Below are 115343 nucleotides of genomic sequence, written 5' to 3'. Positions count from 1 at the left end.
CCAGCGCGCGACCGAGCTCCGCCTCGTCGTGCACCTCGACGAGCGCGGTCATGCCCAGCGACTCGATCCGCTCGCGCAGGCCGACCAGCCGGGGCTGGTCGAGCGCGGCGACGATGAGCAGCACGAGGTCCGCCCCGTGCGCACGCGCCTCGAAGACCTGGTAAGGCGAGACGATGAAGTCCTTGCGCAACAGCGGGACGTCCACCGCGCGGCGCACGGCGTCGAGATCGGCGAGCGACCCGCCGAAGCGGCGTCCCTCGGTGAGAACGCTGATGGCGGCGGCGCCGCCGGCCTCGTAGTCGAGGGCGAGGGCCGCGGGATCGGCGATGGCCGCCAGCTTCCCCTTCGACGGGGAACTGCGCTTGACCTCGGCGATCACCGATACCGGGGAGTTGCGGAACACGGCGAGCGCGTCCTTTGGATCGGGGACGCGCTCCACGCGCTGCTTGAGGTCGGCGAGGGGGGTCTGCTGCTCGCGGGCGGCCAGGTCGGCCCTGACCCCGTCGAGGATCTCGGCGAGGACGCTCATCGACCCGCGCTCGCGGCTGTCGCGGTCATGCCGCGATGGTAGGCCAGGCCCGGCGACCCGACCCGGGGCCCCCACAACTTGCTACGGCCCACAACGCTACGTAGCCAACAGTCGGGCAACGACCGCCCGCCTCCCGGCCGGGCGGGTCGCGGCGGTCCGCGCCACGCCGTGCACGCGGCGGAGTGGCGCCAGTCGCCTTCGATCCCCTATAGTCGAACACGCGTTCGACATCGAGGGAGTTCTCATGGACACTCGCCGCACCTCCTTTCCGCTGATCCCGGGCATCCCCCTGGTTCCCGACCAGGCCCTGCCGCACCGCATGGCCGGCGCCGGGCCGGCGGCGGCCCCCGCCCGGGCCGGGGACTGCGCCCAGGGCGGTGCCGCGGCACCGGCCTGGGCAGAGCAGCTCGACGCGCTCGCCCGCTGTCTGGCTCGGATGGACGCGCTCATGGCGATGGTGGAGGCCGACCTCGACCGCCACACGCGGGTTCTCGCCGCGCTGGCCGACCCGCTTCCGCGGCTTGCACCCGTGGCCATGCCGCCGGATCTCGGCTTTCCCCCGTATCCCGATCTGCCGGACGGTGCGGGCGCATCCGGCCGTGGCGGTCAGTGATGATCAGGTGGGGTCGTGGCCCCGCTCGATCGCGTCCCAGGCGTCGACCGGCCGGGCCTCGCGGGCCTGGTAGCGGCCGGACATCCCCGGCCAGGAGCGGCCTCGCAGGACGGCGAGGACACCGGCGGCGGTGAGCAGCACGCCGCCCAGCATCGCCAGCCAGGGCGCGGCGGTGCGGTGCACGCCGCTGATCTCCGCCTGCCCGCCAGGGGCGAACTGGCGGACCTGGTCGGTGTCGCGCAGGGCGGACAGCGGATCGAAGCCGATGTTCCCCGCCACGTACGCGATGCCGATCCCGGCGGCGACGGCCAGCAGGCCGACGACCGGCCGGCCGATCCGCCGGGTTGAGACGATCGCGACCGCGGCGGCGAGGCCGACGAGGGCGAGTGCGGTCGCCGCGGAGGCGATGTCGCCGCCGGTCCAGTGCACGGCGAGCGGCGCCGCCACGGCGGTGTCCCGCTCGCCGTGGGGGGTGCCCACCCGGGCGGAGACCCAGGTCGCCCCGCCGCACACCAGGACCAGACCCGCGCCGAGCAGGCAGCCGAGCACGGCGAGCACCCGTTCCCGGCGCCCGCGGCGGGCCGCCCGCGCCGCGCCGGCATCGTCGACGGCAGCCGTCGGGGAGTCCGCCGGCAGGCCGGCGCTCATGCCGGGGGCCGCAGCGACTCGGCGACCTCGATCGCGCGCAGGACCGCCGCCGCCTTCGTGCGGCTCTCCAGGTCCTCGGCGTCGGGGTCGGAGTCGGCGACGATCCCGGCGCCGGCCTGGACATAGGCCACGCCGTCGCGCAGCACGGTGGTGCGGATCGCGATGGCGGTGTCCAGGTCGCCACCGAAGTCCAGATAGCCGACCACGCCGCCGTAGAGGCCGCGGCGCGTGGGCTCCAGCTCGTCGATGACCTCCATCGCGCGCACCTTCGGTGCCCCGGAGAGCGTGCCCGCCGGGAAGGTCGCGGTGAGCACGTCGACGGCGGTGCGCTCCGGCGCCACCTCACCGATCACCGTGGAGACGATATGCATGATGTGCGAGAACCGTTCAACCGCGGCGAACTCGACGACACGCACCGAGCCGGGCACGCAGACCCGACCGAGATCATTCCGGACCAGATCGACGAGCATCACGTGCTCCGAGCGCTCCTTCGGATCGGCAAGCAACTGCGCCGCGAGCTCCGCGTCGCGTTCCGGCGTCGCGCCCCGGGGGCGGCTGCCCGCGATGGGATGCAGCAGCGCCCGTCGCCCGGTGACCTTGACGTGCGCCTCCGGCGAGGAGCCGACGACGTCGTGGTCGCCGAACCGCAGCAGGTACATGTACGGGCTCGGGTTGGTCGTGCGCAGCACCCGGTAGACGTCGAGGGAATCGGCTGCGGTCGCCCGCTCGAAGCGCTGGGAGACCACGATCTGGAAGCACTCCCCGGCGCGGATCTCCTCGATGGCCCGCTCGACCGCGGCCTGGAATGCACCGGGCGGCGTGGCGGAGACGAAGTCACCGATCCCGGCGGCGGCCCCGCTGGTCGTCGCCACCGTCGGCTCGCTCCACTTCGCCAGGTCGCTGGTCATCGCGTCCAGCCTGGCGACCGCGTCGTCGTACAGGGCGTCGAGGTCCGGGCGGGTGGCCTCGGTCGGATCACCGCCGGGCGCGGTCGGATCACCGCCGGGCACGGCCGAGGCCCCCGTGAAGACGTTGGCGACCAGCAGGCACGAGCCGTCGGCGTGGTCGAGGACGGCGAGGTCGGTGGTGAGCAGCATCCGCAGCTCTGGCAGGCCGAGATCGTCGACGGCGTGCGAGGGCAGCCGCTCGATGCGGCGGACGATGTCGTAGCCGAGGTAGCCGACGAGGCCGCCCATCAGCGGTGGGGCGCCGGGATCGTTGGCCGCGCGCAGGGAGCGTTCCACCGCGCGCAGGATGTCCAGCGGGTCGCCCTCGGTGGGCACGCCGGGCGGCGGCGTGCCCACCCAGACCGCCTGGCCATCGCGTTCGGTCAGCGTCGCCGCGGCCCGCACGCCGACGAACGAGTACCGCGACCACACCCCGCCGTGTTCGGCGGACTCGAGCAGGAACGTGCCCGGCCCGCCGGCGAGCTTGCGGTAGATCCCGACCGGGGTCTCCCCGTCGGCGAGCAGCCGGCGGGTGACGGCGACGACCGGGTGGCCGCCGGCGGCGGTGTGGAAGGCGGCCCGGTCGGGGAGGATCCGCCCGGTGGTCATCGGGCCGGCCCGGCGTCGGCCGCGACGCCCGGGTTACCCACGCGCGCGGGCACCGGATCGGCGTCGAAGCAGGTCCGGGTGCCGGTGTGGCAGGCGGGGCCGATCTGGTCCACCCGGACGAGGACGGCGTCGCCGTCGCAGTCGAGGGCGACCGAGCGGACCCACTGCTGGTGGCCGGAGGTGTCGCCCTTGACCCAGTACTCCCCGCGGCTCCGGCTCCAGTACGTGGCCCGCCCGGTGGTGAGTGTGCGGTGCAGCGCCTCGTCGTCCATCCATCCGAGCATCAGCACCTCGCCGGTGTCGTGCTGTTGGGCGATGGCCGGGAACAGACCGGCGTCGTTGCGACGCAGGCGGCTGGCGATGGCGGGATCCAGAGCGGATGGACGTACGGTCACGGCTCCATTCTGCTCGTCCGCGCCGACGGGGCAGGGCGCACGTCAACCGACCCGACCGACGCCGCCGAGGCCGCCGCCCTCGCATCCGGGCCCGCCACTGCCGCCGCCGGACCCACCGCGACCGCCCCAACACCCGCCGCCCAGGACTGGTGCATTCGGCGGTACACCCCGGGTACGGCGACCAACATACGGTGATGACCCCGTTGCACGATGCGCCCGGCGTCCACGACGACGACGTCCTGCGCCGCCTCCGCCGTCGACAGCCGATGCGCGATCGTCACCGAGGTGCGGTCCCGGGTCAGTTCGGCCAGCGCCGCCGCCAGGCGCACCTCGGTCTCGGGGTCCACCGCGGAGGTCGCCTCGTCCAGGACCAGCAAGTCCGGATCGGCCAGCCGGGCGCGGGCCAACGCGACGAGCTGCCGCTCGCCGGCCGACAGTCGCGACCCGCCCTCCCCCACCCGGGTCGCCAGCCCCGCCGGCAGCCCGGCGAGCCAGTCGGCGAGCCCCAACGCCTCGAACGCGGCGCGGACGGCCTTGTCGTCGGCCCCAGGTCGGCCGTAGCGGACGTTGTCGGCGATCGTGAGGTCGAACAGGAACCCGTCCTGCGGCACGAGCAGCACCCGGCCGCGCAGCGAGGCGAACCGCACCTCGGGCAGCGGCACGCCGCCGATGCGCACGGTGCCCGTGGTCGGATCCATCAGCCGGGTGAGCAGCTTGGCCAGGGTCGTCTTGCCGGATCCGGTCTCGCCGACCACCGCCACCCGCGTGCGTGGGGCGATCTCCAGGTCGACGTCGCGCAGCACCGGCGGCCCGCCGGGATAGGCGAACCCGACCCCGTCGAACCCAACCCCCAGCGGTCCGGCCGGCAGGTCCCGGCCGGCCTGGGCCATGGCCGGGCCGCGTCCCCCGCCGGGAGCCGGTGCACCGCCGGTGCGGGGCGCGGGCAGCCGGCCGACCGCCGGGCCGAGCGCGGGGTCGCGGACGTCGGTCGGGATGTCCAGGACGTCGAGCACCCGGCGCAGCCCGGCGAGCGCGTTGGCCGCGTCGTTGAGCACCTCGGTCATCGACTGGATCGGCATGACGAACAGAGTCATCAGGAAGAGGAACGCGATCAGCCGTCCGGTGCTGAGCGAGCCGGTGACGCCGAACGCCACTCCCGCCGTCACGACCGCGGCGGTGGCCAGCGCGGCGACCAACTCGCTGAGCGAGAAGACCCCGGCGACGACCCGCTGCGCCTCGATCTGGGCGGACCGATAGCGGCCGATGGTCCGGTCGATGCGCCGCCCGGTCCGTTCCTGGACGCCGTAGGCCCGCACGACCGGGGCGCCGACGACCGCTTCGGACACGGCGCCCAGTAGCTCGCCGACCCGTTCGCGCACGATCGCGTACCGGCCGGCCAGCCGGCGCTGCACCAGGCGGGTCACCACGAACAGGGGGACGAAGAACGCGTAGACGAGGAGGGTCAGCGGCCACGAGTAGACGACCATCAGCACGGTGGCCAGCAGCATCTGGCCGGACGAGACCAGCAGCATCACGCCGCCGAACTGGAGGAACTGCGACATCTGGTCGACGTCGCTGGTCACCCGTGAGGTCAGCGAGCCGCGGCGTTGAGCGGACTGGCTGAGCATCGACAGGTCGTGGATGTGTCGGAAGGCCTGCACCCGCAGGGTGGCGAGGGTGCCCTCGGACAGGCGGTAGAGCCGCAGGTTCATCCGATAGGTGGCGACGGTGGTCAACACGATGACGACCGCGGCCACGCCGACGGCCACGGCGACCAGGCCGACGTCGGCGCCGTCGTCGGTGAGCCCGCGGTCGAGGGTCTGCTGCACGACCACCGGGATGACGACCTTCCCCGTGGTGGCCACCAGGGCGAGCGCGAGCGTGCCGAGCAGGCCCCGGGTCAGTTCGGGAGACAACGCGCGCAGCCGGCGCAACGTCGCCGCGAGTGTGGCCTGGCCAGGCGCGGCCGCAGGCCCGAGGGTCCCGGTTTCGGGGGCCGCCCGGGAACCGCGGGTCGGGGAGGCCGGGGGTGGGGAGGCCGGAGGCGGGGAGACGGGAGGCGGAGAGGTAGGACTCGTCACGGGGCTGCCTCCGGTTCGAGCTCCCGGACGTGCTCGGGAACGGCGGGCTCCGGGAGCGCAGGCTCAGACTCACGGACGGCGGACTCCGCAAGGGCGGACTCACGGACGGCGGACTCCGCAAGGGCGGACTCACGGACGGCGGACTCCGCAAGGGCGGACTCACGGACGGCGGGCTCCGGGAGGGCGCCGGCCGCGCGCGCGGCCGCCTCGTAGGCGGTGAGCAGGGCGGCGTAGCGCGGGGAGGAGGCGAGCAGCTCCTCGTGTCGACCGCGACCGATGACTCGGCCGGCGTCGAGGTGGATCACCTCGTCGGCCAGCGCGATCGTGGAGCGGCGCTGGGCGACGACCACGACGGTCGAGGCGCCAGCCCTTTCCCGCAGGTCGGCGAGGATCGCCGCCTCCACCCGGGGGTCGACGCTGGCGGTGGCGTCGTCGAGGACGAGCAGCCGCGGGGCGCGGATGAGCGCGCGGGCCAGGCCGATGCGTTGGCGCTGGCCGCCGGACAGGGAGGTCCCGCGCTCGCCGACCATGGTGTCGAGGCCGTCGGGCAGGGCGGCGACGAAGCCGTCGGCCTGCGCGCGGCGCAACGCCGCCCAGACGTCGTCGTCGGCGGCGTCCATGCCGAGGGTGACATTGGCGCGCACGGTGTCGTCGAACAGGAACGCCTGCTGGGCAACGACGGCGACGGCTCGGCTCACTTCGCCGGTGGCGAGTTCGCGCAGGTCGACACCGTCGAGTAGCACGGTGCCGGCCTGTGGGTCGACGAGCCGCGCGAGCAGGTTCACCAGGGAGGACTTGCCGGAGCCGGTACGGCCGGTGATCGCGACGACGCTGCCCGCGGCCACCTCGAAGCTCACCGCGTCCACCACCGGCCGCGGCGGCGGATCGCCGGGTCTCACGGGCACCGCCGGCCCGCCGCTCGGGTCGGAGACGGCGTCGACGATTGGATCGGCGGGCCCCCCGCCGCCCGCATCGCCGCCCGCATCGCCGGCCGCATCGCCGGCCGGGTCGGCGGCCGCATCGGCGGTCGGGTCTGCGGTGGTGTCGAGGGTCGGGTGGGCGATGGTCGGGTAGGCGTAGGTGACGGCGTCGAGGCGCAGTGACGCGGGGCCGGCCGCGATCAGCGTGCGCGGCCCGTACTCCTCGTGCCCTCGGGCCCGCAGCACCGCCTCGACCCGGTCGTAGCCGACGACCTCCCGCGGCAGGTCCCCGAACACCCAGCCGAACGCCCGCAGCGGGAAGGCCAGCAGGGTGAACAGGTAGGCGACCCGGACGAGCTGCCCGACGTCCATCGCCCCCGCGTCGATGCGGATCGCGCCGACCAGCAGCACCAGCAGGATCCCCAGGTTCGGCAGGGCCTCCATCACGGGATCGAACAGGCCCCGCAACCGGCCCGCGTGGATCATCGCGTCGCGAAGGCGCTCGGCGCGGACGGCGAAGCGGGCGGTCTCGTCCTCCTCCCGGCCGAGGGTCTTGACGACCAGGGCGCCGTCGAACGACTCGTGCGCCACCGCGCTGACCTCACCGCGCAACTGCTGCGCACGGGAGTACAGCGGCCATACTCGCCGCCCGTACCAGACGTTGAGCACGCCGAACGTCGGGAAGATCACGAAGCCGATCAGGGCCAGCACCGGGTCGGTGACCACGAGCAGCACCAGCGCCACCACGAGCATGACGAGCGCGCCCAGCGCGAACGGCAGCGGCATCACCGGGGCCCAGGCCGCCTCGACGTCCGAGTTGGCGTTGGACAGCAACGTGCCGGTGGAGTGGCGCTGGTGCCAGGACAGCGGCAACCGCAGGTACTGGCGGGTCACCGCGTGGCGGTGCCGCGCCTGCAGCCGGAACACGACAGTTCCGCCGGCGAGCCGGCGCAGGAACATGCCGAGCGCGCGAGCAAGGCCGACGAGGCTGAGCGCCGCCGCGGCCAGGGCGACCGCCGACCAGTCGGCGTGCCCCCGCCGGATCGCCGGGATCACCACCCGGTCCGTGGCCTCGCCGAGCACCAGGGAGCTGGCCACCCCCGTCAGCGTGAACAGGCAGCCACCGATCGTTGCCACGGCAAACAGGCGGGGCTCGTCACGGATGCCCCGCCAGAGGTTCGCGAAGCCCTGGCCGATGACCCCGGGCTGTCGCCCCGACTCCGCCGCCAGCTCCGACATCGTCACCCTCCGTCAACACGTCACGGCAGCGGCGCCGGCGTGGCGGCGGCGGTCAGCGCACCGGAACGCCCGTGTCCCGTAGCGCCGCCTTCACCTCGCCGATGCGCAGCTGCCCGAAATGGAACACGCTGGCCGCGAGCACCGCGTCCGCGCCCGCGCCGACCGCCGGCGCGAAATGAGCGAGGTCACCGGCCCCGCCGCTGGCGATCACCGGAACGTCGACCTCGGCGCGCACGGCGGAGATCATCTCCAGATCGTAGCCGTCCCGGGTCCCGTCGGCGTCCATCGAATTGAGCAGGATCTCGCCGGCACCGAGCTCGACCACCCGCGCCGTCCACCCGACCGCGTCGATTCCGGTCCCACGCCGACCACCGTGCGTAGTCACCTCGAAGCGGGGGCCGGCCGGATCCGGGCAGCGCCGGGCATCCACCGAGATCACGATGCACTGGTTGCCGAACCGGTGCGCGCACTCGCGGACCAGCTCGGGTCGGGCCACCGCGGCCGTGTTGATCCCCACCTTGTCGGCCCCGGCGCGCAGCAACCGGTTGACGTCGTCGGCGGAGCGGACCCCGCCCCCGACGGTGAGCGGGATGAACACCTGCTCGGCGGTGCGCCGGACGATGTCGTACGTGGTCTCCCGGTCGCCGCTCGACGCGGTGATGTCGAGGAACGTCAGCTCGTCGGCGCCCTCGGCGTCGTAGAGCCGGGCCATCTCGACCGGGTCCCCGGCGTCGCGCAGGTCGGTGAAGTTCACGCCCTTCACCACCCGCCCGCCGTCGACGTCGAGGCAGGGAATCACCCGAACCGCGACGCTCACCCCGCCACGACCGTCGAGGTGACGGCGAGGGCTTCGGGGAGGGTGAAGGCGCCCGCATACAGGGCCTTGCCGACGATCGCGCCCTCGACGCCGGGCACCGCGGCGATCGCCACGAGGTCGGCGAGCGCGGACACGCCCCCGCTGGCGACGACCGGGCGGTCGGTCACCGCGGTCACCGAGCGCAGCAGTTCGACGTTCGGGCCGGTCAGCGTGCCGTCGCGGCGCACGTCCGTCACCACGTAGCGGGCGCAGCCGTCGGCGTCGAGGCGGGCGAGCACCTCGAACAGCTCGCCGCCGTCCTGGGTCCAGCCGCGGGCGGCCAGCGTCGTGCCGCGCACGTCGAGCCCGACGGCGATCCGGTCGGCCACCCGATCGATCGCCCGGCGCACCCAGTCGGGATCTTCCAGGGCGGCCGTGCCGATGTTGACCCGCGCCGCGCCGGTGGCCAGCGCCGCATCGAGGGAGTCGTCATCGCGGATGCCGCCGGAGAGCTCCACGGCCACATCGACGGAACGGACGACCTCGGCGATCAGCTCGCGGTTCGACCCGCGGCCGAACGCGGCGTCGAGGTCGACGAGATGGATCCACTCGGCGCCGTCACGCTGCCAGTTCAGCGCCGCCTCCAGCGGGTCACCGTACGAGGTCTCGGAGCCGGCCTCGCCCTGGACGAGACGGACGGCCCGCCCGTCGGCCACATCGACGGCGGGCAGCAGAGTAAGCGTCACACCGGCCACCCTACGGCCACCGCGCGACGGCCCAGATCACTGCCGCGGCGCACCGGCACCTGCTGCGCAGCCGTCTCCACCGGGCCGGACACCTCGAACTACGCGAGACTGCCCCACTCGACCAGCACGGCTGGATCGGCCGCGCCCACGAACTCCTTCTGCCACTGACCTGCGCCGAGCAGAACGCCGCTCCGAAATCGAGCAGGCGGCCGTCAGCGCGCCCTGTGCCCGCCTCGACGCTCGCCCTGCCGACCGCGTCACCGGTGATCGCCGCCCGGCTGTACGCCCACCCGGAGCGGTTCGACGAGATCCTCGCCGACCATCTCCCCACGCTGCTGCGTACGCTCGGCACCGGTCCCGTGTGGTGGTTCCACCGGCACCGCAACCTGCGCGACCACCAAAGCGACCAGTACCTGGCCCCGCGCTCGACGCCCCGCTGCGCGTCTTCACCACCGACTCCGTCGCCGCGCTCGCGCAGATCCACGCGGCCGGTGCCGGAATCGCGTCCCAGGCGCTGACGGCGCTCAGCTTCCTCGACCTGGCGACCGCGCTCGCCGGCAATCCAGCCACCGGCCGGACGTGGCTGCTGGACACGGTGCCTCCAACCCACGGCCGTCTTGACCCCGAGCTGCGCGAGCGAGCGATCGCCCTCGTCGACGCACGCGGTGCACTACCCGAGACGCCAGCCGGACTGACGATGGCCGCCGCCTGGCAGGACCGCACCACCGCGCTCACGACCTACGCCAGCGAGCTTGCATCGCAGCGCGAGCCAGCCGGCGTGCTGGGGCCGCTGCTGCACCTGCACCACCTGCCGCGCCGGGCTCGACACTTGGCAGCACGCTCACGCCTGAATTTGTGCCGCTGCCGCCGAGCACACAAACGCCCAGCTCAGCGGACCACCGTCACGCACCCGTGAATAAACACTCAACCGGGTGTCGGTGGAACTTACGGACGGCGACGAGCGCCGTGCTCTCCAGCCGCGATCCCGCACTCTCCGGCGGAACGTGGGTAATATCGATCAGCGTGATTCAGAATCAGGACGAGCGTCGTCCGGCAGCCGACCTGATCCCCGGCGGTGTGGATCTGTTCGTCGTTCTCGCGGAGAACGACGGCCTCGCTGTGGTCCTCGACCGGGTGCGGGCGCAGCCGGCCGGCTTCGAGTTCGATCTGCTCGTGGCTGGGCCAGCACACTCGATGGTGGTGGTGGTGGCGGCATATCGAGCCGCAAGAGAGTCGACCGGGGTGCGGGCTGTCGCCGCGCCCGCGCTGGGCGAGGCGACAGCCCTGCTCGAGTGCGGGGTACAGTTTCCGGGTACTGGTCTGGTCGTACCGAGAGTTCAGATGAAGTCCTCCAGCTCACATGACGGCGAAACTACAGAGCTTGAATGGTCAGGGTCTGACTACGGGGGTTCTGGGTCCAACGTGAGGTCGGTCTGGCCGAGGAAGCCGGCGATCAGGTCGGGCCGGTACTGGACGCGTTTGAGCAGGGTCTTGATCGTGGCGGTGAGCTGGTCGACGGTGACGCGGACGTGGTTACCCAGGTCGCGTTTGACGTGGGCCCACACGCCTTCGACGGGATTGAGGTCGGGGGCGTAGGCGGGCAGAGGGACCACGGTGAGCCAGCTGGCGTGGCGCGTGAGGAACACACGCATCGCGGCGCTGCGGTGGGTGTTGAGGTTGTCCCAGCACAGGATGATCGGGGCGTTCAGCTGGTGGTGCGCGGCGACGAGCAGGGTGGCGTAGTCGTCCTCGGAGAAACTGCGGCGCTCACCTTTGCGGCCGTGGTGGGTCAGCACCCGGTAGAACAGCCGGGGTCGCTGGCCGGGCCGGTAGCAGACCAGGGCGGCCATCGACACCCGCCCCGAGCCCTTCCCCGACACCCGCACCGTCGGGGTGTGTCCCCGCGGGGCCCAGGTCCGGGCCTTCGGGGGACGCAGGCTCTGCCCGGCTTCGTCCTCGAAGACGATCCACGCGCCGGTCGTCGCCGCTAGCCTCGTACCTTCGCCCAGGTCTCCGCGCGCCACGCGGAGATCTTCTGGTCGTCGCGTTCGGCGGCCCGGCGGGCGGGGACCTGCGGGCTGTAGCCCAGGCGGTGCAACAGATACGACATACCGCGCAGGGTGTAACGGACGTGGAACAGCCGGCCGACCAGCAGGGCCGCCCGGGCCAACGTCCAGCGCTGGTCGGGCCAGCCGTGCGCGGCCGGACCCCGGTCCAGTTCCACCCGCAGCCGATCGAGCTGACGCTGCGACAGCCGGCACGACGCCCCGCTCGGCCCCCGTGAGGCCAGCGCGGCCGTGCCACCGGCCTGCCAGCGCCGCTTCCACTGGTAGGCCGACTTCGTACTCACCCGCAGCCGCCCGGCCACCTCGACCGGATCGACCCCGGCGGCGAACAGATCCGCGGCCTGCACTCGGACCGCTTCCCGACGAACACGACCCTGCGCCGTCAGGCCACCACCATCCGCATACCTCATGCCAGACTCAAGGCCCGATCACGGCCAGGTCATACCCAGGCAGATCGGACGTGATCAAACAGACCCCGACCATTCAAGATCTGTAGCCACGGTCATACCCCGCCGATCGACGAACGCAATCGGGCCCATGACGCTCCGTAAATGTTTGGCTCAAAGCCAACTGGGACTCGAACCACCGAGCCGGGTGTCTGAGCAGTTCATCCGTCGACATATGTACCGCACATATCGATGATCAAATCTATTGGTGCAGGCCAGACGGTTCATAACGGAGCGTGGTGGACCGGGCGGGGCCCGAGCCCTGCCGGTGACCGACGCCCCGGTTTCGACCGGAGCAGCGGCGGGAATCCCGCCGGTTCGCGCGGCGTGCCATGCACGCCACGCCGGACGAGACGGGAGGCTGGCGCATGACCAGTACCGATCACGAACTCGCCGATGCCGTCAGCACCGTGCGCTACGAGGTACATCGGCTGTCCGTCGCGACGGACCTGAGCTACGACGAGACGGTCCGCCGCTATGAGCAGGCGGTTCCCGCCCTCGACGAGGCACGCTTCGCCGCCCTCGCCGCGGGCGAGCCGACCTGGGACGACGTCCGGGTCGCGACCGTGCCGAACGCGCCGCACGACTTCCTCCGCTACTGGCGCGGCGAGTTCACCTGGATGTTTCGGGCGGCCGGCGACGAGGGGCGGTGCGTCGAATATCTGATGGGCAACCATGTCATCGCCGAGCGGATGTTCCGCCATGACCCGGGGGTGCTGCTGCACGCCCCGCTGCGGACTACGATCCACACCGACCGGGCGGGCACGACCTGGTTCAGCGTCGACCAGCCGAGCACGCATTTCCGCAGCTACGGCAGCCGGGCGATCACGATCGTGGGCATCGAGCTGGACCTGAAGCTGGCCGCCCTGCTGGAGCACCTGGGCCTGCCCGTGCCCGCGGCGCTCACCGCCGGCCGGGTCCCCGCCCACGCCGGCTGACTCACCCCGCCACCGACCCGGCACCAGCGGCGGCGATGGCGATGGCGCCGCCGTCAGGACAGGGTGGCGAGCCAGTTGGTCAGCAGGTGTGCGCCGGCATCGCCGGACTTCTCGGGATGGAACTGGGTGGCGGCCAGGGCGCCGCGCTCGACGGCGGCGGCGAACGGTTCGCCGTGCTCGCCGATCGTGTCGCCGGCGTCGGGATCGGCCTTCGCCGCGTAGGAGTGGACGAAGTAGAAGCGGGTGTCCGCGGGCAGCCCGGCGAACAGCACGGACGCCGCGGGCGGGCGCACCGTGTTCCAGCCCATGTGCGGCAGGATGGGCGCGGCGAGGCGGCGCACCTCGCCGGCCAGCACGCCGAGCCCGGCCGTGCGCACCCCGTGCTCGTCGCCGAGCTCGTAGAGGACCTGCATGCCCACGCAGATGCCGAGCACCGGCCGCCCCGCCGCCACCCGTTCCCGCACGACCGGCGCGGCGCCCACCCGATCGAGGCTGGCCATGCAGGCCGCGTACGCGCCGACGCCGGGCACGACGAGCCCGTCGGCCGCCAGGGCCGCACCGAGATCGTCGCTGACCGTCACGTCGGCGCCGACCCGGGCGAGCGCCCGCTCCGCCGAACGCAGGTTGCCCGAGCCGTAGTCGAGGACCACGACCCGCGGGCGCCGGCCCGCCGTCCCGGTCACAGCACACCCTTGGTGGACGGGACGCCGGCCACCCGGGCGTCGAGGGCCACCGCGTCGCGCATGGCCCGGGCGACCGCCTTGAACTGGGCCTCGACGACGTGGTGGGCGTTGCGGCCGGACAGCACCCGCACGTGCAGCGCGATCCGGGCCGACGCGGTGATCGACTCGAAGATGTGCCGGGTCAGCGTGGTGTCGTAGGTCCCGATCAGGCCGACGAGGTCCGGCTCGACGTGGACGCAGTACGGCCGGCCGGACAGGTCGACCGCGGCCTGGGCGAGGGCCTCGTCGAGGGGGACCAGCGCGTCACCGAAGCGGCGGATGCCGGCCTTGTTGCCCAGGGCCTCGCGCAGCGCCGAGCCGAACGCGATGGAGGTGTCCTCGACCGTGTGGTGGGAGTCGATGTGCAGGTCACCGCGGGTGCGCACGGTCAGGTCGAACCCGCCGTGCTTGCCGAGCTGGGACATCATGTGGTCGAAAAACGGGACGCCGGTGTCGGAGCTCGCCACCCCCGTCCCGTCGAGGTCGAGCTCGACCAGCACGTCGGACTCCAGCGTCTTGCGTTCGATCCGCGCGGTGCGGGCCATCGGGGCTTCCTCGGACTTTCTCGGTCACGGGTGGGACCGGCGGAGCGGGGGCGGCTGAGGGTGCGGCGGAGCCGGCGGCGCGACGGAGGCCGCGCGGCGAAGCGACAGGGTGGACACGGAGGCGCCAAGCGGAGGCGGAGCGGCGGGGTCAGCCCCCGGCCAGGGTGACGATGCCGTCCGCGGCGACGTCGCTGCCGGTGAGGACGCGGCCGAGCGCGGCGAGGAACGCGTCGACCTCGGCGGGCAGCCCGGCGGTGACCCGCAGCCAGCCGGGCAGGCCGACGTCGCGGACGAGTACCCCGGCGTCGAGCAGGCCGCGCCACACCGCACGCTGGTCGGCGAACAGGCCGAAGAACACGAAGTTGGCGTCGCTGGGCGCGAGCCGCAGGCCGAGGGCCCCCAGCTCCACCACGATGCGGTCCCGCTGTGCCTTGACCGCCTCCACCGTGGCGAGCAGCTCGTCGGCGTGCGCGAGCGCGGTGCGGGCGACCGCCTGGGTGAAGCTGGACAGGTGGTAGGGCAGCCGGACGAGCTGCAGCGCGTCGACGACGGCGGGGTGCGCGGCGAGGTAGCCGACCCGGGCGCCGGCGAGGGCGAAGGCCTTGCTCATCGTGCGGGTGACGATGAGGCGCGGGTGGCGGGGCAGCAGCGTCAGGGCGCTGGGCACCCCGGCCCGGCGGAACTCGGCGTACGCCTCGTCGACGACGACCATGCCGCTGCCGACGCGCGCCATCGCCTCACAGGCGGCGACGACGACGTCCAGGGGCAGGGCCGTGCCGGTCGGGTTGTTCGGCGAGCAGAGGAACAGCAACGCCGGGTGGTGACGCTCGATGGCCTCGGTGACGGCATCGGCGGAGAGGGTGAAGTCCGCGGCGCGTTCCTCGCGGACCCACTCGGTCGCCGTGGCCAGGGCGATGAGCCGGTGCATCGAGTAGGACGGCTCGAAGCCGACCGCGACCCGGCCGGGCCCGCCGAACGCCTGGCAGAGCTGCTGGAGGATCTCGTTGGAGCCGTTGGCGGCCCAGACCTGGGCGGTGTGCACGCCGAACCCGGCGTCCGGGGTCAGGTAGTAGGCGAGGTCGGCGCGCAGGGCCTCGGCATCGCGGTCGGGGTAGCGGTTGGCCTCGGTGGCGACGAGGGTCGCGGCCTTGCCGAGGGCGTCGACCAGACCGATCGACGGCGGGTGTGGGTTCTCGTTGGTGTTGAGCCGCACCGGCACGTCGAGCTGCGGCGCTCCGTAGGGGGACAGCCCGCGCAGGCTGTCGCGCAACGGCAGCCCGTCGATGTCCAGCGGGCGCCAGGGCCGGTCGTCCCCGGCGGGGCCGGCTTCGGCGAGGTGGGACGCCTGGATCGTCATCGGAATCGAGCCTCCACGGCGTCGGCGTGTGCGGTGAGATCCTCGGCCCCGGCGAGCGCGGCGAGGCGCGGGGAGACTTCGTGCAGCGCGTCGCGGGTGGACTCCACGACGTGGACCTGGCGTTGGAAGGCGGCCACGGCCAGGCCGCCGGAGTGGCGCGCCGTCCCGCCGGTGGGCAGGACGTGGTTGGAACCGGCGAGGTAGTCGCCCAGCGGGACGGGGGCGTGGGGGCCGACGAACACCGCCCCGGCGTGGCGCACCCGGGCGGCGACCGCGGCCGCGTCGGCGGTGTGGACCTCCAGGTGCTCGGCCGCCCACGCGTCGACGACCGTGAGGCCGGCGTCGACGTCGGCGACGATCGCCACGGCGCCCTGGCCGGCGAGGGCCTCCTCGACCCGCTCGCGGTGCCGCGTCGAGGGCACCTGCTTGCCGAGCTCGATGTCGACGGCGTCCGCGAGCTCCACCGACGAGGTGACGAGCAGGCAGGCGGCCATCGGGTCGTGCTCGGCCTGGGCGATGAGGTCGGCGGCGACGAAGGCCGGGTCCGCGGTGGCGTCGGCGAGGATCGCGACCTCGGTGGGACCCGCCTCCGCGTCCACCCCGACCACGCCGCGCACCAACCGCTTGGCGGCCGTCACGTAGACGTTGCCCGGCCCGGTGACGACGTCGACGGGCGGGCAGCTCGCGGTGCCGTAGGCGGCCATCGCGACCGCCTGGGCGCCACCGGCGGCGTAGACCTCGTCGATCCCGAGCAGGGCGCAGGCGCCGAGCACGACCGGATGCGGCAGGCCGTCGTTGTCCCGCTGCGGCGGGGAGAACACGGCCAGCGAGCCGACCCCGGCCTCCTGGGCGGGTACCACGTTCATCACGACGCTGCTCGGGTACGCGACCCGCCCGCCGGGCACGTACAGCCCGACCCGCTCGACCGGCACCCACCGCTCGGTGACCGTCAGACCCGGCCCGACCTCGATCGTGACCGCCTCGCGGACCTGCGCTCGGTGCACCACCCGGCTGCGGCGGATCGCCTCGACGAGCGCGTCGCGCACGGCCGGATCGAGGGCGTCGGCGGCGGCGTCGAGCGCCGCCTGCGGCACCCGCAGGTCGGCCGGACGCACGCCGTCGAACCGGGCGGCGGCGTCCAGGACGGCCGCGTCGCCACGGGTCCGCACGTCCTCGCAGACCGGCCGGACCGCGTCGACGGCGGCGTCCACGTCGATCGCGGCCCGGGGCAGCAGTCGCCGGACATCGGCCGCGGAGGGCACCGCATCCCGCAGATCAAGCCTTCTGAGCACGATACGAGACTAGCCGCCGAGCCGGGGGGCGGTGAAATCACAGCTCGCGGCGGGGTGTCACGCTCATCTGCGTGACCGATCCCCGCACCCCGCCGCCCGCCCCCGATCCGCCGACGGGGACCGCGAGCGCGCCCGGGGAGTCGTTGGCGACGCTGCTGCACGGCTACCGGGTGCACGCACGGGCGCCCCGTGGCGTGGTGGCGGCGCTGACCGAGCGGCCGCGGACCCTGCGCGCCCTGATCCAGGACTCGGGGCTGCCGCGCCGCTCGGTCGAGGAGATCCTCGGCTGCCTCGGCGACGATCTGCGGACCGGGACCGGCGGAACGTTCGTGCTGCGTCCCGGCGCCGTCGACCACTACCGCACGATGATCGATTACGACGAGCTGCGCGCGGGCGCCCCGCTCGACTCCCTCGCCGCGGAGATCGGCCGCAACGGCGCCCTCGTCACCACGATGCACGAGCTCATCGCCTCGGCTCCGCGCCCCCGGGCCGAGCTGGACCACGTGCCGGCCACGGCGGCGACGGTGGTCCGCCGGGCCGTCTGGCTGGCGACGCACTACGACCTGCGCGGAGCCCACCTGCTGTGCGTGGGTGACCACGACCTGACGTCGCTGGCCGTCGTCCTGCTGGCCGCCGCCGCGGCCCCGGACCCGGCCCGGCGTGGACTCGCCGTCACGGTGGTGGACATCGACGAGGACCTGCTGGAGTTCCTCGACCGGTCAGCCCAGTCGCGGGGCGTGCGGCTGCGATGCCTGTACGCGGACCTGCGCTTCGGGTTGCCGCCGTCGGTGGCGGGCAGCGCCGATCTCGCCTTCACCGACCCTCCCTACACCCCGCAGGGTGTGTCGTTGTTCGCCGCTCGCGGCGCCCAGGGCCTCGCCGACAGGGAGCGCGGCCGGGTCCTCGTCGCCTACGGGTTCAGCGATCGGGTGCCCACCCTGGGTTGGAAGGTGCAGCGGGCCCTGCTCGACCAGGGCCTCGTCTTCGAGGCGATCTGGCCGGCATTCCACACGTACGAGGGCGCGGAGGCGGTTGGCGCCCGCGCTGACATGTACGTCTGTCAGCCGACCCCGGCCACCTGGAAGCACCTGGACCGGCCGGCGCCGGCGCGCGGGCCGGCCCCGACGGCGATCTACACCCGCGGCCGGCAGTCCACCGAGAGCCGGCCGGTGCCGCCGGCGCAACCCGTCCTCGCCGCGGCGACCGGGTTCCTGACGGCGGCGCCGGGCCGGGCGGTCTTCGTCGGCGAGCGCCCCGAGCTGGACGCGGCCCACGCGCACCTCGCGACGGTCCTCGAACGCGGGCTGCCGACGGCCGCCGCCGGAGCGGGCGGGCCGCTGTCCGCCGTCGCCGACCTGTCCGACGATCCGGGCCCGTGGCTGACGCGGCTGTTGCTGGCGGTCAACGCCGATCGGCTCGCCGTGATCGTGGCCGCCGACCATCCCGTGCTGGGCGCCGGGGGCGGCCCGCCGGATGCCCTCGACCCGCTGCGGGCGAAGTGGGTCCCCACGCCCGAGCACGACGCCTCCGCCGACCACCACCACCACGGCGGGGACGGCGGCGGGGACGGCGGCGAGGACGGGGCCTGGGATGCGACCCGCCTGGTGACGTTCGCCGCGGTCGACCCCGCCGTCCTGGAGCCCGGCCCGCGCCTCGCCCGCTGGCTGCTGGACCGGCCGCACGGCAAGATCGGCAATGTCTGGCGCGACGGCCTGATCCGGATCGTCCGGGAGGCCGAGGGCCGGGCGCCGTCCCAGCGGGAGGCCCTGGCGGCCGTGCGCCGGGCCATGACCGACCCCGACCTGCTCGCCGCCCGGCTGATCGACCTGCCGCGGCACTCGCTCGCCGCGACGCTCGCCGCGACGGTGGCCAGCGTCGGCCCGCAGTCCGGGGGCGAGGCCGGCGCAGGTGGGTGAGGGGTCGGCGACGCGCCGGTCACGCCTGCGGGGACGCCACACCCTGCCGGAGCGGGAGTCCTAGGCTGGAAATATGGCGACGCCCGCAGGCCACCATTTCTCGGGACAGGTGCCGGACCCGCCACGCCAGCCCGACCCGCCACGCCAGCCCGACCCGGCCGGCGCCCGGATCCTCGTGGTCGAGGACGACGACGGGCTCGGGACGCAGCTCGTCCGCGGGCTGGACCGGGCCGGCTACACGGCGAGCCGGGTGCGCACCGGCGCAGCCGCCCTCGGCCAGATCGCGGGTCCCACCCCGCCCGACCTCGTGCTGCTCGACCTGGGGCTGCCGGACATGGACGGCGCGCAGGTGTGCCGACGTATCCGCGAGCGCACCGACATCCCGGTGATCGTCGTGACGGCCCGGGGGGACGAGGCCGACCGGGTCGAGGCGCTCGACCTGGGCTCGGACGACTACCTGGTCAAGCCGTTCGGCTTCGCCGAACTGCTGGCCCGGATGCGGGCGGTGCGTCGGCGCACCGCCGGCCGGGCGGGCGGTGGGGACGCCGACCTGCTCCGGCATGGCCCGCTCACCCTCGACCGGCGCAGCCGCCGGATCACCGTCGACGATCGCCCCATCGCCGTCACCGCCCGCGAGTACGACCTGCTGGCGTTCCTCGCCGCCGACCCGGGCCGGGTGCGGACCCGGCAGGAGATCTTCACCGGGGTCTGGGGAGACTGGTTCGGCTCACCGAAGGTCCTCGACGTGCACATTGGCGCGATCCGCCGCAAACTGGGCAAACCGGAACTGATAGAGACGGTGTACGGGGTCGGCTTCCGGCTGGCCGGGCCCCAGGGCGCCGGGACGCAGTCCGCGGCCGGGCCGGCCGATCCGGGCCGCCTGCCGGCGCAGGGTTGGCGGCAGGAGCTGCCGGGCCGATGAGCCGGCGGATCCTCGCCGCCCAGCTCCTGCTGACCGCGGCACTGCTCGTCGGGCTGTGCGTCCCGATGGGCCTGGACGCCACCCGGCATGACCAGGCCCTGTTCGGGCTGCGGCTGTCCGCCTCGACCGACACCTACGTCGCCGAGGTGAAGTGGCGGCGACTGTCGCCGGACGCCGCGCCGCTGCCGGTACCCCGCCGCGACAGCGCGGACGTGCCGCCCGACGAGCTGCGCCTCTACCGCGCCGACGACAGCCCCGTGGCCGACACCGGCGAGGACATCCCGGTCACGCCGCAGGACCTCGCCCGCGCGCACCACCACAGCGTGACGATCGAGCCGAGCGACGCCAACGGGCACCGCATGATCCTCGTGGCGCCGGTGTCCAACGCGAACGGCCTGGTCGGCGTCCTCGCGGTCGCGCGCAGCGACTACGGGCTGCGTGCCTCGATCAACCAGCGGTGGACGAAGATCGCTGTCGGCGGCATGCTGGTCGCGCTGGCGGCCCTGGCGATCTCCATCCTGCTGGCCCGCTGGGTGGGCCGCCCGCTGCGCCGGCTCGGACACGCCGCCGGCGAGCTCGGCGCGGGTGACCTGACGATCCGGGCCCGGGCGGTCGGCGGCCCGCCCGAGGTCCGGGAGGTCGCGGCGACCTTCGACGCGATGGCCGACCGGATCCAGTCCCTCGTCGACAGCCAGCGGCATTTCCTCGCCGACGTCTCCCACCAGATCCGGACCCCGCTGACCGCGATGCGGCTGCGCCTGGAGCTGCTGGAACAGGACGTCGACACCACGGTCGCCGCGGAGGTGGCCGGCACCCTGGTCGAGGTGCACCGGTTGTCCCGCATGGTCGACGGGCTGCTCGCCGTCTCCCGGGCCGAACACGCCCCGACCGCCGTCCGGCCGGTTCCCCTCGCGCCGGTGACCACGCAGCGCTGCCTGATCTGGCGACCGGTGGCCGCCGCCGCGGACATCGCGCTGACCTGGGACGTCGACGACGCGCACATGGTGGCCAGCGGCCCCGGCCATCTCGAGCAGATCCTCGACAACCTGCTCAGCAACGCCCTCGAGGCCACCCCACCCGGCGGCCGGATCCGGATCGAGTCGCACCCGGCCCCGGCGACCTTGGCCGGGCCGGCGATCCGCCTCACCGTCACCGACAGCGGCAGCGGCATGAGCGCCGAGCAGCGGCAGGCCGCCTTCCGCCGCTTCGGTGGCGCCGCCGGCGGACGCGAGCCGGACCGGACGCCGCGCCGCGCCGATCGGCGGGGCCACGGGCTCGGTCTCGCGATCGTGCACGCCCTGGTGACCGCCGACGGCGGGACGATTGCGCTGGTCCCCGCCGCGGCCGGTGGGCTGTGCGTCGTGCTCGACCTGCCGTGGGCGAGCCCGCAGCCCGGCGAGAGCGCCGCGGCGGTGCCGCCGCAGCGGGCCGGGACCAGCCACCTCCGGCATCCCCCGGAACTCGGGCTCCTGGAAATCGTCGACGATCCCCACCGGGACCGCGAGGCTGGACGAGAATCCTGACGACCGTCCGCTGGGCTCGCCGCCAGCCGAGTCCACCGGTGATCTTTACCGTTTCTTTCCCCGCCGAACCGCGGTAACGCGCCGGCAATGCGCCGCTGGGCGGCTATTTTCGCACCGAGCGACCAGGGAAGGAGCACCCACTGATCATGTCGAGAAGCCCGGCGCAACGCATCCGGGAAGTCACGGCGCTCGGCGCCGAGACGGTTCGCCGCGAGGTCATCAGAGGCGGCGGTCGGGGCTCAAAATCCGCTTTTCTCAACGGTAAAATCGGTGCATATCTGACCGAGCACAGCTCACCACCCGACGAGGTCCTCGACGACCTGTCGGCGCTCACCGCCGCACTGCCCGAGGCGGAGATGCAGGTGCCCGCCGAGCAGGGCACGCTGCTGACCATTCTGACCGCCTCGATCGCCCCCCGCCGGGCCGTCGAGGTCGGCACCTTCACCGGCTACTCGGCCCTGTGCATCGCCCGCGGTCTGCCGGCCGACGGCCGGCTGCTCTGCCTCGACGTCAGCGAGGAATGGACCGCGATCGCCCGCAAGCACTGGGATCGGGCCGGCGTATCCGACCGGATAGACCTCGTCCTCGGGCCGGCCGCCGACAGCCTCACGGACCTCGCCGAGGAACCCACCTTCGACCTGGCCTTCATCGACGCGGACAAGGTCTCCTACCAGCGTTACTACGACCTTCTTGTTCCCCGCATGAACCCCAACGGGGTCATCATCGTGGACAATGTACTGCAATACGGTCAAGTCGTGCGCCCGCGCTCGGAAAATCCGGCGGTGGTCGCCGTCCGGGAGTTCAACCGGCTGCTGGCCGCCGATTCCCGGGTACAAGTCGTGATGCTGCCGATCGCCGACGGGCTCACCATCGCCCGCAAACTGCCCTCCCTCCGCGACGGCGACTGACTCGGGAAGCGGCCGGCACCCTGGCATGTCACACCACGGCCGACGGCCCCGTCCCTCCTCACAGGGGTCGCCGTCCGGGCGCCCCCGCCCGGGGCGGCAGGCCCCGGCCAGTCGGGAAGGGGATCGGAAGATGACCCAGCGGTTGAACGTGGCGGAGGTCGCGCCGGAGGGGTACCGGGCGATGCTCGGCCTGGAGCGCTACGTCCGGGAGAACGTCGACGGCACGGTCCTTGAGCTGGTCAAACTGCGGGCTTCGATCATCAACGGCTGCTCGTTCTGCGTGGACATGCACAGCCGGGACGCCCTCGCGGCCGGGGAGTCCTCGCGCCGGCTGTTCGCGGTCGGGGCCTGGCGGGAGGCGCCGTTCTTCGACGAGCGCGAACGGGCGGCGCTAGCGCTCACCGACGAGGCCACCCGGCTCGGCCCGGACGGGGTGAGCGACGAGACCTGGGCACTGGTCACGAAGAGCTGGTCGGAGAAGGAGGCCGCGGACCTGATCCTCGCCATCGTGACGATCAACGCGTGGAACCGGATCGCGATCCCGAGCCGCCAGAGCCCGCCCGTCGACGCCTGAGCCCGCCCGTCTGATCGTCTGAGCCCGCCCGTCTGATCGTCTGAGCCCGCCCGTCTGATCGTCTGAGGCAAGCGCATCGACGTCCGAGCCAGCCTGCCCGTGTCTGAGCCGGCCCGCCGCGCCCGCGCAGCCTGCGTGCCGCGAGATGCGGTGTTTGCGTCGCCGAAACAGGCGTGGGCGGCTGGCCGTCCTAGCGTGGCCGTCGGGCGCCCGGCGCGGGGCGAACCGCCACCGGGTGCGGTCGTCCGGCGCCGGGCGGCCCCGGACGCCGAGCACGGTCGACGGGCGGCTCAGCAGGCGGAACGACGGTCGACCGGCGAGGGCGGGAGCGGACCATGGACTACCCCCAGTACCTGCGGTCGGTGCCGAAGGTGGAGCTGCACTGCCACTTCGAGGGCACGGTGCGCGCGGCGACGTTCGCCGACCTGGCCCGCCGGCACGACGTCACGCTGCCCACCGAGGACGTCGCCCGGCTGTACGACTACGACACGATCTACGAGTTCCTGAAGATCTTCGGGATGGTCTCGTCGACGCTGATCGACCGGGCGGACTTCGCCCGCTGCGCCTACGAGTCGCTGCAGGACGGCGCCCGGCTCGGCAACCTGCGCTACCGGGAGATGTTCTTCAACCCCACCCTGCACACCCGCCGCGGCATCCCGATGCGCACCGTGATCAACGGACTGGTGGACGGCATCCGCGCCGCCCGGACCGACTTCGGTGTCGAGTGCCGGCTGATCGCCGACGTCTACCGGCAGGACCCGCCGGAGCTGGCCCGGCAGATGGTCGCCGAGGTGCTCGAACACCGCGTCGACGAGCTCATCGGCCTGGGCATGGACGGCGCGGAGGCCCCCGACCCGCCGGAGAAGTTCGTCGACGCCTACCGGGCCGCGAAGGCCGGCGGCCTGCGGCTGACCAGCCACGCCAGCGAGGACGCCCCGCCGGTGAACATCACCACCTGCCTGGACGTGCTCGGCTGCGAACGCATCGACCACGGCTACCACATCATGTCCGACCCGGCGGTGCTGCGCCGCTGCCTCGACGAGGGCATCGCCTTCACCTGCTGCCCCACGTCCACCGCCGTCGTCTACGGCTGGCCGGACCTGACCCGCCACCCGATCCGGGACATGGTCGCCGCCGGCCTGCGGGTCATGCTGAACTCCGACGACCCGACGATGTTCCACACCGACCTCGGCCGCGAGTACGTCGAGCTGTGCACCGCGCTGGACTACGGCCCGGCGACGGTGCGCACGCTGGTCCTCGCCGGGGTGGACGCCGCCTGGCTCGACGACGGCGAGAAGGCGGCGATGCGCGTCGCCTTCACCGCCGAGCTCGACGACCTCGACGCCCGCCTCGCCGCCTGATCCCCGAACGGCGTCATCCCCGAACGGCGTCATCCCCGAACGGCGTCATCCCCGAACGGCGTCACAGGGTGACGGAGGTGTCCCCGGGGTAGAGGGTCCAGCCGTCGCCCGCGCGCCCCCAGCCGCTGGACGCCCAGGCGCCGCCGTCGACGTTGAGCGTGACGCCCGTGATGTACTTCGCCCGGTCGGAGCTGAGGAACACCGCGGCGTCCCCGACCTCGTCGGCGTGGCCCTCCCGGCCGAGCGGGACGTAGCGCTCCACCTCGGTACGGCGCTCCGGCGACAGCGGCGGCAGGTTGTCGGGGTCGACCGGGCCGGCGAAGATGCCGCGCATGCCGGCGGTGGCGGTGTGGTCGGGCGCCAGGGCGTTGACCCGGATCTGGTCCTCGCCGAGTTCGAGGGCCATCGTCCGGGTGAAGGAGATCATGCCGGCCTTGCAGGCGGCGTAGACGGCGTACAGCGGCGCCGCGCGCTGCCCCTCGATGCTGGTGATGTTGAGGATCGACCCGCCGGCACCGCCCGCGGCGATCAGCGGCGCGGCGGTCGACGTCGCCGCGATCATGCTGACCAGGTTGATGTCGATGTGCCGGCGCCAGCTTCGCTCGCTCTGCTTCAGGAAGCGGTTCGCCTTCACCCCGCCGGCGTTGTTGACGAGGATGTCGAGCCGGCCGAACTCCCCGTGCGCGGCGGTGATCGAGCCGGCCAGCGCCTCGGTGTCCATCACGTCGGTCGGCAGCGTCAGCGCCGTGCCGCCCGCCTTCTCGATGATCTCGCGCGTGCTCGCGGCCCGCTCCGGATCGATCTCGACCAGTCCCACCGACACCCCGACCCGGGCCAGCGCCACCGCGATGGCCTGCCCGATACCGGCCCCGGCGCCGGTGACCACCGCGGCCTTCCCGGCCAGGCCCAGCTCGAACGACTGCTCCGGGATCGCCTGCGTCATCGTCGCTGCTCCTCTGGCACGGCTGGACGGAATCTGGCCCCGCTGGACGGGTTCGGGCACTGCGGGACAGCAGCAGCACCTGGTGAGACACCAAACCATCACGCACCGACCGGCGGCAACCGGACGCCTGCGCCGGCGCTGGAGCCTTCTGACAGCGACGGCTACCGTGTGCACATGTCCCTTGTCGCTGAGGAGCCAGCGGACGAGGCGGTCGCAGTGCCGGGCGGGTCGTTGTGGACCCTGTCGCGGGGGGCGGGGCTGCCGTTGGTTCTCGCGCATGGCGGGCCAGGGCTGTCCAACAACCTCGAACCCGTCGCGGGGATGGTCGACGATGTCGCGCGCGTACACCTCTACGACCAGCGAGGCTGTGGACGCTCTCGGGCGAGCGGGCCGTTTGACATCGCCACCCTCGTGGCCGATCTGGAGGCTCTGCGCACGCACTGGCGGCATGAGCGTTGGGTGGTCGGCGGCCATTCCTGGGGTGCGGCGCTCGCGCTGTTCTACGCTCTCGCGCACCCTGACCGCACGCTCGGCGTCATCTACCTGGCGGGGACGGCCATCCGCTGGGGATGGAAGGACGGCGTGCAACGCGAGCGGCTGAGTCGCCTCACCGCGGCTGAACGCCAGGAGTTGACGGCGCTCGGCGCACGCCTGGAAAGCAACGGGGACGAACGCGACCGGGCACGGTTCCTGCGTCTGATGTGGTCCACGGACTTCGCCAGCCGTGCGGCGGCGACCGTCCTGGACAGCCAGCCGCTGTACGGCTATCCGCGTGCCGAAGCGGTGGCGCGCGCGGTGCAGAGCGACTGGAAGGCTCGACTCGATGCCGGCATCGACGACGACCTGCGGCGGCTCACGGTGCCGGTGCTCGTCGTTCACGGCAGGCGCGACCCCGATCCCACGGGGGCGCGCGAGGTTGCGGACCTGGCGCCGCGTGGCCGGTGGGTGCCGCTGGACAACGCCGGGCACTCTCCGTGGCTCGAGCGGCCGGCGGAGATGCGTCAGGTGCTACGCGCCTTTCTGGGCTCGCTGCGTTGAGGACTCCACGGTCCGGCCGGTGCCGGGCAGGGCGAGCATCCGGTCGAGCAGGCGGGCGAGGAAGACGGTGTGCCGGTGCAGCAGCGCCGGGTCGAGCTTGTCGAGCTGGTCGCCCGGGCCGACCTGGAGCAGGTACGCCGGCCCGCTGATGAACGCCGCCGTCGGCAGGCCGAGCCGGTAGGGGAACGTGCCCTCGCCGTAGAGCCCGTCGGCAGCCGGTGGGAGCACGGCGGCCCGGGTGAGCCCGCCGGCCCGCACCTCGTCGAGCGCGAGCCGGCGCAGCCGTTCGCTGTGTCCGACGGCGACGACGACGGGTTCGCTGCGGCCGGTCGGCCCGTAGGGCACGGTGCCGCCGCCTTCGTCCCAGCCCGTCGCGCCGAGATGTTCGGCGACGAGCGCCATCGCGAGCGAGGCGCGCAGCCGCGGGTGGCGGCGTAGCCAGGCGTCGGGTTTCACCGTCGCCGCGTCCGCGGTCATGTGCGCCGGGGAGAACAGGAACACGGCGTCGCGCCTGCGTCGCGCGGCCGGGCCCCGGCGGGCGAGCCGCTCGGCGAGCGCGAGCAGGGCCGGCCCGCCGTTCTCCTCGATCGCGTTCTGCCCGTCGGTGTGCGTGGCGACGAGCACGTCGCCGCCCGCCCGCGCGGCGCCCCGGTCGGGGTCGGGGTTGGCGCCGCAGTCGGGGGCGCAGTCGTGGTCGGGGGCGGCGCGGTCGGGGTTGGGCAGCCTGGCCAGCAGGTAGTCGACGGTGCTGTCGTCGTGGCGGGCGGCCAGGACGACGGTGGCCTCCAGCGGGCCTTTCGCGAGCAGGGCGCGCAGCCGGGCGCCCTGCTCGCGGTCGACGTGCAGGGTCGGCAGACCGGCGTACGGCTGCTGGTGGGGGGTGTACTGGCCGGCGGCCAGCGGCGGCGGCAGATCGAGGATCTCGATCATCGCGACGGCGCCGTGCCGGCGGGCGAGGGCGAGGTCGGGTGGGGCCGGGACGCCGAGCCACACCCGCGAGTAGTCCTCGGCGGCGAGCAGCGCCCGCGCGTCGGGCGGCTCGACGGCGTCGGCGAGGTCGGTGAGCACCTCGGCGTGCAGCCGGGCGACCGGCGCGTCGGCGAGCACGATCGCACCCGCCACCGGCCGGCCCCGATAGTCCGCCGTGCCCCCCGCGCCGACGTCCATCACCGTCGCCGTCACCCCGCGGGTCGACGTCTCGCCGGAGTACGGGCGGTAGGAGGCGACGGGCACCGTGACGCTCACCCCGCGCGCGTCGACGACGCGCAGCGACCAGTCGTCGGCGAGCCAGCGGGCGAGGGGAACGGGATGGCGCGTCACCGCCAGACCCAGCCGCCGCAACCGGGCATCGAGGTCGTCGATATGGCGGTGGTGCGCCGGCGAGCCGGGCAACCGTGGGCCGAACGAGACCATCCGCTCGACCGAGTCCCACACCTCCTCCGGACCGGCAAGGCCCGGCAACCCGCCCCGCGCCGGTCCGGTCATCGCGCTTCCCCCCGGTCGTCGCGCTGGTCCGGTCATCGCGCTGGTCCGGTCATCGCCGCGGAGGCTAGCCCGATCGCGCCGTCGGCGCATCACCCGGTCCGGGCGGTCAGCGTGCGGGCTACCGCAACCCGACTGCACGCGGAGCCCCTGGTCGAGCACGGTCCGGCTCCCGCCAGCGCCAGGCGAGGCCGGATGGGCACGGACTGTGAACGACACCATGAGGCCCGGAAAGCGAGCTCGGGGGCGGGTTTTCACTATGCTTGCGCCGTCCAGCTACTACGACACGTAGAAGTGGAGCTGGCCGCCACTGGAGATCTCCCCGCGGCACCTCCCCACACCGTGCGGCGCCGCCATGTCCGAGTCCGGAGGTCATCCCATGCTGTCCGAACGTTCCGCCGCCGTCGTCGGAGCGACCGCGGGCGTGGTCGCCGAGCATGCCGTCGAGATCACCGCCGCGTTCTACCCGCGCCTGTTCGCCGCCCATCCCGAGCTGCTGAACCTGTTCAGCCAGGGCAACCAGGCCACCGGCGAGCAGCGGCAGGCGCTGGCCGCGGCCATCATCGCCTACGCCGGGCACCTGCTCGGCGGGCCGGGGTCGTCGTTCGCCCCGGTGCTGCGCCGCATCGCGCACAAGCACGTCTCGCTGGGGGTGCGGCCCGAGCAGTACACGATCGTCGGACAGCACCTGCTCGCCGCGGTCGGCGAGGTGCTCGGCGACGCGGTGACCCGTGAGGTGCACGACGCCTGGGACGAGGTCTACTGGCTGTTCGCCACCGCGCTCATCGCCGAGGAGGGGCGGATCTCCCAGCGCGTCGGCGCCGACCCGGATCACGTCTGGCGGCCCTGGCGGGTGACCGCGCGCACCGTGGCGACGGCCGAGGTGATCTCCTTCGACCTCGTGCCGACCGGCCCCGAGCCGCTGCCGACGTACCTGGCCGGACAGTACATCTCCGTCGCGGTGGACCTGCCCGGCGGCGGGCGGCAGGCCCGGCAGTACAGCCTGTCCCGGGCGCCCGGCGCGGGCAGCCTGCGGATCACGGTGCGCCGGGTGCCGGGCACCGCCGGCGCGCCCGCGGGCGTCGTCTCCTCCCACCTGCACGACCAGGTCAAGGTCGGCGACATCCTGGACGTGAGCCCGCCGACCGGCGACGTCACGCTCGCCACCGGCGCCGACCCGCTCGTGCTGATCAGCGCGGGCATCGGCGTCACCCCGATGATCGCGATGCTCGGCCACACGGCCCGGCTGCAGCCGGAACGTCCGGTCGTGGCCGTGCACGCCGACCGCTCCCCCGACCACCACGCGCTGCGCTCCGAGATGATCGAGATGGGCGCCCTGCTGCGGGACTTCCGGCTGCACACCTGGTACGAGTCCGGCACCGGCAGGCCGGCGGGCATCGGCACCGCGGCGGGCACCGGTGCCACCCCGGGTGCCGGTGGGGCGCGGAGCGAGTCCCGCCACAGCGGCACGGTCGACCTCGACGCGGTTGCCCTGCCCGACGGTGCCCGCGCCTACCTGTGCGGGCCGCTGCCGTTCCTGCGCGACGCCCGCGCCGGCCTGCTGCGCCGCGGCGTGCCCGCACAGCGCATCCGCTACGAGGTCTTCGGCCCCGACCTGTGGGCCGGCTCCCCGGCCTGACCATCTGCGGAGCTCAGGCCACACGAGGCTCCCGGCCGGTGGGCGACCTGCGTCGGCTCGGTGAGGTCGCCGCCGAGCCGTCAGCGGTCGAATGCCTCCCGGGCGGGCGCCGGGAGACCGAACACGGTCAGCCGCTCGACGATCCGCCGGGGCGTCCAGCGCAGACGGTGGGAGGCGATGAGGATCTCGGCCCGAGAGAACGGGCGATCGACATAGCGTCCCCGCGAGTCCCGGAGCATGGCAACGACCAGGGCGTCGGCGCCGTCGACGTATGCGTCACGCGCCGACCCCGCCAGCGACGGACCGGCGTAGCCGAGCGCGGCGAGCCGACCGAGCACCCGCGCCGGTGTCCATCGCAGGTATCCGGCTGCGGCGATCACATGCGCCAGAGGCGCCGGACCGCAGCCAAGCCATGGTCCGCGACCATCGAGCAGCGCGCTGAGCAGGATCGCGTCCCGCGCGGTCGGCTGCAGACCACCGCCCGGCCGCCGCCCGGACCCTGCCGCGAAGGCCTGTCCATCAAGATCGAGATCGAGGCCGGTGAACAGCGCCATCACTTCGTCGGGCGACCTGCGCGTGAACTCCGCTACGCCGAGAACCTGCGCGGCCGAGATCGGCTCGGACACCGGCCCGGCCGCGTCGGTCCGGAAGAAGGCGACCGTTACCGCGGCCCGCTCGTCACGGTCGATCTCCCGCAATCCTTCCGGCACACCGAAGCCGAGCCGGGCATACCGGTCGCGGACCTCGGCCACATCACAGCCGAGCACGCAGGACGCATGGAGCAGGTGCGCCCGCGGCAGCACGTGCCGGCCCGGCAGCCAGGGCGGCTCGCCGGTCAGCTCCCGGGCAAGAAGGATGAGGTCCACCGCGTCCGCGTCGGGGACGTCCGGCAGCTCGGGTACCCCGCGCAGTCCCAGCGCCCGCAGGCGGGCGGCGATGTCCTGAGGCCTACGGCCGGTGTGTCCGGCGACCGCCAAGAGGTGGCCGTAGGGCATGGGTCCGTCGGCCAGCCAGGGCCCCCGCGCATCGATCTTCAGGCTCAGCAGGTCGAGATCATCGCCGTCCACGTCGACGTCGAGGTCCTGCTCCGGGTTCCCCTCGCCGCCGGCCGGCTCGGTTGCGGGTGCCGCCAGCCCGAGCTCGACCAGCCATCGCGCGAGATCGCGGGGCGTGCGACGGGTCGTGCTCGCGGCCGCGAGCAGAGCCGCTCGGCTGGGACCGCTCCAGGCCAGCTCCGCGGTGAACGGATCGGCGAGATCGAGCAGATCGATCAGCACCCGGACGTCCTCGCCGGTGGGGGCGCCGTGGGGTACCGGTTCGGTCGCGAAGCCGAGGGTGCCAAGCCGCCGCGCCACGTCGGCCGGGGACAGGCCGGTGAGGGCCGCGGCCATGACCAGGTGCGCGGTGGGGACGGGCCCGTCGGGCAGCCACGGCCCGTCGACCGTGACGTCGCGGGCGAGCAGCACGACATCCTCGAGGTCGAGCGGGGAGGCGTTCCAGCCGAGGGGATCGGCGACCGCTACGCCGAGGTGCCGGACGCGGGCAGCGAGCTCCGCGGGGTCTCGCCGCAGTCGGCTCGCGGCCGCGAGCAGGTGGGCGACCGGAAGGAGCCCGTCCCGGGGCGGCTGCAGCGACATCCCGGCGCTGTCGAGGCCGCGGCTGAACAGGAAGGTGTCCTCCATTGTCAGGACGACGTCGGTCAGCTCGGGCACACCGATGCCAAGGCCATCCAGCAGGCGCGCCGTGTCCGCCGGCATCCGGTTCAGCGATGTGGCGAGAGCGAGGACGTCGATGGGCCCGACGGGATGCTGAAGGGCAAACCGCCGCAGCCACCCGTCGTCCGAGCCGGTGACCGCCCAGACCTCGGCGTCGGCGGGGCCGGCGATGTCCGCCACGGCGAAGCCGCACTTGCGCAGCAGCGAGGCGACTTCGTGGGCCGGCCGGGACGTCTCCTGCGCGGTGCGCCACACGGCCGGCCGGGAGACGGGCACACCCGCCTGCAGGAAGGTCCCGCCCACATCGCCCCTGAAGGCCTCGGTCTCCAGCTCGCCGAGGTGGCCGAGCCGGCTGCCGCTCAGGGCGACCGGAAAGCCGAGCGCCGCGAGCAGGTGGGCCACCTGCGACGGGCGGGCGGACGTCCGAGCCGCCGCCATGAGCATGAATCCGGCCGGCACCGGTCGCTGATCGAGACTGCCGTTCTCGTCCAGGTTGAAGATCCGCGCGGCCTCGGTCCCGGACGACCGCGCGGCCTCGAGCGAGAGCCTGGGCGCCCGGTAGCCGAGGACGGTGAGCCGATCCCGGATGGCAGTCGCGGGCTGGTCGGTGTGCAGGGCGGCGCGCAGCACGTGGGACAGCCGGACCCGCCCGGGGCCCAGCCACGGCGATCGACCGGTCAGCCCCCTGCTCAGCAGCACGAGGTCGAAGGGGTGCATCGCCGGCACGGGCCTGCCGGGCGGGAAGGTCGGCAGGCCGAGAACGCGAAACCGCCGGATGGTCTCCGCGAGGTCGAGTCCGAGGCGCTGGGCGGCCAGCATGGCGTGACCCAGCGGCACCACGTCCCAGTGATGCGGATGCTGACCGTCGAGATCGAAGGTGACCAGGAGGAGATCGGCCCGCGTCACCTCCGGTACCGTCACGGACTGTCCAGCGGTCCGAAGAAGGCCCAGCTCGCATAGTCGCCTGCCGATCTCCGCGATCGGCTGGCGCAGGAGACCCGCGAGGAACAGGACCAGCGTGGTCCGGACCTCCGGGTCGGTACCGAGGAAGCGGCCGTTGCGCCAGCCGGCCAGCACGAAGTCGCTCGGCAGAGACGGGGAACCGGGCGCGAGCGCGCCACCCGCGGCGGCGGCACGCGCGGCGGACCAGGCCGCAAGCCGGCGGAAGATGATCGAGTCGGGTATCGACCAGTAGGCGAACCCGGGGTCGACCCGGGCGTGCGCCGCGGCCGGCAGCAGCTCGCCGTCGAGGGGGAAGCAGCCCACCCGTGCAATGGAGACCACCGCCCCCCCACCCGCCGGCCACGTCCTGCCCGCGGTCGCGAGCAGCGCCCGCAGCACGGCGTCCGCGACCAGCGGTAGGTCGCGGGCCAGGTCGGACAGCCACTCCGGCGTGATGTCGAAGTCGGCCGTGGCCAGCAGGGTGGGCACCGCGCTCGTGATCCGGTCGTCGATCGCCGCCTCGTCGACGAGCTCCCGGATCTCGTTGCGGTCGACGGAGAGCTCCGGCACGAGTTCGCCGGTGAGGTTCACGACGAGACCGAACAGCATTCGGCCCACCCACAGGCCGTCTGCGAGGACCGCGCCCGGGCCGTTAGCCCACCAGACGCCGTCACCCGCGGGGACGATCGGCGCCGTCCAGCGGCGGATCGGGGCGCCGGCCAGCGGGTCGCCGTCACCGACGGGGGCGGAGTCGGCCAGCTCGCCCGGGGCCCAGTGCGCGCGAGCGACGCCCTCGGTGGCCTCCGTCTCGAACTCGGCGACCCACAGGATGCGACGAAGCAGGTCGACGCAGCTCACCGTGGCCCTGCCCGCCTCGCGACTCAGGTGCAGCCGCACGCCGGTACCCGCGGCGCTGCCGGGGCCGAGATTCTGGACCCGGAAGAGATTCCCCGGCCCGGCGATCGTGACTCGCAGACGGTCGCCCGGCTGGCCATCCAGGCCGAGCCGGCAGGTATCGATCGTGATCTCGTCGGCAATCATGAAGTAGGACAGCACACCGACACCGAATCGGCTGTTGGGATGAAACTCGATCGGCGGGTCGCAGGCCTTCCAGGCGACCATCTCCTCGACGACCTCGGGCAGGTCCACCGAGCGGGTGCCGGCCTCGGCGAAGACGGCGGTGAGCTCACGCAGGCCCATGCCGATGCCGTTGTCGCGGCATTCGAGGTAGGCGCCGCCGTCCGGCTCGAAACCCTGGGTGAAAGTGATTCGCCCCGTCCATGCGGCTCCCCGTCCTGCGGTGCGGGCCAGGTACTGCTCGCGGGCGCGCCGGTAGCGGCAGGCGTCGAGGGCGTTCTGGTAGAGCTCGCGGATAGCCAGTGCCCGGTTCGCGTAGAGCTGCTCGCCCATGAGCAGCTCCTGCACTTTGTCCTCGGCCAGCCGGAACTGTGCGCCCGCGGAGCTGTAGGCGGGCCGCCCGTCGACCTCGACGGCCCGCACCGCTTCAGCGGTCGCGTGGGTGGGCAGATACGCCAGCGCCGGTATCTCCCCGGCGGCCCGGTGCGCCTCGGCAAGCAGGCTGTCAAGCTCGGCGGTGTGCCGTTCCAGCGCCACCTGGACGGCCTGGTGCTGGCACCGGGCGGACAGGTCACGGCCCGAACGACCCCGGTGCTGCCACTGCGCCCCGCGGATGGTCTCCCCCAGCAGGCCAAGATCGACCGGGTCGCCCACGCCGAGATGTTCGACGATGACATCCGGCAGCGCCGCGGGTTCGAGGGCCATCCGCTGGCCCACGGTCACCAGATACCCGACGAGGCGTTCCCGCAGGGTCATCTCGTCCCCGGTCGCGGGTGCCACCGTCACCAGATCACGCAGCGTCGCGGTCTGGCCGGGCCGGTTCAGGTGGGCGGGATCGGCGCGCAACGCGGTGAGCAGCGCGCTCGCCCGCGAGGGTGCGAACACCTCGCCGGCGGGTGTGTCCGGGTCGACCCCGGCGAGCAGGTCGGCGAGCGCGGAACCCGTGTAGGACGCCGGCCGCCGGGCCACCCAGCGGTGCACGAGCCACCAGCCGATAGCCTCGGCGGCGCCGGTGTCGCCGGTGCGCCGGGTCCGGTCGACGCGGCGCAGCAGCCGCGGGTGCAGCTTGGTGAAGTTCTCGAACTCCGCCCGGTCGGCGTCGTCCCGGCCGGGCGGCCGGTCGCCCCGCCCGGGGCCGCCCGGATGAGCGACAGTTGCCCGTGCCACCAGAGTCGTCCACAGCGATTCGTGGAGGAACGGCACCACGATCAGCAGGCCGGCCTCGGCCGTTGAGAGCGGCGGCGGGTCGGCGGGCAGCCGACGGACCAGGAACTCGATCCGCTTCATCTGCCGGAGCGCGAGCATCGGGTCGAGCCAGGGATCGGCCTGCAGCGTGGCCGCGGCGTGGTCGCGGGCGGCGCCGAGGCGTCCGACAAGATCGAGGGTCGCCGTCCGCAACTCCTCGACGGCCGGGTTCTGCGCCATGAGTGTCCAGGCGACGTGCCGATCCGCGGCACGCCGCCAGGGATGCTCTGGGGCCGCCGGTGAACCCGGGGACGTCGCTGCCGGGAAGGGGCTGAACCTGCTCGGGTCGCAGTGCAGGACCGAGCGCAGCGTGCAGGGCGCCGATCCAATGCCGGCGTCGCCGGACCCGCCGACGGCCAGGCGGTGGCGCAGCCTCTCCTCCAACGTCCGCACGTCGGCCGGCACCGCGGGGGTGGCCAGGACGTCCAGCAGGGCCCGCAGCAGCGGCGATCCACCGCCCGGCCGCGGCGACTCGCGGATCAGGTAGGCGACCTCGGTGCCCGCTGCGGCGGCAAGGCGCCCCGTGGCCCAGCCGTCACCGGTCACGGCGGTCCGCACCTCGCCATCGGCGAAGTCATCGGCGGCATCGACGATCAGCAGCACCCGGCCGGCGGCACTGCGGGAGATCGTCGCCGACCAGTCGAGGGGCACGCACAGATCCCAGAACGGCTGGTAGCCGATGTCGGCGTCGGCGGGGACGAGGAAGTCGAGGCCGTCGTGGTGGACCCCGTGGCCGGCCAGGACCAGCAGCAGTGTGTCGTCAGGTGCCGCGTCGCGCAGGAAGGCGTGGATCGCTGACTTGATCGCGCTCGCGCCGAGCCGCGACCGGTCGTGGACGTCCGCCCGATAGCCGACCCGCTCCAGCGCCTCGGCGGTGGCGTCGACGAGCGGGGCGAGCCCCGGCGATGCGGGCAGGCCCTCTCCGTCGTAACCAGGTACGCCGATGAGCAGTGCGCGGCACTCGCCCGCCGACGCCGGGTCCGACCTCCTCGACACCGCCGATGCCGCCCTCGACGGGGTCACCCCCGACCCGGTCGGCGGCAACTGGGTCGAGCGGCCGGTTGGGCCGGCCGAGGCGCCGCCCGGGAGGCCGGGAAAGGACGGTGCACGGCGGGTGCTCGGGGCTCTTGGCGGGATGGGTCCACCGCCCGGGAAATGCGGCTCGGCGGGGGGCTTCGCCCGGCCGGAGATCGCCGCCTGCACGGCGTGGAGCAGGACGTCTCGGGCGCCGTGCGCGGCCAGGCCGAACAGGTCGACGGACACCCTCGAGCCGAGCACCCCGGGGCGCGCGCAGTTCTCGATCCGCACCGGGAGCAGGCGGCGGGCCGCGCCGTCCGGGTCGGCGACGAACGCGGCCTGCCACTCCTGCTCGCCGTACACCGAATCCAGATAGGAGGCGGAGAGGACCGCCAGCGTGCGGGTGCTGTACCGGATGCCGTCCTGCATCGCGGCGGACCAGTTGGAACCCGCCACCATGTCCCAGGCCTGCACGAGCACCCGGAAGTCGGCGGCCTCGAGCTGCCAGGCGATCCACTCCGCCCAGGCCCGGTCCCGCGCCGTGTAGGAAATGAAGAAATCCCACCGGCCGTCGGTATGCGGCCGGTCCAGTCCCCCGGTAGCCATCCCCCAAATTGTGACACGTGGCATCAGACCGGTCGCCCCGCGCACACCGCCGGGCCTCGACGGATCGACCGCCCGGTGGCGACAGGGAGACGGTGACGGGAACGGCGGTCATGGTGACCGAGCGCGGCGGTCCGGGCGGCGGGGAGGCGGTCAGGCGACGGGAACGAAGGTGCGGAACACGGCCGCGTCGCCGCCCAGGGTCGTGGCGCGCTGGGCGGCGACCTGGTCGTGCGGCTGGCCGAGGTCGACGCGGCCGACCTCGTCGAGGCGGCGGTACTGGGCCTCGTCGAGGCGGACGTCCAGCGCGGCGAGGTAGTCGTCGAGCTGCTCGATCGTGCGCGGGCCGATGATCGGGACGAGGGCGGTCGACGCGCGGGCGGCGTGCTCGCGCAGCCAGGCGGTGGCGACCCGGGCGGGCGGCACGCCGAGGTCGGCGGCGACGGCGAGCAGCGCGTCGACGACGGCGGTCTTGTGGGCCTCGTCCTCGGTGTGGACGAGCCGGCCGAGGCCGGTCAGCCGGCCCGCGCTGCCGTTGCGGTAATTGCCGGTGAGCAGACCGCCGGCCGTCCCGCCAGCCTCGGCGAACCGGTCGAGGATCTTGCGCGCCTGCGCGGGCTCGGCGCCACTGCCCCACCGGGTGCCGAAGTTGCCGGTGCCGAGCGCGAGCCGCCCAGGTCTCCAAGCGGACCTTCTACCAGCACTTCCCCAGCAAGAACGCGTTGGTGGAGGAGTACCTGCACCGGCTGGACACGATCGCCGCGCCGCCGCAGGAGCGCGCCCTGGCCCGCGACGACCTGCTCCCCCGCGACCGCCTGCTCGCCTTGTTCGCGGTCGACCCCGCGGGCCCCGCGACCGGCGAGGCGCGGCTACGGGGCTGCCCGTTCCACAACGCCGCGGTCGAGACAGCCGGGACGGTGCCCGCGGTCGAGCGGGCGGTGATCCAGCACAAGGAGGCGTTCACGCGCCTGCTGACCGAGACCGCCCAGGCGGCCGGCGCCACCGATCCGGCCGCGCTCGGCCGTCAGCTCGCCGTCCTGCTCGAGGGCGCGACGGCGCTCGCGACCTCCCTCAACGATCCCGCGCCGCTCGCCGACGCCAGGGCGGCCGCGGCCACGCTCATCGACACCGCCCTCGCGCGACCGGAGCGGGCCGACTGAGCCGGTTGGACCGGTTGGACCGGTTGGACCGGCACCGCGGCCGGCCGGCACCGCGGCCGGCCGGGACCGTCGCCGCGCCGGACCGGTAGGGGCCGGACCGGTAGGGGCCGGAGCCCTTCGGGTCGTGAAGGGACACGGCGATATCACCCCGGCATCCTCAGTGCGAAACGGTGGCGAATCTATTGTTCACCCTGGGGGGCCCGCGATGTCGGCATCGGTCCGGACCGGTGCGCACCGCACTGAATTCCGGCCGCTGTTCCGGCGCGGCCAAGCCGGTCACGCGGCGGCGGCTTCGATCGGTGGCGGGGAGCACGATGCGGTCGGAACGGAATCGGTCTGGCGCTGACGGCGGGTGATGTCGGTGGGGACGCCGGCCGTGCGGACGGGTGGCTGGAAACAGCCGGGAGGGCGGTCGATTCCGCCACCCGGGCGCGCCGACCCGCCGGTGCGGCCGCGGGCGGCACCACCCGGATCGTCTTGGCCGGGACGAGCGACGCCCGGGTTTTCCCCCTTGGGACGACCGACCGATGTTTGCCATGCTCGATGGACGCATTGGGAAAGGTGACGAATGGGACGGCTGTCGGTCGGCAGAACGCTGGAGGTGGTGACCCGCCGACACGACTGCTCCCCCGGCCGCGGCCGGCCGGCATGACCACCGGCACGGAATGGGAGATCGACGGCGCCGATCTGCCAGCCCTGGTGCTGCCGGACACCGACGGCCTCGTCCTCGCCGGTCCGCCCGCCGCCCCGGCCGGCGAGGCGTGCGTCGAGGTCGACTTCCTGCCGGTGGAACCGGGCGTGCTGCTGCGGGCCGCGGTGGACGCCGCCGCCTGGCCGCACGTCGGATCCGTCACCGTGCACCCGCGCCGGCATCCACCGGCACGGACCCGGCTGGCGTTCCTCATCGGTCGCCAACTGCGGATCGAGCGGTCCGCGGCCGGCTGGAACTCCCCGGTGGTGACCCTCGGCGCCACCCTGCGACCCGAGTCGGCCGGCGGGCAGGGGCTGCGCATGGTCGCCCACCACGCCCGGGTGCATGACGGCGGTGGCTGGAGCCGGCACACGCTGTGGGAGGTCATGGGGCTGCGCCAGTACGTGACCTGGCTCGACCGCCGGCCGGCGAGCAGAGGGGTGGGTCGACCCGACCGCGCCTGATCGGCGGCTGGGGCAGGGATCGGCCCCGCGGGCGGTAAGCGGCGCGCGGGCGGTAAGCGGCGGCGGGCAGAGTCGGCGTCGACCAGCGCCGGCAACGGCCTCGCCCGACGGGGTGATTGTCACAGTGAGGAAGGGCATTCGCGGGTGTCCGGTCTGGTTTGCCCGTGCTGAAATGCTCGGCATGGCGGCAGCGAGCACGATGACCCGGCACCGGGAGCGTCACGGCGCGCAGCGGGCCGGCTGGCTGCGGGCGGCCGTCCTCGGCGCGAACGACGGGCTGGTGTCCACCTCCAGCCTGGTCGTCGGCGTGGCGGCGAGCGGCGCGTCGAGCGGTGCGATCCTCACCGCGGGCCTCGCCGGGCTGACGGCGGGGGCGCTGTCGATGGCCGCCGGCGAGTTCGTCTCGGTCAGCGCCCAGGCCGACGTCGAGCGCGCCGACCTCGCCCTGGAACAGGCGGAGCTCGCGGCGAGCCCGGTTGCGGAGTTCGCGGAGCTGGTCGGCATCTACGAGCGCCGCGGCCTGCCGCCTGACCTGGCCGAGAAGGTCGCAGAGGCACTGACCGAGCGTGACGCCCTCGGCGCTCACATGCGCGACGAGCTCGGCCACAACGAGACCAACGAGGCCCGGCCCCTGCAGGCGGCGTCAGCGTCGGCGGGTAGCTTCACCCTCGGCGCACTGGTGCCGTTCATCGGGATGGCCGCGCCCGCGGGCACCGCCCGGCTCGTGCTCATCGTCGCGGTGACCGTGCTGGGTCTGGCGGTCGCCGGGGCGCTGGCGGCGCGCGCCGCGGGCACCGCGCTGCTGCGCCCCACGCTGCGCGTCGTGCTGGGCGGCTGCGCGGCGATGGCGGTGACCGCCCTGGTCGGCGTCCTGGCCGACGCCGCCGGCGCCTGAGAGCGGGCCCCCGGCCTGGTCACCCACCAGCCAGAGTCACCCGCCAGCCAGAGTCACGCGCTGGCCGAAGTCACGCGCCAACCGAAGTCACGCGCTGGCCGGAGTCACCCGCTGGCCGGAGTCACGCGCCGTCGGGCGATCCCGGGATGCGGAAGGTGTAGACGCTGTCGTCGAAAGTGTTGTAGGCGGCGTAGTCGAGGAGTTCGTAGAGCCGGGATCGGTGTTGCATCCGGTCGACGAGGCCGGTCTGGGTGCCGTCGGCGGCGAGGCGGCGCAGGCCGTCCTCGGCGGCGCCCATGGCGAGGCGTAGCAGGGTGACCGGGTAGATGACGACGTTGACCCCGACCGATTCCAACGTGGCGGCGGTGAGCAGTTCGCTCTTGCCGAACTCGGTCATGTTCGCGAGGATCGGCACGTCCACGGCCGCACGGACGGCCTCGAACTCGGCGGCGTCCGCCAACCCCTCGGGGAAGATCATGTCGGCACCGGCGTCGATGTAGACGCGGGCCCGCTCGATCGCGGCGTCGAGGCCCTCGACACCGCGGGCGTCGGTGCGGGCGCACAGGACGAAGTTCGGGTCGCGGCGGGCGACGACGGCCGCGTGGATCCGGCGGACCATCTCCTCGACCCGCACGACCGACTTGCCGTCGAGGTGGCCGCAGCGCTTCGGGTTGACCTGGTCCTCGAGGTGGCAGCCCGCGAGCCCGGCGTCCTCGAGGACCTGAACGCTGCGGGCGACGTTCATCGGCTCACCGAAGCCGGTGTCGGCGTCGACGAGCGTCGGCAGGTCGGTGACCCGGGCGATCTGCCCGGCCCGGCCGGCGACCTCGGTCAGCGTGGTCAGGCCGATGTCGGGCAGGGCCAGGTCCGCGGCCAGCACCGCGCCGGAGACGTAGACCCCGTCGAAGCCCAGCTCGGTGATGAGGACGGCGGTCAGCGGGTTGAACGCCCCGGGGAAACGCAGCAGCCGGCCCGACGCCAGAGCGGCGCGCAGCGCGGCCCGGCGGGCGTGGGGTGGGGTGCGGGCGTGCAGCATCAGAAGATCCCCGCCGTCTCGCCGGTGGCCGGCGGCCGCTCGGGCACCAGGGTGAGCCCGCCGAGCTCGTCCGCGGCGAGCTCGGGTAGACGGATGGCGACGTCGAGGAAGCGGTCCTGCTCCTCGGTGGCCACCACGCCCTCGGTCAGCCGGCGGAACTTCGCGAGGTACTCCGCCCGCCCGAACGGCCGCGCGCCGAGCGGATGGGCGTCGGCGACGGCGATCTCGTCGATGACGGGGTCGCCGTCGGCCAGCTCGACGACGACCCGGCCGCCGAACGCCTTTTCCACCGGGTCCGCCGCGTGGTAGCGACGCGTCCACTCCTCGTCCTCCACCGTGACGATCTTCCGCCACAGGGCCACGGTGTCCGGCCGCGCCGCCCGCTGCGGGGCGTAGGACCGCTCGTGGTGCCAGTCGCCGTCCTGCAACGCCACCGCGAAGATGTAGGGGATCGAGTGGTCGAGCGTCTCCCGGCTGGCCGTCGGCGAGTACTTCTCCGGGTCACCCGCACCCGAACCGATCACATGGTGGGTGTGGTGACTGGTGTGAATCGTGATCTTCCTGATGCGGGCGAGGTCACCGAGGCGGGGGCCGAGCCGGCGGGCCAGGTCGATGAGCGCCTGGCTCTGGTACTCGGCCGAATGCGCCTTGGTGTAGGTGTCGAGGATGGCGCGCCGGACCTCGCCCGAGCCGGGCAGCGACACGACGTAGCGGGCGCCGGGTCCGTCGAGCAGCCAGGCCACGAACCCGTCCGCACCCTCGTAGGCCGGCGACGGCGCGCCCTGCCCGCGCATCGCGCGGTCGACCGCCTCGATCGCGACCTTCCCGGCGAACGCCGGCGCGTACGCCTTCCAGCTCGAGATCTGCCCCTTGCGGGACTGCCGGGTCGTCGTCGTCGTGTGCAGCGCCTGCTGCACCGCCTGGTAGACGACCTCGGTGGACAGACCGAGCAGTGACCCGAGACCGGCGGCAACCGACGGGCCGAGGTGCGCGATGTGGTCGATCCTGTGCCGGTGCAGGCAGATCCCGCGGACCAGAGCGACCTGGATCTCGTAGCCGGTGACGATCCCGCGGACGAGATCCCCGCCGCTGAGACCGAGGTGCTGCGCGGTGGCGAGGATCGGCGGGATGTTGTCACCGGGATGGGAATAGTCGGCGGCGAGGAACGTGTCGTGGAAGTCCAGCTCCCGCACCGCGACGCCGTTCGCCCACGCCGCCCACTCCGGCGACACCCGAACCTTCCGCGGCAGGCCGAACACCGTCGAGCCGGCCCGCCCCGGTGGAACCGGATGGCGCACCGCCTGATCGCGGGCGGCGGCAACCGGCGGACGGCGCAGCGACGCCGCCGCGACCCCGGCATTGTCGATCACCCGGTTGACAACCATCTCGGTGACCGCGGGCAGCACCTCCGCCGGGTCGGCCGCCACCGCGGCGATCTTCCAGGCAAGCTGGTCCGGCCGCTCCAACCGCTCGGTGCCTCGATGTACCCGCACCTCGTGCTCGATCATCCGTGCCCCGTCCTCCCCGTCGTGTTCCCCGTTCCCGGACGCCGGGGAAGCAGCCGGCGTCCGGGAACGGGCCAGGGCTCAGCCGGCGGCGGTGGTCGGTGCGGTGGTCGGTGCGGTGGCGGACCGGTCGGCTGCGGACGCGGCGGTCCGTGCCTGCCGGCGGGCCGGCGCGACGGCGAGGCGTTCGGCGAGCTGACCGAAGGCGAGCGCGATCGTCGCCCAGAGGACGAGCTGGCTGACCACCGAGTAGAACCGGAACCGGAACAGCACGTCGGCGGGGAAACCCGGGTAGACGATCGTGCCGTTCGGGGCCGTGAGCGGCTGCGGGGTCTCGGTGGCGAAGTCACCGAACTCGGCCCGGTTCGCGCCGAGATGCCCGTAGGCCGGCAGCAGGGCCATCGCGACGCCGACGAGCACCAGGAACACGACTGCCGCGACCAGGCTCGCGTTCCAGGCGCCGACCCGACCCGCCAGCCACCGGCCCACCACGACCGCGAGCCCCAACGCGACCACCGAGACCGCGACCATCGTCACGTACAGGGCGCTGCGGGCGCCGATCGTCTCCTCGTGCCCGATCGCCGGCGGGTTGGCCGGGTACTTCGCGAACGGGACGAGGTAAAGACCGACGAAGCCGGCCCCGGCGAGCAGCGCGGCCAGCACCCGCGGCCGGATGTTCGGGTAGCGGCGCGAGACGATCAGGTAGACGACGACGAACAGGCCGCCCACCGCCAGCCCGAACAGCGCCATCCCGACGCCGATGCCCAGGTTGCGCTGCACGGAGCGGCTGAAGACCTCGCCGTGGTCGTGGGCGCCGGCGGCGAGTCCCGCCGCGGCGTCCAGCGCCTCCTGCGCCTCGTGCCGCCCGTCCTCGTAGTCGATCGCGTCCTGGACGAGGGGCTCGGCGAAGATGCGGGCGAAGACGAACGCCAGCAGCCCGCCCAGCAGGCCGACCCCCAGACCGCGGTAGATGTAGCGGAACTCCATCTCCCCGCCCCCGCTCAGTGGCAGGGGAACCCGAGGAAGTGGCGCGCGTCGTGGACGAACTCGTGGATGTGGGTATCCGAGCCGAACAGCGACGTGGCGCCCTGGTCGACACCGATGAAGTAGAGCAGCAGCAGCGACAGCAGCGCGGTGAGCCCGAGCGCCGCCCGGCGGGCGGTCAGCGGGAAGGAGATGGATCGCTGCCGTGGCTGGGCAACGGGTGTCGTCATGGAAGCCCCCTCAGGGATCGTGCGTCCCGGTTGTTCGGACTACCTGTGCTCGGGTCTGACTCCCGGTACCGCCGCCCACACGGACAGGCAGACCGGTCACAGTGGCGCGACCGCGCCGGATTCCCACCGGCTTCCTCACACAAGCGATCGGAGTATGCGGTTCACGCCAGGCCCCTGTCAACGTCGACGAACCGCGCGAAGCGCACAATCGCCCAGGTAACGGACCGATCGGGCGCACAGCGCCGACCAACCGCGGAGCCCGTTATGGACCATACGGTAAACTATGCGGTAGCATCGATTGCATGGCACGACCACGCACTTTCGACGAGGACCAGGTCGTGTGCGCGGCGCGCGACCAGTTCTGGGCGACCGGCTACACCGCCACCTCGCTCGACGACCTGACGGCGGCCACCGGGCTCGGCCGGGGCAGCCTGTACGGCGCCTTCGGCGACAAGCACGCGCTGTTCCTGCGCGCCCTGGACAGCTACTGCGACGAGGCCGCCGCCGCGATCCGGGCCGATCTGAGCGCAGCGGGCAGCCCGCTCGAGCGGCTGGCGGGGCACGTCCACGCGATGGTGGCGATCATCGTCGGCGACGTCGAGCGACGCGGCTGCCTGATGGCGAAGAGCGCCGCCGAGCTCGCCGGCGCGGACGCCGAGGTGGCGCAGCGGGTGAACCGGGTTCTCACCGAGGCGCACGCGTTGCTGACCGAGTGCGTCAGCGAGGCGCAGCGGGCCGGTGAACTCGCCGCCGGGCACGATCCCGCCCGGCTGGCCGGCCTCGTGCTGGTCGTGCTACGCGGGCTGGAGGCGGTCGGCACCTGCGGCGCCCCGCCCTCGATGATCCGCGACGCCGCCGAACAGGCCCTCGCCCTGCTCCCCCGCCCCGTTGACGCCGCCGACGGCATTGACGCCGCCGACCTTTCGGATACCAGCGCCCGCGAATAGCCACGCTGATATCCGGGCCCGGTGGATCGATCAGGGGCCGGTTCCGGACGGCCCCTGATCGAGGCGCCGGACGATGCCGCTACCCGTCGTCCTCGACGATCCGCTCGGCGCCGGCCTCGTGGCGCAGCGGCTCGCGGCCGAGCAGCCCCTCGAGTTCCCGGATCCGCCGCTGGAGCCGCTCGACCTGCTGCTTTCCGATTTCCTGACCGTTTTCCCAACCGCGACGATGACCATCGCCCATCCCCCGCTGGTACGCCTCGGCGACGTCGCGCTCGTGCTCGGTGAGGTGCGTGCGGCAGGCGATCTCGGGCCCGTAGAGGCGTATCCGACACGGTTTTCCGGATCGGGTCGGCCGCCCGCACAACCGGACCTCGACCAACTGATAGCCAGCACGCTCGACCATGTCGCCACCACTCTCATCGTTGTCAGGGATGACCGCGAAAAAGTATAACCGCACAAAGAGTCAGACAAGATGTTCTCGACTATTCCGATAGTCAAAGAACGGCGATCTTCGGTGGCGCGCGGGGGCCGCGCCGAATAGCCGTTCGACCGGCGCCCGCATCCGTCCTGTTCGGACGGCTCTCCTTCATCGACGCTCGTTCACTCGCCACACCCCCAGAACCCGCCACACCCCCAGAACCCGACACACCCCCAGAACCCGCCACACCGCAGAGGCCGCCACACCGCAGAGGCCGCCATACCGCAGAGCCCGGCACGGGCGGGACGCCGCGGACGGGTGCCGTCGGTCCGAGTCGCCCAGCCGTCGACACCCGAATCCCCGACGGCTGCGGGCACGCCGGGTGTGCCACGTCGGCGATGCGCCCCACGGGAGCACGCCGAACGGCTCGCCGACTCGACAGCTTCACGCCTTGCCTGGTCAGGGGCTTTAGAACAGCGGAAGACGGGCCCCGAGACGGCTGACGGCGCCGTTGCCGGCCGCCGATCGGCCAAGCGGGACACCCCGGCGCGCCGGAGAGACGGACGGAACGAGTCCGCTTGATGGAACTCTCGACGGTCGGCGGTGTCGGGTATCCGTCACCGCCGCCGCTCGCTGCCCCGACCATCACCCGGATACGCCCACTGCCACGGTAAAAGCGGCCGGAATTTCCCCGATTAGACGGGACATGCGCCACCCGGCAACCCGCGACTCCGGCTCGACACGCGCTACGGCGGCATCCTGGACACCGCGGACCCGGCGCCATACTTTCAATCCGCACCCAACATTCTCCCCAACCAGGCAGTCGCTTTCCCACCGAAACCCGACCCAGCGACGAAGCCTCATTGTTGACGCAACTTTCATCAGGTCGCAACCAGACCCGCAGGGACACCAAGAGACCACGATGTGCGTGCCGCGTGGGCGATTCATCTGATGTGCCTGGAAAGGGCAGTCGGGGCAACGTGACGTCGTTACGGGAGCGGCGTTCAAGCATTTTCTCATCGACGCAAGGAGCATGGACATGAACAAGACCTCTCTTCGCCGGAGCCTCGCCGTCGCCGTTGGCGGGGTGGCCGTCGCCGGCATCGTCGCCGTCGGGCAACCCGCCCTCGCCGCCAGCGGCGGCGGATCGGCGACCTCGGCGGGGACCAGCGCGCCGGCGCCCGCGAGCATCTCGGGTCTCAGCGCCGCCGCGACGACCAAGGCCGGCCGCAACAGCCATGGCATCAGCGCGCAGCACCTCGACGGGGCCTGCAACCTGTACAGCAACGGCGACGGCGACCTGTGCCTGTGGTACTTCCAGAACTTCGGGGGCAGCCACGCGGACTTCTTCTTCTCGGACAACGACCTCAACAACAACACCTTCAGCTCGCCCGGCGCCGGGCAGGGTGCCCGGGTCGGGAACAACTCGGAATCCGCCTGGAACTACGACCAGCACCTCACCGCCCGCGTCTACACCGGCGTGAACAGCACCGGCACCTGGGGCACCATCGCCCCCAGCAGCGGCGGCAACTTCACCCCCACCTTCACCAACAACGTCGAATCCTTCATCTGGGTCTGAGCCCGCTCGAAAACCGATCCAATCGCTATACCGCTCCCGCCGACTAGGCGCCGTTTCAGGGCCGGTCCCGTCCCCAACCGGACGATCAGGATCGGCCCTGATCGGCCGTGCCGGCCGCGGTGACCGACAGGAGACCGATGCCCCACCAGGCGGGCCGTTTCGGCCGGCACCTTGCCCCCCGCCGGCGGGCCGCCCCCGAACGGCCCGACCTCGTCTCCCGGTGGGCTCCGGCGGCGACGGTGGCCCTCGCCGTGGCCCTCGTCTCGGCCTGCGTCGCTGGCTGCGGGACCACGCGCGCCAGCGCGCCCGCCGCCGTGGCGGCGGCCCGGCCGCCGGTGCTTCTCGACGGCGCCGCGCTGCACCTTCCCCTCGACCGGTACCTGCTCAGCCCGCGCGAATCCGCGTCGGTCGCCCAGGCGTACCGGGCGTTACTCGCCCAGTGCACGCGCCGCTTCGGGTTGCCCGATCCGCGGCCACGGCCCATCGCCACGGACCTGCCGGCCACGTTGAACGAACGCCGGTACGGCATCACCGACGCGGCACTGGCCGCGACGGCCGGCTACCGCGCGTCGAAGCCTCGACCGGCCGACGAACCCCCGACGCCCGCGGGATCGGCGACGGCGCCGGATCCCAGGACCCTCGACATCCTCACCGGCCGGCATCCAGGCGCCGTCGACGGGCGACCCATCCCGGCCGGCGGCTGCGCCGGTGAGGCAAAACGCCGGTTGAATGCGGGCGCACCCGCCGGCACGGACCCGGACCTCGCGCAGCGACTCTCCCAGACCAGCTATTTCGCATCCGGCCGCGACGGGCGCGTGCAGGAGGTCCTGCGCGCCTGGTCGGCCTGCATGGGCAGGCACGGACTGCACTATTCGTCGCCGCTGGACGCCGCCGCCGATCCACGGTTCCGCACGGGCCCGGTGTCGGCGACGGAAACCGCCGTGGCGGCGACCGACATCGCCTGCAAGAAACAGACCAATCTGGTCGGCGTCTGGTTCAGCGTCGAGTCGGAGCTCCAGCGCCCCGACCTCGCCGCCAACCGGAAGGCGCTGGAGGGCATCCGGCAGACCAACCAGATCCAGTTGACCGTCGCGCGCGGCCTCGGGCTCGGCTGATCCGCCTCCCGGTGCACCCACCCCGCAACCGGCGCGCCGATCCGGCGCGGCCCGGAGGAGCAGAAGCAATGAAAAGAAGCCTTTTTCGACTCGCGGCGACCGGCGGGCTCGTCACCGCTTTCGTCGTGGCGCAGACGGCCGCGATGGACGCCGCCCTCGCGGCCCCATCCGACCCCGCCGGCCAGTACATCGTCGTGCTGAAATCCGCCGCGCCGCCGAGCGGCCCGGCGCCCGCCGTCGGCCGCGCCCGGGGTATGGGCGTGCGGGTCGACCGGGAATTCCGCCAGACCGTGAACGGATACGCGGCGCGGCTCGACGCCCAGCAGCTCACCGCCGTGCGCGCCGACCCCGACGTCGACTACGTCGAGGCCGACAAGGTGGTCCGGGCCGACATCACGCAGCGGCGCCCCGACTGGGGACTGGACCGCATCGACCAGCTCGACCGCCCGCTGGATCACAAGTACACCTACGACTCGACCGGTGCCCGCGTCACCGCGTACATCGTCGACACCGGCATCCGGACCAGCCACAAGGACTTCGGCGGCCGTGCCTCGAGCGGCTTCTCGTCCATCAGCGACGGTAACGGCACCAACGACTGCAACGGTCACGGCACCCACGTCGCCGGGACCGTCGGCGGATCGACGTACGGCGTCGCCAAGTCGGTCCGCCTGGTCGCGGTGCGGGTGCTGGACTGCGCCGGTTTCGGCACGGTGAGCGGCGTCATCGCCGGCATCGACTGGATCACCGCCCACCACGCCGGCCCCGCCGTGGTGAACATGAGCCTGGAGGGCGACGCGTCCCGAGCGCTGGACCTGGCGGTACGCCAGTCCATCAACGCCGGCCTGACCTACTCCGTCGCGGCCGGCAACGGCGGCAGCGACGCGTGCGACTTCTCCCCCGCCCGACTTCCCCGCGCCATCACCGTGGGCGCGACGACCGCCGAGGACAGCCGCGACATCTCGTACTCCAACTTCGGCAGGTGCGTGGACCTGTTCGCCCCCGGCACCGACATCACGTCCGACTGGAGCGAGTCCGACACCGCCACCAACACCATCAGCGGCACGTCCATGGCGGCCCCGCACGTCACCGGAGCCGCCGCCCTCTTCCTGGAGACCCACCCCGACGCCGGCCCCGACCGGGTCCGCACCGCCATCGTGAACGCCGCGACCCAAGGCGTGCTGACCAACGTCGGCGACGGCTCCCCGAACGCCCTGCTCTACTCCCGGACGACGGCCCGCTGACCAGCCGGCGCACCTCACCGCGCGCCCGATCTCAGCCCGTCGTGAACACCACGTACGGGTAACCACGTGCGATCCCTTCAGGGCGCCGGTGTTGAGCAGCCGCGACCGGCCGTCGGGAAACACGTCGCAGAGCCGGACGCAGAAGTCGACGTCGGGCCTCCCGTTCATGAGCTGCGGCGTCTCATTGCGGTCGGGTCATCGTCGATTACCGCACGGTTTCATGTCCACCGCGATCTGGCGGCAAATAGGGGCGTTTCTCCCGCCAGGTGGTGTCCGGCGTCCCGCCGATGGTCAGCCTCTCCTCCCAGGGCGGGACTGATCCTGCAGTTGGCGAACCTGGACGAGGGCGCACCGAGCCCTTTTCAACCTCGACCGCTGGCACCGAGGTGGCGGGTCAGCACGGCCCAATCCCCGATCCACCGACGATTTTCAGGTGATCAACGGCGCCTGTTGGGACCTTTTCCAATCGGGAGTGGTGGGGTGGGCGGACCCGCGGGGCCGCCCACCCCGGACGCGGGACGTCAGGGAGTGCAGTTCAGCGTGCCGCTGCGCAGCGCGTGGCTGGAGTCGTTGTCGTCGTCGGACCAGACGACCGGCTTGTGCCCGGCTGAGCAGGTGTCCTGGGGGGCGAGGGCGAAACCCTCGTTGTTGTAGTTGGACATCCCGGAGGGGCGGGCGTACACGGCGGTGACGGCGAGCCGGCCGGCGGCGTTGATGTCGAGCGTCGCGGTGCGGCCCTGGCAGGTGTCGTCGCATTCGGCCCACAGGTGGCCGGTCGCGGGCTCGTACTCGAGGTCCATGACTCCGGCGAAGCCGCTCGAAACGGTGGCGATCCGGGTGTAGCCGCCACCGCTCTGGTTGAGCGCGTAGGCGTAGACGGTGCCGTTGGCCTCAAGACCGACGAAGTACAGGCCGCTGCCGTGGCCGGGATAGGCGCCCGGGTCGTAGGCGGTGTTGGTGTGCTCGTCGTGGAAACCGTGTGCGGTGAGGTAGGTGTCGGGAATCCACGAGATCGCCTCGAGCCCGCTGTTGGCCGCCACGGACGGCAGGTCGGAGGTGAGGTTCCATTCCGCGGTCGCGTTCAGCGAGGTGGCCGTGGAGGAGCCGTCGTACCGCAGGACCTTCAGCAGGCTGACGCCACTGTTGCTGTTGTCCCGTTCCGTGGAGACGACCACGCCGTCAGGGGTGGTGACCACGCCCTCCGCGTCGGGGTCGCCGGTCCCGCCGGCGTAGTGCAGCGCCTTGCCCGAGGCCCAGCCGCCGGTCGTGTCGGGCTGCCACTTCGCGCCGTTCGGCACGAGCCGGTAGAGCGTGCCGGGGCCGTTCTTCACCGCCCACAGAACACCGGAGCTCTGGAAGGACAGCCCACTGAGGTTCGTGCCGAACACGTTCGCGTCGTCCGCGGTGGCGACGGCCGAGCCGCCGGGCCACGTGCTGGGGGGGCAGGCGTTCGCCGCGCCGCGCGTCGACGAGGTGGTCGTCGTGAAGGCGCCGGTGCCGTCGGGGCAGCGCCCGTAGGTCGTCGACGCGTGCGAGGTCCAAGTGTAGGAATCGACCAGTGTCGTACCACCCGGCTGGTACAGCCGCACCGAATCGGAACTACCGAGACCGAACACCGGATCGACGTCGAGAACCAGATGCCCGCCGGGCGCCAGCGACGTACCCGACGCCACCGTGAACACGTGCGAGTCGTCGTTGTCCTTGACGACCCAGCCGGAGACGTCCACAGCCGCCGAACCGATGTTCGTCAGCTCCACCCAGTCGCCGGGCGACCCACCGCTCGACTCGACCTCGTTGATCCGCACATCCGCCGGCCCCTGCGCCACCGCCGGCATACCGAACAGGCCGAGGGCGGCGACGGCCAGAACTGTGGCGACAGCGAGTCGCATTTTCCCAGGCGAATATCTACGCAATGCAGTTACTCCTCGTGCAGGGTCATGGGCAGGCGGAGGCGATCTCGCGCCCTCGCGGAGCCTCCTGCACACCGACGACCAGAGGTTGAACACGCAACCAACAGCATGGGCAGCACGGATGACCACATAGCACGGAAGGCCCATGGTCCAGGCACACACGCACGGACAGCTCACCGGGAGCCCGCGGTGTCCGGTCCCCAGTCGGGACGACTGATCGCGTAGATGTGCCGCGGCTGGCCGTTGCGCTCGGTGGCTTCCGCGAACGTCATGCCGAGCTTGACCGCGACCCGGATGGACGCCGCGTTCTCCGGGTGGATGATCGAGATGACCCGGTCGGCGCGGAGAGCGGCGAAGGCGTACTCGATCGCGGCGGCACCGCCCTCGGTCGCGAATCCCTCCCCCCACCGCTCCGGGCGGATGGTCCAGGCGGCTTCCAGGCCGGGCCAGCCGTACTCCCGGTAAAGGCCGGCGCGCCCGATGAACTCCCCGGTGGCCCGCTCGTGCGCGAGCCACATGCCGAAGCCGTTGAGGGCCCAGTGCCCGATCTGCAACGCGAACATGTTCCAGACCGCGCCCTCGCTCGACGGCGATCCGGTGTAGCGGCTCATCCGCGGGTTCAACGCCATCCGGGTGTAGGCCGGGATGTCGTCGGCGGTCCACCCGCGCAGGATGAGCCGCTCGGTACGAGCCGTCGGCACCATGACCGCAGGGAGCGACTCGCCAATGTCGAGGGTCATCCATCCATCAAAGCCGGAGGGGAAACGGCGATGAGCCGTTCGCGGAAGTCCACGACCTCCGGGATGGGAGCATGCCCGGCGAGATCGGCCGCGAGCCGTCCCGCGCGACTGATCAGCGTCTGGGTCGGGCTCGCGGCCAGGATCGCCAGGGCCCGCGTCCCGAGCCGGGCCGCCTCGGCCGGATCGGGACGCGCGCGGCGCACGAGGGCGGTCGCGAGGACCATGACGGCGTGGCCGTGGTCCTCGAAGCCGACGGCCCGACCGCGGTCGAAGGCATCGACCGCGGCACGGGCGATCGGCTCCGCCTCGTCGCCCGCGCCGAGACGGGCGAGGACGCCGGCGGTGAACGATTCGGCCGTCGCAGGTCCGAACGGCGAGCTTCCCGGCCGGGCCGGGACGTCGATCACGGCGCGCCGCATCCGGTCCAGCGCCTCCCGGGTGCCACCCGAATCGCCGAGAGCGGCCAGCGCCCGCGCCTCGTAGGCGGCGAGCCTGGCCCGGGTGTAGGAGTGGTTCGGCGCCCGGCGCGCGGACTCGACGGCCTCGGTGTACTGGTGGCCGTAGAACGCCAGGGTGGAGGACATCGCCGCCATCGAGGCGGCCAGCACCGGGTCGTCGATCTGGTCGGCGTGGTCGCCGGCCTGGGTGACGAAGCGCCGTGAGGCGGCCTGATCGCCGAGGTTGAACGCCAGCCGCGACAGCATGTACGCCGAGTAGCCGGCGATCTGGGTGAGCCTCGCCTGCGCCCTGGTCTTGGCGCCCGCGTCGAGCAGCCGCTCGGCGGACTGCCAGGTGCGATACACCCGCGGCGCGAGGATCGCGTGGGGCGTGGTCGTGAACACCGCCGCATGACCGTCGACCTCGTCGGCGAGTTCGGTCAGGGTGAGCGCGTCCGGATTGCGGCGCGCACGGCGCCGGTACGTGTCCGCGGCGATCAACCCGGCCGCCGAGAACTCGAAGACCTGCCTACGGTCGGTCCCGGCCGCGCCGTCGCCGTCGCCGTCGCGGGCCGCCTCGAGTCGGGCCTGCCAGGCGGCGATCTCCCCGCCGGTCCGCCAGTAGTCGTCGAGAGCGGCGCACAGATCCGCGGAGGGCAGCTCCCCGTTCTCGGCCTTGGAGATCCGGGTCCGGTGGAACCCGATCCGCCGGCTCAGCGTGTCCTGACTCATCCGACCGCGCAGACTCCGAATCCGCCGTCCCAGCGCCAGCGCGCCGGTCCTGTCCTCGTTCACCCGTCGCTGTTCCTCCCCGTTCGCCCTGACGCCGGGTCCGCGGCCGCGGCCACAGCCACAGCCGCTGTCGCTGTCGCTGTCGCTGTCGCAGCGGCGCACAGCACGGCACGGCACAGCACGCATCGTGCGCACACCTGGCGGTCACCCGGTCACGTGCACAGACTGCCCATGTCGGCGAGGAACCCGGATGGTCCCGCGCCGACGGGTCACCGCAGACCACTACGCAGGAGCGACTATGGCCAGCCCCCCGGACCAGCTCGCCTGGCGCCGGCCCGCGGTCAGTCCCGACGTCGCGTTCGCCCGCGACGGCGAGACCGTCGCCATCAGCTACACGACCGGCACCGACCCGGACCTACGGATGCCCAGGGTGATCTGGTTCGCCCTGCGGGCGGAGATCCGCGCCGGCGACCGGGGAGCGTTCCACCGGCTGAACGCCGCCTGGACCCCCTGGACCGCAGCCAGTGGCGGCCTCGCCGCCGAGCGGGACGGGCACATCCACCTCCGCTATGGCTACCTCGGTAGCCACCACATCGAGATCCCCGCCGCCGTCTGGCGCCAGATCTGTACCGCCGTCCGCACCGGCGCGATCAATCACCTCACCGACTGAAACGGTTCAACTCGACGCTGGGCCGCCCCGCCCTGGCTCCCTCCGCACGCGACCTGCCCGGTCGGGATCCGGAGTCGAGGACAGCGGGTACACCGGTCACGGCCGGTTCGTCGCCGACGTCGCGGTGCCGGAGTGCTGGGCCGCAGGCGAAAAGGGGAGAATCCGACGATGTCTCACTTCACGGTGGGAAACTACCTTGCGGCGCGTTTCCAGGATATCGGGTTGAAACACTACTTCCTGGTTCCCGGCGACTATAACCTGGTGCTGCTCGACGAACTTCTGGCGAACAAGGACGTGGAGCAGATCGGCTGCTGCAACGAACTCAACGCAGCGTATGTGGCCGAGGGCTACGCCCGGGTCCGCGGGTGTGGGGCGGTGGTGACCACGTTCAACGTCGGCGCCCTCTCCGCCCTCAACGGCGTGGCCGGCGCCTACGCCGAAAGCCTGCCGGTTATCATCGTCTCCTCCGGTCCGAACACGAACGACACGGGCGCCAATCATCTCGTCCGTCACACGATCGGCACGCACGACCTCTCCTACCAGTACGAGATGTTCCGCCACGTGACCTGCGCCGCGGTCCGTATCCTGCATCCCGACAACGCGCCGTCGATGATCGACCATGCGATCGGCACCGCGCTGCGGGAGCGCAAGCCGGCGTACATCGAGATCGCCTGCAACCTCTCCGACGCGCTCTGCCCCGCACCAGGTCCGTTCGCACCGGTCCGGACGTTGCATTCGACGGACTCCCGCGACGTTCGGGTACGCGCTGGGAATGGAGCCGGACCGGCGGCTGATCTCGGTCATCGGCGACGGCTCATTCCAACTGACGGCCCAGGAGGTCTCCAGCATCATCCGGCACGGGCAGGAGCCCCTGATCTTCCTGGTCAACAACCACGGCTATGTCGCGGAATCGGCGATCCACGACGGCCCGTACAACTACATCAAGAACTGGGACTACGCCGGACTGATCCCGGCTCTCAACGCCGATGACGGCAACGGGCTGGGCCTGACCGCCACCACGCGAGCCGAGCTGGCCGCCGCGATCGGCAGGGCCCGCACGCACCGGGGCGGTCCGGTCCTGATCGAATGCCGGATCGCGCACGATGACTGCAGTCCTCAGCTCCTCGCCTGGGGATCAGATGTGGCCCGCGTCAACGCCCGCCCACCGCAGCAGGCGTGACAGCCGGGCCGGCATCCGCCTCCCGCCGCGCTCGACGCCCTGGCGGACGCGTCAGGGCCGGATCGAGAACGGTGACCTTGAGGCGCCAACCTCGTGGAGCGGGCGAACCAAGCGCAGAAAATGAGTCGACAGAACCGATTTCTGCCCGTTAGCCTGCGGCGCCGTGACGAGCAGCGAAGTGTGGGACGACGAAACGGCGGAGCGCTACGACACCACCTCCGCCGAGAAGTTCGCGCCGGAGGTGCTCGGTCCGACCGTCGATCTGCTGGCCCGTCTGGCCGGTTCGGGTGCGGCGTTGGAGTTCGCGATCGGCACCGGTCGCGTCGGCCTCCCGCTGGTCGCCCGCGGCGTTCCCGTGACCGGAATCGAATTGTCGGCGTCGATGGTCGCCCAACTGCGGCGCAAGGCTGACGAGGCGACCCTGCCAGTGGTCGTCGGTGACATGGCCACGACCACTGTTCCCGGCGAGTTCTCGCTCGTCTTCCTGGTCTGGAACAGCATCTCCAACTTTCGCACCCAGACGGAGCAGGTCGCCTGCTTCCGCAACGCCGCCCGACACCTCGGCCCCGGCGGGCGTTTTGTCATTGAGCTGTGGGTGCCGCCGATACGGCGGCTGCCTCCCGGCCAGGCCGCGGTCCCGATCAGCACCGGTGACCGACACCTCGTGTTCGACACCTACGACCTCGCCACACAGCAGTGCACCTCCCATCACTACTGGCACGCGGCCGACGGGACAGTGCGCTACGGCTCCGGCGAATTCCGCTACATCTGGCCCGCCGAATGCGACCTCATGGCGCAACTCGCCGGCCTGGAACTGGAGAGCCGGTTCGCCGACTGGGACGGCAGCCCTTTCACCACCGACAGCGAAAGTCACGTCTCCATCTGGCGCAAGCCCCTGCGGGTCACGGATCAGCGCCTCGATACTTGCTGATCTCCGCCCGGCTCGGCATTCCTCTGGCCGCGAGGAGAAAGATCAACACCTCAATGATCAAGCCTGGCAGCCCACAACGCCCACGGAAGCCGAACGCGGACTCGACGGCGTCGTCGCCCGGCGATCCACCCCCGAGGGCACCCCGGTTGCCACCGTGGGGGGTATGGGGGGCTCGGCCCCCCAACAGACATCGCGGCCCCCAGCGAGCCTAATCGAAGATCAGCGAGCACGCGAAGCCAGCGCGTGGGCGCGGCAGGGATCGAACCTGCGACCACTCGCTTGTAAGGCGAGCGCTCTCCCGCTGAGCTACGCGCCCGGGAGACGTGAGAACGAAGCTCACTAAGACTACGCATGCGACGACGGCCCGTGGAACGATCGGGCGCCCGATCACCCGGCGGATTACGCCGGGACGGGCGCCGCGACCGGCCGAGGGCCGTCGGCAGCGGGAGCCGGCCCCACGACTACCCAGGTACGCGGGCCGGCTCCCGTAGATAGATCCTAGAGGGCGGCGAGAGCCTTGAGGTACTCGGCCTGGTCCCGCGCGTCGGGGATGTTGTTGACGACCTTCCAGCGCACGACACCCTCCTTGTCGATCACGAAGGTGCCGCGCACGGAGATGCCCCGCTCCTCGTTGAAGATGCCGTACGCCTTCGCGACCTCGCCGTGCGGCCAGAAGTCGGCGAGCAGCGGGAACTCGTAGCCCTGCTGCTCGGCCCAGACCTTGTGGGCGAACGGCGAGTCGACGGATACGGCCAGCACCTGAACGTTGTCGTTCTGGAACGAGCCGAGGTCGTCGCGGACCGAGCACAGCTCGCCCTGGCAGACGCCGGTGAAGGTCAGCGGGTAGAACAGCAGGACGACGTTCCGCTTGCCGCGGAACTCCGACAGGGTGATGGTCTCGTTGTTCTGGTCCTTCAGCGAGAAGTCCGGGGCGACGGAGCCAACCTCGACGGTCACGGGCGCTTCCTCTCCACGACGATGGGGCTGATCACACAATGACGCTGATCAGGACGACCGAGCACCAAGGACGATGCACGGGCCGATCCGGTGGATCACCACAGATCGAATGATCGCAACGGCGGCAGGTGGGAACAGGAGCCGACCGGCGACGGCACCCACCGGTTCGGGCGCCCCCGCAGATCGGTCCGCCGTCCCAGAGCCAGCATGCCAGTTCCGACCGGGAAGAAACCGGCCGACCACCCGCGGATGGCCCACACGGACGCCCGGAAGCCGTCCGCCCGCCTCACCAGCCGCCCAGGCGCCGACCACGACCTGCGAGGACGGTCGACGGCCGACCCACGCCGGGCTCAGGACCACCCCGACCGACAGACATCGACCACCTGCGTCGGGCCGCCACTCGACTGCCACCCAGACGAAGGTTCACCCGCATTCGATCCCGACGGAAGGTATCTTTCGCGCTCCCGGGGCACTCATGCGGCGAGTGTTCGGGTTTCCTACGTCAGACTGGCCTAGTCTGGCCGATCGACACGGGAGCCATCGGCCGGACATGCGCGTAACACGATGCGTGCTCCGCGTGCGCCACAGGTATGGACACCGATGAGGGCAGGACCACCTTGACCAATCAGAGTGCGACCCCGCACGGTTACCCCGAACCGCACGGCTACCCCGCGCAGGAACCCCACCCGATCGACGGTCCGGGCACCTCGACCGGCGGCTTCCCGATCTACGCCTTCCGCGAGTCGCTGCCCGGCCCCGAGCCCGAGCAAGGCTATCCCGCGACCCCCGACTACGGCTCGCCCGGCCCGGATGGGCCGCCCGGCACGCCGGACTCCTTCAGCGGGGCGGGGGTGCTCGGCAAGCACCGCAATCCTTTCGCCGTATGGCTGGGCCTGCCCCTGATCACCCTTGGGGTCTACTACTTCGTGTGGGTTTACAAGACGAACCGGGAGTTGGGTGAGTACGACCGGCGTATCCAGGTCAACCCGGCCCTGTCCCTGCTGGCGTTCCTCGTCGGCTGGCTGGTCCTCGTCCCGCCGTTCGTCGCCGCCTGGCGGCTGGGCACCCGCACGCGCGCGGCCCAGCACGCCGCCGGGGTCCCGGAGACGAACCCGGTGCTCGCGTTCGTGCTGTTCCTGATCGGCTTCGGGCCGCTGTTCCTCCAACTCGAACTCAATCGGCTCTGGGACCGCTACCCGGGGGCCGTCGAGGGCCAGCAGGTGCCGCTGTACCGATGAGCCCGCGCGAGGGGGCGCCCGGCCCGCCACGCGGGCCGTTCGGGTCCCCTCAGGCGCCGGTAGAGCCGCGCGCGGGTCGGCTCAGGCCCGACCCGACCCGGACGCGGGCATGGCTCAACAGCGCCCGGGCCCGCGGGTCGCCGGACGCCCTCGCGCCGGCCTCAGCGGTGCCGCACGCGTTGCGACTTCGGCGCGGCCAGCCGCTGGCCCGACCACTCCTGCGCGACGCTCAGCGTGCTGGTCTGCACCAGACCCGCGGTGGGAACCGCGTCCAGCACGTCGCTCGGCGCGACATGACCGTCCCGTCCGGCCTTGGGTGTGAGCAACCAGATCACCCCCTCGTCGGACAGTTGGCGGCGCGCGTCGATGAGCGCGTTGGCCAGATCCCCGTCGTCCTCCCGCCACCACAGCAGGACGATGTCGACGACGTCGTCGGAGTCCTCGGGGACTAGCTCCGTCCCGCTGGCGCTGGTCACCGCGTCCAGCAGATCCTGGGCGATGTCATCGTCCTCGTTGAGCGACTGCACCTGGGTCCCGGCGGAGACTCCCAGTCGCTCCGCCCGGCGCTGACCCTCGGCGTTCGCCGCGGTCGGACTCACCTGCGCTACCTCCTGTTCGTGTGTGACGCTCCGCGAGGGCCGCGGAGTCGTCCCGTGCGTGGACGCACCGGCGCGATGGGGTCCATCACCCGGTGCGTCTCGACCTAGTCCACCGGACCTCCCGGTGGCTGCGCAAGTGCCACGCCGTCGGTTGTGGACCGATGACGGCGTGGTCGACGTGCGGCGACTCCCCGCCGGTACCCGCAACGAGCCTCGATCATTCCGTCGCCGGACGCTCGATCATCCCCTCAGGAGGGACAGCCGGACCGTTCGGTCGGGGTTGTCCACGTTGAGATCGACCAGCGCGATCGACTGCCAGGTGCCGAGCGCGAGCCGCCCGTCGAGCACCGGGACGGTGAGCGTCGGCGGGATGAACGCCGGCATGACGTGGGAACGGCCGTGGCCGGGCGAGCCGTGCGCGTGGCGCCACCGGCCGTCGGCGGGCAGCAGCTCGGCGAGGGCCGCGAGCAGGTCGGGGTCACTGCCGGAACCCAGCTCGAGGATGGCCAGCCCGGCGGTGGCGTGCGGCACGAACACCGACAGCAGGCCATCACCGGAATCAGTGACGAACTCCACCGCGTCGGGGGTGAGGTCGACCACACGCTCCTGGCGGCCGGTGTGCACGGACAGCGTCGTGGTCTTCATCCGGGTGTCCATCAGGGTGATTGTCTACCAGGCGGGGGCCCTTCACCGGCTGCGCCGCGGACGACATGTCGACAACGCCGCGCGTATCGCCCGATTCTCTACTCGAAAGTAACCAAGGCGTGCGTGACGCGGTCGCGCGGACGGAGCACGATGGGACCAAGGCGCGTTCGCCCGCCGGGTCCGCCCTCGACCGATGGGAGTCGGCCGACCACCCGCAGCGGCGCGCCGGAGGAGAAGACGAGCGGCCAGGACGCGGCGATGCATCGATCATGCGGGTTCCCGCATCCGCGTGCACGTGAAGTGACACATGGGTCGGCGGACGCACGAGGAGGATCTTCTCGAGCGGCCCCGGCGGCCCCGGAAGCTTGAGGAGCAGGAGAAGGCGTGGCGCAGGACACAACCCGGAAGTTCTCGGTCATCACCGACGGGCTGCCGAGTCAGCTGCCGGACATCGACCCCTCCGAGACCAACGAGTGGCTCGAGTCACTCGACGCGGTCATCGAGGAGTCCGGCCGCGGCCGGGCCCGCTTCCTCATGCTGAAGCTCCTCGAACGAGCCCGTGAGAAGGCGGTCGGCGTTCCCGGTCTGACCAGCACGGACTACATCAACACGATTCCGCCGGAGCGCGAGCCCTGGTTCCCCGGCGACGAACATGTCGAGCGCCGCATCCGGGCGTATATCCGGTGGAACGCGGCCATCATGGTCAGCCGCGCGAACCGGCCCGAGTTCAACGTCGGCGGCCACATCGCCACGTACGCGTCGAGCGCGAGCCTGTACGAGGTCGGATTCAACCATTTCTTCCGCGGCAAGGACCACCTGAGCTCCTCGCCGGGAAGCGACTCGGGTGACCAGATCTTCATCCAGGGGCACGCGTCGCCGGGCATCTACGCCCGCGCGTTCCTGGAGGGCCGGCTGACGGAGAAGCAGCTCGACGCCTTCCGCCGGGAGAGCGAGTCGGGCGGGCTGTCGTCCTACCCGCACCCGCGGCTCATGCCCGACTTCTGGGAGTTCCCCACCGTGTCGATGGGCCTCGGCCCGATCGACGCCATCTACCAGGCGCGGTTCAACCGTTACCTGCTCAACCGCCAGATCAAGGACACCTCGAACAGCCGGGTGTGGGCGTTCCTCGGCGACGGCGAGATGGACGAGCCGGAGTCGATCGGGGCGCTCGGCGTCGCCGCCCGCGAGGAGCTCGACAACCTGATCTTCGTGGTGAACTGCAACCTGCAGCGCCTCGACGGCCCGGTCCGCGGCAACGGCAAGATCATGCAGGAGCTGGAGTCGCTGTTCCGCGGCGCCGGTTGGAACGTGATCAAGGTTGTCTGGGGTCGCGACTGGGACCCGCTGCTGGCCAAGGACACCGACGGCGTCCTCGTCCACCGGATGAACACCACCCCGGACGGGCAGTTCCAGACCTACACGACGTCGTCGGGCGAGTACATCCGCGAGCACTTCTTCGGCGCGGACGCCCGCCTGCGCCGGATGGTCGCCGACCTCGCCGACGACGACCTGCGCAAGCTCTCCCGCGGTGGCCACGACTACCGCAAGCTCTACGCGGCCTACAAGGCGGCCACCGAGCACACCGGTCAGCCCACGGTCATCCTCGCCCACACCATCAAGGGCTGGACGCTGGGCAAGGACTTCGAGGCCCGCAACGCCACCCACCAGATGAAGAAGCTGACCAAGGCGGAGCTCAAGGAGTTCCGCGACCGGCTCTACCTGGAGATCCCGGACTCGGCGCTGGCCGGGGACCTGCCCCCCTACTACCACCCGGGGCCGGACTCCGAGGAGATCCAGTACATGCGGGAGCGCCGGGCCTCGCTCGGCGGCTCGATGCCGCGCCGCGTCGTGCGGGCCAAGCCGCTCACCCAGCCGCCCGCGAAGATCTTCGACGAGCTGCGCAAGGGCTCGGGCAAGCAGCCCGTCGCCACCACGATGGCGTTCGTCCGGCTGCTCAAGGATCTCATGAAGACCAAGGAGATGGGCGCGCGGTTCGTGCCGGTCATCCCCGACGAGGCCCGCACCTTCGGCATGGACGCGATGTTCCCGACGGCGAAGATCTACTCGCCGCACGGGCAGCGCTACGAGGCGGTCGACCGCGAGCTGCTGCTGTCCTACCAGGAGTCCGAGTCCGGCCAGATGCTGCACGAGGGCATCAGCGAGGCCGGCTCGATGGGTTCGGTGATCGCCGCCGCCACGTCGTACTCCACCCACGCGCAGTACATGATCCCGGTCTACGTCTTCTACTCGATGTTCGGGTTCCAGCGCACCGGTGACCAGATGTGGGCGCTCGGCGACCAGCTCGGCCGCGGCTTCCTGCTCGGCGCCACCGCCGGGCGGACCACGCTCAACGGCGAGGGCCTGCAGCACCAGGACGGCCACTCGCTGCTGCTCGCCTCGACCAACCCGGCCTGCGTCGCCTACGACCCGGCGTTCGCGTTCGAGGTCTCGCACATCGTCCGCGACGCCCTGGACCGGATGTACGGCGAGCGCGACGAGAACGTCTTCTACTACCTCACCGTCTACAACGAGCCCGTACCCCAGCCGGCCGAGCCGGCCGGCCTCGACCCGGCGCAGATCATCGCCGGCATGTACCGGTTCCGGTCGGCCGAGGAGCTCGTCGGCGGCCTGCCGAACGGCGGCGCCGAGGGCGGCTCGGGACCGCGGGCGCAGTTGCTGGCCAGCGGCACGTCCATCCACTGGGCGCTCACCGCGCAGGAGATCCTCGCCGCCGACTTCGGCGTCGCCGCCGACGTGTGGTCGGTGACCTCGTGGAACGAGCTGCGGCGGGAGGCCCTCGACTGCGAGCGGGCCAACCTGCTCAACCCCGAGGCCGACGACGCCGTGCCGTACGTGACCCGCATCCTCGACGGCGCCCCCGGCCCCGTGGTCGCGGTCTCCGACTGGATGCGTGCGGTGCCCGACCAGATCTCCCGCTGGGTGCCGCAGGCGTTCACCTCGCTCGGCACCGACGGCTACGGGCGCTCCGACACCCGCCTGGCGCTGCGCCGGCACTTCAAGGTCGACGCCGAGTCGGTCGTCGTCGCCGCCCTGGAGTCCCTGGTCCGGGCCGGTGAGGTCAAGGCCAGCCTGGTCGAGGATGCGATCCGTCGCTTCGGCCTGCGCGACGACGACGACGCCGTCGGCGGCACCGACGCCGGCTGAGCCACCACGCCACCACGCCGGCTGGCCGGCGAGACCGATCGACCCACGACGGGCCCGGGGTGGACGACCTGACCAGGTCGTCCACCCCGGGCCCGCTGGTCTTCCCGCAGCCGGGGCGCCACCCGGCCCACCCGTCGGGGGAGGCGACGGCGTCAGCCGCCGACCGTCCCGGCACCCCCGGTCCACCCCGGCGGGGGCGCCACCATCGGGGGGCCGCGATGCGTCGCGACACCCCCGGTCTCACCCCCGTGCGGAGACACCCCCTGCCGGCGCCGCCAACATCACCCGCCTGTGCCGGCACTCCCAGGGAAAACGCCGCCCAAGCGGGCCCCGGGCGAGCCGGGTCGGCCGGCCGGCACCGGCCCGGCCGTGGTGTCACGAGCCTCACCCCGGCAGTGTTCGGCGGCGGCGCACCGGTGCGCACCGACGCCGTCGTCGCCCTACGTGACCACGATGGCCGACACCGACGTGCCACACCGCCTCCGGCAGCCATGCCGATCCGTCCTGCGCCCGCAATGGCACCGCCGTGCCACCACCGTCATGCCCCGCCTAAAGGCACAACGAGTTCCACATCGGGGCCGCAAACACTAGTCTCACGGAGGTGACATCGGGAGATCGGCGACGCGGCGTACCACGCCGCGGACCCCACGCAGGCGGCACTCCCCGCGCACGCCGCCCCGCGCAGCTACGGTGTCGGAGAGCGACGAGATGTGGCCTGCCTGGTACGCGGGACCATGAAGTGATCAGGTACGGTCGCCGCATCCGCCGCGCCGCCCATGATCCGGCCGGTGACGGGACGTCCGGCCGGTTCACCCGCACGGATTCGGACGACGGCTGCCCGGCGCAGGCCGCGACGGTCGAGGAGGACGAGGTGAACGGTGTCACGACGACCCCCACACTCGCGGTGGCACCATCCGCGCCGTGGCCCGGCAGGCTCGCGGTGACCCCGCGGCGATCCGTGTGCGCCGGGGCCCCCACCAACGGCGGGCGGGCAGCATGATCCTTCGAGCCCGCCGCATCGAACGGCTGGAGGAGCATCCCAACCTGCGGGGCATCCTCGGCATCCTTGCCCAGCTCGTGCACACCAGCGACGCCGAGCTCGGCTCGCTCGCCGCCGCCTGGCGCAACTCCGGTTACCTTGCCGCCGCCCGGGACAAGGCACTGGCCCCCGACTCGCCGCTGATCGTCGAGGTGCTGGCCGCGTTCGACGCGCTGAGCGCCATCTACGCCGACGACCTCGCCGGCGCCGACTACGTCACCGTCGAGCCGTCGGTCGCGGCCACCGCGCTGCGCGCGATGCGCGACGCCGTCGCCGCCTCCTACGCGCGGCCCATCCTCGGCCGCGCCGAGTACGCCGCGCTCATGCGGCCCTGGCGCGCCGTATACCCACGGGCGCGCTCGCACGAGCCCGATCTGGGCCCGGCCGCCGCGGACGTCAAGCGGGTCCTCGCCGCGCTGCCGGTCCTCGCCGGCCGCTGCCACGACCCAGACAGCCTGGAGGTCTTCGACGGGCTGCTGGTCAGCGCCCTGACCCGGGACGACTCCGCCCACCAGCAGGCCATGGACGCCGCGTTCGCAAGCGCCGTGGTGACCGGCCGCCGCCGGGTGTGGACGCTGGTGCGCCGCAGCGCCGCCGAGGGCTTCTGGCGGCTGTGCCCGGACTGCCGCGGCAAGCGCGCCGCCACCGACTCCAGCGAGGATCACCGGGTCATGGAGCTGTGCGCCGACCTGGCCTGCGCGCTGCTCGTCGAGGACCTCCTCGACGCCTCCCAGTTCACGCAGCTCACCCGCCCGCTGCACACGCTCATCCCGCTCCAGCACCGCGGCGGCTGAGCGCTCGGGCAGCGGGCGCCCCGAGCTTCCGCACGTCAGCCGCCGGCCACCGGGCGTCGCGACTCAGCCGTCCTCGGGGCGGCGCGGGCGGTAGACGATCAGCCGGGCACCGCTCGGGGTGATCACGATCCGCTCCACCCCCTCGGTGACCTCGCCGTCACAGGCGAAGGGCAGCGGCCCGGGCTGGCGGGAGGAGATCAGCACCCGCTCGACCGTGCGCTGCTCGTACACCCGGCTGCGGCCGAGCCGGCCGGTGAGGACCGCCCCCACCAGCCGCAGCCGGGCCAGCGGCGCCGACGCGTCGACGATCCGCAGGTCGAGCAGGCTCTCGTCGAGCCGGTTGCGGTAGGTCGGCGCGAAGCCGTCGGGGCGGTACACCCCGTTGCCCACGAAGATCAGCCAGACCCGGCGGCGCTCGGAGTCGATCTCCACCTCGAACGGCGGCTCGTGGCGCAGCACCCAGCACAGGGCGATGATCATCGCGGGCCACTTGCCGATGCGCCGCTCGAACCGTTCGCGCACGGCCACCATGTCGGGATAGCCCCCGAGGCTCGCGGTGTTCACGAAGATCCGGGAGAACCGGTCGAACACCGCGGAGATGCCGTCGGCCCGACCGAGGTCGACGGCGACCGCCGCACCCTCGCGGATCGCCTGCACCGAGTCGCCGGCGCCGACCAGGCCCAGGTCGGCGGCGAAGTGGTTGAGCGTGCCCGCCGGGAAGACCGCCAGCGGCATGCCGCGGGCCAGCGCCACCTGCGCGGCCGCGTTGATGCTTCCGTCGCCGCCGGCGATGCCCAGCACCCTCGACTTCGACGCGGCGCCAGCCAGGGCGGCGGCCATGTCATCAGCCGGCCCGACCTCGACGACCTCCGCCCGCGGCAGGTCGGCGCGCAGCACGGCGAGCAGATCGGCGTGGTTGCCCTGGCCGGAGCGCGCGTTGACGACGACGGTGAGGCCGTCCCCCTCGGGCAGCGCCGGCGCCCAGGCCGACGCCGGGCTCGCCCGCGCCGGCACCCAGGGCCGACGGGGCATCACCTTCGTGGTGAGCAGGCCCGCGCCGACACCCAGCAGGATCCCCGCGGCCACGTCCCCGGGGTAGTGCACCCCGACGTACACCCGGGAGAACGCCACGGTGGCGGCGAGCGCGGCCACCGGCACCGCCACCCCGGGCGCGTCGAGGGCGACCCCGGTCGCGAAGGCGGCGGCGGACGCGGCGTGCCCGGAGGGGAACGAGAAGGTCGTCAGATCGCGGGAGAGCCGGCGCAGCGGCGGGATGCCGTGCGTCGGCGGGCGGTCGCGGCGGAAGACCAGCTTGGCCGGCCCGTTGGCCAGGATGCTGGCGACGCCGAGCCCGATCAGGCCACGGGCGGCCGCCGGGCGGCGGCGCCCCTTGGTGGCCCCCAGCGCCCCCGCCACGCCCCACCACAGCAGACCGTGGTCGGCGGCGTGCGACAGCCGCGGCAGGACCGGATCGAGCAGCGGGCGCCCGCCGGCGAGCGCGGTGAACAGCGAGCGGTCCGCCCGGGTGAACGCCTGCGCGAAACTGCGGCCGAGAGCGATGTCGCGGCGCATCAGCAGACGGGCCCCGCGCCCGACCGGACTCGTGGCCGGCGGCAGGCCGACCCGGGACCCCCGGGCCACCTCCGCCCGCCACCGGTCGGCCAGGCCGGTCCCCCGCGCCGCTCCGACAATCCCCCGCACAGACCCGCCCGCCGATCTCGCCGTCACGCCCGGCACCGTACCCGCCCGGAGGGTCGCCGGATCAATCTGGACGAAACCTCACAGCCGCGGGCCACGACGGCGCCGGCGGCGGCCGGCCGGTCAGACCCGGACGGGAGCCTGGCTCGCCCGCCGGGGCGCCGGGGGTCGCGGGACACAGGCCGCCCGCGGCAGGGCACGCCGCGGCTCGACCGTGCGACCGGTCGGCAGGATCTCCCCGGTGTCGTCGAACAGGATCACCCCGTTGCACAACAGGCTCCAGCCCTGGTCCCAGTGCTGGCTGGCGACCCGCGCGGCGTCCCGGTCGGCACCGTCCGCCGCAGGGCAGGGTGGGGAATGGGGGCAGCCACGCCGCGGTGGGGGAAGCGCGCGGGGGGCCGCGGAAGCGGAGGGAGCGTCTGGGTCCTCGGTCGGCGCGTGGGGCGTCGGCACCTCGTCTGAAACGCGAACAGCTTGCACGGGCACCAGACGTTACGCCTCCCCGTAAGAAGCGTCACACCGAGGCGCGTGCGGAGGGCCCGGCGTGTCTGGCGCGCCACAGTGCGGGCCGGTCGCGAGACGCGCACTCACCGGTCCTGACCAGGGCAGCAGCCGCTTGGCGGCCAGGCGCGAGCCGCTTGGGCAGACCACGAGGTGTCCGCAGATGGACACCGGTAATCGGACCATGCGAGCAGATCGGTAGGTTACGGGACTGCGGGCGAGCGATCCGCGGCACCGGCCGCCACAATGACTCGCGTCGGTCTACCGATGCGTCCACCTGCACGATTGGCGCCGGCACGCCGGAGACCGGTCTGGGGTTTCCCGGCGCGGACGGCCATCGGTGGACGGTCGCGGGCACGCCCGGCCATGGAGGGGGTACGGACGATGGAGGGTGCCACGGGCACCGGCGCCGACACCGTCGGGGAGACTCCCGCCGCCGGCGGGGCAACCCGTTCGCGTGGGCAGGCGTTCGAGGTCTCGGTCGTGATGCCGTGCCTCAACGAGGAGGACTCGGTCGGCGTGTGCGTGCGCAAGGCCCTCGCCGGGCTCGCCGCCGCGGGCGCCTTCGGCGAGGTCGTCGTCGTCGACAACGGCTCGACGGACCGGTCGGCCGAGCTCGCCCGGGAGGCGGGCGCCCGGGTCGTGCACGAGACGCGACGCGGCTACGGCAACGCCTACCTGGCTGGCTTCGCCGCCGCCGGGGGGCGGCTGATCGTGATGGGCGACGCGGACGACTCCTACGACTTCTCCGACCTCTCCGCGCTGCTCGCCCCGCTGCGCGCCGGTCGGGCGGACTACGTTCTCGGCTCCCGCTTCGCCGGGAAGATCCTGCCCGGCGCCATGCCCTGGCTGCACCGCTACGTCGGCAACCCGGTGCTCACCGGCATCCTCAACCGCCTGTTCGACGTGCGCTCGTCCGACGCCCACTCGGGGATGCGCGCGTTCAGCCGCGAGGCGTACCTGCGGATGCGGCTGCGCTGCGAGGGGATGGAACTGGCCAGCGAGCTGGTCATCGCCGCCGGGCGGGCCGGGCTGCGCATCGAGGAGGTGCCGATCACCTACCACCCGCGGGTGGGTGACTCCAAGCTGCACTCCCTGCGCGACGGCTGGCGCCACCTGCGGTTCATGCTGCTGCTCGCGCCGCGGTACCTGTTCGTCCTGCCAGGTCTGGTGCTGCTGGCGCTCGGGCTCGTCGGCCAGGCGGTCCTGCTCCCCGGCTCCCTGGACCTCGGCTTCCACCGGCTGGATCTGCACTTCTCGATCCTGTTCGCGCTGCTGGCGCTGCTCGGCTGGCAGCTCGTGCTGCTCGGCGTCTGCGCGGACGTCCACAACCACGCGGTCGGCTGGCAGGAGCGCCGCCGCTGGCCGCTGCCGCTGGTCCACCGGGTGTTCACCCTCGAACGTGGCCTGGCGTTCGGGGCCGGCCTGTTCACGGTCGGGTTCGTCGTCGACGTCGTGGTGCTCGTGCGCTGGCTCGCGAACGACCTCGGTCCCCTGAACGAGATGCGTCCGGCGCTGCTCGCGATGACCCTGATGGTGCTCGGCGCCCAGACCGCGTTCGGCTCGTTCTTCCTGCGCCTGCTGACCGCGGGGCCCAGCGGCGGCCATCAGCGCGCAGCCGCCCGCCCGGCGATGCGGGCGCCCGGCGATCCGCCCGGCGGAGCGCCGCTGGTCGGCATGCACTACGAGACGCAGGAGCACCCGGCCGAGGCCGTCGGGTTCTGAGAACGGCGGACATCGACGATGGTCGTCCTGGGAAGACACGTGTTCCCGCCGCCCGCTGTTCCGGCGCATCCTGATCAGGACAGCGGCTCCCCGCCCCAGCCCCCGGTCATGACGGCAACCGCGGATCCCGACGACCCCGTCCCCCCCTTCCCCGTCTATCCCGACGAGCCGGACCGTCCCGGCGATCCAGACCGGCGGGGCGATCCAGACCGGCGGGGCGAACCAGACCGGCGGGGCGAACCCGAGCATCAGGGCGACGGCGGTGACGCTCCGCACGACGCCGGCGACGCGGGACGCGCCGCGACGGCCTCGGCTTCGCCCGACGCCCCGGTCGTCCTGGGCGCCGACGCGGGCGGTGGGGACCCGCCGCCGCGCCGCGACCGGCGGGCGCTGCGCCACCTGCCGTTCGCGATCCTGCTCGCCGCGGGCGTGGCGCTGCGAGCGGTCACCGCCTACGCCTACCGGCCGGCGTTCGAGTTCTACGGTGACTCCTACGCCTATCTACGCCTGTCGACGTTGAAGGCCCCCGACCCGATGCGGCCGGCGGGCTACCCGGCGTTCCTGCGGCTGCTGTCGTTCACCGACAGCCTCTGGTGGGTCACCGTCGTCCAGCATGCGGCGGGGCTGGCGCTGGGCGTGGCCCTCTACGTCCTGCTGGTGCACCGCCGGGTCGCGGCGCCGATCGCGGCGCTCGCCGCGGCGCCGGTCCTGCTCGACGCCTACGAGCTGGTCATCGAGCACTACGTGATGGCCGAGACGCTGTTCGCGGTGCTGCTGGTCGCCGCGATCGTCGCCCTGACGTGGTCGCCCCGCCCGTCGGTGTGGGCGTGCGGGCTGGCCGGGCTGCTGCTCGCCGGCGCGGGCCTGGTCCGCACGATCGGCGTGGCCCTCGCCGTGCTGGTCGTCGGTTACCTGCTGCTGCGCCGGGTCGGCTGGCTTCGCTTCGCGACCTTCGTCGTCGCCCTGGCCGTGCCGCTCGCCGGCTACGCGACCTGGTTCCATTCAAGCCACGGGAAGTACGCGCTCACCGGCGGCGACGCGGTGTGGATGTATGGCCGGGTGGCGCCGATCGCCGACTGCGACCGGCTGCACCTGAGCCGGCCGCAGCTCGTGCTGTGCTCCCCCCACCCCGTCGCCGAGCGGCCGGACCCCAGCTACTACGTGTGGAGCGTCAACAGCCCGTCCCGGCGGCTGCACGTGCCCGCCGACGAGCGGGACGCGCTGCTGCGCGACTTCACCCACCAGGTCATCCGCTACCAGTTCGGCGACTACGTCCGGATGGTCGGCGGGGAGCTCGCCCACTACTTCCGCCCCGGCCGACCGATCGGGCACCGGGACTGGCCCGACGCGACCTGGCGCTTCCCCACCGGGGACGAGCCTCGCTTCCTGCACAACGGCGAGCCGCTGCTGGGCCTGCATGGCGACGTGCCGAAGCGCGAGGTCCACGAGTCGCCCGCCGGCTTCCTGCGCGGATACCAGCGGTACGGCTTCACCCCCGGGCCGGTGCTGGCCGGAATGCTGCTGCTCGCCGTGGTCGCGATCGCGGTGCCGGCCCGGCGCCGCGCCCCGCGGCTGGGCGTGCGCGGCGCCCGGGCCCGCCGACGCTGGCACGACCAGACGGTCGAGCATCGACGGCTACGCGCCGACACGGCCCTGCTCGCGGCCGCCGGCGTCGTGATCCTCGTGGTACCGGCGGCCACGGTCTGCTTCGACTATCGCTACCTGCTGCCCGTGCTCGTCCTGATCCCGCCCGCCGCGGCGCTGGCGACTCGCCGGCTCGCCCTGGTCCGCCGCTCCCGCCGGGCACCGGACGAGATCACCCGCACCTCGCTGTGGGCCCCCGCGGTACCCGAACCCGGCCCCGGCGATGGGCCGGTCGAGGGCCTGGTCGACGGGCCGGTCGGCGCGACGGCGGGCGGCCCGGCCCGACCCGGCGCGGATCCGGGCAACCCCGGCGGCTCCCCCTCGACCCGCTCACCGATCCACCGCCACCGCCGACGCTGAACCCGGGTCAGGCCGGTTGCGGTGCGTTCAGCACGGTTGCGAGCCGCAGACCGTGCAGAACGCACCGCAGGCACACCCCGAACCCCAGAAACACCGCGCAGCCCGAGGACACCGCGCAGCCCAGGGACACCGCGCAGCCCAGGGACACCGCGCCCAGGGACACCGCGCACCGCAGGCCGGATGGTCCACGCGGCTGGGTCGCTCAGCGGGTCCAGCCGAGGCCGAGGCGGGGGGCCTCCATCGCCGGGCAGGTGTCCATCACGACGTCCAGGCCGGCCTCACCGGCACGGACCGCGGCCGCGTCGTCGCGGACGCCGAGCTGCAGCCAGACGCCCCTAGCGCCGATCTTCACCGCCTCGTCGACCACCGGCCCGGCAAGCTCCGAGCGGACGAACAGGTCGACGACGTCGACGGCGAACGGGATCTCGCTCAGCGTCGCGTACCCCTGCTCCCCCGCGACCACCGGCGCCGACGGGTGGACCGGCACCACCCGCTTACCGTTGCGACGCAGGTACTCCGCGATGTCGAACGCGGTGCGGCGGGTGTCGTTGGACAGCCCGACGACCGCCCACACCTCGGTGTCGGCGAGCAGATGACGGATCGTGTCGTCGTCTCCGTAGCGCATGCCAGACGTCAACAGCGGCGACGGTCCGTGTCATCCGGTCGGGTGGGGACGGGTGATGGCCCGCGGGTATCGTCGGCCTCCGGCACCGTCGACCAGATCGGGGGACGTCCAGGTGGATCCGACGGGTTCCGATGGGTGAGGTCGCGGCGGTCGTCTTCGACCTCGACGGCGTCCTGATCGATTCCGAGCAGGTGTGGGACGACGTCCGGCGCGACTACGTGGCCGAGCGGGGCGGGCGCTGGGAAGCGGACAGCACCAGCCGGATGATGGGGATGAGCACCACCGAATGGTCGGGCTACCTGGCCGAACTCGGGGTGCCTGGCTCGCCGGCGGACATCGCCGCGGAGGTCCTGCGACGCGTCGCCGACCGCTACGGCTCGGCTCCCCCGCTGCTGCCCGGCGCGGTGGACGCCGTGCGCGCCCTCGCCGCGCTGCACCCGCTGGGCCTGGCGAGCTCCTCCGCCCGGATGCTCATCGAGCTGGTCCTCGCGCACACGGGCCTGGCCGGGCTCTTCGGCGCCGTCGTCTCGTCGGAGGAGGTCGCCCGCGGCAAGCCCGCGCCGGACGTGTACCTCGAGGCGGCCCGCCGGCTCGGCGTGCCCGCGGTCGACTGCGTCGCGGTGGAGGACTCCACGAACGGGCTGCGCGCCGCCGCGGCCGCCGGGATGGCGGTCGTCGCCGTACCGAACCCGCACTTCCCGCCCGACGAGGACGCCCTGCGCCTGGCCTCGGCCCGGGTGGCCACCACCGCGGAGCTCACCCCCGCCGTCGTCCAGGCCGCCGCCCACGAGCGACGAGCCCACGCCGCCGGCTGAGATCCAGGCGGGCCGTGGTCCAGGGGTGCGGCCACACAGCGCCGCCCGCATCCGGGCGGCGGCCCGAAGTGGCGGCGGCCCGAAGCCGGGGGTGGCCCGAAGCCGGGGGTGGTGCGAAGCCGGGGGTGGTGCGAAGCGGGGGCCGCGGTTCGGCGCGGGCGCATAGGATCATTGCGTGAACAACGCGGAAGTCGTCTCTTCCCGCGCGAGATTGCCCCGGTCCCGCGCGGGCCGCAGGAGGGGTGGCCGGCGGTGAGCGACAAGCACGAGGTCACCCTCTCGGCCTCGGCGGAACGGGACCTGGCCAAGCTCGCCGAGCTCACCCGCGGCGAGGTCCGCCGGTTCCTCGACGGCAAGCTGCGCGACGACCCCCGCAGGGCCGGCACCCCGATTCCCGGCGAGCAGGTCGGCATGCACGAGGCCAGCGGCCCGGCCTGGCGGATCCTCTACCGGATCGACGCGAACACGCGGACGGTGCGGGTCATGGTCGTCGCACCGCGCGGTGCACGCAGCCGAATCGTGCCCACGATCGGCAAGACGAGCACCGCCACCGGCTGGCGCCGCATCTGACCTGCGTCGCTGCCTCCAGCCGCCGCCGGCTGGAGGGCAACGCCGGCACGGGGGCAAGCCCGGCGGCGGGTCGAGGGACTGGCGAAATCGATGCTGCGGTGGTGTGGGCGATCAGGCGGCTCGGCTCAGTCCTCCGCAAGGCCCGCCGCGTCTCGTACCACACGGGCATAACGACTGGTCATCATTTCCTGCGCCCTCCGGCCCGCAGGCCCGGCCAACAGTGGCAGAAGCCCGTTGGGACGGCTGAAGGCTGTGATGCCCAGCCAGACCGCATCGTCGACGTCGCGCTCGACAACGAAAGCCTCCTCGCCGACCTCTGGGTGGTCAGGCAGGGTCCCGTAGGCGAAACCGCGGCGGTCGGCCTCGTCGAGCACCCACACGACCCGGCAGGCAGCCAGCACGCCGACCCGTCCCCAGCCCGCGCACATCACCACGGTTGCCCCGACATCCACCCTGGAAGTAGTCGCCGCCAGCCTGAGGCCGGCGTGCCGGTGCATCCTCCAGCTCACGACCGCCGCGGCGGCGACATCGAGCACGGGCCGTCCGTGGCCCAGCAACACACGACACCGTAGATGCCGGTAACCGGCCGGCGGGCTGCCTGCCGTCGCCCCACGCTCAGGGTAGGTCAGCTCCGCCTCCCGGTAGCGGGCCAACTCGCGCTCCAACCCGCCTGCAACGATCAGACGCATCGTCGCAGCATCCCCGACCCGGCGACGGATCCGGGGCTCAGGGGCCGGCCCGCCTCGACCGAGACCCTCTGGTCATCGTTGATCCGGCGCCCGCCGTGATGATCTCCGGGGGGTTCGTCACAGGGAGGGGTTAGGGAGGGGTTCAGGAGACGTTGACGCCGAAGTCCAGGGCGATTCCACGCAGACCGGAGGCGTAGCCCTGGCCGACGGCGCGGAACTTCCACTCGCCGCCGTAACGGTAGAGCTCACCGAAGATCATCGCAGTCTCGGTGGAGGCATCCTCGGTGAGGTCGTACCGGGCCACCTCCGCACCGGTCGTGGCGTCGGTGACCCGGATGAAGGCATCGCGGATCTGGCCGAAGGTCTGCCGGCGGGTGTCCGCGTCGTAGATCGACACCGCGAAGACGACCTTCGCCGCCTGCGGGGTCAACGTCCGCAGGTCGACGTTGATCTGCTCGTCGTCGCCGCCACCGCCGCCGACCAGGTTGTCACCGAGATGCTTGACCCCGCCGTCCGGGCTGACCAGGTTGTTGAAAAAGACGAAGTAGCCGTCGGAGAGCACCCGGCCGGCCTCGTTGACGACGATCGCGCTGGCGTCGAGGTCGTAGGCGGCGCCGCTGGTCTGCCGCACCTTCCAGCCCAGCCCTATGGTCACGGCCGTGAGGTTGGGAGCGACCTTGCTCAGCGAGACATTCCCGCCCTTGGACAGCGACACGGACGTCATGCCCCACACCCTATTACCAGCGGGGAGGGGCCCAGGTGGGTGCGGCCCGAAATCCCCGCCTCCGACGGAGTCGGCCTGATGACAGCCACGTCCGCGGAGTGCCGCCGACGTCCGCGGAGTGCCGCGGTCGGCCGCCGGCCGCGGCGGCCGCTAAGCGTCGGCGAGCCGCCAGCGTGCGGGGGCGCCGTCGTCGACGCGGGCGGCGCCGGTCGCCACCAGGGCGGCGAGGCACCCGAAGGTGTCGGTGACGGCGTTCTGGAGCGCCACGCCGCGCAGGTTGCGGAACGGGCGGTGCCAGGTCACGTGGTCGGCGATCTCCCAGACGGTGCTCGCACCGGCGCGCAGGCCCGCGAGCACCTCGGCAAGCCGGCCTCGGTGCACCGCGTCGATCTCGGCGAGGCGGTGCTCCAGGCCGGTGAACCGGTGCTCGTGCGCCGGCAGTACCTCCGTGGCGTCCAGCCCGCGCAGGCGGGCGAGCGCACGCAGGTGGTCACCGAGCGGGTCGGGATGGGACTCGTCGGGTTCGGGGGTGCCGACCACGGTCGACGGCAGCACGTGGTCGCCGGACAGCAGCAGCCGGTTGGCCGGCTCCCAGAAGCACAGGTGTCCCGGCGAATGGCCGGGGGTCCACAGCGCGCGCAGCTCCCATCCGGGGATGTCCGGTCGCCCGCCGTCCTCGATCAGGACGTCCGGGCGCGGAATCCGGCGCACGGCCGCCTGGGTGCCCTTGACCAGGTGTTCGGTCATCTCGGCCGGGGCGCCGGCGCGGGCCATCAGTCCCGGGATGCGCGTGGCGAAACCGTTCTCGAACTGGCTCAGGATCGCGTTGTCCAACGGGTGCAGCGACACCCAGGCGCCGGACGCCTCACGGATCCGCCCCGCCATCCCGAAGTGGTCGAGATGGGCATGGGTGACGACGACGCCCTGAACCTCGGCGACCGAGGTCCCGACCGTGTCCAACCCGGCCTCCAAGGCCGCGTAGGCGTCGTCGGAATCCCAGCCGGCGTCGATCAGGTAAGGGCCGCCGGCGGTCTCGAAGACGTAGACGGACACGTGGGCCGGCTTCGCCCAGGGCAGCGGGAGCGGGATGCTCCACAGCCCCGGCCGTACCTGTTCCACCGGCGGCAGGGGGCGGCGCCAGCGCACGGGCCGCGGGGCGGCGTCGCGCTGCACGGGTGCGGAGGGACGCCGTACGTCGGGCGTGGTCATGCGTCGGGCGTAGTCATGCGTCGGGCGTGGTCATGGTCGTCGTTCCTCCGCGGGTCAGGTGGTCGACGGCGGGTTCGGGGAGACGGCGGCTGAGGTAACTCTGCCGGGCGTACCTGGTGCGTCGGGGGAACCGGGGGTGTCGCGGGAACCGGGGGTGTCGGGGGCCGGGGCGCCGAACGCGCCGAACAGCCGGGCGGCCTGGTCCGGGCGGGGCACGACGAAGATGCCGACGCCCTCGACCAGGGGCTGGTCGGGCTCGGACTCCAGCGCGATCGTGCCGGCCGCGGTGATCTTCCGATCGGCGACCTCGACGACCCGGCCGACGACGAGCAGCGGAGCCAGCAGCGGGATCGGCCCGCGGTAACGGGTGGACAGGGAGACGGTCAGGCCGGACCGGCCACTCGCGCTGACGACGTCGCCCAGGACCTGGTCGAGCATCATGGCGCTCACCCCACCGTGCAGGTAGCCGCGCGGCCCCTGGTAGGGCAGGCCGAGGGTGGCACGGCCGGTGAGGACCCCGTCCACCAGCGTGGTCTCGAGCCAGGGCGCGATCGGGTTGGCCCGCCCGATGACCGGGTTGTACAGCCAGAGCTTCGCGGCCGGGTCGTCCAGTGGCGCGGGTTCACCGACGTCGCGCTGCTCGGCGGTCAACGCGGGCAGACACTGCGTGATCCGGGCGGCGATGTCGAGGAGGGTCGCGGTCGGCGCGAGTGTGCGCACGGAGGCGTCGGTCAACGCGCGCAGGGCCGCGCCGAGCTGGCCGGCCGCGTCTCGCTGGGCCGCCATGCCGGCCACCGACGCGACCGTCGACGGCGTCGGCTCCTCCCGGTCCTCCCGGGCGCGCCGCGCCTGCGCAGCGGCCTGGCGCGGCAACCCGAGCTCCTCCAGAGCAGCGTCCACGGCGTCGTCCACCCGTTTCCTCGGCGCCTGGCGGCGCGTCGTCTCGTCGGTCACCCCACGCCCCGGGACGGCCCTACGGCGCCGCCGCCAATGCCCCGCCCACCCCACCCGCCGCGCCGCGGGTGGGAGAAAGGGAGAACGGGCACCGCCTGGTGCCCGGCGGGCCTGCGCCACCCCTCGTCGGGTGTACGCGCACCCCCGGTCGATCCCGTCCGCGCCGAACGTTCATCGTGGTGACGCCTCAGCCACGCGCCGGAACCGAGTTGAGAATACCCCACCGGCCTGTTGACGGTCGCTCGACAGCCCACCCGGGTCGCGTGGGACACGCCGCTCCGGCTGGGGTCCGCAGGCCCTCGACCCGCACCCACCGGGGCACCGACAACGCCTGAAAGGCCTGCACTACCGGCTCGTTGCTCCCCCATGACGCCGGCCGGCCGAGCCCGCGCCTCGACGGGGGTGCGCTTCGTGAGCGAGATCACCCTGGATCTTCCGTACCCGGCCGGTCATGCGCCCTCGACGCCCAAACGGTCAACAGAGTGTACTGAAATTGCACTGCGCCGGAATCCCGTCAGCGGTCGCCCGCCGCAACGCTCCGCCCCGCTTCCACCCTCGTGCCACCACCCGGGCACCGCGGCCGGGTCGCGGCGGCCCGGCCCCCGCCAACCACTAGGGTCGGACCGATGATCGAGCCCGCGTCGACAACCGGTCCGGGCCGGCTGCCCACCGCGGTCGGGCTCGTCGGCGACGTCGGGATGATTCGCCGGCTCAAGGCGCTCGCGCTGACGCAGCCGTTGCACGACCTCGACGTGCGCAAGGCGCACCTGGACGGCGCGGACTTCTCCGTCTACGCGATGGCCGAGCTCGGCCTGCACGCGATCGACCAGGTCACCGTGGCGATGGACTTCGACCGCGGCGCGGATCACGACCAGGTGCGCCGCCGCCTGGTCCCGCTCGCCGCCGCCCAGGCACCCGGCCGCCCGGCCGCCGAGCACGAACGGGTGGCGTCCTGGGTGCTGCACAACCTCATCAACGTCGGCAACGTCAACCGCGGATTCGAGGCGGGTTACGGCACCCTGCACGCCGACGGCCACTACGAGCGGCGCCGCTTCGACTTCAAGCTGCTCGTCGAGTTCGCCGATCCGCACGGGGAGATCTACCTGCGGGCCACCGACGAGGCGGTGACCGTGCTGGTCGGGGCGTTGGACACCGACATCACCTCGGCGCAGGTCGCCGCCGAGGTCGCCCTGGACACGCTCATCCGCCGCGGCCGGCTCGCCGACGCCCGCAGCGCGGCGGAGGCGGCCCGGTACCGCACCGTGCAGTACGCCGAACAGCTCCGCCGACACCTCGACGCGACGCGGCGCAACGTGCTGGCCGTCGACTGGCTGCACGCGATGCCCGCCCTCGTCGACGAGGCCCTGCGGCACGTCGAGCAGCGCTACCGGTACGAGAACGCGATCCTCACCCACATCCGCCGCTACCGCGACTCCGCCGACGACGCCGACCACAAACGCCAGGCCGCCGACCTGGTCGCCATCGTCGGGGACTGCATCCGCCGGCACACCCAGCTACAGGCCCGGCTGCTGGAGGCGGGCGCCGTGTTCCGCGCCGAGCAGGACCGCCAGCAGTTCGCCGTCACCCCGGCGCGCGGTGGCGTCGACCTGCACGCCCAGTTGCTGGTGCCGACACTGGCGTTGCCCGCCGGGGACGCACAGCGCCCGGCGGCAGCGTTCTTTCCCGGTGCGGTCGGCGTGCGCACGCCCCGGGCCCCCCGGGTGCTCGATCTGGTCGAGCTGCTGCTTCGCCCGCCGGTGGAACGCGACACGCTCGGCGCGGAGGTGGTCGAGGCCGAGCTGGTGCCGCTGGCGGAGCCGTCGCGGTTCGACGACGAGACCTGGGCTCGCGCGCTCGGGCTGCTCGAGCTTGACCCGGCGGCGCCGCGTCGGCTGTCCGCCCTGCTCGCCGACGCCCGCCGCGGGGGCGACCGGGACGTCGCCGACCTCGTCGCGCTGCTGGCCCTGCACGCGGTCAACCCCCGCGTCGACGCGTCCCGGCAGGCGGGCGAGACGATCCTCACGATCGCCGTCGACGACGGCACGCAGCTCGACGATCCGGAGTTCGGCGGCGCCGACCTGCTCGTCGGCCGCGCCCAGATCGTCGCGGCGCCCGACGTAGCAACGCCCGACGTGACCGCGCCCGACGCCGGGACCACCAGCGCCGGGACCACCAGCGCGGGGACGGCCAGCGCGGGGACGGCCAGTACCGCGGCGACCAGCGCGGGGGCGGGTGCCGTGGACGGTGCGCTCACCGCGACGCCACAGGGCGCGGCGGAATCGTCGGACCAGGCTGGTATCACTTCAGTCCTGACGGAACCGGAGGCGGCGGGCGGCGCGGCCGCGGGAGGGAGGTCGCAGTGAGCCAGGAGCCGGACGTGGGTGTCCCGAGCCCGCAGGCCGGCCCGACCGACGATGGGCCTTTCGACGGGGGTCCGATCGACGAGGGCCCGAACGGCGGCGACCCGAACGGCGGCGCGCGGGAGGCCGAGCGGCGACGTACCGACGCCCATGACGCGGCCCGGCTGGTGTCGTTCGGTCTGCGGCCCCGGCTGGTGCCGGCCCGCGACCCCGACTACCGCGGCCTGGTCCGGCGGTACCTGCGGCAGGCCGAGTTCGCCGCGCTGACCCGGGCGATCGCCGCCGGCCTCGGGCTGGTCGTGCTCGACGTCTCCGAGCGGGCGGGGCTGGTCCCGGCCGGCGCCGAGGACTCGGCCTTCGCCGTCCGGATCGGCGACTATGCCCGCCGGGCGGGCGGCGAGCACCGCGCGGCCGATCGGCTGCTGCACGCCCTCGCCCAGCTCGCCGTCGCCGCGCTCGCCTATCCGCGCCCGGCCGACCTGGCCGACGCCTCCTACGTCGGGCGGGTCAGCGTGCACGGTGTCGACGCGTTCGTCCGGGAGACCTGCCGGTTGCTGGGCGAACGCACGGCCGACGACGACCTGAACGTCGATCCGCCGGTCGACGCGCCGCGGCTGGAGGCCGCCTGGCGCCTCTACGCCCGGCGAACCTCGACCGGCACCACCCGTGACGCGCGCCGCCTCGCCGGGTCGACGACGGGAATCATCGCCCGGGCGATGAATTTCCTCGTCGAGTCGGGCTGCCTGGTTCCGGTCGGCGACGAGGCCGGCGGCACGTACCGCACCACGCCCCGCTACCAGGTCCAGGTCCGCGAGCTGGCCGCGGACGCGGCCTTCGAGGAGCTGCTGGCCCTCGGCGTGGTCACGGTCACCGACGGCGCCGGCAGCGTGCTGGTCCTCGTCGAGGAGCCGGCCCTGCTGGAGACGATGCCGGCCGGGGCGGCCGCGGATGTATGAGTTGTCGCGGGTGCGGCTGCACTCGATCGGGCCGCCGGGCGCCCGTTTCGGCGACGTGCTGCTGGACTTCTCGGGAGTGGGCGCTCCGGTCGCCGGCCCGCGCCAGGACGGGCTGTTTCCCAGCACGCCCCGCCAACGCCGCGACGCGGCTGTCCCCACGGTGCCCGCGCCTTCCAGCGTGCCGTCCCCGGTGGCCCCGGTCGGCCCGGGCACGGCGACCGGACTGGGCACGGCGAACCGGCCGCGGCGCCCCTCCCCCGCCTCGGTGCTGTTCCTGGAGAACGGCGGCGGCAAGAGCGTCCTGATCAAGCTGATCTTCTCGGTGGTGCTGCCCGGCCGGCGCCACGTCGTCGGCACCTCCAACGGGCGGGTGCTGGACAACTTCGTCCTGCCCGGCGACTGCGGTCACGTCACCTGCGAGTGGCAGCACGCGGTGACCGGGCACCGGGTGGTGACCGGCAAGGTGAGCGAGTGGCGCGGCCGCGGCACGGCCGACGCCGGTCGTCTCACCGAGGCCTGGTACTCCTTCCGCCCGGGCGGCGGCCTGGAGATCACCTCCCTCCCACTGACCGCCGATGGCCGCCAGGTCACCCTCGCCGGGTTGCGGGGCCGGCTCCACGACGCCCACGAGGCCGACCAGGCGCTCGACCTGACCTGGGAGACGCACCAGGGCGACTGGCGGGAGCACCTGGACGCCCTCGGTCTCGACCCCGAGCTGTTCCGTTACCAACGGGCGATGAACGCCGGCGAGGGCGAGGCGGCCGAGGCGTTCTCGTTCGGCTCCGACGACCAGTTCGTCGACTTTCTGCTGCGCGCCGTCACCCCGCCCGAAGACCCGGCGGGCATCGCCGACGTCGTCGACGGCTACGCGACCAAGCTCGCCGAACGGGCCGCGCTTGGCGCCGAGCGCGACTTCGTCGCGGGCGCGCTGACGCGGCTCACCCCGCTGGCCGACGCGGTCGAACGGCGTGCCGGCGCCGGTGCGGGCCATGCGGCCACCCGGGCCCGGATCGCGGACCTGCACGACGGCGTGCAGGCCAGGGTGCGCCGCGACGCCGCCGCCCTGGCCGGGCTCGCCGCCCAGGTTCAGGCCGCCCGCGACGCGGAACGCGACGCCGACGAGGCTCGGTCGCGCCGGCAGGGCGCCGTTCTCGCGCTGCGCCGGCGGATCGCCGAGCTGCGTCTCGCCGAGGCCGAGCGGGAGCGGGACCGGCTCGTCGAGGACGCCCGCGACGCGGCCGCCGAGATCGACGCCTGGCGGGCGACCGAGGACGTGTTGCGGCTGGCGGCGGCGTCGGCCGAGGCGGAACGGCTGACCCGTCTCGTCGCCGACGCGGAGGACGTCGCCGCGCCCGCGCTGGCCGACCGCGACGGCGCCGCGCGGGCCCTGCTGGGCGGCCTGAACCGGCTGGCCGAGGCCTCCAGCGACGCGGCCCTGCGCGCCGAGGCCGAGGCCGGCGAGCATGACCGGCGCGCCGGCGCGGCCGAGCGCGCGGATCGCCGCGCCAGCGACGAGGCCTCGCAGGCGCGCGCCCGGGCACAGGCCCTGCGCCAGCGACGGGCGGCGGCGCTCGACGCGCTGGCCGCCGCCGCCCGGGCCGGGCTGATCGCCCCCGGCGGCACCGATCTCGCCCGCCAGGCGCAGCGGGCCGGCGCCGAAGCCCAGCAGGCCGCCGCCGCCGTGCGCGACGCACTCAGCCACGCCACCCACGCCCAGGACCGCGGCTCGGGGGAGGCCGCCACCCGCGCCGCCCAGCACCGCGCCGTCGCGGCCGGCGCGGTGCTGGATCGGCTCACCGGCCAGCTCGACCAGGCCCGGGCCGGCGCGGCGGCGCTGCTCGCCAGCGGCCGGCTCGCGGAGCTGCTCGGAGACGCGGGCCCGGCCGGCGGCCCGGACGGGCCGACCGAGGTCGAGGTCGAGGTCGAAGGCGAGGGCGAGGACAAGGCTGGCCCGAGCCTCGCCGACGACGGTGAGGCCGCCGCGGGCGCGGACGCGCACCGGGTCCTCGACGCGGTCGCCGAGGTCGCCGGGGAGCGGCTGGCAGAGGCGATCGGCGCGGCAGAGGCGCGCCGGCTCGATCTGTCGGTGGCCGCCGAGGCCGACCGGCGCCTGCTCGGCGCGCTGGGCGGTGGCGGCCTGCGCCCACCCCGCGAGGAGGTTGCCGCGGCGGTCGACGCCCTGCAGGCCGCCGGGATCGCCGCGGTCGCCGGCTGGTCCCATCTCGCGCACGCGGTACCGGCCGCGCGGCGCGAACAGGTCCTGCGGGCGCGGCCCCACCTCGCCGACGGAGTGATCATCACAGCTCGGGTGGGTCACGCGCGGATCCGCGAGGTGCTCGACGCCGCCGCCCTGCTCCCCGACAGCGTGGTCGCCGTCGGCGGGGTCGACGACCTGCTCGACGACGCCGACCCGGTCATCGACGGCGAACGGATCACGATGGTCCGGCCGAACCCGGCGCTCTACGACACCGCGGCCGCCGCCGCCGAGCGGGAGGCCATCCGGGCGCGCCAGGACGAGCGCGCCGCACTCGCCGCGGCGCTGTCCGACCGGATCGCAGGGGACCGTGACCTCGTCGCGGCTCTCACCGGCTGGCGGCGGATCCATCCCGCCGGACACCTCGACCGGCTTGGGGCACAGCTCACGGCCGCCCGGGAGACGCTGGCGGCCGCCGAGTCGAAACTCGCCGCGGCCGGCCGGGACGCGACCGCCGCCGAGCAGGCGGCACGGCGTGCACTCGCCGACGTCGAACCGCTACGGGTGGCCGCCGCCGAGGCTGCCGACCGGGCGACCGCGCTGGACCAGCTCGCCCGGTCCGTCGGCGACCCGGCCGCGGCCGAGCGGGAGATCGAGCAGGTCGCCGCGGTCGCCGAGGACCGGCTGGCCGAGGCCCGGGCAGCCCGGGAGCACGCGGCGTCGCAGCGGCGGGCGGCCGCCGAGGCCGTCCGCCGCGCCGACGAGGCGCGTCGCAACGCCGCCGCCGCCCGCGCGGAGAGCGGCAGGGTCGTCGGTGCGGGCGATGCCGCGGTGACGGCGCGTGCGGGCGACGAGCCGGCACCGCCCGTGGCGGTGCTGCGCGCGGCCTATGAGGCCGCAAGCCGCACCTACGCCCAGGTAGAGGTCGGTGCGGACCTGCGCGGCGAGGTTGATCGGGCCCGCCGGGAGGAGGCGGCCGCCCGCGCGGCGCTCGAGGCCTTCGAACCGGCCGTGCGCGTGCGGGCCCGCGCGCTGCTCGCGGGCGTCAGCGGCGGGGACAGCGCGACCCGGGCCGCCGGTGAGGCGCGGGCACGCCGGGCGGCCGAGGTGGTCGGGGCCGAGCTCGACGGCGCCCGCGAACAGCTCGGAGCCCTGCGCGAGGAACTGCGCACCGCCACGGCGGAGGTGCAGCGACGCGGGGTGGCGCCGCTCACCGGGGACCAGGTCCCGACGGATCTCGGTCACGCCGGGGAGCTGCTGCGCGCCGCGGCCGCGGCGGTCGAGCACGCCGAGGACGGCCACGCCCGGGCCCGTTCCACCCACGACGACCTCGTCGCGCGCTCGGCCCGGCACACCGAGGAACTGGACGCCTTCACCGCCATCGCCGAGAGCCTCGCGGACCTGCCTGCGGCGACCCAGCCGAGCGCGGGCCCCGCGAGCGCCCAGACAGGCGGCGCCGGCGAGAGCGGGCGGGGCGCGTCCGCCCTCGCCGGGCCGGCGAGGGATGATCTCGCGCCGGCCGACGGGGACACGGTGGCCGTGCCGTTCTCGGGCGACGCGCGCCAGGCCCGGGAGAGCTCCCACCGGCTGCGCCTCGCGTGGCGGGAGGCGGCCGCCGACTACAGCCAGGCCGCCGGTGCCGTGCGGACGGCGGCCGAGACCGTCACCGCCTGGGCGGCGCAGGACCGTTTCGACGCCGTGCGAACCCCCGCCCGCCGGCAGATGCTGCGGGCAGGTCGCGAGGCCGTGGCCGACGGGGCGGCAGCCTGGGCGCAGGCCCTCGCGCCGCGGCTGCGCAGCCTCGATGACGACCTCGCGCACATCGGCCGCAACCGCGAGGCAATCGTCGCCCGCCTGGAGGGGATGGTCCGCGCGGCGCTCGGCACGCTGCGCGCCGCCGGCCGACTGTCCCGCCTCCCCGACCGGCTCGGTGACTGGTCGGGTCAGGACTTCCTGCGCATCACGTTCGGCGAACCGGATGACCGGGCCCTGACGGAGGCTCTCGGCCGGGTGGTCGACGAGACGGCGGCCGCCGCGGTGGCCACCCGACCCCGACCGGGCGCGGCCACCCGCGTCGGCGCCGACCCCGGCGACGCACGCGGCGCCCGCGCCGCGGCCGCCGTGCGCCGGGACGGGATGGGGCTGCTGCTGCGCGGAGTCCGCGCCGCGCTTCCCAGCGGCGTGCGCGTCGAGATCCTCAAGCCGGATGCAGTCCTGCGCACCGAGCGGGTGCGGGTCAGCGAGCTGGGTGACGTCTTCTCCGGCGGCCAGCAGCTCACCGCCGCCATCATCCTGTACTGCACGATGGCGGCGCTGCGGGCCAACGACCGCGGCCAACTCCGGGCGCCGCATGCCGGCGTGCTGTTCCTCGACAACCCGATCGGCCGGGCGAGCGCCGGCTACCTCCTCGACCTCCAGCTCGCCGTCGCCGACCGGCTGGGCGTCCAGCTCGTCTACACGACGGGACTGTTCGACACCGCGGCCCTCTCGGCCTTCCCGCTGATCGTCCGGCTGCGCAACGACGCGGACCTGCGGGCCGGCCGCAAGTACCTGCGGGTGGAGGAGCGGCTACAACCTGGGCTGACCCCGGCCGGCCCGGTCTCAACCCGGGCAGACGGCACGGGCGTCATCACCGCAACCCGGTTGTTCGCGCGCCCACCCACGCTCGCGGCCGACGAGCCCGGCGCCCCGCCCACGGGTCCGCCCGCCGGCGCTGGGCACCTCAACAACCAAGATCGGCCGTTGACGTGACACTCCCCAACCGGTAGGCATCGAACCCGTCATCCCCGTGTGGATCTACGATGACGCCAGTCACCAGGTGCTGGCGAACGACGGCTCCTCGCGCTGATAGTCGTGCCGGCGCCAGCATCGACCCGACTGGGGCGCGAGCGGTAGTAGCCGATGATCAGATCTGCCTGACCTGGCCTTACTCGCCTACGTCAGCGAGGGGCCAGCGCGGGACACCGGCCAAGGTCTTGGCGAGCCGGGGCGTTCCTGCGATGATGGATTCGCCGCCCGGCACCCCCCGAGCCGGGCGGCACCCTGCTGTCGGGCCCTCTCGCCGCTTTCGGGCCCCATCGCTGCGGCGCCGGCTCAGGATGGGCACGGCAGCACGACGAGCGATCCCGGCGACTGCGAGCGCCGGCCTTCCAGGTCCGTGACGGTGGCCGTGTAGTTGATCGTGCCGGGATCCTGCACCGACGCCAGTTTCCCGGTCCACGTCGAGCGGTCTCCCGTGGCCTGGCCGAGGCTCAGCGACTCGGTCGCCGTCCGCCCGCCGGGCAGGACTGCGGCCAGCTCCACGGCGAAGATGCCGGTCTCGTCGACCGCCGTCACCGTCACCGTCGACGTGGCAACCGTCGACTGCGCCACGCCCGCCGCCGGCGGGCAGCCCGTCCGCACGACGCGATCCGGCGCGGCCGTCACCGAAAGGATGCGCGGCGGTCCGTCGACGCTGGCCGTGATGCGCACGTCGGCGCCGCCCACGCCGTTGCGGGCACTGACCGGCACGGTGACGTCGACCGGTCCCGGCGGGGCCACCGACCGGTCGAGCGTGATCACGAGGGGGACGTCCGCCCCCGGGTTGACGCGGGGGCGGTCCGGGACGACGGCGAGCCAGGACGGGCTCGCCCCGACCGCGACGTCGACCGGAGCCGTGCCCTCGCCGCGCAGGTCGAGCCGCCAGACCGAGTCGACCGGGCCGAGATCGACCGTCGTCGCGCTCACGGCGAGGACCGAACCGGTGGGTCGCGGTGCGACCGGGACGACCGGGACGACCGGGGCGCCGCTGCGCCCCGCCGCGCGCGAACGGACTGCGGTGGGGGCGCCGGACGGCGAGACGATCGCCGGCGCCGGAGTCAGAGCCGGTGCGGTCGCGGTGCCGGCCGCGGGGGTCGAGGGTGCGGCCGCGGTCGAACTCGGCCGGTGAGTCGCCGTGGTCGCGGTCAGCACGTCCGAGGGTCTCTGCGCGCTCGGCGCGAACGGGGCGGTCGGGACGCCGGACCGGTTGATGGGCCCGGCGGCGCGGCCATCCCCGGCCAATCGACCACGGATCAGCACCAGACTCACAACCACCAGTGCCAATGCGACCACTACGGCGATGATGCGCCCCCACCGGATGGGCAGAATCCTGCCCGGCTTACCCCAGGGAGAACGGTGCCGCCCCGCCGAACCCGGGCCCCCCGCAACGTCATGCGTCATCACGGTCGAGATTAGGCCGATAGATGACCTCCAGGGGGCCAATTCGCTCGTTTCCGTCACGGAGTGCGGAGAGATTTCATTCAGTTTCGCAAATGTAACGCAACGTGGCTATTTGCGCCGATCGGCGGAGGCGGGGGCGGGGCGGGGTCGGGGTGTCCGGCCCAGCCGACGACCCCACCAGACCCACCAGGTAAGCGTGTGGGTGACGAGTGCGAAGCCGAACAGCAGATCCTCGACCGGGGCGTACGCGATCCGCAGCCCCGTGATGGCGCCCGGGTCGTAGACGACGACGCCGAACCCGGTCAGGATCCCGTTGGCGAGCAACTGGAAGACGACGATGATGGCATACGAGACCCAGAAGATCCGCCGGGTCAGCAGCCGGGTGCGCAGAAGCCACAGGTCGGCGACGACCGCCGCGGCGACCCCGAGGACCGCCAGCGCCGTGTAACTCATCCGCCCGCGCCCCCCGGTCCGCCCGCCCCGCCCCGGACCTCGGCCGGCTCAGGGTCGGCGGGGTCGCTACCGGCCTCGTCGTCCGGTCCGTCGGCCGGTCCGTCGTCCGGTCCGTCAACCGATTCGTCGTCCGGCTCGTCACCGGCCGGCCAGCCGCGCACCGCGCGGACGGCCTCCAGCGTGAGCACCGCGCACACGGGAACCACGAGGAAGAACAGCAGCTCGTCCAGGGGCAGGCGGCCGGGTAGCCGCACGCCGGTGATGCTGCGGGGATCGAAGCTCCAGTGCCCGGCGGCGATGGCGTACACGTCCCAGGCGGCAAAGATCACGACGACGGGCAGCAGGGTCAGCAGCAGGCGACGTGGGCGGGCATAGACCCTGGTCCCCAGGAACAGCTCGAGCGGCGCCGTACCGAGCAGGCAGCCGGCCAGGACGGCGAGATAGCTCAGGTGCCGCACGAGGCCCCCACCCGCACGAACATCCCGACCCGCATGAACGTCCCGGCCCGAGGGGTGGCGCTCAGGCGGTCCGCAGCCGCCGGGCGAGCGCGGCGGCGCCGGCGGCGGGGTCCTCGGCGGCGGTCAGCGCTCGCACCACAACCACCCGGCGGGCCCCCGTGGCGAGGATGTCGTCGAGGGTGTCCGGACCGACCCCGCCGGTGACGAACCAGGGCTTCGCGCCCGGTTCGAACGGCGGGGCGTGGCGGGCGGCGAGCCGGGGCAGCCCCAGCCCGACCGGTGGACGCCCCTGCTTGGTCGGCGTCGCGTGCACCGGGCCGACGCACACGTAGTCGACGTCCGGGTCGGCCAGAGCCGCGAGGAACTGCTCGGGACTGTGCGTCGACTGGCCGATCAGGACGTCCGGGCCGACCAGCCGGCGAGCGAAGGCAGGCGGCACGTCGTCCTGGCCGACGTGCAGGATGTCGACTCCGGTGAACGCGGCGAGATCGGCGCGGTCGTTCGCACTGACGAGAGTGCCCTGGCCGGCGCCGGCCGCCTGGATCTCGCGCAGGCCGCGCACCTCGTCGGCCCATTCGAGGCTCTTCTCGCGAAGCTGCACCAGGTCGACCCCGCCACGGCCGGCGGGGCCGATCACGGCGTCGAGGAACGGGCCGAACTCGGCCCGGCGGGGTGTGCAGAGATACAGCCGGGCGTCGGCGAGCCGCCGCAGCCGGTCCGCCCGCACCGACCCGTCCGCCCTCGCCGGCCCGTCCCCCGCGTCGGCGGGCGGCGTCGGTCCCGTTGTGGTCAACTCATCCTCCGGCGACGGCACGCACGATCTCCAAGGTGTCACCATCCGCGAGCCGGATGCCGGCCAACTCCGACGGGGTGAGCGCCACCCCGTTGCGTTCGACGACCACCGAACCGGGCCGCAGGCCGAGCTCGACGAGCAGGTCGGGCAGCGGCTGGCCGTCCGCGACCACGCGGGCGGCGCCGTTGACGACGACCTGCGCCCGGGCAGGTCCCGTCGGCGGGGTGGGCGCCGGCGCCGAGGCGGGCGGCGGACGATCGACCATGACCCGACCCTACGGGAGCCGGCAGCCCACGACAGCCTGGAAGCCCAGCACCGCGCAGAACGCACGACCACGCCGAACGCACGACCACGCAGGACCACGCAGGACCCGCGACCGTGCAGGACCCGCGATCACGCTGCCCGGTCAGAAGGCGAGGGCCTGGGCTCGCCGCTTGACCTCCTTGCCACGGTTCTCGACGAGCGCCCGCATCGGGGTGCCGGGCAGGCTCGGGTCCTCCCGAAAAAGCCAGTCGAGGGCCTCGTCGTCGGTGAACCCCGCGTCGGCGAGGAGCGTGAGCAGGCCGGGCAGGCCCTTGACCACCGTGCCGTCACCGATGAACTCCGCCGGCACCCGTAGGACACCGCCCTCCCGCCGGGCCAGCAACGTTCGTTCGCGCACCATCTGCCGGACTCGGGTCACGGGAACCTGCAACTGCGTCGCGGCGTCAGGCAGGGTCAGCCAATCCATGGTCAACAGTAAACACCTAAGTCCGGAACGGCGTCGTGGGGTGCCGGCGAGGTCCGCACCACCCGTGACCTCGCCGTCTCGGAGACGATCAGGGCCGGCGCACGATCACGGCGACCTGATCACGGCAATATGATCACAGCGGCACGACCTGCGCGCCGCCGGTGGCCACCGAACGCACCGCCGCCTCGAGCACCGCAACCACCGGGCGGGCCGCCTCGACGCCGTAGCCCGCAAGTGGCCAACCGGAGACCAGGCTGTCGGCGAGGTCGCGGTAGAACGCCTCCATGCCGCCCTGGGCCGCCCCCGCCCCGGGCGCCGGCAGCGGATAGCGGGTCCGGACGCCGTCATAGGTGGCCAGCAGCAACGAGGCCGCCCCGGCCACGTCGTCGTCCTGCGCGGCCCGGCGGCCGGCGTGCCGGCCCGTGACCGCGGGCCCACCGTCGAACGGCTCGGGATTCGCGGCGGGGGCGTCGTCGAGGATCAGCGTGCCCGCGCTGCCGAGCACCTCGAGGCTGGGACGGGCCGCTACCGTCAGGTCGGAGACGGTGATCTGCGCCTCCGCACCGCTCGCGAAGCGCAGCAGCAGCCGGCTGTGGTCGGCGTTGCTGACGTGGTACCAGACCCGCTTGAGCTCCGCGGCGCTGACCCACTCGACCGGCTCGTCGACGAGCGCGAGCACCTGGTCGACGCCGGCCGCGCCGCGATCGTAGAGCTGGCCGCCGCTGATCCGCTCGTCGTCGCGCCAGGTCCCGGCGGGTCGGCGCAGCCCGCCGCGGTGCACTTCCAGCCGCAGCGGCTCGCCGATCGCGCCACGACCGACGGCCGCGTGCAGCGCGCGATAGCCGGGGTCGACCCGACCCTCCGGGTAGACGGCGAGCAGCAGGGACCGCTCGGCCGCGAGCTCGGCGAGCTGGTCGGCGTCGGGCGTCGCCAGGCACAGCGGCGCCTGCACGACCACGTGCTTGCCGGCCTCCAGCGCCCGTCCGGCCCATTCGAGGTGGGTGTGCGTCGGGGTGGCGACGACGATCACGCCGAGCTCGGGGTCGTTCACCAGATCGTCGGGGTCCTCGACCCGGCGGGGCAGGCGACCGGCGGCGTGCGCGGGAGCGCGACTCGGGCCGCCGTCGCACAGGGCGGTCAGCTCCAGCCCCTCGGTCGCGTCGAGGCCCGCGTGGTGGGCCGCGGTGGTGTCGGGGGTGCCGAGCAGGCCGACGCCGACCGGCGGCGCGTCGTGCACGCCGAGGCAGTGCCGCAGCCACCGCCCGACGAGCCGGTGGTAGGCCGCGTCGCCGAGCACGGCGGCACCCGTGCCCAGGGTGAACATGCCGAGCCCCGTCGCCGGCCGCCAGGTGCAGACGGGATATTCGCCCATCTCGTGACGGATCAGCACCAGCCGCTCGACGTCGTCGGCGACCTTCTCCGGGATGACCCAGCTCTCCCGGGGGCGAAAGTCACCCGATCGGGCCATGATCGCGCTGCCCTGCGGCCCGGCCTGCAACCGCAGCTCGTAGGGGGGCGTCGCCCGGCCGGGAATGAGGCCGGACGCCTCCACCAGCGGGCTGTCGGCGGGCAGGGCGCGCACGGTCGGGCCGGCGAGCAGCACCGGGACGGACTGCCGGGCGCGGTCGAGCAGCTCCTGCTCGACGTGGTCGAGGGGACGATCGATGAGGACGAGAAGCGCGTCCGCCGACCGTGCCGAGGTCGGGCCGAGACCCGCTGCGCGCAGATGGTCGCCGAGCGCGTTCACCCCGGGCAGGTTCGACACCAGGTGAATGCGAGGCACGCCCGGCACTCTAGTGGTCTTAGCGACGCGCGCGGTCATTCGGGTCGAGAAGGACGGAGCAGGCCCTCCCTACATTACGAACAGTGCCCCACATCTGCCCTCAAACCGCGCATAGGGGAATTGCATCGGCACCGTCCGCACGCAGAACAGCGCGATAGCGCCGGCATCGTCCGGGCCGGCTCCGCCGGGCCGGGTTCCAAACGGCCCTGGGCGGAGTGCTCCGCGCCGACGGCGTCGAGTTCCGCCATCACCGCGGGTCGACGAGAGGGAAGGCGTCCTTCCACACCGGCTCGTAGCCGGCCGCGACGAGCATCGCGGCGACCTCGGCCGGCGGGCGCTCATCCGAGATCGAGAACTGCTCCTGGGCGGTACCCGGCGAACCGTAGCCGCCGGGCTCGGTGGAGGAACCCGCGCTCATCGTCGTCACGGCGATGCGGACCAGGCCGTCGCGCATCGCCGCCGGCTCCCGGGTGGACAGCGTCAGCGCGAGGTCGGGCTCGAACAGCCGCAGGGCCGCGTACGCCTGCACGAACTCGGCGTCGGAGACGACGACGACCGGCGGAAACTCGCTGGCACTGGGCTTGATCCTCGGCAGCGCGACCGACACCTCGGTCCGCCAGTACCGCCGCGACAGGAACGAGGCGTGGGCAGCCAGGGCGAGCACGTCGGCACGCCAGTCCGGGGCGAGGCCGAGCAGCGCGCCGATCCCGAGCCGGCGTGCCCCGGCGCCCGCGGCCCGCTCGAACGACGACAGCCGGCGGTCGTAGTCGCGTTTCCAGCCCGCGACGTGCACCTCGGCGTACCGGGCCCGGTCGTAGGTCTCCTGGTAGTGGACGACGCCCTCCAGCCCGGCCCGCACCAGCCGGGCGTAGGTGTCGTCCGACCAGGTCTGCGTCTCGATCGACAGCGACGGGAACATCGGCCGCAGCCGCTCCACCACGGCGACGAGGTAGTCGGCGGACACCTCGACGCGGTGTTCCCCGGCGACCAGCAGCACGTGGCGGAAGCCCCGCTCGGCCAGCAGCCGACCCTCGGCCGCCACCTCGTCGACGCTGAGCGTGCGCCGCGCGACCGGCAGACCCTTGGCGAAGCCGCAGTAGGTGCAGGACGACAGGCAGGCGTTCGAGACGTACAGCGGGGCGAACAGTCGCACGGCCCGACCGAAGCGGCGCAGCGTGATCGCCCGGGCGGCGAGCGCGAGCTCCTCCAGCCGACCCGTCGCGGCCGGCGAGAGCAGGACGGCCAGCTCGTCGAGGCCGACCCGCCCCGGTGCCGGCTCGCCCCGCCCACCCGGACCGGGCACGACCCGGCGCAGCACCTCGTCGACCTCCGCCGGCGTCGCGCGCCGCGACCGGTCGGACAGTCCCGACAGGTCCAGCGCGGCGAGCTCCCGGGCGAACTCCCCCGGCGGCGCGCTCACCCGGCCACCCTGCCGTTGCCGTTCGCGGGGGTGCCGAGAGCGCCGAGGAAGCCGGTGAGCGGCGAGGACGCGGATGCCGCGGTGGCCGTCCCGGTCCCCGCCTGCCCGGCCAGGTGGCCCAGCCGCCCGGCGACGGTCGCCAGCGCGAAGGCCCGGGCCATCCGCACCGGGTCGGCCGCCACCGCGATGGCCGTGTTGACCAGCACCGCGGCCGCGCCGATCTCCATGGCCTCGGCCGCGTCCGAGGGCACACCGAGGCCGGCGTCGACGATCACCGGCACGCCCGCACCCGCCACGATCGCCTCGATCGCGTCCCGGGTGCGCAGCCCGCGGTTCGAGCCGATCCAGCTACCGAGCGGCATGACCGTGGCGCAGCCGGCCTCCTCCAGGCGGCGGGCCAGGACCGGGTCCGCCGAGCAGTACGGCAGGACGGTGAAGCCGTCGGCCACCATGAGCTCGGCGGCGCGCAGGGTCTCGATCGGATCCGGGGCCAGCGTCCGCGGGTCCGGGGTGACCTCCAGCTTGACCAGGGCGGTGCCGGTGGCGGCGCGGCCCAGGCGGGCCAGCCGCAACGCCTCCGCCGCATCCGCGGCACCGGAGGTGTTGGGCAGCAGCGTCATCCCCGGCGGGACGAAGTCGAGCACGTCGCCCTCGCCAGCGCGGTCGAGGTCGACCCGGCGCAGCGCGACCGTCACGATCTCGGCGCCGGAGGCGAGCAGGCTGTCGCGCATCACCTCGTGAGCCGCGAACTTGCCCGTCCCCACCAGCAGGCGGCTGCCGTAGGGACGCCCGGCGATCACAAGCTCGTCACCCTCGACCGGCTCGACGGCGCCGGACGACGCGAGGCCGGGCGGCCGGGACCACTCCGGCGCGGCAACGACGCGACCTGACGGAGCCTGCGACATGATGACCATCCTCCCCACGCGCGCATGACCGCGATCGGGTATGCGGGTCGCCGACGGTGTTCCTGGCCGGCCTCTCAGCCCATGTCCACGGGCTCCCCGGTGCGGCCCCAGTCTAGCCCGCCCGCAACCGCCACCGAGCCGGATCGAGGCACGCCGCCCACGTGCGGCGGCCGGACCGGGGGCCCGCGAATCGGGGGCGGCACCCCGACGGGCGACGGCCCGCGAACCTCATCCTCACGGACGGCGACGGCTCGGACGTGCCGGGGCACACCCATCGCCGGCCGGGGCGGATTGGCGGCGGTATCCGTGCGCCGCGGCGGATCCGCGCGGCGCCATCGCCGTATACCGGCAGGGTCAGGTATTCAGCCGAAGACCATCGGCCGGTAACGCGATAGGCAACGCCATGTCCGCGGGACATGCAGATGCGTTCGCCGCCGCCCCTCATCCGAATCCGGAGCTAACGCCGCGTGGCTCCGGTAGCGGCATGGTTCGGCAACGATCGTAAACTGTCTCCCGTGGATGCCACCGTGGCCGACCCCGTCATAGGTCGGCTTCTCGACGGCCGCTACACGGCGCAGGAACGACTCGCCGTCGGCGGCATGGCGACGGTGTACGTCGCACACGACAACCGGCTGGACCGGCTCGTCGCCCTCAAGGTCATGCATCCCAACCTCAACCACGACCCGGAGTTCGTCGGCCGTTTCCACCGCGAGGCCAAGGCGGTGGCGCGCCTGAACACCCCCCGGGTCGTCTCGGTGCTCGACCAGGGCTCCGACCACACCTCGGCCGGTCTGATCAACTACCTGGTCATGGAGCTGGTGCGCGGCCGGTCGTTGCGCCAGCACCTGGGCGCCCGGGGGCGGCTGCCGGTCGCCGAAGCCGTCGAGATCATCGAGCCCGTGATGGAGGCGCTCGCCGCCGCGCACGACGCGGGCATCATCCACCGCGACATCAAGCCCGAGAACATCCTGCTCGGCGACGACGGCCAGGTGAAGGTGGCCGACTTCGGCCTGGCCCGCCCGCTCGGCCAGCCCACCCAGGCACTCACCGACGGGGTGGTGATGGGCACCGTCGGGTACCTCGCGCCCGAACAGGTCACCCTCGGCACCGCCGACACCCGCAGCGACGTCTACGCCGCCGGGGTCGTGCTGTTCGAGTCGCTGACCGGCCATCTTCCGCACAGCGGCGCGACCCCGATGTCGATGGCCTACCAGTCCGTCCACGGCGACGTGCCGGCGCCGTCCACCATCGTCGAGGGCGTGCCGGCGGAACTCGACGGCCTCGTGCTGCGGGCGACGGCGCGCGACCCGGCCCGCCGGCCCGCCGACGGCGCGGCGCTGCTCGACGAGCTGCGCCGCATCGGGCCGTACCTGCCCGCGCCGGACGCCTACCAGACCGGCTTCACCGGCGAGGTCGAGCGGATCGGCCTGATGGGGCCGCCCCCCGAGGATCCGCGGCCCGACTACACCCGCCCCTTCCAGCCCACCGACTACGACACCGACTACGACGATCCGCACGGCGCCGTTCCGTTCACCGGCGCGGAGTCGGGACGGCCGAGGGCTGGGATCGCGGAGCACGACCCGGCCGCCGGGCCGCCGTACGCGGGCGGCGTGGCCAGCCAGCCCGGCACCGGGGCGCTCTACCGCTCCTCCGTCCCGCCGACCCCGACCTCCACCAGCTACCTCGGCGCCGGTCACGGGCGCCGCCGCGCCGCCAGCCCCGGCTCCGGCGCGCGCCGGTACGCGCCGTTCGCCGTGGGCGGCGCGGCGATCCTGGTCCTGCTGCTCGGCTTCCTCGCAGTGCGCCTGCTGTCCAGCGACAAGATCGAGGTCCCGCTGCTGACCAGCCTCAGCAAGTCGGACGCCGAGACGATGCTGCGGGACCACGGGCTCAGGCCGACCTACCTCGATCCGGTCGCCAACCCCACCGTGGCCGCCGGCCACGTCGCCCAGCAGGACCCCAGGGACGGGACGAAGGTCGACAAGGGCGCGGTGATCACTCTGCGGCTGAGTTCCGGTCCCGCGACCGTCGGTGTGCCGGACCTCGCCAACCTCACCCAGGAACAGGCCACGGCCCGGCTCAAGGAGGTCAACCTCACCGTGGGTGGGCTGATCAACCAGGCCAGCGACACCGTCCCGGCCGGCCATGTGATCGGCACGAACCCGGCCGTCAACACGGTGCTCAAGCCCAGCGACGGCGTCACTCTGATCATGTCGAGCGGCCCGGACACCAGACAGATGCCGGCCGATCTCATCGGCAAGACCTACGACGCGGCCAAGGCGGAGATCGACGCCCTCGGCGTCGCGGGAGTGACGGTTCAGCGCGATCTGGCCGTCACCGAGGACACGGCCCCCGACAACGTCCTCGGCACCGCCCCCGCGGCCGGCCAACCGATCGCGCCGAACAGCACCGTGACGCTCACGGTCGCCGCCGCGCCCGACGACGGAACCGACACCACCGGCGGGGGTGACGGCGGGGGTGACGGCAGCGGCGTGCAGGTCACCGTCCCCAAAGTGATCGGCAAGTCCTACCGCGACGCCGAGAACATCCTGCGCCAGCGTGGGCTGAAGATCGACCGGTTCGCCGTGCTCGGCAACCCGACCGACCGGGTGACAGCCCAGTCCCCCCAGCCCAACTCCAAGATCGAAAAAGGTAGTACAGTACACGTGAACACTGTGTGGCAGTTCGGTAACTGAACGACGGTAGACCTCGGTCGGGCCAGCGCGGGGGCAGCCGGCTCCCGGACCGCCGCCGCACGACCGCTCCCAGGGGGAGGACGTGAGGGCAGCGCGCGGCCGCGACCGGGATTTCGCCAGGGTGGAGCAACCCGGGCCTCGGCAGCTCGGTTCCCGGTGGTGGCGGCCGCGTCGAACCCGCTCCGAGCAGGCCGCCGCGCTGCTGGACGGTCAGCGCCCGCCGGCCGACGCCGCCGATCTGCGCCTGGTCACCACGGCGGCGGCCCTGCGTGACCTCCCGACCCCCCGGATGAGTCCGGCCCGCCACGCCGCCGTGCGCGCCCGCCTGCTCGCCTCCCTCGCCGACCAGACCCGCGCCACACCAGCACTCGCCGGGCCAACGGTGGCCCGCGGCTCGGGCGTCACCGGACGGCGGGTGCGTCCGGCCCCACCGCGGCGTGGCCGGGTCCTGCGCGCCGCCCGCCCGCTGCTGGCCGTCTCCCTCGCCGGCGCGGTGGCCCTGGCCGGTCTCGCCGTCAGCGCGGAGGACGCCCTGCCCGGTGAGACGCTCTACAGCGTCAAACGGCGGGTCGAGAACCTCCAGGTATCGCTGGTGCGCGATCCGGTCGCCAAGGCGAAGACCCGCCTCGACGTGGCCGGCACCCGCATGAACGAGCTACGCACGATCACTCTTGGCGAGGGTGCCCCCGTCGAGCATGCCAATACCGGCGGCGCCGGGGCGCCTGCCGGGAACCGCTCGCCGGCGGCAACCGCGCTCGGCCAGCCCGCGGCGGCCGGCATCCCCCCACTGATCGCACCCGCCACGGTCGCCCCTGGCAGCCTGGCCGCCGTACCTGAGGCCTCCTCACGGGCCGAGGTCGGCACGCTCCCGTCGGCGTTGCGGACGTCCGCGGCGGCCGCCGGTCCCGCCGGTCAGCCGTCAGGCCCTGCGGACCCGTCGCACCCAAATGATCCATTCGGCTTGCCGCGCGCCGCGGGGACGGGCCTTCCCCACCCGCCCGTCGGGCTCCTCCCACCCGTCGGAGCGGGCGCCCCGGCCGGGCCGAACCCGGTGCCACCCCCCGGCCGGCCGGCAGCACCGGGGCGACCAGGCCCGTCCGCCGTGGCGGCCCCACCGACGCCACCGGCCGCGTCAGCTCTCCCTGTCGCACCTGCCGCCCCGCCCCCAGCGGCCGCGCCCAACACAACAGCCGCCCCGGGCACCACGGTCGCCCCGCGCATGGCAGCCGCCTCGACAGCCTCGGCGCCGACCCCTGCCCCTGCCCCGCCCGGCCGCCACGCGGATGCCGGCACGGTCAACAGCCTGCTGCGGGCCTGGTGCGCGCAGGCGCGGGCCGGCTCGCGGGTGCTGCTCGCCAGCGCCACCGCAGGAAACGCCGACGCCTGGGCGACGATGGATGCCTTCACCACCGAGCAGTCCAACCGGCTGACGCCCGTCCTCGCCGCCCTGCCTCCGGGCACGACCGAAGCCGCCCGGGTGGCGATCGACCTCATCGACGAGTTCCGCAACGCCCTCGGCCCCCGTCTTCCGCGCGCGACCGCCGCCACCGCGGCGCATCCCACGCACGCCGCACCCACCACGGCGACGGTCACTGAATCGCAGGAGCTTCCGCCGACCGCCGCACCGGACACGACGACCTCCCCGAGCGACGCCGGGCCGACCATTGCGCCGACGCCGGCCAGCACCTCGATCAGCGGCCTGGCCGAGGATGCCACGCACGGTCCGAGCGGGGTGGACCGCGCGGCCGAGCCAGTCGCGCCGCGTCCGGCGCCCGCCGCGCCGACGCGACCGAGCGCTGCGGCCCCTGCCGCCCCGATCGGCGCGCCCTCGGCGACGCCGGCGGCCGGGGCCCCACCACGCATACCGGACGCCGTCGGGCCGGCAGGCACCGCCGGCCCGACCGGAGTCCCCAACCCGCCTGCTCGCACCGGCCAGGCGGGCGGCGGCACGAGCCAAGCGGGCCAGATGGGCACAGGCGACCAGGCCGGCACGGCGACCGCGGCGGTCGGCGCAGGAGCCACAGTGACGACGGTTCCGGGGACGGATGCGGCACGGGTGGGGGCCAGGGCGCCCAGCGTCATGACGTCCACCGGAACGGGGGGTCAGCCGGCGGGCGACGGTGATGGAGCTGCGGGCGCCGCCACGGACTACCGGTCCGCCCCCACCGACTGAACCACGCGCTACTGAACGACGCGCTGCGTCGCCCCCGGGCCTGCCTCCGACGCGGCCGCTGCGATGCGCGGGAAGGCAGTCCCGCCCTGGTTTCGGGGACCTACTCGTCTAGACGGTGGGGAGCTCCTGCATCGCGGCGGCACGCTCACCCCGCGCGTGCTGGAGCATCTCGGCGACGAGGAAGGCCAGCTCGAGGGCCTGCCCGGTGTTCAGGCGCGGGTCGCAGGCGGTCTCGTAACGGCCGCCGAGATCCTCCTCGCCGATCAGCTCGGCACCGCCGAGGCACTCGGTGACGTTCTCGCCGGTCAGCTCGATGTGCAGGCCGCCCGGGTGAGTGCCCAGGGCCTTGTGCACCTCGAAGAAGCCGAAGACCTCGTCGAGCACGTCGTCGAAGTGGCGGGTCTTGACGCCGCCGACGTCGCGGGTGTTGCCGTGCATCGGGTCGCAGGACCAGACGACCGGCGGGCCGGCGGCGTTGACCTTCTCGATGATCGGCGGGAGGGCGTCACGGATCTTGCCTGCGCCCATCCGGGTGATCAGGGTCAGCCGGCCGGGGACGTGCTGCGGGTTGAGCCGCTCGGCGAGCTCGAGAACCTCGTCGGGGCTGGCCTTCGGCCCGACCTTGCAGGCGATCGGGTTGCCGACCCGGGACAGCAGGTCGACGTGGGCGCCGTCGAGGTCCCGGGTCCGCTCCCCGATCCAGATCATGTGCGCGGACAGGTCGTACGGGTTGCCGGTGGAGTCCTCCACCCGGGTGAGGGCGCGCTCGTACTCCAGCAGGAGACCCTCGTGGCTGGTGAACAGCTCCACCCCGGTCAGCGCCGCGCTGCCGAGGTCGATGCCGCAGGCGGCCATGAAGGCCAGCGCCCGCTCGATGTTCGTCGCCATCACCTCGTAGCGCCGGCCGGCCGCCGAGTCGCGCACGAACGCCTTGTTCCACTCGTGGACCTTCGACAGGTCCGCGAAACCGCCGGTGGCGAACGCCCGGACGAGGTTCAGCGTTATGGCGCTCTGATGGTAGGAGGCGACCATGCGCATCGGGTCCGGCCGGCGGGCCGCGGCGGTGGCCGCGATGTCGTTGACGGCGTCGCCGCGGTAGGACGGCAGGCCGGTGCTCGACTCGATGTCGGCGGAACGCGGCTTGGCGTACTGGCCGGCGATGCGGGCGACCTTCACCACCGGCGTGCTCGCGCCGTAGGTGAGCACGACCGCCATCTGCAGCAGCGTCTTGACCTTGTCGCGGATCTTGTTGGCGGTGTTCGCCGCGAAGGTCTCGGCGCAGTCACCGCCCTGAAGCAGAAATGCCTCACCCCGGGCGACCATCGCGAGGCGCTCGGTGAGCGAACGCACCTCCGGGGCCGTGACCAGCGGGGGAAGCGCCGCAAGCTGGTTGTAGGCGGTCTGCAGTTCCTCGAGGTCGGGCCACGACGGCTGCTGCTTGGCCGGGAGGGTCCGCCAGACATCCAATGCGCTCACGAGACACCAGGGTACGGTCCCCGCCGCCATGTGAGCCGGTCAACCGGCCGACATGTTTCCGCTCAGCCGAAGAAGATCTCCGCCTCGTTGTAGAGCTCCTCGGGCACCGTCTTGAGCTCGCGGGTCGCCTCCGCCAGCGGCACGCGGTCGACGCGGGTCCCGTGCAGGGCGACCATCACCCCGAAGTCGCCCTCGTGCACCGCGTCGACGGCGTGCAGGCCGAAGCGCGTCGCGAGCCAGCGGTCGAACGCGGTCGGCGTGCCGCCGCGCTGGAGATGGCCGAGCACGGTGGCGCGGGCGTCCCGGCCGGTACGGCCACGGATCTCGGTCTCGAGCACCTGGGCGATGCCCTGCAGGCGGACGTGGCCGAAGGCGTCGAGCTCGCCCTCCCTCGTGACCATGGTGCCGGCGATCGGGGTGGCGCCCTCCGCGGCGACGATGATCGGGGCGTAGTGGGTGGCGAAGCGGGCCTCGACGAAGGCGCAGACCTTGTCGAAGTCGAACGGCCGTTCCGGGATGAGGATGACGTTCGCGCCGCCGGCCATGCCGCTGTGCAGGGCGATCCACCCGGCGTGGCGCCCCATCACCTCGAGGATGAGCACCCTGTGGTGGCTTTCCGCGGTGGTGTGGAGGCGGTCGATCGCCTCGGTGGCGATGTTGACGGCGGTGTCGAAGCCGAAGGTGTAGTCGGTGGCGGACAGATCGTTGTCGATGGTCTTGGGCACCCCGACCACGGGCAGACCCTCGGCGTGGAGCTGCGCGGCCACGCCGAGGGTGTCCTCCCCGCCGATCGCGATGAGCGCGTCGATCTCGGCGGCCGCCAGGTTCTCGCGGATCAACGACGGCCCGTCCACGGCCGCATAGGGGTTCGTGCGGCTCGACCCGAGGATGGTCCCGCCGCGCGGCAGGATGCCCCGCACGGCGGCGGTGTCGAGCGGCACCGTGTCACCGGTCAGCGGCCCGCGCCAGCCGTCCCGGAACCCCACGAAGCTGTGCCCGTAGACGCCCTCGCCCTTGCGGACGACGGCCCTGATCACCGCGTTGAGCCCGGGGCAGTCGCCGCCGCCGGTCAGTACGCCGATCCTCATCGCGAATCCTCCTGTCGAGCGCGCAGGCCACGCCGGCGGCAGCGTAACGGCAGGTCCGCACCCGGGAAGCGATTTGGTCACCGGGCGTGGCGACTCGACCACGCAGAAGGGGCGATGTCTTCGCGACGAGCCCGCGGTGGGGCGTCAGCGCCGCGCGGGCGGAGCGGCGGCGACCCGGGCCCGCAGCGGGGCGAGGACCTCCCAGCGAGCCAGGTTGTGCACGGCGTCGGCGAGGGCGTCGTGAGCGTTGGCCGGCGGCGACGGCAGCGCCGGGCGGCCGACGTCCTCCCAGAGCTGGCGCAGATCCCGGGTGAACCGCGGCAACTGCGCGGGCAGGTCGGTCATCGTTCCGAAAAGCTGGCAGAGCACCACGTGGTCGTAGGCGCCATACCAGGCCCACAGCTCCGGCGTGCCGTCGGCGGTCAGCAACGCGGCGATCTCCTCGCGGATTCGCGCGCGGGATCGCCACGCCGCGTCGGCCGGCGCCGGTAGCTGGTCGAGGACATTGCGGCGGACCCACGGCACCGCGAAGGCCGGGTCGAACTCGGTGGACACGGCGTAGTAGCGCTGCGCGCCGTCCTCGCTGACGATGCCGATGCTGACCAGATCCAGCCAGAGATGATCGGCCTCACGGCGCTCGATGAACTCGGTGTCGTAGAAGAATCGGGTGCCCACCGGCTCAGTCTCCTCCGCCGGCCGGATCGGCGGGAACCGGCGCCTGCCCCGGAGCCACCGCCGGCCGCCGGTCCGCCGGGGCGGCCGGCGCGGGGCGCGGGTCCGGCGTCGCCGGGTCCAGCGGCGACCAGCCGGGGCGGCCGGAACGGCCCGAACGGCCCGAACGCCGGCGCCACGGCCGCAGCACGAACGCGAGCGGCGCCGCCGCGCCGGCCGCCCCGACCAGTGGCAGCACCCACAGCAGCGGCCCGGAGTAGTCGTCGTCGCGGCGGTCGGCGGCCGCGGGGGCGCCCGATCCCGCCGATCCCGCCGATGCCGCCGCGGGTCTCGACGAGGGGACGCAGCCGCCTGCGCCCGCGGCCGTGGGCGCGCTCACCTGCGGGCCGGCGGTGGCCGGGGAGACCCGGACGTCGACCCGGGCCGCCCCGGGCTCGGCCACGACGCACAGCAGGCCCGCACCCGGTGCCGAGGTCACCCGCGCGCCGACGACCTGGACCTGATAGCCCTGCGGGTAGGACCACGCCGGCACGCTGATGGCCGTCGCCGCACCGGGCGCGAGGGAACCCCCGGCGGGCGCGGCGGTCCGGTAGGTGACCGTGAGGACCCGCGCGTCGTCGAACCGCAGCGACTCGGGCGTTCCCGCGACGGCCATCGGGTACGGGCGGACGATCTCCGCCGGGGCGGCCGGGAGCGGACCACCGCCCAGGGCTTGCGGCGGATCGGTGCCGACCGTCCCACCCGTGCCGCTGGGCGCGTCATAGAACCAGCTCAGCCCGAACGCGTCCGCGGCCGACACCAGGCCGCGCACCGCTGCGGGCGAGCCGTCCTTCCACCCGACCAGGTAGCCGGTCGGGTCGTTGACGGCGACGGTGGCGGCGGCGTCGAACGGCGCCGGGCGGTCCCGCCACAGCAGGTGGCGGGGGTCCTGCGCCGCGACGGTGGCGGTCAGCGCCGTCCCGGCGCCCGCGGCGGCCGGGACCTCGTAGCCGATCAGGCCCGGCTCGCCGCGGAACCGGCTCGCCAGCCGGCCGAGGCCGGTTGTGAGCGTCGCGCTCGACAGCGCCTGGCCCCGGGCGGCGGGGACGAGCCGCAGCACGACTCGCATCCCGCGGCCGGTGAACGTGCGGGCCAGGCCCGCGACCTGGTCAAGCCCGGGATCGGTGGCTACGCGCGCGGCGGCATCGGGCACCGGCCAGCCGGCGGTGACCGGGAAGCGGCCGCCCGCGGCCACCGGCACCGCGAGGCGCACGCCGCTGAAGCCGTAGCCGATCCAGGTGTCGAGGTCGGCGGCGGTCGGGGTGACTCCGGCCGGCACCGTCATACCGCGGAGGACGACCGCCCGGCGCTCGCCGTCGGTCAGGTAGGCCCCTGAGCGGTCGATGGTGCCGGCCGGAGCGGGAGCGGCGGCGTCGGCGGGAGCGGCGGCGTCGGCGGGAGCGGCGGCGGTGGGACCCGCGGGACCCGGCGCCGCCGACGGGAACGCGGTCACCGCGGCCGACGGAGTGGGCGCCGCGAGCGCGGCCGGGCCGCCGGCGACCAGGCAGCCGGCGAGCGCACCGAGCGCGAGCAGCAGCGTGGCGAGCCGGCGGGAGCCACGGCGCGCGTCGGTCGCGCCGGTACGACGAGCACGGTCCGGCCGCGGACCCGGAACACGCCGCCGCCGGCGCGTGCCGTCCGACCGATCAACCGCCGCCGGCAAAGGATCGAAATCGCCACGCACGCGACCATCCTGCCGTGTTGCCCGCAGCCGGGTCAGACCGCCCGGTCGGCGTGGCCGTCGGAGCCTCGCGGATGCGCCGGCGCGGTCACGGGCCGGGCCGGGCGTTCGCCCGCCACGGCGGCCGGTCCCTCGGGGCCCCCCGCCGCCGTCCCCGCCGCCGTCCCCGCCGCCGGCACGTGTCCCGACGCCGCCGGCACCGGCACCGTCCCCGCGGTCGGCACCGTCCCCGCCGCCGGTGCCGACCGTCCAACCGGCACCGAGGTGCCAGCGGCGCGAGCGGCGGCAATCTCCTCCTTGGCCCGCTTGGCGTACATGTCCACGTACTCCTGGCCCGACAGGGCCATCAGCTCGTACATGATCTGGTCGGTGATCGACCGCAGCACGAACCGGTCGTCCGCCATGTCGGCGTAGCGGGAGAAGTCGAGGGGCCGACCGACCCGCATCCCGATCCGGCGGATCTTCGGCACGAGCTGACCGGGCGGCTGCACCTCGAACGTGCCGATCATCGCGACCGGGATCACCGGCACGCCGGCCTCCAGGGCCATCCGGGCCACGCCGATCTTGCCGCGGTACAGGCGGCCGTCGGGCGAGCGGGTCCCCTCCGGGTAGATGCCGATCAGCCGGCCCTGGCGCAGGACACGCACGCCGGAGCGAAGGGCGCCCTCACTCGCCTTGCCGCCGCTGCGGTCGATCGGGATCTGGCCGGCGCCGCTGAAGAACACGCGCTTGAACCAGCCCTTGACGCCGGCCTCGGTGAAGTAGTCGCTCTTGGCCAGGAAGGTCACCCGACGCGGGATCACCACCGGCAGGAAGAAGTGATCCAGAAAGGAGAGGTGGTTTCCGGCGAGGATCGCGGGGCCCTGCAGGGGGATGTTCTCGGCTCCCTCCACCCACGGACGCCAGAACACCCGAAGGATCGGCGTCAGGACCGCCTTGAGCACCCAGTAGAACAAGACAGCTCCCGCCTGGTCACCGCCGTCAGACGACGCCCGCCTGGGGCGACCGTGGCCGGGCCGCCCGTCTCCATCCGCCGACGCCGATCACACCAGACCCGAGCATCCCACCGCGCGCCAGGTGGGGCACGGCGGCGCTCCGCGGCTCGCGGACGGCGACGGTACGCGAGCCGGGCGGCGGACGGGGCCCGGCCATGGTCGCCGGTGTGCGGGAGCCGCCCGCAAGCCTGGGGATCGGCCATCATCACGTCCATCTAACGCCGACGCGGCCCGGGTGGTGCCCACGGCTCCCGGCCTGGCGCCGACAGCACGGGACTCGCCGGGCGCGCGCGGACAGGCCCGCGCCTATATCATCCCAGCCGGGGCGTTCTCGGTCCCGGCTGGCTTCTGGCGTTCCGACGGCGTCCGCACGACCGCGAGATACGTACGACCGTGGCCTCAACCCGCGGACCGTGCGAGCATATGTTTACCGGCGCTTTCCTTTCTCGCCGCCCGCGACGTGGCATGCGGGCGGGCCCAGGGCACGAAGGGCGGATCACGATGGCGGGCTCCACCGGCACAGCCGTCCTACCCGGTGCCGAACCGTTCGAGTTCGCGGGTGGCCCGGTGGGCGTCCTGCTGGTCCACGGGTTCACCGGCTCTCCGGGCAGCATGCGGCCGTGGGGCGAGTCCCTCGCCGCTGCCGGGCTGACCGTCTCCTGCCCGCTGCTGCCGGGCCACGGCACCCGTTGGCAGGACATGGTCCCGACCACCTGGCCGGACTGGTACACCACCGTGCAGGGCGCGTTCCTGCGCCTGCGCGCGGACTGTGAGCAGGTGTTCGTCATGGGCCTGTCGATGGGCGGGACGCTGACGCTGCGGCTGGCCGAGGAGCACGGCTCTGACATCGCCGGCGTGGTCACGGTGAACGCGAGCCTGTCGACCGAGCGGTGGCACGCCGCGCTCGCGCCGCTGCTCGGGCGGGTCATCCCGGCCGTGCGCGGCGTCGCCGGCGACGTGAAGGCCAAGGGCGTGCCCGAGGTCGGCTACGACCGGGTGCCGCTGCTCGCGTTCGCCTCGCTGCGCAAGCTGTGGGGGGTCACCCGCGGCGACCTCGGGCGGATCGACTGTCCGGTGCTCGCGTACCGAAGCGTCGTCGACCACGTGGTGGAGCCGAGCTCGGGGGCGATCCTGCTGGCCGGGGTGCGCGCGCCGATCGAGGAGCGGCTGCTGCCGGACAGTTGGCACGTGGCAACCCTCGACAACGACAAGGAAACAATCTTCAAAGGCAGTCTGGACTTCGTCCAGCGGCACGCGGCGCGCGCGCTCGTGCCCGACACCCCCCACGACGATGGCTGAGCATCCGCCGGCGCCGGGTCAGGGCGAGCCCCGGCCGTCCGCGGCGGGCGCGGCGGAGCCCGACCGTCCGGTGGCGGACCGCGGGGCGGCGGCGGGAGCCGGGGTGTCACCCACCGGGTGCGGCGCCGCCCTGCCGGCCGAATCCGGCCCGTCCGGGCCTGCAGGCACGCCCGCGGGCGGCGAGGCGTCCGGCGTGGCCGGGAACGCCGCAGGCGGGGGGCAGTCCGGACCCGCCGGCGCCGCTGCGGCGGCCCCCACGGACCCCAGCCCGACCGGACCGCCGTCGTCGGCCGGCCCGCCGGCTTCGATCCACCCACCGGCCTCGACTCACCCGCCAGCCTCGACTCACCCGCCAGGTCTGCCGTCCTCGACCGGGCGACCGGACGCCGCGGCCGGCGCCCCGGGGAAGCCGGAGGCGGACGGAGGCGTCGCCGCCGAGGGCGGGCCGGCGGGCCCGGCCGACGGGGAACCGCCCGGGCCTCGCCCCGAGGAGCCCGCCGCGCGGTCGTCGCCCCGTTCCCAGGAGGCCGACGACGCGGCCTTCCTCGATCTCATCGCGCACTTCGACGACGAGCCGGAGAGCCGACGGTGGCCGGCGGCGGAGGACCTCGGCGACACCCGTCGCCCTACCGTGATCATCCTGCGTCCGCCGTTCGAGCCCGGTGTTCCGCCCGCGCCGGACGACCGCACCGATCCCGGTCTGGACGAGGCGCCGCCCCCGGGGCTGAATCCGCCCGGCATCGGCGCCGGGCGCGGCGCCGACCCGGCCGACTTCGTCGTGATCGACCTCGGCGGATCGGCGGACGCCCCGCCGGACCCGGAGGACGACCACTACGTGCCGCCGCCGGCGCCGCCCCTGCCCCGGATCCGGCCGGTGACCCGCTGGGCGCTGGGCTCGATCGCCCTCGGGGTGGTGTTCCTCGTCGTGCCGACCCTGATCGGCTTCAACCAGTCCCGCGCGCAGGATGTCACCGGCGTGCTACTGATCCTCGGTGGGGTCGGCACCCTCGTCGCCCGCATGGGTGACCGACCGCCCACCGATTTCGACGGCCCCGACGACGGCGCGGTGATCTGACCGCGACGGTCCGGGACGTGAGCCGCCGCGATGAACCTGCGGCGGCGTACCGGCGGTGCGGCCGGCGTCGGTGCGTGGCCGCGTAGTCGGGGCGCGCTCCTCCGGACGTGCTCGCGTCCCGGCCGGATCCCGGGAACGGTCGCACCCCCGGGGCACACCGGAGGGAAGGCAGGGCCGGTGCGTGGCATCGGGCCTGAGGACGACGTCGGCGTGGCAGCCGTCGTACTGGCACCGAAGGGAAGGCGTTGGGCGTGCGTTACCACGAGAAGGTCGAGGTGCACGGGCACCTCATGGACACCGGTGTACTGGCCCGGGTGCTCGACGACGTACTGGACTACGGCGGCGACTACCGGGTGGATCACATTGACCTGGGGCGCAGCCACGACGACGAGTCCCACGCGGTCATCACCGTCGGTGCCGAGACGCCGCGCCGGCTCATGCGCATCCTCATGCGCATCCAGGTCCACGGCGTGAACAAGGTCGAGGCGGGCACGGCGCGCTGCGAGGCCGCGGACCGCGACGGCGCCTTCCCGCCGGACTTCTACTCGACCACGAACCTGGAGACCGTCGTCCATCTCGACGGCCAATGGGTCCCGGTGGAACACCCCGAGATGGACTGCGGCCTGGTCGTCTCCGGCGGGCGGGTACGTACCGTCCCGGTGACGGACGTCCGCGCCGGCGACATGATCGTCTGCGGGGTGGACGGGGTGAAAGTCGTCCTGCCGGTCACCGACCACTCCAGCCGGATCTACGCCGAGTACGAGGCGCTCGGCGCACCGCTGCCGAGCTCCACCCAGCCGCAGGCGGTCCTGGTGAAGGCGATCGCCCGCCAGGTCCGCGAGGTCAAGGCCGAGGGCGCCCAGGTACTGTGGGTGGCCGGGCAGACGGTCGTCAGCACCGGCGCCGCGCCCGCGCTCGTCGCCCTGGTCGAGGCCGGCTACGTCGACGTCCTGTTCACCGGGAACGCGCTGGCGACGCTGGATGTGGAGGCGGCGCTCTACGGCTCCCCGCTCGGCCTCGGGCCGCTGCGCAGCGGCCGGGTGCAGCGAGGCAGCGAACAGCACATCCGCGCGATCAACGCGATCCGCCGCGAGGGCTCTATCCGGGCCGCGGTGGAGTCCGGCGTCCTCTCCCAGGGGATCATGCACGCGATGGTGAAGGCGAACAAGACCTTCGTGCTCGTCGGCTCCGTGCGCGACGACGGCCCGCTGCCCGACGTCCACACCGACGTGGTCGAGGGGCAGCGGGCGATGCGCGCGGCGCTACGCGGGGTCGGCTACGCGCTGATGGTCGCCAGCGCCCAACACTCCGTGGCCACCGGCAATATCCTGCCGGCCTCGATCCCGGTCGCCTGCGTCGACGTGAACCCGACGACGGTGCACGCCCTCACGGAACGCACCAGCGCACACGCCGTCGGGGTCGTCGCCGACACGGGCCTGTTCCTGGAGGAACTCGCCGTCGAGCTGGTGCCGGACTACCGCCCGGCCCGACCGGGGCCGGGCGGCCCGGGCGTCTGAACCAGGCTGCCCTGGTCCGGGCTGCTCAGATCCGGGCCGCTCGAATCCGGGCCGCTCAGATTCGGGCTGCTCAGATTCGGGCTGCTCAGATTCGGGCTGCTCAGATTCGGGCGAGGTCGGCGGCGCCGACCAGGCCGGCCTGGGAACCGAGCTCGGCGATGACCACCTCGGCCGTGGGCCGATGCGCGCGGCCGGGCACCGTCTGGGCGAACCGGTCCCGGGCCGGGCCGAGCAGCAGCTCACCGGAGTCGGAGACCCCGCCGCCGATGACGAAACGGTCCGGGTCGAGCACGGCGGTCAGGCTCGCCATGCCCTCGCCGAGCCAGTGGCCGATCTCGGTCAGGCAGCGGATCGCCGCCGGGTCGCCCTTGCGGGCCGCCTCGGTGACGTCCGGGCCGGTCAGCCGCTCGGCGTCACCACCGCACGCCTCCAACATCGCGGAGGCGGCGGACGGGTCCATCGCCGCGATCTGGCGGGCGGCGCGGACCAGCGCCCGACCGCTGGCGTACTGCTCCCAGCAACCGCGGTTACCGCACCCGCACAGGTGGCCGTCGGGCACCATCCGCATGTGGCCGGTCTCCGCGCCGATGCCGAACGCCCCGCGGTAGAGCTCGCCACCGAGGACGATGCCACTACCGATGCCCGTGCCCACCGTGAGGCAGACCAGGTCACGGCGCCCGCGACCGGCTCCGAACCGGTACTCGGCCCAGGCCATCGCGTTGGCGTCGTTCTCGACGACGACGGGCAGCCCGACGCGGCCGCTCACCTCGTCGCGCAGCGGCTCGTCCCGCCAGGCGAGGTTCGGGGCGAACAGAACCCGCGAGCGGTTCGCGTCGATCCAGCCGGCCGCGCCGATGCCGACCGCCTTCACCTCGTAGTCGGCGCTGAGCTCCGCCACCACGGCGGCGATGGTGTCCGCGACCTCGGACGCCGAATGACCGGGAGTCGGCCGCCGAACTGACGCCAGGACGGTGCCGGCGCCGTCGACGACGCCGGCGGCGACCTTCGTCCCACCGACGTCCACGCCGATCGTCAGGCCCGCGGTGCGCCGATCGTCGTCGGCCGACGTGTCCGCGACGGCGGGCGGGAGGGGGCTGGGCGGGGCGTCCGAGCCCGCGGGACGGGCTGAGGAGGTGTCCGGGGTGCCGGGGCGATCCGAGTTACCGGGACGATCCGACCTGCTGGAAACATTGGTGCTCACGTGACATCGATCCTCTGGACGCGTGGTCTGGGCGCTGGGGCGGAACGGGTGCCCGCGGCGGCCCCCGGCCGCGGGTCCTGGTGGGCTGTGCGCCCCGCGCCCGGGGACGCGGGGGCGGCGGATTCGGTCTCGTCGCGGGCGTCGCCGGAGTGGGCGTCACCGGCGCGAGCTGTGCGGGCGTGAGCGGTGGCCGGGCGAGCGGTGCCGGGGCGAGTGGTGCCGGAGTAGGCGTCGAGGGCCACGCGGAAGGCCGCCGCCAGTGATTCCGCGGCGGTCAACAGGTGGCGGACCACCTCGGGCCGGTCCCCGGCGAACATCGCCAGCAGCCGGCACAACGGGCACAACGTGCAGGGCTGTCCGTGGCCCGCACTGACGCCGACGCCGAGCCCGCCGGCCGCGGCCCCGACACCGCCGGCGACGTCGGCGACGGCTTCCCACAGACGACCACCCGCCTCGGTGCCGGCCAGGCCCCGCAGGGCATCGACGAGCAGGGCCGCCTCGACCACGAGCGGCCCGGGCGGCGGTGGCCGGTCCTCCGAGCGGGTACCGCCGGCGCCGCCCTCACCAGGACCGCCACCTTGACCAGGGCCGCCGCCCTCACCAGGGCCGCCGCCCTCACCAGGACCGCCGCTCAGACCCGAGGCGCCACGCTGGGTGGGACCGCTGTCAGGGGTAGGACCGCTGTTAGGGGTGGGACCGTTGCTGGGAGTGGGACCGTCGGGGGGCGGGTCGGCCGGGACGGACGTCATGCCCGCACCCACTGGTCAGGGTCGGGCACGAACGAGACCACCAGCCGATCGCCGCGCAGCCGGGCGGCGCTGACGTCGCAGCGGCGCAGCGCCGCGGGCAGCGGGACCGCTCGGCGGAACGCCCCGACGGTGATGATCAGATCGTCACCCAGCCGGGCCAGGTCGATCTGGGAGCCGTCGACGAACGGAAGCCCGAATGACAGCGCGTATCCGTCGTCGGTGCGCTCGACCCGCGGCTGCTCGCCGGCCCCGGTCGGCGAGGCGCCGAGGACGCCCGCCGGGTCGAGCTCGCCGTAGGTCGCCGCGCCGAAGGCCGCGAGCTCCTCCAGGCCGACCGGCTCGCCGGCCCGGTAGGCCACCGGCAGGATCGGGGTCGGCGCGAACGCCCCGGTGATCTCGGCGAGCGCCTCGCGGTGGGCGGCGGCCCAGCCGGCCCGCCAGGCGTCCGCCCCGGCCGGCGAGAAGATCCGGTTGACGACCACGCCGTCAAGGGTGAAGCCGTGCAGCGACAGCGCGGTGAGGCTGCTGCGCGCCGCGGCCAGCGCCCCGCTCTCCGGGGTGAGCACCAGCCGGATGCTGGTGGCCGCGTGGTCGGTGAGGATCGCCCGCAGGTCCACCGCGGCGCGGTGCACCCGGGAGACGGTGTCGTAGGCGGGCGCGGCGAGGTTTCCCCACCGGCCGCCGAACGCGCCCGCCCACCCGAAGCCGGGCCGCAGCCAGCGGGCGAACGCACCGTCGGGCGGCAGCAGCCGCCGGCAGTACCACGACAGCGTCTCCGGGAAGGCGAGCAGCCGCAGCAGACCGGCGACCGGGCCACCGTCGACGATGACGACGTCGTGGTCGGCGCTGGCCAGCCCGTCACGCAGTTCGAGCAGGGTCAGCGTCTCGATGGCACCCGGCAGGAAGGCCAGCTCCTCGAGCTCGACCGGATCGACGTCGAAGGACGGCCAGGTGCCGGCCAGGACCTCGCGCACGGCCGGCCAGCGCGTGTCGACGGCGCGGCGCAGGTCGACCTGCTGGCCGGTCAGCCCGGGTTCGAGGTCGGTCGGGTCGGCGCCGACGGGGTGGTCAAGCGCGCCGGCGAGCCCGGCCGCCGGGTCGACGGACAGGACCAGGGTGCGATGACCCCGTTGCGCGGCAAGGATCGCGGTCGCCGCCGCCACCGTCGTGGTGCCGGCGCCGCCCTTCCCGGTGAAGAGCACACACCGCACGTGCGCTCAGCTCTCCACGTGCTTCTTGAGGTCCTTGAGAGCGGCATCCACGATGCCGCTCTGTACTTTCCGCCGGAGCAGGCCCGGAATTTTGATCTTGGTTTCGGCGGTGAGGTCGTAGGTGACCTCGGTGGTGCCGTCACCGAGGTCGCGCAGGGTGTAGCTACCGTCCTGCGACGACATCGCCTGCCCCTCGACCATGGACCAGGTGACCTGGACGTCGTCGGACCAGACGTACTCGTTGACGAACTCGTCCTTGACGACGACGGCGTTGATCCGGAAACGGGCGCGCCGGGGCCGGCCGTCCGGGCCGACGTCGAGCACCTCGGCTTCCTCGATCTGGCCGACCCAGGTCGGGTACGCGGGGATGTCGGCGATCGCCCCCATCACCGCGGCGGGCCTGGCGTTGATGACGATGGTCGATCGGGCGTGGTCCGCCATGGAGAGCAGCACCTCCACATTCGTCAAGCGCGTCTGAAGGAGCACGGCGTCGCCGGCCCACCGGCAACCCGGATCTCTCCGGGATCCCGGATCATTCCCCGACCGATCGCCTGAGGCTACCGGAACCTGGGCCACATCTCGCCCAGCGGCTGGCTACCACTCGAGGACGAACGGGGTACCTCGGGCGTTGAAATGACCGACGTTCACGCAACGCGTTCCGTCGATCTCCAGACTGCTGGTGAGGGGCTGATGAACGTGCCCGAAGAGCACGTAGCGCGGCCGGGTGGCGTGAATCGCCTCGAGGATCGCGACGCTGCCCCGCTCGAAGCGCCGGGCCTGGACGTCATAGACCAGCTCCGGCAGATGCGGGGGAATGTGGCAGCACAGAACGTCCACCTCGCCGATGGCGGCCACCTTCGCGGCGTAGACGTCGTCGTCGATCTCGTACGGCGTGTGCATCGGCGTCCGCAGCCCGCCGCCGACGAAGCCGAACCGCCAGCCGCCGATCGTTGTGGTCTGCCCGTCCAGCAGGGTGATGCCGTCGCGCAGGTAGTCGGGGTAGAGGTGGGGCAGGTCGACGTTGCCGAACGTCAGGTAGGTCGGGGTGGGGAAGGCGGCGAACAGCCGCTCGTACTGCCGGCGGATCGCCGCCTCGACGATCTCGGCTCGGTCGCCGTCGAGACGTGCCCACAGCGAGCGCGACCACTCCCGCGCCTCGTCGAAGCGCTGCGCGGTGCGCAGCTCCACCATCCGGCCGACGGCCTCGGCGCCGAACAGATCACCCATGATCCCCCGGCTGTGGTCGCGGTAGTCGATGAACAGGATGAGGTCACCGAGGCAGATGAAGACGTCGGCGCCCTCGGCGGCGGCGGGCAGCGCGTCCGCCCGTCCGTGCACGTCGCTCACCACGTGGACCCGCATACCAGGAAGCTTAGGCGGCGGCGAGGGACATCCGGCCCGGTCCGGACAGGTCGGTCGGCCGGCACCGTGGTGCCGTGCGACACCCGCGCCGCGAGCGGGCGACACCCCCGTCGCGAGCAGCCACCATCCGTACGCGGACGGGTCGCGCCCCGCCATCGTCGGCCGCACGGTCGCCAGCATCCGGCCCGCCCGCTAACGTCTGGTGCCCTGAACGGTCATCCGCCGTTCGGCGGCCTCGTCATCCGGCGGGCGCCCGAGGGCATCCGGTAGGACGCACGAGAGCACCTGGTAGGAGTAAGCAGTGCGGGAGTACACCTCTGCGCCCCTGGTCACCATCGAGGACAATGCGACACTGACGGACGCGGTGTTCCGGCATGCCGCCGCCCATCCGGACAAAATCCTCATTCGCCACAAGGTGGCCGAAGAGTTTGTCGGGATGACGACCCGCGAGTTCCACGACCACGTGGTGGCCACCGCCCGGGGACTCATCGCGCGCGGGGTGGAAACCGGTGGACGGGTGGGGATCCTCAGCCACACCCGCTTCGAGTGGACCGTGGTCGACTACGCCGCCTGGGCGGTCGGCGCCGTCTGCGTACCGATCTACGAGACGTCCAGCCCGAGCCAGATCGAATGGATCCTCCGGGATGCGGGGATCGAACTGCTCGTCGTCGAGAACGCCGAGCTCGCCGCGCGGGTCGAGCAGGTCCGCGGCGAGGCGCCAGCCCTGCGCGACGTGCTCGTCCTCTCCGACGGCGCGCTGGCCACCCTCGCCGCGGACGGCGCCGGCGTCGACGAGGACCGGCTGGCCGCGGCGCGCGCGTCCCTCGGTGCCGACAGTCTCGCGACGATCATCTACACCTCCGGCACCACGGCGCAGCCGAAGGGCTGCGAGATCACCCACCGGGCGCTGCTGTTCACCGCCGAGTCGTCCATCGCCATGCTGCCGGAGGTGTTCGCGCCGGGCTGCTCCACGCTGCTGTTCCTGCCGCTGGCCCACGTGTTCGCCCGGATGCTGCAGGTGGGCCTGGTACAGGGGGCCTTCGAGCTCGCCTACACCCCGGACTCGCGCACCCTGCTGCCGGACCTGGCCAAGGTGCGGCCCAGCTTCCTGCTCGCCGTCCCCCGGGTCTTCGAGAAGGTGCACGCCGGCGCGCGGCTCAAGGCGCACGACGAGGGCAAGGGCCGCATCTTCGACGCGGCCGAGAACACCGCCGTGGCCTACAGCGAGGCCCTCGACCGCGGCGGCCCCGGGCTGCTGCTGCGGCTGCGGCACCGGCTGTTCGCCGCCCTGGTGTATGGCAAGCTGCAGGCGGCGCTGGGTGGGCGGGCCCGGTACGCGATCAGCGGCGGGGCACCGCTGGGCCCGCGGCTCGGCCATTTCTTCCGCGGCATCGGCTTCACCGTGGTGGAGGGCTACGGCCTGACGGAGACCTCGGCACCGGCGGCGGCGAACCGCCCGCACTCGGTGCGGATGGGCACCGTCGGGCAGCCCCTTCCGGGGGTGACGATCCGGATCGCCGACGATGGGGAGATCCTCATCCGGGGCGAGCTGTTGTTCCGCGCCTACCACCACAACGAGACCGCGACGAAGGAGGCGCTCGACGCCGAGGGCTTCCTGCATACGGGCGACCTCGGCTCACTCGACGACGACGGCTACCTGCGGATCACCGGCCGGAAGAAGGAACTGCTGGTGACCGCCGGCGGCAAGAACGTCGCGCCGGCCCCGCTGGAGCACGTGATCCAGTCCCACCCGCTGGTCAGCCAGGCGATGCTCGTCGGCGACCAGCGCCCGTTCATCGCCGCGCTGGTCACCATGGACCCGGAGGCGTTCGAGCGCTGGCGCGACGGCGCCGGAAAGCCGGCCGGGGCGAGCGTCGCGGACCTCGTCGACGACGCCGGCCTGCGCGCCGAGGTGCAGCAGGCGATCGACGCGGCGAACGCGACGGTGTCGCAGGCCGAGGGCATCAAGAAGTTCGTGATCCTGCCGCAGGACTTCACCGTCGAGACCGGGGAGCTGACCCCGAGCCTGAAGGTCCGCCGCTCGCTGGTGATGGACCGCTTCGGCAGCGCCGTCGAGGGCCTCTACGCCGGCGCGCGCCGCCCCTGAGGCACCGGGCGGCCCCTGAGGGCGCCGTGCCCCGGCCGCGGGGCCCTCAGGTCGGGCCGGGTTGGCCGACGAGCAGCGAGCGCAGCTCGGCGGCGAGCACGTCCCAGCGCCAGCGCTGCTCGACCCACGCCCGCCCGGCGGCGCCCATCGACGCGGCCCGGTCCGGGTCGGCGAGCAGGTCCCCGACGGCTCGCTGCACCGCGCCGAGGTCGGTCCCGTCGACGACGAGACCGGTGCGCTGGTCAAGCACCGCGTCAGGGGCGCCGCCGCTGTTCCCGGCCACCACCGGCAGGCCGGTGGCCGACGCCTCCAGGTAGACGATCCCGAGCCCCTCCACCTCCAACCCCCCGAGCCGGGACCGGCACGGCATCGCGAACACGTCGCCGGCCGCGTAGTGCGCGGGCAGCTCCGCCCACGGCACCGAACCGGTGAACGTGACGTGCTCGGCCACGCCGCTGTCCCGGGCAAGCCGTTCGAGGTCCGCGCGGTGCGGACCGCCACCGACGACGAGCAGCGCCGCCTCCGGCACCCGGCGCCGCAGCGCCGGCAGGGCGCGCACGAGCATGTCCTGCCCCTTGCGGGCGACCAGCCGGCTCACGCACACCACCACCCGCCGTCCGGACAGCCCGTACCGGCGGCGGGTCTCCTCCCGCCCGGCGCCTGGGCCGAACAGCGTCGCGTCGACGCCGCTGGGCAGGCGGGCAAGCGCCGGATGGGCGCCGAGCGCGGGCCCGATCCTGGTCCGGGTGTAGTCGGTGAGGTAGGTGACGACGTCCGCGGTCGCGCCGATGCGGCGCAGCACCTGGCGCGCGGCCGGCAGCGCCGCCCAACCGACCTCGTGCCCGTGGGTGCTCGCCACGACGCGGCGCACCGCCGTGCCCCGGCGCAACCGCGTACCCAGCAACGCGAGCGGGGCGGCCGCGCCGAACCACACCGTGTCGCAGCCCTCCGCCCGGGCGATCTGGCGGGCCCGACGCAGGACGTCCGGGGTCGGCAGCATGAGCGAGGTCCGGTGGCGCACGACCGGGAAGCCCTGCGCGGCGTCGAACGCCGCGGCGCCCTCCCACGACGGGGCGTAGACAATGATCTCGCCGGCCGGCAGCCGGGCCGCGAAGTTGTGCACGTAGGCCTGGATGCCGCCCGGTCGCGGCGGGAAGTCGTTGGTGACGGCCAGGACGCGCATCCGCCCATGCTCTCCCACGCCGGCCAGCGGTCACCGCCCGGCTGGCTCCCCGCGCCCGCCCGCGCCGCCTACGCTTCCACCACGCCCCCCCACCACCACGCCCGCCACCACCACGCGAGGAGTCCCGCCAGGCGGAGCCACCGGGCGTCGCGGCGGGTCGTCGACCTGCGCCTCGACACGGCGGGCCGCTCAGCCGGCGCGGCGCGGCGGCCGGGCCGCCGGGCGTGCGGCATCGCCGGGCACGCGCTCGAGCACCGAGCCGGCCAGCGCCTCCAGCGGCGGCAGCAGGCCGGCGGCGGCCAGCACAGCAAGCGCGCGGCGCTCCTGCGCGTCCCACGCCAGGCCCCCGTCCGCGAACATGACGGTGACGACGCAATCGGCGCACCGGGCGCCGCGGCCGACACAGGAGTCGCAGTCGATCAGCATCGCACTCACCTTCCCGAGGTCCGGCCGGTGACGGCCGGCGGCGGCACAATCCGCGCACCGATGTCCCGACGTGATCGACGGTAGGACCCGGGTCCGACAATTTTCGGCGGCCGGCGGGCCAGCGCGCCCCATGCCCGGGAGAGCTGGAGCCCCCGTCCTGGCCTGGTTCCGAACCGCCTTCGTGACCTCAGGCAGTCGTTCGTCAATCTTTCCTGCTCCGCACCACCACTGCCGCAGCCCGCCAGCCGCCGGCCCGCCGGCCCGGTTTCGGCCAGAACGCGGCCAAATCATGCCGAGGCTTGGGTACGGTTTTTGCAATCGGGCGACGGGGCGGGTTCACCCGGGCGCAGGAATCGTCTAACGGTCGAGTCGCGCCAGCAGGGCCGCCGACGGCACCGCCCGTGCGCCGGCCGCGGCGCTGTTCTCCGCCACCTCCCGGTCGGAGGTGACGACGAAGACCGGCCGGCCCTGGGGCTCCATCCGGACCAGCCGGACGATCTCCTCGTCGGCGAGCTGGCCGGGACGGCTGAACAGCACCCGAACCCCCCGGGGCATCGTGACGCCGACCGGGCGGGCGACGACCGCGGTCGCGTCGAAGACGACCGTGACCTCGCTGTCCGGGTTGCGCCCGGCCAGCGCGCCAAGCCCGGACAGCAACCGTTCCCGCTGTGCCTGCAGGGTGAGCCGGCCGTAGCCGCGCTTGGTCACGTTGTACCCGTCGATGATCAGATGCACGCCGGGCACGGCGAGCACCTCGTCGATGAGGGTCGGATCGTCGTCGGGCCGCCCGCGAGCCCCGACGAACGCCTGCGGCGCGCTGCTCGGCCCGTCGCCGCCGCGAGCGAGCAGGTCCGCCGGCCGGGCGACCATCGTCGGCAGATCGAGTTCGCGGCGCACACCGTGAGCCGAGGCGATGAGCGTGTCGAGCAGGACGCGCATGCGGGCGTCGTCCACGCTGCGGGAGTCTCGGGAGTCCCGCCGCGCGGCGGCCAGGGCGCTCTCCAGCTCGGCGACCCGACCACGCAGCCGGCGCACCTCGACCTCGGCGTCACGACCGGCGGTGAGTGCCGCGTCGCGCGCCGTCTCGGCCTCGACCACCGACTCCCGCGCGGCCTGCTCGGCACGGCGGATCCGATCCGATGACGCCCGCAGCCGCCGCCGGGTCTCCTCCGCCTCGGCGCGGGCCGCCGCGAGGCGCTCACGCAACTGCCCCAGCTCAGCGGCGGCGCTGCGCTCGTTCGCGGCGAGCTGCTCGGTGAGCCGGCGGATCGTCCGTTCGGCCTCGTCGGCCCGACCGCGGACCTCCGCCTCCGCGGCCGAGGCCGAGGCCAGCTCGACCAGCTCGGGCCAGTGCGGGACGCGCAGCAGGTAGGCCACCGCGGCGACCTTCTCCGGCGGGGCGGCCGGCGGAGGCCCACCGGCGGAATCGGCGGCCTCGGCCAGCTCCGGCTGGTGCCGGCGGATCCATTCGGCGACGCGGCCGCGAAACACCTCGTTGTCGACGGCGGCGGCCAGCGGGATCGCGCCCGCC

97 protein-coding genes, 1 tRNA gene and 2 pseudogenes (2 of these 100 only partly in view) are annotated in these 115343 nt (G+C 73.6%); 42 read left to right on the top strand and 58 right to left on the bottom strand.

What is annotated here, in order from left to right:
- Positions 1-529, bottom strand: partial view of an indole-3-glycerol phosphate synthase TrpC gene (trpC, locus tag AC5R91_RS28370; RefSeq protein ID WP_495394344.1) — the 5' portion only. Its footprint begins 275 nt before the window's first position; the window shows 529 of its 804 coding nt (coding positions 1-529); the start codon lies at positions 527-529; its stop codon lies beyond the left edge, outside the window.
- A gap of 244 nt (positions 530-773) precedes the next feature.
- Here trpC and AC5R91_RS28365 point away from each other — a divergent pair, with 244 nt between their 5' ends.
- Positions 774-1142, top strand: coding sequence for a hypothetical protein (locus AC5R91_RS28365; protein ID WP_495394343.1), 369 nt, complete (start codon positions 774-776; stop codon positions 1140-1142).
- 3 nt (positions 1143-1145) lie between these two features.
- Here AC5R91_RS28365 and AC5R91_RS28360 read toward each other — a convergent pair whose 3' ends face one another.
- The 7 genes from AC5R91_RS28360 to priA are packed head-to-tail and all read right to left on the bottom strand — an operon-like array spanning position 1146 to position 9523.
- On the bottom strand, positions 1146-1790 hold the full coding sequence (locus tag AC5R91_RS28360) for a Trp biosynthesis-associated membrane protein (protein ID WP_495394342.1): 645 nt from the start codon (positions 1788-1790) through the stop codon (positions 1146-1148).
- Positions 1787-3346: an anthranilate synthase component I gene (locus AC5R91_RS28355; RefSeq protein ID WP_495394341.1), complete on the bottom strand. Its 1560-nt coding sequence runs from the start codon at positions 3344-3346 to the stop codon at positions 1787-1789. The genes AC5R91_RS28360 and AC5R91_RS28355 overlap by 4 nt, the downstream gene beginning before the upstream one ends.
- On the bottom strand, positions 3343-3741 hold the full coding sequence (gene hisI, locus AC5R91_RS28350; RefSeq protein ID WP_495394340.1) for a phosphoribosyl-AMP cyclohydrolase: 399 nt from the start codon (positions 3739-3741) through the stop codon (positions 3343-3345). Before hisI ends, AC5R91_RS28355 begins: the two co-directional genes overlap by 4 nt.
- A complete protein-coding gene (locus AC5R91_RS28345; RefSeq protein ID WP_495394339.1) occupies positions 3738-5822 on the bottom strand; it encodes an ABC transporter ATP-binding protein in 2085 nt (694 codons plus the stop codon). The genes hisI and AC5R91_RS28345 overlap by 4 nt, the downstream gene beginning before the upstream one ends.
- Entirely contained in the window at positions 5819-7981 is a 2163-nt protein-coding gene (locus AC5R91_RS28340) for an ABC transporter ATP-binding protein (RefSeq protein WP_495394338.1), read from the bottom strand. The genes AC5R91_RS28345 and AC5R91_RS28340 overlap by 4 nt, the downstream gene beginning before the upstream one ends.
- 52 nt (positions 7982-8033) lie before the next feature.
- The gene (gene hisF / locus AC5R91_RS28335) at positions 8034-8798 is read right to left on the bottom strand and encodes an imidazole glycerol phosphate synthase subunit HisF (RefSeq protein ID WP_009743011.1); all 765 of its coding nucleotides are present in this window, start codon (positions 8796-8798) and stop codon (positions 8034-8036) included.
- A complete protein-coding gene (priA, locus tag AC5R91_RS28330) occupies positions 8795-9523 on the bottom strand; it encodes a bifunctional 1-(5-phosphoribosyl)-5-((5-phosphoribosylamino)methylideneamino)imidazole-4-carboxamide isomerase/phosphoribosylanthranilate isomerase PriA (protein ID WP_495394337.1) in 729 nt (242 codons plus the stop codon). The genes hisF and priA overlap by 4 nt, the downstream gene beginning before the upstream one ends.
- Positions 9524-9887: 364 nt before the next feature.
- Here priA and AC5R91_RS28325 point away from each other — a divergent pair, with 364 nt between their 5' ends.
- Positions 9888-10439, top strand: coding sequence for a hypothetical protein (locus tag AC5R91_RS28325; protein WP_495394336.1), 552 nt, complete (start codon positions 9888-9890; stop codon positions 10437-10439).
- A 484-nt stretch (positions 10440-10923) separates the two neighbouring features.
- Here the strand turns inward: AC5R91_RS28325 and AC5R91_RS28320 are convergent, their stop codons facing one another.
- Both AC5R91_RS28320 and AC5R91_RS28315 read right to left on the bottom strand, forming a co-directional pair.
- The gene (locus AC5R91_RS28320; protein WP_495394335.1) at positions 10924-11547 is read right to left on the bottom strand and encodes a transposase; all 624 of its coding nucleotides are present in this window, start codon (positions 11545-11547) and stop codon (positions 10924-10926) included.
- Entirely contained in the window at positions 11511-11936 is a 426-nt protein-coding gene (locus AC5R91_RS28315) for a winged helix-turn-helix domain-containing protein (protein WP_495394334.1), read from the bottom strand. Before AC5R91_RS28315 ends, AC5R91_RS28320 begins: the two co-directional genes overlap by 37 nt.
- 467 nt (positions 11937-12403) lie before the next feature.
- On the opposite strand from AC5R91_RS28315, the gene AC5R91_RS28310 reads away from it, so the two are divergent.
- Positions 12404-12973: a DUF302 domain-containing protein gene (locus AC5R91_RS28310; RefSeq protein WP_495394333.1), complete on the top strand. Its 570-nt coding sequence runs from the start codon at positions 12404-12406 to the stop codon at positions 12971-12973.
- A gap of 53 nt (positions 12974-13026) precedes the next feature.
- Here AC5R91_RS28310 and hisH read toward each other — a convergent pair whose 3' ends face one another.
- The 4 genes from hisH to hisD form a co-directional block, all read right to left on the bottom strand.
- Positions 13027-13656: an imidazole glycerol phosphate synthase subunit HisH gene (gene hisH / locus AC5R91_RS28305; RefSeq protein WP_495394332.1), complete on the bottom strand. Its 630-nt coding sequence runs from the start codon at positions 13654-13656 to the stop codon at positions 13027-13029.
- Positions 13653-14240, bottom strand: coding sequence for an imidazoleglycerol-phosphate dehydratase HisB (hisB, locus tag AC5R91_RS28300; RefSeq protein WP_495394331.1), 588 nt, complete (start codon positions 14238-14240; stop codon positions 13653-13655). The genes hisH and hisB overlap by 4 nt, the downstream gene beginning before the upstream one ends.
- Before the next feature lie 148 nt (positions 14241-14388).
- The gene (locus AC5R91_RS28295) at positions 14389-15597 is read right to left on the bottom strand and encodes a histidinol-phosphate transaminase (RefSeq protein WP_495394330.1); all 1209 of its coding nucleotides are present in this window, start codon (positions 15595-15597) and stop codon (positions 14389-14391) included.
- Positions 15594-16889: a histidinol dehydrogenase gene (gene hisD, locus AC5R91_RS28290; protein WP_495394329.1), complete on the bottom strand. Its 1296-nt coding sequence runs from the start codon at positions 16887-16889 to the stop codon at positions 15594-15596. The genes AC5R91_RS28295 and hisD overlap by 4 nt, the downstream gene beginning before the upstream one ends.
- 71 nt (positions 16890-16960) lie before the next feature.
- On the opposite strand from hisD, the gene AC5R91_RS28285 reads away from it, so the two are divergent.
- From AC5R91_RS28285 to add, 6 genes are all read left to right on the top strand, one after another.
- On the top strand, positions 16961-18805 hold the full coding sequence (locus AC5R91_RS28285) for a bis-aminopropyl spermidine synthase family protein (protein ID WP_495394328.1): 1845 nt from the start codon (positions 16961-16963) through the stop codon (positions 18803-18805).
- Between the two features lie 73 nt (positions 18806-18878).
- Positions 18879-19727: a response regulator transcription factor gene (locus AC5R91_RS28280; protein ID WP_495394327.1), complete on the top strand. Its 849-nt coding sequence runs from the start codon at positions 18879-18881 to the stop codon at positions 19725-19727.
- Positions 19724-21250, top strand: a complete 1527-nt coding sequence (locus tag AC5R91_RS28275) for a sensor histidine kinase (RefSeq protein ID WP_495394326.1) — start codon at positions 19724-19726, stop codon at positions 21248-21250. The genes AC5R91_RS28280 and AC5R91_RS28275 overlap by 4 nt, the downstream gene beginning before the upstream one ends.
- A 146-nt stretch (positions 21251-21396) precedes the next feature.
- A complete protein-coding gene (locus tag AC5R91_RS28270; protein WP_495394325.1) occupies positions 21397-22158 on the top strand; it encodes an O-methyltransferase in 762 nt (253 codons plus the stop codon).
- A gap of 130 nt (positions 22159-22288) precedes the next feature.
- The gene (locus AC5R91_RS28265; RefSeq protein WP_495394324.1) at positions 22289-22732 is read left to right on the top strand and encodes a carboxymuconolactone decarboxylase family protein; all 444 of its coding nucleotides are present in this window, start codon (positions 22289-22291) and stop codon (positions 22730-22732) included.
- A gap of 335 nt (positions 22733-23067) precedes the next feature.
- Positions 23068-24093, top strand: a complete 1026-nt coding sequence (add, locus tag AC5R91_RS28260) for an adenosine deaminase (RefSeq protein ID WP_495394323.1) — start codon at positions 23068-23070, stop codon at positions 24091-24093.
- A 61-nt stretch (positions 24094-24154) separates the two neighbouring features.
- On the opposite strand, the gene AC5R91_RS28255 is transcribed toward add, so the two are convergent.
- Positions 24155-25036 carry an SDR family NAD(P)-dependent oxidoreductase gene (locus AC5R91_RS28255; protein ID WP_495394322.1) on the bottom strand — a complete coding sequence of 294 codons (882 nt, stop codon included), beginning with the start codon at positions 25034-25036 and terminating at the stop codon, positions 24155-24157.
- Positions 25037-25300: 264 nt separating this feature from the next.
- Between AC5R91_RS28255 and AC5R91_RS28250 the strand changes: the two genes are divergently transcribed.
- Positions 25301-26074, top strand: coding sequence for an alpha/beta fold hydrolase (locus AC5R91_RS28250; RefSeq protein ID WP_495394321.1), 774 nt, complete (start codon positions 25301-25303; stop codon positions 26072-26074).
- Here the strand turns inward: AC5R91_RS28250 and AC5R91_RS28245 are convergent.
- Entirely contained in the window at positions 26045-27559 is a 1515-nt protein-coding gene (locus tag AC5R91_RS28245) for a hypothetical protein (protein WP_495394319.1), read from the bottom strand. The genes AC5R91_RS28250 and AC5R91_RS28245 overlap by 30 nt on opposite strands.
- Positions 27560-27935: 376 nt before the next feature.
- Here AC5R91_RS28245 and AC5R91_RS28240 point away from each other — a divergent pair, with 376 nt between their 5' ends.
- Positions 27936-29195: a globin domain-containing protein gene (locus AC5R91_RS28240; protein WP_495394318.1), complete on the top strand. Its 1260-nt coding sequence runs from the start codon at positions 27936-27938 to the stop codon at positions 29193-29195.
- A gap of 80 nt (positions 29196-29275) precedes the next feature.
- Here AC5R91_RS28240 and AC5R91_RS28235 read toward each other — a convergent pair whose 3' ends face one another.
- Together AC5R91_RS28235 and AC5R91_RS28230 are read right to left on the bottom strand one after the other, a co-directional pair.
- Positions 29276-35797, bottom strand: a complete 6522-nt coding sequence (locus AC5R91_RS28235) for a wHTH domain-containing protein (RefSeq protein WP_495394317.1) — start codon at positions 35795-35797, stop codon at positions 29276-29278.
- A 150-nt stretch (positions 35798-35947) separates the two neighbouring features.
- On the bottom strand, positions 35948-36352 hold the full coding sequence (locus tag AC5R91_RS28230; RefSeq protein WP_495398080.1) for an aldo/keto reductase: 405 nt from the start codon (positions 36350-36352) through the stop codon (positions 35948-35950).
- 113 nt (positions 36353-36465) lie between these two features.
- Between AC5R91_RS28230 and AC5R91_RS28225 the strand changes: the two are divergent.
- From AC5R91_RS28225 to AC5R91_RS28210, 4 genes and pseudogenes are all read left to right on the top strand, one after another.
- Positions 36466-36519, top strand: a pseudogene (locus AC5R91_RS28225) (TetR family transcriptional regulator); the annotation flags it as partial.
- On the top strand, positions 36520-36954 hold the full coding sequence (locus AC5R91_RS28220) for a TetR family transcriptional regulator C-terminal domain-containing protein (protein ID WP_495394316.1): 435 nt from the start codon (positions 36520-36522) through the stop codon (positions 36952-36954). It begins immediately after the preceding pseudogene.
- A gap of 648 nt (positions 36955-37602) precedes the next feature.
- Positions 37603-38109 carry a hypothetical protein gene (locus AC5R91_RS28215; RefSeq protein WP_495394314.1) on the top strand — a complete coding sequence of 169 codons (507 nt, stop codon included), beginning with the start codon at positions 37603-37605 and terminating at the stop codon, positions 38107-38109.
- A 181-nt stretch (positions 38110-38290) separates the two neighbouring features.
- Entirely contained in the window at positions 38291-39004 is a 714-nt protein-coding gene (locus AC5R91_RS28210; protein WP_495394313.1) for a VIT1/CCC1 transporter family protein, read from the top strand.
- A 121-nt stretch (positions 39005-39125) separates the two neighbouring features.
- Here the strand turns inward: AC5R91_RS28210 and prpB are convergent, their stop codons facing one another.
- The 4 genes from prpB to AC5R91_RS28190 all read right to left on the bottom strand — a co-directional run bounded on the left by prpB (position 39126) and on the right by AC5R91_RS28190 (position 42759).
- Positions 39126-40040 carry a methylisocitrate lyase gene (prpB, locus tag AC5R91_RS28205; protein WP_495394312.1) on the bottom strand — a complete coding sequence of 305 codons (915 nt, stop codon included), beginning with the start codon at positions 40038-40040 and terminating at the stop codon, positions 39126-39128.
- Entirely contained in the window at positions 40040-41548 is a 1509-nt protein-coding gene (locus AC5R91_RS28200; protein WP_495394311.1) for an MmgE/PrpD family protein, read from the bottom strand. Before AC5R91_RS28200 ends, prpB begins: the two co-directional genes overlap by 1 nt.
- A gap of 78 nt (positions 41549-41626) precedes the next feature.
- Positions 41627-42532, bottom strand: coding sequence for a CbtA family protein (locus AC5R91_RS28195; protein ID WP_495394310.1), 906 nt, complete (start codon positions 42530-42532; stop codon positions 41627-41629).
- 14 nt (positions 42533-42546) lie between these two features.
- Entirely contained in the window at positions 42547-42759 is a 213-nt protein-coding gene (locus AC5R91_RS28190; RefSeq protein WP_495394309.1) for a CbtB domain-containing protein, read from the bottom strand.
- 302 nt (positions 42760-43061) lie between these two features.
- Between AC5R91_RS28190 and AC5R91_RS28185 the strand changes: the two genes are divergently transcribed.
- From AC5R91_RS28185 to AC5R91_RS28165, 5 genes are all read left to right on the top strand, one after another.
- A complete protein-coding gene (locus tag AC5R91_RS28185; protein WP_495394308.1) occupies positions 43062-43706 on the top strand; it encodes a TetR/AcrR family transcriptional regulator in 645 nt (214 codons plus the stop codon).
- A 73-nt stretch (positions 43707-43779) separates the two neighbouring features.
- A complete protein-coding gene (locus AC5R91_RS28180; protein WP_495394307.1) occupies positions 43780-44157 on the top strand; it encodes a hypothetical protein in 378 nt (125 codons plus the stop codon).
- Positions 44158-45163: 1006 nt separating this feature from the next.
- A complete protein-coding gene (locus tag AC5R91_RS28175; RefSeq protein WP_495394306.1) occupies positions 45164-45703 on the top strand; it encodes a peptidase inhibitor family I36 protein in 540 nt (179 codons plus the stop codon).
- A gap of 137 nt (positions 45704-45840) precedes the next feature.
- Positions 45841-46818 (top strand): hypothetical protein, encoded by a 978-nt coding sequence (locus AC5R91_RS28170; RefSeq protein ID WP_495394305.1) that lies wholly within the window; start codon positions 45841-45843, stop codon positions 46816-46818.
- A 68-nt stretch (positions 46819-46886) separates the two neighbouring features.
- The gene (locus tag AC5R91_RS28165; protein WP_495394304.1) at positions 46887-48059 is read left to right on the top strand and encodes a S8 family peptidase; all 1173 of its coding nucleotides are present in this window, start codon (positions 46887-46889) and stop codon (positions 48057-48059) included.
- Positions 48060-48580: 521 nt separating this feature from the next.
- Here AC5R91_RS28165 and AC5R91_RS28160 read toward each other — a convergent pair.
- The 3 genes from AC5R91_RS28160 to AC5R91_RS28150 all read right to left on the bottom strand — a co-directional run bounded on the left by AC5R91_RS28160 (position 48581) and on the right by AC5R91_RS28150 (position 51941).
- On the bottom strand, positions 48581-49948 hold the full coding sequence (locus AC5R91_RS28160) for a lamin tail domain-containing protein (RefSeq protein ID WP_495394303.1): 1368 nt from the start codon (positions 49946-49948) through the stop codon (positions 48581-48583).
- A gap of 194 nt (positions 49949-50142) precedes the next feature.
- Positions 50143-50709 (bottom strand): GNAT family N-acetyltransferase, encoded by a 567-nt coding sequence (locus AC5R91_RS28155; RefSeq protein ID WP_495394302.1) that lies wholly within the window; start codon positions 50707-50709, stop codon positions 50143-50145.
- Positions 50706-51941, bottom strand: coding sequence for an NsdA family TPR-like regulatory protein (locus AC5R91_RS28150; RefSeq protein ID WP_495394301.1), 1236 nt, complete (start codon positions 51939-51941; stop codon positions 50706-50708). The genes AC5R91_RS28155 and AC5R91_RS28150 overlap by 4 nt, the downstream gene beginning before the upstream one ends.
- 235 nt (positions 51942-52176) lie before the next feature.
- On the opposite strand from AC5R91_RS28150, the gene AC5R91_RS28145 reads away from it, so the two are divergent.
- The 4 genes and pseudogenes from AC5R91_RS28145 (at position 52177) to AC5R91_RS28130 (ending at position 54659) form a co-directional block, all read left to right on the top strand.
- Positions 52177-52548: a hypothetical protein gene (locus AC5R91_RS28145; RefSeq protein ID WP_495394300.1), complete on the top strand. Its 372-nt coding sequence runs from the start codon at positions 52177-52179 to the stop codon at positions 52546-52548.
- A 168-nt stretch (positions 52549-52716) separates the two neighbouring features.
- Positions 52717-53037: pseudogene (locus AC5R91_RS28140) on the top strand (thiamine pyrophosphate-binding protein); the annotation flags it as partial.
- A 130-nt stretch (positions 53038-53167) separates the two neighbouring features.
- The gene (locus tag AC5R91_RS28135) at positions 53168-53728 is read left to right on the top strand and encodes a thiamine pyrophosphate-dependent enzyme (protein ID WP_495398079.1); all 561 of its coding nucleotides are present in this window, start codon (positions 53168-53170) and stop codon (positions 53726-53728) included.
- Between the two features lie 163 nt (positions 53729-53891).
- Positions 53892-54659, top strand: coding sequence for a class I SAM-dependent DNA methyltransferase (locus tag AC5R91_RS28130; protein WP_495394299.1), 768 nt, complete (start codon positions 53892-53894; stop codon positions 54657-54659).
- Between the two features lie 244 nt (positions 54660-54903).
- Here AC5R91_RS28130 and AC5R91_RS28125 read toward each other — a convergent pair.
- Positions 54904-54975 (bottom strand) — tRNA-Val (locus AC5R91_RS28125).
- A gap of 182 nt (positions 54976-55157) precedes the next feature.
- Entirely contained in the window at positions 55158-55616 is a 459-nt protein-coding gene (locus AC5R91_RS28120) for a peroxiredoxin (protein WP_009742960.1), read from the bottom strand.
- Positions 55617-56233: 617 nt separating this feature from the next.
- Here AC5R91_RS28120 and AC5R91_RS28115 point away from each other — a divergent pair.
- Entirely contained in the window at positions 56234-56854 is a 621-nt protein-coding gene (locus tag AC5R91_RS28115) for a DUF4234 domain-containing protein (protein ID WP_495394298.1), read from the top strand.
- A gap of 161 nt (positions 56855-57015) precedes the next feature.
- Here AC5R91_RS28115 and AC5R91_RS28110 read toward each other — a convergent pair whose 3' ends face one another.
- Positions 57016-57453 carry a DUF3052 domain-containing protein gene (locus AC5R91_RS28110; RefSeq protein WP_009742958.1) on the bottom strand — a complete coding sequence of 146 codons (438 nt, stop codon included), beginning with the start codon at positions 57451-57453 and terminating at the stop codon, positions 57016-57018.
- A gap of 240 nt (positions 57454-57693) precedes the next feature.
- Entirely contained in the window at positions 57694-58098 is a 405-nt protein-coding gene (locus tag AC5R91_RS28105) for a secondary thiamine-phosphate synthase enzyme YjbQ (protein ID WP_495394297.1), read from the bottom strand.
- 384 nt (positions 58099-58482) lie between these two features.
- On the opposite strand from AC5R91_RS28105, the gene aceE reads away from it, so the two are divergent.
- The 3 genes from aceE (at position 58483) to AC5R91_RS28090 (ending at position 63096) form a co-directional block, all read left to right on the top strand.
- Positions 58483-61263 (top strand): pyruvate dehydrogenase (acetyl-transferring), homodimeric type, encoded by a 2781-nt coding sequence (aceE, locus tag AC5R91_RS28100; RefSeq protein ID WP_495394296.1) that lies wholly within the window; start codon positions 58483-58485, stop codon positions 61261-61263.
- A gap of 739 nt (positions 61264-62002) precedes the next feature.
- Positions 62003-62263, top strand: a complete 261-nt coding sequence (locus AC5R91_RS28095; RefSeq protein ID WP_495394294.1) for a hypothetical protein — start codon at positions 62003-62005, stop codon at positions 62261-62263.
- Positions 62260-63096, top strand: coding sequence for a hypothetical protein (locus tag AC5R91_RS28090; RefSeq protein ID WP_495394293.1), 837 nt, complete (start codon positions 62260-62262; stop codon positions 63094-63096). The genes AC5R91_RS28095 and AC5R91_RS28090 overlap by 4 nt, the downstream gene beginning before the upstream one ends.
- Before the next feature lie 63 nt (positions 63097-63159).
- Here the strand turns inward: AC5R91_RS28090 and AC5R91_RS28085 are convergent, their stop codons facing one another.
- Together AC5R91_RS28085 and AC5R91_RS28080 are read right to left on the bottom strand one after the other, a co-directional pair.
- Positions 63160-64824, bottom strand: coding sequence for a bifunctional phosphatase PAP2/diacylglycerol kinase family protein (locus AC5R91_RS28085; RefSeq protein ID WP_495394292.1), 1665 nt, complete (start codon positions 64822-64824; stop codon positions 63160-63162).
- A gap of 93 nt (positions 64825-64917) precedes the next feature.
- Positions 64918-65247 carry a DUF5999 family protein gene (locus AC5R91_RS28080; RefSeq protein ID WP_495394291.1) on the bottom strand — a complete coding sequence of 110 codons (330 nt, stop codon included), beginning with the start codon at positions 65245-65247 and terminating at the stop codon, positions 64918-64920.
- A 432-nt stretch (positions 65248-65679) separates the two neighbouring features.
- Between AC5R91_RS28080 and AC5R91_RS28075 the strand changes: the two genes are divergently transcribed.
- A complete protein-coding gene (locus AC5R91_RS28075) occupies positions 65680-67020 on the top strand; it encodes a glycosyltransferase family 2 protein (RefSeq protein WP_495394290.1) in 1341 nt (446 codons plus the stop codon).
- Between the two features lie 18 nt (positions 67021-67038).
- Complete coding sequence (locus AC5R91_RS28070; protein WP_495394289.1) at positions 67039-69024, top strand: hypothetical protein; 1986 nt, start codon at positions 67039-67041, stop codon at positions 69022-69024.
- 202 nt (positions 69025-69226) lie between these two features.
- On the opposite strand, the gene AC5R91_RS28065 is transcribed toward AC5R91_RS28070, so the two are convergent.
- On the bottom strand, positions 69227-69649 hold the full coding sequence (locus AC5R91_RS28065) for a CoA-binding protein (protein WP_495394288.1): 423 nt from the start codon (positions 69647-69649) through the stop codon (positions 69227-69229).
- 131 nt (positions 69650-69780) lie between these two features.
- Between AC5R91_RS28065 and AC5R91_RS28060 the strand changes: the two genes are divergently transcribed.
- Both AC5R91_RS28060 and AC5R91_RS28055 read left to right on the top strand, forming a co-directional pair.
- Positions 69781-70464, top strand: a complete 684-nt coding sequence (locus tag AC5R91_RS28060; protein ID WP_495394287.1) for an HAD family hydrolase — start codon at positions 69781-69783, stop codon at positions 70462-70464.
- Between the two features lie 252 nt (positions 70465-70716).
- Positions 70717-71034, top strand: a complete 318-nt coding sequence (locus AC5R91_RS28055; RefSeq protein ID WP_495394286.1) for a type II toxin-antitoxin system RelE family toxin — start codon at positions 70717-70719, stop codon at positions 71032-71034.
- 125 nt (positions 71035-71159) lie between these two features.
- On the opposite strand, the gene AC5R91_RS28050 is transcribed toward AC5R91_RS28055, so the two are convergent.
- From AC5R91_RS28050 to AC5R91_RS28035, 4 genes are all read right to left on the bottom strand, one after another.
- A complete protein-coding gene (locus tag AC5R91_RS28050) occupies positions 71160-71723 on the bottom strand; it encodes a DUF1990 domain-containing protein (RefSeq protein WP_495394285.1) in 564 nt (187 codons plus the stop codon).
- 142 nt (positions 71724-71865) lie between these two features.
- Positions 71866-72447: a TerD family protein gene (locus AC5R91_RS28045; protein ID WP_495394283.1), complete on the bottom strand. Its 582-nt coding sequence runs from the start codon at positions 72445-72447 to the stop codon at positions 71866-71868.
- Between the two features lie 150 nt (positions 72448-72597).
- Positions 72598-73656: an MBL fold metallo-hydrolase gene (locus AC5R91_RS28040; protein WP_495394282.1), complete on the bottom strand. Its 1059-nt coding sequence runs from the start codon at positions 73654-73656 to the stop codon at positions 72598-72600.
- A gap of 54 nt (positions 73657-73710) precedes the next feature.
- The gene (locus AC5R91_RS28035) at positions 73711-74568 is read right to left on the bottom strand and encodes a PaaI family thioesterase (RefSeq protein WP_495394281.1); all 858 of its coding nucleotides are present in this window, start codon (positions 74566-74568) and stop codon (positions 73711-73713) included.
- Positions 74569-75236: 668 nt separating this feature from the next.
- Between AC5R91_RS28035 and AC5R91_RS28030 the strand changes: the two genes are divergently transcribed.
- From AC5R91_RS28030 to AC5R91_RS28020, 3 genes are read left to right on the top strand one after another with little or no spacing between them, the layout of a single operon-like run.
- The gene (locus tag AC5R91_RS28030) at positions 75237-76973 is read left to right on the top strand and encodes a hypothetical protein (RefSeq protein WP_495394280.1); all 1737 of its coding nucleotides are present in this window, start codon (positions 75237-75239) and stop codon (positions 76971-76973) included.
- Positions 76970-77926, top strand: a complete 957-nt coding sequence (locus tag AC5R91_RS28025; protein WP_495394279.1) for a hypothetical protein — start codon at positions 76970-76972, stop codon at positions 77924-77926. Before AC5R91_RS28030 ends, AC5R91_RS28025 begins: the two co-directional genes overlap by 4 nt.
- Positions 77919-82871 (top strand): hypothetical protein, encoded by a 4953-nt coding sequence (locus tag AC5R91_RS28020; protein ID WP_495394278.1) that lies wholly within the window; start codon positions 77919-77921, stop codon positions 82869-82871. The genes AC5R91_RS28025 and AC5R91_RS28020 overlap by 8 nt, the downstream gene beginning before the upstream one ends.
- Positions 82872-83213: 342 nt before the next feature.
- Here the strand turns inward: AC5R91_RS28020 and AC5R91_RS28015 are convergent, their stop codons facing one another.
- Positions 83214-83846 (bottom strand): hypothetical protein, encoded by a 633-nt coding sequence (locus AC5R91_RS28015; RefSeq protein WP_495394276.1) that lies wholly within the window; start codon positions 83844-83846, stop codon positions 83214-83216.
- A 16-nt stretch (positions 83847-83862) separates the two neighbouring features.
- On the opposite strand from AC5R91_RS28015, the gene AC5R91_RS28010 reads away from it, so the two are divergent.
- Positions 83863-84048, top strand: a complete 186-nt coding sequence (locus tag AC5R91_RS28010; RefSeq protein ID WP_495394275.1) for a hypothetical protein — start codon at positions 83863-83865, stop codon at positions 84046-84048.
- A 380-nt stretch (positions 84049-84428) separates the two neighbouring features.
- Here AC5R91_RS28010 and AC5R91_RS28005 read toward each other — a convergent pair whose 3' ends face one another.
- From AC5R91_RS28005 to AC5R91_RS27970, 8 genes are all read right to left on the bottom strand, one after another.
- Positions 84429-84773: a lycopene cyclase domain-containing protein gene (locus AC5R91_RS28005; RefSeq protein ID WP_495394274.1), complete on the bottom strand. Its 345-nt coding sequence runs from the start codon at positions 84771-84773 to the stop codon at positions 84429-84431.
- Entirely contained in the window at positions 84770-85231 is a 462-nt protein-coding gene (locus tag AC5R91_RS28000; protein ID WP_495394273.1) for a lycopene cyclase domain-containing protein, read from the bottom strand. Before AC5R91_RS28000 ends, AC5R91_RS28005 begins: the two co-directional genes overlap by 4 nt.
- Before the next feature lie 61 nt (positions 85232-85292).
- Positions 85293-86024 (bottom strand): thiamine phosphate synthase, encoded by a 732-nt coding sequence (locus tag AC5R91_RS27995; RefSeq protein WP_495394272.1) that lies wholly within the window; start codon positions 86022-86024, stop codon positions 85293-85295.
- Position 86025: 1 nt separating this feature from the next.
- A complete protein-coding gene (gene thiS, locus AC5R91_RS27990; RefSeq protein ID WP_495394271.1) occupies positions 86026-86289 on the bottom strand; it encodes a sulfur carrier protein ThiS in 264 nt (87 codons plus the stop codon).
- 141 nt (positions 86290-86430) lie between these two features.
- A complete protein-coding gene (locus AC5R91_RS27985; protein ID WP_495398078.1) occupies positions 86431-86754 on the bottom strand; it encodes an Rv2175c family DNA-binding protein in 324 nt (107 codons plus the stop codon).
- A 133-nt stretch (positions 86755-86887) separates the two neighbouring features.
- On the bottom strand, positions 86888-88576 hold the full coding sequence (locus AC5R91_RS27980; RefSeq protein ID WP_495394270.1) for a Gfo/Idh/MocA family protein: 1689 nt from the start codon (positions 88574-88576) through the stop codon (positions 86888-86890).
- 208 nt (positions 88577-88784) lie between these two features.
- Positions 88785-89957, bottom strand: a complete 1173-nt coding sequence (gene thiH / locus AC5R91_RS27975) for a 2-iminoacetate synthase ThiH (protein WP_495394269.1) — start codon at positions 89955-89957, stop codon at positions 88785-88787.
- Positions 89954-90862 (bottom strand): thiazole synthase, encoded by a 909-nt coding sequence (locus AC5R91_RS27970; RefSeq protein ID WP_495394267.1) that lies wholly within the window; start codon positions 90860-90862, stop codon positions 89954-89956. The genes thiH and AC5R91_RS27970 overlap by 4 nt, the downstream gene beginning before the upstream one ends.
- A 527-nt stretch (positions 90863-91389) precedes the next feature.
- Between AC5R91_RS27970 and AC5R91_RS27965 the strand changes: the two genes are divergently transcribed.
- Positions 91390-93558 (top strand): Stk1 family PASTA domain-containing Ser/Thr kinase, encoded by a 2169-nt coding sequence (locus AC5R91_RS27965; RefSeq protein WP_495394266.1) that lies wholly within the window; start codon positions 91390-91392, stop codon positions 93556-93558.
- Between the two features lie 82 nt (positions 93559-93640).
- Positions 93641-95731, top strand: a complete 2091-nt coding sequence (locus AC5R91_RS27960; protein WP_495394265.1) for a DUF5667 domain-containing protein — start codon at positions 93641-93643, stop codon at positions 95729-95731.
- Positions 95732-95839: 108 nt separating this feature from the next.
- Here AC5R91_RS27960 and AC5R91_RS27955 read toward each other — a convergent pair whose 3' ends face one another.
- The 5 genes from AC5R91_RS27955 to AC5R91_RS27935 all read right to left on the bottom strand — a co-directional run bounded on the left by AC5R91_RS27955 (position 95840) and on the right by AC5R91_RS27935 (position 101643).
- Positions 95840-97237, bottom strand: a complete 1398-nt coding sequence (locus tag AC5R91_RS27955) for a class II 3-deoxy-7-phosphoheptulonate synthase (RefSeq protein WP_495394264.1) — start codon at positions 97235-97237, stop codon at positions 95840-95842.
- Between the two features lie 32 nt (positions 97238-97269).
- Positions 97270-98295, bottom strand: coding sequence for a 6-phosphofructokinase (locus AC5R91_RS27950; RefSeq protein WP_495394263.1), 1026 nt, complete (start codon positions 98293-98295; stop codon positions 97270-97272).
- 144 nt (positions 98296-98439) lie between these two features.
- The gene (locus tag AC5R91_RS27945; protein ID WP_495394261.1) at positions 98440-98970 is read right to left on the bottom strand and encodes a polyadenylate-specific 3'-exoribonuclease AS; all 531 of its coding nucleotides are present in this window, start codon (positions 98968-98970) and stop codon (positions 98440-98442) included.
- 4 nt (positions 98971-98974) lie between these two features.
- Positions 98975-100690 carry a hypothetical protein gene (locus tag AC5R91_RS27940; protein ID WP_495394260.1) on the bottom strand — a complete coding sequence of 572 codons (1716 nt, stop codon included), beginning with the start codon at positions 100688-100690 and terminating at the stop codon, positions 98975-98977.
- A gap of 32 nt (positions 100691-100722) precedes the next feature.
- Positions 100723-101643, bottom strand: coding sequence for a lysophospholipid acyltransferase family protein (locus tag AC5R91_RS27935; RefSeq protein WP_495394258.1), 921 nt, complete (start codon positions 101641-101643; stop codon positions 100723-100725).
- 540 nt (positions 101644-102183) lie between these two features.
- Here AC5R91_RS27935 and AC5R91_RS27930 point away from each other — a divergent pair.
- From AC5R91_RS27930 to AC5R91_RS27920, 3 genes are all read left to right on the top strand, one after another.
- On the top strand, positions 102184-102981 hold the full coding sequence (locus tag AC5R91_RS27930) for an alpha/beta hydrolase (RefSeq protein WP_495394257.1): 798 nt from the start codon (positions 102184-102186) through the stop codon (positions 102979-102981).
- Positions 102982-103084: 103 nt separating this feature from the next.
- A complete protein-coding gene (locus AC5R91_RS27925; RefSeq protein ID WP_495394256.1) occupies positions 103085-104056 on the top strand; it encodes a hypothetical protein in 972 nt (323 codons plus the stop codon).
- A gap of 251 nt (positions 104057-104307) precedes the next feature.
- Positions 104308-105573 (top strand): ornithine cyclodeaminase family domain, encoded by a 1266-nt coding sequence (locus AC5R91_RS27920; RefSeq protein ID WP_495394255.1) that lies wholly within the window; start codon positions 104308-104310, stop codon positions 105571-105573.
- Between the two features lie 100 nt (positions 105574-105673).
- On the opposite strand, the gene AC5R91_RS27915 is transcribed toward AC5R91_RS27920, so the two are convergent.
- From AC5R91_RS27915 to AC5R91_RS27895, 5 genes are all read right to left on the bottom strand, one after another.
- A complete protein-coding gene (locus tag AC5R91_RS27915; protein WP_495394254.1) occupies positions 105674-106774 on the bottom strand; it encodes an ROK family glucokinase in 1101 nt (366 codons plus the stop codon).
- Complete coding sequence (locus tag AC5R91_RS27910; RefSeq protein WP_495394253.1) at positions 106771-107523, bottom strand: hypothetical protein; 753 nt, start codon at positions 107521-107523, stop codon at positions 106771-106773. The genes AC5R91_RS27915 and AC5R91_RS27910 overlap by 4 nt, the downstream gene beginning before the upstream one ends.
- The gene (locus tag AC5R91_RS27905; RefSeq protein WP_495394252.1) at positions 107520-108734 is read right to left on the bottom strand and encodes an ArsA family ATPase; all 1215 of its coding nucleotides are present in this window, start codon (positions 108732-108734) and stop codon (positions 107520-107522) included. The genes AC5R91_RS27910 and AC5R91_RS27905 overlap by 4 nt, the downstream gene beginning before the upstream one ends.
- A 6-nt stretch (positions 108735-108740) precedes the next feature.
- Positions 108741-109175: an SRPBCC family protein gene (locus tag AC5R91_RS27900; RefSeq protein WP_009742916.1), complete on the bottom strand. Its 435-nt coding sequence runs from the start codon at positions 109173-109175 to the stop codon at positions 108741-108743.
- A gap of 153 nt (positions 109176-109328) precedes the next feature.
- A complete protein-coding gene (locus AC5R91_RS27895) occupies positions 109329-110096 on the bottom strand; it encodes a metallophosphoesterase family protein (protein WP_495394251.1) in 768 nt (255 codons plus the stop codon).
- Positions 110097-110397: 301 nt separating this feature from the next.
- Here AC5R91_RS27895 and AC5R91_RS27890 point away from each other — a divergent pair, with 301 nt between their 5' ends.
- On the top strand, positions 110398-112203 hold the full coding sequence (locus AC5R91_RS27890; protein ID WP_495394250.1) for an AMP-dependent synthetase/ligase: 1806 nt from the start codon (positions 110398-110400) through the stop codon (positions 112201-112203).
- Positions 112204-112249: 46 nt separating this feature from the next.
- Here AC5R91_RS27890 and AC5R91_RS27885 read toward each other — a convergent pair whose 3' ends face one another.
- The 3 genes from AC5R91_RS27885 to AC5R91_RS27875 all read right to left on the bottom strand — a co-directional run.
- Positions 112250-113386 (bottom strand): glycosyltransferase family 4 protein, encoded by a 1137-nt coding sequence (locus AC5R91_RS27885; RefSeq protein WP_495394249.1) that lies wholly within the window; start codon positions 113384-113386, stop codon positions 112250-112252.
- A gap of 189 nt (positions 113387-113575) precedes the next feature.
- A complete protein-coding gene (locus tag AC5R91_RS27880) occupies positions 113576-113812 on the bottom strand; it encodes a hypothetical protein (RefSeq protein WP_495394248.1) in 237 nt (78 codons plus the stop codon).
- 357 nt (positions 113813-114169) lie between these two features.
- Positions 114170-115343, bottom strand: partial view of an NYN domain-containing protein gene (locus AC5R91_RS27875; protein ID WP_495394246.1) — the 3' portion only. The gene runs 137 nt beyond the window's last position; 1174 of the gene's 1311 nt are visible here — the last part of the coding sequence; the start codon falls outside the window, past its right edge — the gene reads right to left on this strand; it ends in the stop codon at positions 114170-114172.

The sequence above is a fragment of the Frankia sp. BMG5.60 genome (genome assembly GCF_059428125.1).
Note: the sequence above shows the minus strand (reverse complement) of the source record. Positions and strands in the feature narration are given on the sequence as shown.

What these genes read in the sequence shown, in the direction of transcription:
- AC5R91_RS28275 (WP_495394326.1), top strand. Translation starts at nt 19,724, where the DNA reads ATGAGCCGGCGGATCCTCGCCGCCCAGCTCCTGCTGACCGCGGCACTG.
- AC5R91_RS28030 (WP_495394280.1), top strand. Translation starts at nt 75,237, where the DNA reads ATGATCGAGCCCGCGTCGACAACCGGTCCGGGCCGGCTGCCCACCGCG.
- AC5R91_RS27970 (WP_495394267.1), bottom strand. Translation starts at nt 90,862, where the DNA reads ATGTCGCAGGCTCCGTCAGGTCGCGTCGTTGCCGCGCCGGAGTGGTCC.
- AC5R91_RS27955 (WP_495394264.1), bottom strand. Translation starts at nt 97,237, where the DNA reads ATGGCGGCGGGGACCGTACCCTGGTGTCTCGTGAGCGCATTGGATGTC.
- AC5R91_RS28200 (WP_495394311.1), bottom strand. Translation starts at nt 41,548, where the DNA reads ATGATCGAGCACGAGGTGCGGGTACATCGAGGCACCGAGCGGTTGGAG.
- AC5R91_RS28155 (WP_495394302.1), bottom strand. Translation starts at nt 50,709, where the DNA reads ATGACCCTCGACATTGGCGAGTCGCTCCCTGCGGTCATGGTGCCGACG.
- hisB (WP_495394331.1), bottom strand. Translation starts at nt 14,240, where the DNA reads ATGGCCCGCACCGCGCGGATCGAACGCAAGACGCTGGAGTCCGACGTG.
- AC5R91_RS28190 (WP_495394309.1), bottom strand. Translation starts at nt 42,759, where the DNA reads ATGACGACACCCGTTGCCCAGCCACGGCAGCGATCCATCTCCTTCCCG.
- AC5R91_RS27985 (WP_495398078.1), bottom strand. Translation starts at nt 86,754, where the DNA reads ATGGATTGGCTGACCCTGCCTGACGCCGCGACGCAGTTGCAGGTTCCC.
- AC5R91_RS27930 (WP_495394257.1), top strand. Translation starts at nt 102,184, where the DNA reads ATGGCGGGCTCCACCGGCACAGCCGTCCTACCCGGTGCCGAACCGTTC.
- AC5R91_RS28105 (WP_495394297.1), bottom strand. Translation starts at nt 58,098, where the DNA reads ATGAAGACCACGACGCTGTCCGTGCACACCGGCCGCCAGGAGCGTGTG.
- AC5R91_RS28245 (WP_495394319.1), bottom strand. Translation starts at nt 27,559, where the DNA reads ATGACCGGACCGGCGCGGGGCGGGTTGCCGGGCCTTGCCGGTCCGGAG.
- AC5R91_RS28210 (WP_495394313.1), top strand. Translation starts at nt 38,291, where the DNA reads ATGGCGGCAGCGAGCACGATGACCCGGCACCGGGAGCGTCACGGCGCG.
- AC5R91_RS28020 (WP_495394278.1), top strand. Translation starts at nt 77,919, where the DNA reads ATGTATGAGTTGTCGCGGGTGCGGCTGCACTCGATCGGGCCGCCGGGC.
- AC5R91_RS28180 (WP_495394307.1), top strand. Translation starts at nt 43,780, where the DNA reads ATGCCGCTACCCGTCGTCCTCGACGATCCGCTCGGCGCCGGCCTCGTG.
- AC5R91_RS28365 (WP_495394343.1), top strand. Translation starts at nt 774, where the DNA reads ATGGACACTCGCCGCACCTCCTTTCCGCTGATCCCGGGCATCCCCCTG.
- AC5R91_RS28075 (WP_495394290.1), top strand. Translation starts at nt 65,680, where the DNA reads ATGGAGGGTGCCACGGGCACCGGCGCCGACACCGTCGGGGAGACTCCC.
- AC5R91_RS28060 (WP_495394287.1), top strand. Translation starts at nt 69,781, where the DNA reads ATGGGTGAGGTCGCGGCGGTCGTCTTCGACCTCGACGGCGTCCTGATC.
- AC5R91_RS28045 (WP_495394283.1), bottom strand. Translation starts at nt 72,447, where the DNA reads ATGACGTCCGTGTCGCTGTCCAAGGGCGGGAATGTCTCGCTGAGCAAG.
- AC5R91_RS28160 (WP_495394303.1), bottom strand. Translation starts at nt 49,948, where the DNA reads ATGCGACTCGCTGTCGCCACAGTTCTGGCCGTCGCCGCCCTCGGCCTG.
- AC5R91_RS28255 (WP_495394322.1), bottom strand. Translation starts at nt 25,036, where the DNA reads ATGACGCAGGCGATCCCGGAGCAGTCGTTCGAGCTGGGCCTGGCCGGG.
- AC5R91_RS28185 (WP_495394308.1), top strand. Translation starts at nt 43,062, where the DNA reads ATGGCACGACCACGCACTTTCGACGAGGACCAGGTCGTGTGCGCGGCG.
- AC5R91_RS28270 (WP_495394325.1), top strand. Translation starts at nt 21,397, where the DNA reads ATGTCGAGAAGCCCGGCGCAACGCATCCGGGAAGTCACGGCGCTCGGC.
- AC5R91_RS28295 (WP_495394330.1), bottom strand. Translation starts at nt 15,597, where the DNA reads ATGACGATCCAGGCGTCCCACCTCGCCGAAGCCGGCCCCGCCGGGGAC.
- AC5R91_RS27910 (WP_495394253.1), bottom strand. Translation starts at nt 107,523, where the DNA reads ATGACGTCCGTCCCGGCCGACCCGCCCCCCGACGGTCCCACTCCCAGC.
- AC5R91_RS28005 (WP_495394274.1), bottom strand. Translation starts at nt 84,773, where the DNA reads ATGAGTTACACGGCGCTGGCGGTCCTCGGGGTCGCCGCGGCGGTCGTC.
- AC5R91_RS28170 (WP_495394305.1), top strand. Translation starts at nt 45,841, where the DNA reads ATGCCCCACCAGGCGGGCCGTTTCGGCCGGCACCTTGCCCCCCGCCGG.
- AC5R91_RS28265 (WP_495394324.1), top strand. Translation starts at nt 22,289, where the DNA reads ATGACCCAGCGGTTGAACGTGGCGGAGGTCGCGCCGGAGGGGTACCGG.
- AC5R91_RS27885 (WP_495394249.1), bottom strand. Translation starts at nt 113,386, where the DNA reads ATGCGCGTCCTGGCCGTCACCAACGACTTCCCGCCGCGACCGGGCGGC.
- AC5R91_RS27950 (WP_495394263.1), bottom strand. Translation starts at nt 98,295, where the DNA reads ATGAGGATCGGCGTACTGACCGGCGGCGGCGACTGCCCCGGGCTCAAC.
- AC5R91_RS28145 (WP_495394300.1), top strand. Translation starts at nt 52,177, where the DNA reads ATGGCCAGCCCCCCGGACCAGCTCGCCTGGCGCCGGCCCGCGGTCAGT.
- AC5R91_RS28165 (WP_495394304.1), top strand. Translation starts at nt 46,887, where the DNA reads ATGAAAAGAAGCCTTTTTCGACTCGCGGCGACCGGCGGGCTCGTCACC.
- thiS (WP_495394271.1), bottom strand. Translation starts at nt 86,289, where the DNA reads ATGGTCGATCGTCCGCCGCCCGCCTCGGCGCCGGCGCCCACCCCGCCG.
- prpB (WP_495394312.1), bottom strand. Translation starts at nt 40,040, where the DNA reads ATGCTGCACGCCCGCACCCCACCCCACGCCCGCCGGGCCGCGCTGCGC.
- AC5R91_RS28240 (WP_495394318.1), top strand. Translation starts at nt 27,936, where the DNA reads ATGCTGTCCGAACGTTCCGCCGCCGTCGTCGGAGCGACCGCGGGCGTG.
- AC5R91_RS27895 (WP_495394251.1), bottom strand. Translation starts at nt 110,096, where the DNA reads ATGCGGGTCCACGTGGTGAGCGACGTGCACGGACGGGCGGACGCGCTG.
- AC5R91_RS28070 (WP_495394289.1), top strand. Translation starts at nt 67,039, where the DNA reads ATGGTCGTCCTGGGAAGACACGTGTTCCCGCCGCCCGCTGTTCCGGCG.
- AC5R91_RS28355 (WP_495394341.1), bottom strand. Translation starts at nt 3,346, where the DNA reads ATGACCACCGGGCGGATCCTCCCCGACCGGGCCGCCTTCCACACCGCC.
- add (WP_495394323.1), top strand. Translation starts at nt 23,068, where the DNA reads ATGGACTACCCCCAGTACCTGCGGTCGGTGCCGAAGGTGGAGCTGCAC.
- AC5R91_RS27880 (WP_495394248.1), bottom strand. Translation starts at nt 113,812, where the DNA reads ATGCTGATCGACTGCGACTCCTGTGTCGGCCGCGGCGCCCGGTGCGCC.
- AC5R91_RS28090 (WP_495394293.1), top strand. Translation starts at nt 62,260, where the DNA reads ATGATCCTTCGAGCCCGCCGCATCGAACGGCTGGAGGAGCATCCCAAC.
- AC5R91_RS28215 (WP_495394314.1), top strand. Translation starts at nt 37,603, where the DNA reads ATGACCACCGGCACGGAATGGGAGATCGACGGCGCCGATCTGCCAGCC.
- AC5R91_RS28280 (WP_495394327.1), top strand. Translation starts at nt 18,879, where the DNA reads ATGGCGACGCCCGCAGGCCACCATTTCTCGGGACAGGTGCCGGACCCG.
- AC5R91_RS27900 (WP_009742916.1), bottom strand. Translation starts at nt 109,175, where the DNA reads ATGGCGGACCACGCCCGATCGACCATCGTCATCAACGCCAGGCCCGCC.
- AC5R91_RS28310 (WP_495394333.1), top strand. Translation starts at nt 12,404, where the DNA reads ATGACCAGTACCGATCACGAACTCGCCGATGCCGTCAGCACCGTGCGC.
- AC5R91_RS28175 (WP_495394306.1), top strand. Translation starts at nt 45,164, where the DNA reads ATGAACAAGACCTCTCTTCGCCGGAGCCTCGCCGTCGCCGTTGGCGGG.
- AC5R91_RS28195 (WP_495394310.1), bottom strand. Translation starts at nt 42,532, where the DNA reads ATGGAGTTCCGCTACATCTACCGCGGTCTGGGGGTCGGCCTGCTGGGC.
- AC5R91_RS28340 (WP_495394338.1), bottom strand. Translation starts at nt 7,981, where the DNA reads ATGTCGGAGCTGGCGGCGGAGTCGGGGCGACAGCCCGGGGTCATCGGC.
- AC5R91_RS27980 (WP_495394270.1), bottom strand. Translation starts at nt 88,576, where the DNA reads ATGACCGCGCGCGTCGCTAAGACCACTAGAGTGCCGGGCGTGCCTCGC.
- AC5R91_RS28050 (WP_495394285.1), bottom strand. Translation starts at nt 71,723, where the DNA reads ATGCGTCTGATCGTTGCAGGCGGGTTGGAGCGCGAGTTGGCCCGCTAC.
- AC5R91_RS28065 (WP_495394288.1), bottom strand. Translation starts at nt 69,649, where the DNA reads ATGCGCTACGGAGACGACGACACGATCCGTCATCTGCTCGCCGACACC.
- AC5R91_RS28360 (WP_495394342.1), bottom strand. Translation starts at nt 1,790, where the DNA reads ATGAGCGCCGGCCTGCCGGCGGACTCCCCGACGGCTGCCGTCGACGAT.
- AC5R91_RS28235 (WP_495394317.1), bottom strand. Translation starts at nt 35,797, where the DNA reads ATGGCTACCGGGGGACTGGACCGGCCGCATACCGACGGCCGGTGGGAT.
- AC5R91_RS28040 (WP_495394282.1), bottom strand. Translation starts at nt 73,656, where the DNA reads ATGACCACGCCCGACGTACGGCGTCCCTCCGCACCCGTGCAGCGCGAC.
- AC5R91_RS28135 (WP_495398079.1), top strand. Translation starts at nt 53,168, where the DNA reads ATGCGATCGGCACCGCGCTGCGGGAGCGCAAGCCGGCGTACATCGAGA.